This window comes from Kosakonia sp. R1.Fl, from assembly GCF_023516815.1.
Lineage (GTDB): Bacteria > Pseudomonadota > Gammaproteobacteria > Enterobacterales > Enterobacteriaceae > Kosakonia.
Genome location: NZ_JAMGSQ010000002.1, coordinates 115,344 through 218,148, shown reverse-complemented (window position 1 = coordinate 218,148; position 102,805 = coordinate 115,344). Strand labels below are relative to the sequence as shown.

The following is a 102,805-nucleotide window of genomic DNA, read 5'->3' as shown; positions in this document are numbered from 1 at the left end:
TTAGTCGTTTAGCTAACGCGATGAATATTACGCTATCAAAGCTTTTCGCAGAGCTTGAACTACATCAGAACTCGCTTGTTCTCTTTGCTCATCAGCAACAGCATTGGACTGATAAGCAATCAGGCATCACCCGCTGGTCGCTTTCCCCGGCGGGGGCATGCCCGGAACTTATAAGAGTTGAAATTCCTGCTATGGGTGAGCTGGCGATACCCGCTTCTGCGAATGAGCATCTTTCCGGGCAAACACTTTGGATGCTGAGTGGCAGCCTTGATTTTCGAGTTAATCATCAGACCCATCATTTACGAGCCGGTGACTGTCTTGCCCTTACCTTTGCAAGCGAGTACCAAATGAGACATCCTGATAGTGAGCAGAGCTGTTCTTACATCGTCGCTTTTAGCCAAAAAAATCAATGATATTTTCTCTGCCACAATGGTTACATCGTATTCGCTATTCTTAGATGCAACAGGGGGTATGGCCTTCCCTGGTTATCCCGCCCGGAACGCCCTGATACCTGAAAACCCATATGCTGATAAAACCCTACAGCTTGCTGGTTTTGTTCATTTACATCGACGCTTAGATCTGGATGTAGCCACAGTGCATGTGAAATCAACCGCTTGCCGACGCCAAGTCCGCGAGCAGAAGCATCTACAAAAAGTGCCTCCAGATGACCATCATGCAAAAACATAAATCCTAGTGGTTGGTCATCCTGATTTGTTGCAACCCATACAGGGGTTTCTGAAAAAAAGCCGATAACTTCTTTTTCGATTTCTTGCAGGTCATGAGCTGTCAGAAAATCGTGCGTAGCATCAACTGAACTCTTCCAAATTTGTATAATTTCTGACGCTTCAGATGGTCGTGACATTCTGATTTCTAACATTTTCAACCTTAACGTGATCTTTACTTGGCGTATTACGTACAAAATGAGTTCATTTAAATTTACTATTGTGAAATTAAATTCACCATAGTGATTTGGTCGTCATCTCTTTTCTTCCTCATGAGTAGTGCTAACACACTGTTTGGTCTGAACCTGTTCATCATCTGCGACAAAGATCCTGGCCTTTTTAAAACAAACTCCCGTCCCTCGTTCATGACTGTCGTTAAAATATCTCTATTTTACAAAAACATACGAACAGATAGCTTGATATCACTCGTCTACCAGATAACGGCATCCTTCCCCGGTCATCTGACTTTTCCGGTTGTGCCCCCCGGCAAGTTTGCTGTCACAAAACCTCACACAACCAGGCATCCACCTCCTGCACAAGGCGCAGAGGATTGTTGCCCTGACAATGGGCGTCAGCGCCCGTTTCTGCATCCAGCATCGTTAATCGCTTATTCGCCGACGGAATGGCGTTGTGCCATTCGATGCTCTGCTGCTTCCATACGGCACCCTCCTGGCCGCCAACAACGGTGAGAAAGGGCACATTAACCTTCGCGGGAGCGGCGGCGGCGCTTTGCCACTTATCGGCCAGGGCTGTCAGGTTATCGACGCCAGCCTTCCAGAGCAGAACTTGCATATTGCGGTGGGCTGCATCCGATGGTGTGTGCGTTTCTTTCTTCGTTGCTACGGCAGCGGCAAGGAATAATTCTTCGGGACGTGAGAGCGCTGGTGTCGCGATAATGGCCGCAAGACGTGGCTCTTCCGCTGCCGCACGGCAGGCGAAATAGCCCCCAAGGCTCATGCCGAGCATAGCCAGCTTCTGTGTATTCACGCCGAAACGGGCAACCAGAGTGTCGATCACTGCCCCGATCGGTCGTTCGATTTCAGCTTCCCAGTGCAAGCTCTGTTCTGCCACCAACCCCTGCCCCGGCAGATCGACCAGAGCCACCGCATAGCCGCGTTCCAGATAATAGCGCCCCTGTGACAGGAAACGGTCCTCGTGGCAGGTATCCGCGCCACCGATAATCAATATTGTCGGCGCAGCCTGGTCGTTTGCAGGGAAAAAATGGCCCGGCAATTTACCGCCGGAATAAGCGACCTCAAAGCGCGTTGTCGCTAAGCCCAATTCTTGCATAGCCTGATCGAACAGCTCCTGCCCTTTGCGGAACAAAGCCGAAAAATATGGGCCCGGCAGGACGAACTGCCACGCTGAACGGTAGCAGGCAAACGCTTTAAGGCGGGTTTCACCGGCAGTGCGCATTACGCCCTGTCCGGCCCAGCGCTCTGCCTGTGCTGCGAGCACCTCACCTTGCCGCTCGAAGGCCTGTGACCAGGTGTCAGGGTTACCGTCCTCAATGTGCGACGCAATATGAAAGGCTTCGCCCACCGAAAGGCCGCCCGCCGGCCCCCAGCCCAACGCGCCGAGGAAGAACAAATCCATATTCGGATCGGCAAAGCGGTAACGCCGGGTAAGACGCGCTGTCGAGTAGTCGCCGCGTAACGTGCTGTTTTGTTCGGCCATGATGGTTGTTCCTTTTTGGTTCGGAGCAGATCGTGTGGCGAAGGCGCTGTTTTGGATAATCTGGAAAAGTGAGGCCACTGACGAACCGTTTCACGTGCGTCGATTTGTTTAGTGAGTCCATCATTCTGATCACCAGTTGGTCAGCATTTGCTTACGGGATTTCCTCCGGAGAGAAAATGCGTCTGCCACAAAAGGGACTATAAGGAACTGGCAACCGGTCGTCATTGCGAAGAAATGACAAATTATTATTCAATCTTGCCACATGGCGACACGTCTGAGCATAATGGTGAGATGCCAATACTTAATCAGTCGCTGGCCGGTGCCGACTGGATCGACCCGGACACGCTCCCTCGCCCAATTGTAACAATGGGCTTTCTCCTCACAGACCTGAATGGGTTTGAGCTGGAAGCGCATGCCCACCAGAAAGGGCAGGTCATGTTTGTGCAAAAGGGCGCGCTGAAATGTGAGGTTGCCGGAGGACTATGGATTGTGCCGCCGGGCAGCGCGATGTGGATACCCGGAGAGATCGCTCACAGTCTCAAGGCTGCGGGTGGCCTGGAGGGGTATAACACGTTCATTGCGTCAGACTTAGCGGCGGGTCTGCCTGCGACGTGCTGTGCCATATCGGTGACGCCTCTGCTGCGCGAATTATTGATCCGCTCTGCGCACCTTCCCGCTTTTTACCAACAGGGTGGAGCAGAAACCCGTCTTTTTGATGTGATGATCGATGAACTCACCACTGCCCCGCCCGAGAACCTTCACTTACCAATGCCTGTCGATGCACGTCTGCGCCGGATGGCAGACCTGATGCTTCAATCGCCAGCAGAAAGAGGAACTTTGCGCGACTGGGCAAAGCGGCTTGGCTTCAGCGAGCGAACGCTTGCGCGTCTGATAAGCCGACAGACCGGTATGAGTTTTGGCCGCTGGCGACAGCAACTCACGATCATGCTCGCTGTCGAATGGCTTGCAAAGGGAGTATCGATCCAGCAGGTTGCCGGTTCGCTCGGCTACGAGAGCGTACCGAGCTTTACAACCCTTTTTCGCAAATTACTGGGAACATCTCCGGGGCGTTACATGGCAGAACGCCACCGGGATGCACAACCAATGAAGCGCTGAGCAGATCTGTGGCGCTGGTTTCATCCATTACAGGCTGGTTTCGCTGGCATCCCGACTTCAGGATAACACTCTTCTTTGCACAAGACTCCGAACCTCATGGGCAAGATTGCTGTTACATAGACTGTCAACGCTCATCAGGAATGTCTAATCGGCAACTCATCAAGAATGTCCAATAGTTGAGATGACTGCTTTGTGTCAGGAGAGGAAGTTGTTAACAACGATCTTTCCTAATTGAAATGGAGAAGGTGATCAGCGCTACTCAACTATGACATAATGGCTAGGAAATCCACTTCGTTAGTTTCTTTTCCTAAGAGCATCAACAAATATAACTCAGTAAGCATTGGGATAATTAAAAGTCTTATGATGAATTTCAGGCATAGAAATCATGCTTAAAATTCACATTTAATAATAAGATAGAACTAAATTTCAGAGTTTCCCGGTTTAACTCTTATCATCGATGTTGAAATTTTCAACCGCCTGGCGTTGAACCGTGACACGTATTAGCGGAAATTTTCTTGGTTTGTGTATTCCATTCAGCCTTAGCGTTACGGGATAGAAAGGTTGCAGAATATCTAATACATCATCAAACAAAAGTCTGAGAAGTCTTGGTGGTATACTCTTCTTAAGTGATCTACTTACTACATAATGCAATGGATAATGAGAATTTGATAACAGGTAATTTAATAATTTACATGTAATTATTCGACCATTTAGACCAAATGAAGAAAATAACTGGATTAGCTGAGGGGCTATAAATCTTTTATGTGATGATACAATCCGATTTTGGGTAGTGGCATTAGTAGGGAAATAAGACGGTTTTCCAAGCTGCTTGCTACGGACAAGGACATGATGAACTACCTTTTCCCACGCAGGATTAGAATTGCTGGCACCTTCAAAATATTCTCCAACCTGACTGCCGTCGATAATATGATTTTGATAAAAGCCGCTAAGCAACTCGCCAAGGGTTTTGTTGCACGGAGTATTCATCACCGCCTTTCCAATCATCCATCGGCAAGGCCAACTTGATGACAAGTTTGGAATTCTAGTCGAAGCGGCAACTCCATACCATGCAAATCGACAGGGATCTGTACTTGAACCATTGATTAAGTTAACATTATACTCTTGAATTTTCTTCGTATTCGATGCGTAATAAATATCAAAACTTGACCATTTTCTGTAAAGTTCGAATTCCTTAAAGGTGCTATCTTTATTATTACGTTTATCATAATTTGCAATGGGAACATTGCAAATTTGCGCCTCTTTGTCTGTGATTTTTGCCTGTAAGATAAAAGCTTTCTTCCTTTCATTTAAAACAATCAGTGAACCCGCTACAATGAGCTTTTCTTCGAAGATAAACATTGCATCGCCTAATTCTACTTTATTATCAAATGGTATACCACTACATAGTTTTGCGTAAGGTGCCTTGTCAATCCAGCATAACTCAGCGTCTACACTAATAAGTAAGCTAGGGTGTTTTGCGCACTCACCACTATAAATTATTTGTGATAGTCCGTCAAGAAAACATGAATTAAACAATGCTCCGAGTTGTGTTAATTCTCCACCAACCACATTCCGGCATATTTTATTTATGAGTTTATCGATTTCAATTTTCATGGTCTGAATATTCATCCAAGAAATCCCTTAATTAAAAATTAATGAGCTAATGAAAAATGTGGTTTATTTATTGCGTAGATACTACCATCAACAGTCAATAGTTCCCAGCCATCCTTTTATAATCTTTGGTACTAGAAATTAATGGCTATGGAATGTGCTATGGCTAGTAAGATTACAATAGAGGGCTCTAACCAAAACCGGAATGCCCTGAGGCCACCTTTCCATATTTTACTTCTCCTACTGAATGGCAACCGCATCATACTGCTTTGATAGCCGTTATTTCAGTTATATATAATGTATTTTGCTCAATTGATGAATACCGATAATTTCTGCTCCTCGCTCATAGCGGACCATATAGAAGTTAGTTTTTTAGACTGACGAGCAGTGCACATGCACAGCCAGTCAGTCATGCCCGAAGGGCATAAAAGGCGATATTCTGGACTGAAATAGAGGGAAATAATTGAATCGCCGATGCCCGGCGTAGCCGGTACGTATTGATAGGTTCCACCAATCCCATCCCCCGCCCTGCCGGACCTAAATGAACTTTCAGAAAAAATTGTTCTAACCAAGCCTCCCCGGTGGGGCGCAGTTAGCGCCGGTCGCTTGCGACCGGGAACGGCGGGCCATTTGTGGCCAGGCGCGCGGTACTGCGAGTGCGCAGCCGTAGGCAAGCTACGGGGCGTTTCTGCAATATTACAGGCGAAATTGCTTGATTTAACACGGTAGCTCCTGACCGCGTTTCATGAAAGTGAAAAATGACTACCGCGTCCAGACCTGCTTAATGTCTTTGGTTTGCGGCGTGGTTTGCCCCATGATCCCCGTCAGAACATGAGGCTGGTAGGTTTCTTCCAGAAACTGGATTTCCTCCGGGCTCAGTTGAAGATTTACTGCGTTTACCGCACCATCGATGTGATCTTTTTTTGTGGCCCCTACGACAGGCGACGTGACTTTTGTCAGCAGCCAGGCAAGAGAGATTTCCGTCATGGACACCTGATGCCGTTCGGCAAGCTCGGCTACGCGCTCAATAATGATCCGATCCTGTTCTGCTGTACTGTCATATTTTCCGCGGGCATAGTCATCCTCCGTGGCTCGCCGCGTGTGGCCTTCTTTACGGGAGAGACGGCCGCTGGCCAGCGCACTATAGGGGGTCATTGCGATATTATCTTCAGCGCACAGACCGAAGAGCTCTCGTTCATCTTCACGCATAATCAGGTTGTAGTGGCTCTGTACGGAAACAAAGAGCGTCAACCCTTCGCGTTCGGCAAGGGCGTTCGCCTTCGCCAGTTGCCAGGCATAGCAATTTGAAATACCAATAGCGCGCACTTTGCCCACAGTAACAGCGGTATGCAGCGCTTCAAGCACGTCGATAACAGGCGTGTTGTAATCCCAGATGTGGTAGATGTAGAGGTCTATGTAGTCCATCCCCAGATTCTGCAGGCTCTGGTCGAGCGATCGGGCTATTGCCTCTTTTCCACTGACGCCCCCGGCAATTTGCGCGGCGGTTCGTGGCAGAAACTTGGTGGCCAGCACCACATCCTCGCGTTTTGCCATCTCCCGCAGCACCCGGCCAACGTACCGCTCGCTGGAGCCGTTCTGATAGGCGATGGCGGTATCGTAAAAATTGATGCCTTTTTCCAGACCGTAGCGAATGATGTCCCGGCTTGCTGTTTCGCCCAGCGTCCAGCGATGCTGGCCCGTCAACGGATCGCCAAAACCCATACATCCCATGCAGATGCGAGAGACCAGTAAGTCACTTTTACCGAGCCGGGTATACTGCATCGTTATTCTCCCTCTGGATTATTCACGAAAGGTGTTGAGCAGGTCGACAAGCCTTAAAGCGTGTTCCCGGGCAAGCGTTTTTTGCTGAGCGATTTTGTCAGCATCCCGGTCGGCATAGCTGATACCGCAGGTATAAACCGGCGCCAGCAACTCAAGATTGCACAGCCTTGCCGTGGTCTCGAATGGAATAAGATACTCTTCAATGGCATGGCCAAAGAAACCGTCAGCAGTATAGAGCTCCTGTGGCGCCCCCGTTGTGAAGGAGAGGATCAGCTTTTTACCGCCCAGTTTCGCCGTTGAGCCATGCGCGAAACCGTGAACAAAGACCTCGTCCAGCCATTGTTTCATTAATCCTGGCAGCCCATACCAGGAAAAAGGGAACTGCCAGACAATCACATCGGCCCTGAGCAGGCTTTCCTGCTCCGCAGCGATATTGAATTTGCCGTCCGGATAGAGCCAGTCCAGACGACGAATTTCCGCATCGGGAAAGGCGGTCGCCACTTCATCAAGAATAGTGGCGTTGGCGACGGAATGGGTAAGCTCAGGATGACCTGACACAACAAGGATATTTTTCATTTCAAGTAGTTAAACATCTTTGGTGAATATTTAACCCAGTATAGAGTGACAGCATTATTTTTTTTAGGACAGTAAAGGCTCATTCACTTTTAGACAAAAACTAATAATGTTTGCTTGAATCTCATTGTGCTCAGCCAGCATGAATCAGCGAACTAAGCCGTGATGCCGAGTAAACGCTCTGCATTGCGAAACGCGATGGCCTCTTTTTCAGCCATGTTGACGGGCAGGCTGTCGATAAATGTTTTTACACCGTCCAGGGTCTGATAGGGATAATCGACGGAGAACAGGATCCTTTCTGCCCCCATTAACGCGTAGATAAACTGGAAGTGCGGCAGTGTCAGCATGCCTGACGGAGTAACGTAAACGTGCTCCTGGAAGGTTCTCGTTAGCGTGCGTGACAGACCCGTTGCAGCCAGTGGAAGGCTGTCATCAAGACGCTGTAGCCAGAAGGGTAGCATCTCCCCCCAGTGACCACTGATCACCTGCAGGTGGGGATATTTATCAAATGCGCCCGATAACATCAGCCGCAACAAATGTATCCCCGCTTCGTGATGCCAGCCCCAGCCAAACATAGATAGCCTGGCGTTGACCTCTGCGCTGAAGCCAGTGAAGTAGGCCTGTTGTACGCTTTTAAACGGTAATCCGGGGTGGAGATAGAGTGGTACATTCAGTTTATTAAAGCGTGAAAGCAGGGAGTCGTAGTCAGGATGATCGAGAAAGCATGAAGAGGGTCTGCCATTCAGAAGTGCCCCTTTAAACCCCAGTTCTTCAACTGTGCGGACAAGCTCTTTTTCAGCCTCTTTCGGCTGTGCCCAGGGAAGTGTGGCAAATGCCGAGAAGCGTTCCGGGTGTTTTCTTACCGCCCCGGCAAGGCGGTTGTTTGCCGCCGCGTTTAATATTACCGCTTCATCCTCGGGTGCCAGCTGGGGGAATCCGCCCACAGAGAGGAGCTGCATGGTAATTCCAGCCTCATCCATATCTCTGAGGCGACGGCTTTCCAAATCGACGCCTTTCTGGTTTATCAGCGCATTCTTTTCTATCTGCGGGCGGCTTCGGTCCGGATTATGACCATCAGCGACGGTTTTCCCCCAGTCGCCAAGAAAAGGCGACTGCTCAAGCGCAACAGGCATACACGCTCGCCCTAACTCGCTGTCGAGATAATGTTCTTCGAGGCAAATGATTTTCATATTCTCACCATTCATACAAAGCAGTAAAAGTGATGCAGATTAAGATCAGCCGGAACAGCCCGTTCGTGAGTGTCATTCATGACAGTCTGTCCCGGACGGGGTTTACACCATCGGTTTTTCCCAGGCGCCACGTGTATCCACTCTGGTCTCTGCGGCGAGTTGTTCCAGCAGGATGATTTCCTCATCACGTAACCGGATATCTGAAGCACTGGCGGCGTCCAGAACGTGATTGACTTTAGTCGCCCCGATGAGTGGAAGGGTACCTTTCGCGATAGCCCATGCGATGGCTATCTGTGCAACGCTGGCATTCCTCTCGGCCCCTATTTTTTTCATGGCGGTGGTTAACCTCTCTATCTGCGGCAGTACGGCGTTATAACTTTCGGCCCGGCCACTCCCGGCAGGCATGGGATGATGTGAATCATAACGACCACTGAGCGCGCCTTGCTCCAGAACCATGTAAGCAAAGAACGTGATGTTATTTTGTCGGCAATAATCAAGGATCCCGGCCTCTTCAGAAGCGCGATAGAGCAGGCTGTAGTGATTCTGTACTGCACTGAGGGAATAACCGGAAGCGTTAAGGATCTCGTTGGCGCGTCTGATTTGTGTCAGATTGTGGTTGGAAACACCTACGCGTTTTACCTTACCGCTTTGTAAAAGTGGGATCAGGCCTGGCGTCCATTTCTCAACATCGAGGGGATTATGGATCCAGTAGATATCAATCGCGTCCACACCCAGGCGTCCGAGGCTGGCCTCAAGCATATCGCTGACGGGCTGTGCTGAATGTTCGTCAGCAATCTGCGGGGTGAATTTGGTGGATAAAATCATATCCTCGCGGGGGAACTGACGGACTAATGCTCCCAGCGCTGCCTCGGAACTCCCCATGCCATATACTGCTGCGGTATCCCAGAGATTGAGCCCCTTACTCATGGCAGTGGTGAACACGTCTGCCATCTGAGTATCAGAAAGATGATTGCCGAAGACGGTGTCGCCACCGGCAAAGCCTGTGCCCCAGGACCATGTGCCCAGCGCGACCGGAGGTAGTGTTTTCATATTCAGCTCCTGAAAAAAGGCCGGATCGTTGCTTACTTATACCGGCCAAAGAGGGTGAGTAACGGTGAAAGATAGATGAATGGATTAGGCTGTCTGGCGGAGCGCATTCAACAGCGCCACACCTACACCGTGCGCTGAAGCGGGATTTTGCCCGGTGATAAGGCGTCCGTCGGTAACCACGTTTTCAGACCAGTTCGGGGCTTCATGATGAAGCGCGCCATGCTCGCGGAGTGCAGTCTCAAGCAGGAAGGGAACCACATCTGTGGTATGAACTTCTTCCTCTTCCTTGTTGGTAAAGGCCGCCACGTTTTTTCCTTTCACTAGGTATTCGCCGCTGCTGAGCTTTGCGTCAACCAGTGCCGCAGGCCCGTGGCAAACGGCTGAGACAATCCCATCACTTTCATACACTTCGCGGATAATACGCTGGGCATCCTGGCTATCACGGAAATCCCACATGGTTCCATGCCCGCCCGCAAAGAAAACGGCGCTGTAATCGGTACCGTTCAGCTCAGATAACGCAGGCGTTGTGGCTAGGCGCTGCTGAAAATCGGTTTCGTTCCAGAACCAGGCGTTGACAGGGTCACTGAGGTCAAATCCATCCACCGGCGGCTGTCCCCCGCGAATGCTGGCTATTGTCGTTTTTAGTCCGGCATCTTCCAGTACTTTAAGCGGATGCGTCAGCTCGGCCAGGAAAAAACCGGTCGGTACACCAGATGCGCCTTTAATCGGATGGCTGGAAACGACACACAGCACGGATTTATCTGCAGATTTCATATCGGGTCTCACTATTTATTTTTAAATTCAGCGGCGAAGAGGTTTTCCCAGTTAATAAAGGAGCCAAGCGGAATGCACTCGAAGCTTAATAAGCCTGCTTTTGCCAGCGGGAATTCGGCCATTACGTTCATCGCTTCATCGACAGAGTCACATTCAAGAAAAATGGCGACACCAGGTCTGTCCTGACGGAAGTAGATGTCGCGGATGAAGCCGGATTTATACAATCCCCAGGCGTGCAGCGCTTCAGCGTTAAGATGCGGAGCATATTTTTCCAGCGATGCTCCAGGTGCGGGGATGTCCAGACATAAAATTCGCATCATAGTCTCCTGAACTCAGGTCGTTGTAGAAAGAGACGAAAGTATAAGAGGCGCATTTCAGGAAGATTAGAGGGTCATTGACTTAAGCATCTTTAGACTGTACTTAATAATCAGGCGGTGAATGCTTAAGGAAGACATTATGAATAATGCCCTTTATAACCAGATACGCATCTTTCAGAGCATTGCACGTGAGGGCAATATTTCGGCAGCCGCAAGGAAACTGGAAATTACGCCTCCCTCCGTCAGCAATGCGCTTAAGCTACTGGAAGAGCATATCGGCCATCCGCTTTTCGTGCGTACGACGCGCCGTATTGAGCTGACGGAAACCGGGCAGCTGTTGCTGGAAAAGACCGCAGCGGCGGTGGAGTCGCTGGAAAATTCGCTTGAAAACATTCGCGACCAGAATCAGGAGCCCTCTGGTATGGTGCGAATTACTCCCTCGCGTTTTGCCTATCTGTTAATTCTTAAGCCTGCAATGGCGAAATTCTGTCAGCAATATCCGGGTATACAGCTGGAAATTTCGGTCTACGACGGTACGGTGAATATCATCGAAGAGCGTTTTGACCTGGGGATCCGTTTTGGCGATATTCTTGAGGGAGGGGTGGTGGCCCGGCCGTTAATGAAACCCTTTCGTGAAGGGTTATATGCATCCTCAGCCTATCTCAGCGAGCATGGAACGCCTGAGGTGCCGTCAGACCTCAGTCAACACAAGCTGATTGGCTACCGTTTTATTACTAACAACCGCATCCTTCCGTTGATCCTGAATGATCGAGGAGAACAGTTGACGGTTGAGATGCCCGGGCAGTTAATCAGCAACGATATTGACGTTATGGCAGACGGGATCCGTAATGGGCTGGGAATTGGACGCTTGTTTGAACCCATTTGGCAGTTACAGCCCGACAGGGAGCACTTTATACCAGTGATGGAGCGCTACTGGAAAACCTATCCGCCAGTATATCTCTATTACCCAAAAAACGCGGGTAAAACCAAAAGAGTGAAGGCCCTGATTGATTTTCTGATCATTCAGTCAAGGGGGTGAGAGATACACGCGACGCACTGACTTAACCTGACGGCAGCTTGTTGAATAAATTGAACTGTAAGAAGTGAATGAATGGCGAGAACATCATGTAGCATGCAGTGGTACTAAACTATAGGCCCGATAGTCAAAATTAATAAAGATCTTTCCCCAAAAATCGAGTTAATCTTTTGATCCAGTTTGCTTTTTTTGAAACTATAAAATTACGAAAATCAGCCAGAAAATGATAGCTAACTGGCTGATTTTTAATGTTTGACTATTTGAAGTAACACTCTGTTTGTGGAGCAGGCATCGCGGCGATTTAAGCTGTCCGCTTCGTGCCAGACGCGGAAGTTGCTAAAACGGTTTACCGTGGCCAAAGGAGTCAGGGTCAAATCGATGGTGATACCAATATTAAGTGGTTCAGTTATACGGGATACTTACAAAGTTATCTTTTCTAATTCTCCTGATAAGGATCTGTACGGTCCTCCTTTCGGTAAAACTCTCTGCGTTATTTCTTATTTTCAAACCTACCAATATATCGAGAAGGCACTCGAAGCATTTTAAAAAACGTTTTAACTTTCTGAAGCATAAATCGTTTGCCGGGTATAATCGAGATTGAGATGCACGTGGTCTCGCGAACCCTGCCGGGCAAGCACAGCAGGGATTGTTTTTCAATCAATATGGAGAGGAGCCTATGGCTTAATCTTTTTATAGAAGGAGAATTAAAAATGAACAAATGGACATTTGATAAAAGTGTTGTTGCACAAGGGATTGCTGCACAAAACAATTCTGGACGTATTCCGGCGATTGACATTCAACAAGGCCCTGGCCTTTTGAAGCGTCATCAAAAGAAGTTGTATAAAAGCGCAATCAACTTCAGCGCGCCAATTGCGAAAGTCGACTGTGGGCGATACAACCCTCCCGGGGGAAGTGTGGCGGTATGGTATGCCTCTGACTCTGCGTTAACGGCGGCGGCGGAAGCATACGGGCGTTTGTTCCATCTCAAAGGAACGATTTCTTATCCTGAATCGGTACTTTCACAACACTATATGTGTTCTGTGGATATCGTGAGAACGGTGAAAGTGATTGATGTTGTAGCACTCTGTGAGTTGCTACATATCCCTTTAGATAGCTTAGAGAACGAGGATTACACCTTTCCTCAGTGGCTAATGGAACATCTTTATACGCATTTCGGACGTGACTATGACGGGATTGCCTATACATCAAGACATAAGCGCTATAAGCGTTGTTATGCCTTTTGGGAACGACCGGGTAGTACACCAGCCTTTACAGATACCTGTCAGGGGATGTGACCTTATGTCAGTTATGTCGAAACTGACGAAGGCATGTTCCCTAAGGGATGGCACAAAGGAACGATGTCAGGTGAAGAGATGTTCGAAGAATTGCTTGGATTCGAAATTACGTCAGAACCAATGTAAACCAAAGAGGGGCGGGCTGACCCCTCTTTTTAAATCCGTTAACTGGCTACTTGATTTCCGAACTGTTTAGCCGCACGTATGGCCAGACTAAGCTCACACTTTTTAGCACCATCCAGCATGATTTGAATCGGCGTCTTTTGCAGACCTTCGCTGTTAATATCTATTGGTGATTTCAGCACACCCAACCGCAACATTGGATGTGTGTCCTCTTCGAATGCCGCCATCACGTCTTCAAAGCCGGGAATTAGCCCATTATCAGTGAACTGAAATTTCGGGAAAATAAAATCTCCGTTTTGTTTGAATGCTAAAAGCTTGTTCTTCTTAACGCGAATGTTGATCGCCTGGCGTGTGATGCCAAGGATATCGACCACGTCGTTCACCTTAAGCGTACCGCCCAACTCGTGAAGCTCACGATAAAATCTTTCCAGATTTTCGCGACGACGGCGCACTCTACGCATTTCGTAGTCGTTGACGCGTGTCTTCTGCTCGAGTTGAACGGTGTAGAGCAATTGCATCAGTGAACCGTCATCCAGTGTGATAGCATTCATAGCCTGATTTTTGTCTTCAAATTCAGGCATCAGGGAAATAGCGAGGTTGTTAATCCTTTTCAGAAGGCTCAACTGGTACTCATTCAGCTTAGCTGAAGTGTTGATTTCTCTTTCTGCTGTGGTGTGTTTAATCATTATGCACCTCCATTTGACGATTATCATAATTCTTTTTTTGAGGAACGGTCAAATTCAGGGTGTTTTTCAAACTATAGGGCAGGATCGTTTACCGGAGCGTGGTCACTATACAAGTGAACACTTTTTAACTGACCTGACAGCAGATACAGTTAAAAATTAACAAAGTGCTTCTGACAGGGGCAGAGTAATCCACACAGGCGTTTTCATGAAGAAAGGTCATCCAAAATTAATACTGGATCCCTACGAGTGGCTACCTGGATATGGTGAGTCTGTAGTGGTCAACAAAAACTGGCCACCGCTTTAGAGTTTTTCCAGTATCGACTTTCCGATTCGTTTGGTGGTAATCCACCGTTATAGTCATGCGGCCTTAGCGAGCTGTAATACCCGACGATATAGTCTGTGATCGCATGAGCAGCTTCGCTAAAGTTTATATAACCTGTCACTGGCACCCACTCGTTTTTCAGACTCCGGAAGAAGCGTTCCATCGGGCTGTTGTCCCAACAGTTTCCACGTCGGCTCATACTCTGCCTGATCCGGCAACGCCACAGTAACTGCCGGAACTGCCTGCTTGTATAGTGGCTACCCTGGTCACTGTGGAACATCACTCCGGCTGGTTTACCGCGAGCTTCCCACGCCATTTCCAGCGCTTTGATGGTCAGCTTGCTGTCCGGCGAGAATGACATTGCCCAGCCCACCGGTTTCCTTGCGAACAGATCGAGAACAACAGCGAGGTAAGCCCAACGTTTACCTGTCCAGATATACGTCACATCGCCGCACCACACTTGGTTAGGTTCTGTCACTGCGAACTGTCGCTCAAGGTGATTCGGGATAACGATGTGTTCATGACCACCACGTTTATACCGGTGGGTAGGCTGCTGACAACTCACCAGCCCCAGTTCTTTCATGAGCCTGCCGGCAAGCCAGCGTCCCATTTTGAAGCCTCTCAGGGTTGCCATAATCGCGATACTTCTTGCGCCAGCAGAGCCATGGCTGATGTTATGCAGTTCCAGAACCTGACTGCGTAACACAGCTCGCCTGCCGTCTGGCTTTTCGGGGGTTTTCACCCAGTATTTGTAGCTGCTGCGATGAACCCCGAACACGTGGCAAAGTGTGACCACAGGATACTGCGCTCTGAGTTTCCCGATTAACGAGAACTGTTCAGGGAGTCTGACATCAAGAGCGCGGTAGCCTTTTTTAATATGTCGTTTTCCATTTCCATGCGTTGTAGCTTTTTCTTCAGCTCACGTATTTCAATCTGTTCCGGGGTTATAGGTGAGGCTTCAGGTATTTTGCCCTGTCGTTCATCCCGTAGCTGCTTTACCCATCGCGTCATTGTAGAAAGACCCACATCCATAGCGCTGGCCGCAGCTGCAACGGTATAGTTCTGATCAAGTACCAGTTGAGCGGATTCGCGTTTAAATTCTGCACTGAAATTTCTTTTTTTCATTGAGGCACCTGTAATGTTCTGAGGTGAGCATATCACCTCTGTTCAGGTGGCCAAATTCAGTAAACCACTACAGTCAAGGGTATCGTTCCGCTCTGTTGGACTGGATGTAATACTTGATATTAATTATGAAAAAGAGGTTTTCGTAAATAACGAAGAGGTTGTACTGCCTTTAAGGCGGGAGATTACGTTCAACAATGCGCGTTGTTTCATCCGGGAACCGTTTCCTGGGGGCGCTATTTTTGAGTTTGATGGCGCTCAAGGTGAGTTCGGGCTGGGTAAGTTGACGGAGTTTATGGATTCAGAGTGGCTGAGCGATAACCTGAAAACATGGCGTCTCGCATCGAGTCACGAATCACCGACGTTCAGGCATTTCAGCATTCAGTTTTTATCAGAAAATAGTGCTTTTGATGTGCTGGCTGTCGATGTGTTTTTATCCGATGAGCTTCCGGGCAGTTGATTTTTTTTGGCCAGGAAATCAAGCTGAGCTGCTATAGTTTGGCCTCATCCTGAATATCAATGACACCCTTGAAGCTATACCGTGCGCACTTTAATCGACAGCTTTTATCCCGGAGCAGGCATGTCCGCGGTTGGCTCCTGGCCGAATGTGAGTAGCAGATATTTTACAACAGGATACCCATTCAGCAGGAAGTAGAAAAACGGTTATTTCTTTCCCAACAGTTCCTGTGGCGTTTTCCATTTTAGTAATCGCTGAACCGCCCTATCCCCGGATACGAACTGCCGGGCAAGTTGAAGGCGTTCCATGACCACGCCCTTCTGTTGTTCATCAAGGCTTGCCGCATCCTGCTCTGCCTCACGGAAAAATTGCTCCAGCCGTTTGTCTTCTGTCCACTGAGCCATAATCGATTTCAGTTCGGTACGGCTAGCGCTATACGCCTCCTCTTCCCGACGTATCCGTTCCTTTTCCAGAGAAATGATGCGTTCCTGTTCCCGTTGAATCCGCCATTTCTCAGCGTTGATCCGGGCTTCTTCTAACTGCTTTGAAATCAGCGGAACAGCTTCCTGCATCGTCAAAATCATCGCTGAGATCTGGCTTATTAGTCCACACTGTTTAGTTTGCCGGAACTGTCTTTCCCATTGTGCGTCCGGATACGGAGAATAGAGTTGCAAAAGAAACCGGCCTGATGGAAGGAGGTGTTTTGAGGCATTGAGAAACAGTTTCGCGTTTTTCCCCCTACTCCATCTCACCATTTTTTCATCACGAACATAGTGGCTATTAACCAGTTTCGCCGGAACGTACTCCGTCATTTCGGCAAGATTGAAAGCAAAATGCACATCGCCAGTACAGATAATACTGGCACTGAAAGGTCGCCATAATTTTACCCAGTGAAAGCCAGCCACCTCAGGATCCTCCCGTATGTCTATTTCTGCGCGATGAAAATGTTCGCTTCTGTCAGCCAGCCTTACCCGATAGCCCTGCTTTGCAAGGGCATCAAAGAACCGGCTCAGAAATTTTATGGCGCTTTCAAAGCCTGTAGCGGAAACATGAACATCCAGTAGCTTCTTTTTCGCAGGCTTATAGTAACCCTCTCTGGTAACAGTCGACACCGGAAGGTATGTAGTGAGATCATGGATCAGGCCGTAAACGTTCCCGGAATCAGGAACTAATGGCTTCGTTACGCCAGACACTGGTTTTGCGAACACCGTTGCCGGAGGTCTTACTGATGGGGTGTCTTTTTGGCCATCTTTTACCCCCTCCCCTGCTTCAGTGCAGGTAAAGGCGGGATAGCAGGCGCGGTTCCTTTCTCCAGTGCTTTCCAGTAACCCGTCAGTGGTCTGGGGATCTGTAATTCAGCGCACCTTCTGGCTATCCCTTCAATGCTGATATTACAGAGAGAAGCGATACGCTCGGCTGATTCCCGCCAGACCAGGTTGTACAATGCCTCCCGATCGTCAGGTAAAGTTTGAATCGTACGGGATTGCAGGTTCATGGACATGGTGCTTCCCCCTTGCGGAAAACATTATCAGAGAACGACCTGGCAGGTGATTGAACAAAATCACTTTTTTAAAATGAAGATTTAAGGATGAAGAGAACAACGAGCCAAAGCTGGATGCTTTCGTTGACCAGCCTTCCGTAACGAGATACATCACGATGTGAGTAATACCTTACCAGCCAGGGCTTCTCGTCTGTGGCTGGCCTCACTTCTACGGGGCTTTGCTCCTGCAGGACACAAACGCATATCGTTATAACTGACCGATTCGCCGATTCTTATCCGCCCTCCCCTTCCCGTCGTTACCGCGAACTTGCGGGTGTACGTGTAGTTTTAAGCCTTTCCTCTTGCTCTTTTCATCTGAAACACAATTGATACCGATATCTCTGCATATGCCTGCTACGCAGTAGCAGTATTTCAGTGCTCGCCCGGGGCATTTTTTACCGTTTCTGTCCCCTGCTCTCACTAAACAGGCACTACAGCTACACTAAATGCTTTTTGGCGAAATTTATTTTTATAAATTTTTCAGGCCATTAAAAGAAAGCCCTCCCGCCTCGCTTGAAAGCATTCAACAAACAAATTAATAATACTGTATGCATAAACAGTATAAGAATAAGGTCTGGTGTTATGAAACTGATAATGCTGACACCCACAGAAGGCAACAAGCCGATAAATTTGCCACTTTTCCTTGAAAAAGTTTCCTGTGGCTTTCCCTCACCAGCGCAAGACTATGTCGAAAAAGAGCTTGATCTGAATGAATACTGCATCAAACGTCGCAGCGCGACGTACTATCTTCGTGCCCATGGTCACAGTATGCAGGACGGATTCTTATTTGATGGCGATTTACTGGTTGTCGACAGCGCCGAAAAACCGGTTTCCGGTGATATCGTCGTAGCAAGCGTTGGTGCAGAATTTACCGTCAAGCGACTTCAGCTTGGACAGCGCATCGCATTACTTCCTATGAACCCGGCTTTTCCTCCCCTCTACCCCGACCCGGATGAACTGAACATTTTCGGTGTTGTTACACATATCATTCACCGTACACGAGAGCTTCTAAAATGTTTGGACTAGCGGATGTTAACTCCTTCTACGCATCCTGCGAAAAAGTGTTCCGCCCTGATCTGCGCGATAAGCCTGTTATTGTACTTAGCAATAATGACGGCTGTTGTATCGCCCGCTCTCAACAGGCAAAACGCTTAGGCGTAAAGATGGGCGATCCCTGGTTTAAAATTCGGGAGCAACACTATGCCGAAAAACTGTATGTATTCTCAAGTAACTATGCACTGTATGCGAGTCTGAGTACCCGCGTCATGGCTTGCCTTGAAGAACTGGCACCTCGCGTTGAGCCATATTCGATAGACGAAATGTTTCTTGATCTTCACGGCGTAGATACCCTCATTGATTTTGAAACATTCGGCACCCGACTGTGTGAGCATGTTTATGCCTGCACCCGACTCTCAATTGGTGTCGGAATGGGGCCAACAAAAACTCTGGCCAAATCAGCCCAGTGGGCATCTAAAGAGTGGCCGGCCTTCCGGGGCGTGCTGGCGCTGACACCGGACAATAAAACCCGCACCTCGAAGTTACTGTCGCTCCAGCCCGTCCAGGAAGTATGGGGGGTGGGTAATCGCACTGCCCGTAAGCTCAATGCGATGAGGATAACTACAGCGTTACAGCTTGCACTCGTAAATACAGCTTTTATTCGTAAAAATTATAATGTCGTTCTGGAGCGCACAGTCAGAGAATTGAATGGAGAAAGTTGCATCTCTTTTGAAGACGTGCCATCGGCTAAACAACAAATTGTGTGTTCCCGGAGTTTTGGTGAGCGGATCACGACCTTTGAAGATATGCGCCAAGCCATCTGCCAGTACGCTGAACGGGCGGCTGAAAAGCTCCGTATTGAACGGCAATACTGCTGCCACATTTCGGTTTTTATTAAAACGTCACCGTTCTCCAGGACCGAACCGTATTATGCTAACCTGGCAAGCGAGAAGCTTTTGACCCCCAGCCAGGATACGCGTGATGTTATAGCCGCCGCGTTACGTGCCCTTGAGCGCATCTGGCGTAATGATCACCACTATGCCAAGGCTGGAGTAATGCTCAACGATTTCAGCATGTCTGGTATCGCACAACTCAATCTTTTCGATGAACAACCACCAAAACCTCGTAGCCAGGAATTAATGAAAGTGCTTGACGGGATCAATCAGTCCGGGCTCGCCCATCTGTGGTTTGCTGGCCGTGGTGTTGCACCTGGCTGGAAAATGAAGCGCGAGATGCTGAGTCCGGCTTACACAACTCGCTGGAAAGACCTGCCCCTTGCTCGTATCGGATGAGATAAAAAAGGGAAGGGGGTAAGCATAGCCGTTTTTAATTAACGGCATTTTGTATAATTACTTACTTTCCCCACCAGCCGGTTTCCGGCCGGGCCAAGTGTATTCATAATTTCATGGCGCTTAGTTGTTTTATTCTGCCTGACAGTACCATGTTGTTTCACGCACTGCATTCCACATCCTTTTCAGATAAAACGTTATATCCCCATAAGGCAAGTCCGGTCATAACATTCTGTATGACCGTTCCGCTCCGGCTTTTCCAGGCAGATAATCTCCGCTATCGCGACAGGGATATCAAATTTTGTAACAGCGCAAGGATCTCGCTCCCGGTATCACCTGCGCGCAGTTTTATGTCACAACCACGATTTTGTCCTGTCAGCTCAGCTCCCGTCTCGCCGGAATATTCATGCCAATTTCTGATATCAGCACATCCTTGGAACAATCATTCTTTCAATTGAAGTGGCGAAAGCATTTGCTTCATAACAACGCATAACGAAAAATGAGTAGTTTATTTTCGATTCATCGCTTTTGCGGCATCCTTAGTGCCAAATTACGTGCTGGCACAAGTCGCTTTCCGTGTTGAAAAAACGGGAGGCGGCAGACAATTCGATAAGCATATTTATGATTTTAAATACGACTCTACGTGCGTAATACCCGAACAGCATCATTAAGCCATATCGCAGACAGCGTGATGTGACAGGACTACCTTCTCATCTTACCGGTGTCCGACGGATAATATTTACCGTCGCTGAATGGCAAGTGACTCGCAGTATGGATGTTTAGCTGCTGAAGTTGTCCTTTTCAGACACACGGTAATTCCTGCTTTGTCCCTTTTACAGATGTTCTGATGACATCTTTATGCGCATAAAATTTCAGGCTACTGTTCCTGGATCTTGCGTTTATTCTCCGGTTACCACCTTCCTGAATGCTTATTGTCTAAATGAATCCGCTTCTTTCCGCTCTATTTTTCTTAACCACGCTTGTCAAACTTTTAGTACCCGCGCGTCATGGTCGATTTCTGTGACTGCGTGCCAGCCCTACAGAGGCACCTCTTTAGCAATCAGCTCTTGCTCCGCTATTAAGACTTTGTGCATGAAAATCTTCCTGATGGAACACGAACAATGGGTTGCATAATTTATGAAGGGGAATGAGTTGATTATGCAGGGGACTCTTCAGGACATTTTTGTTTTATCACAACAGCAGCATATCGCAGGCTGGCATTTCGCCATTTTAGAGGGTTTAAACTGGCAACCCGGCAAAGCTGGACAGGATTTATCTGTCCGGGTTTGACGGGTTTGGCAAGCCCGGAAATTCCGGGCGCGGCAGGGAAAATACATCATGAAAGCGTGGCGATTTCACAGTGAAATTTTAATAAAAAAACCATATAAATCAAAAAGTTATATGTGAAATTTCACTGGCGAAAAACATCATTCACGCATCAGGAGAGAGATGTTTTTGAAGAACATTTGCTACAGCTTCGTCAATCTCGTCCTGTAGTTCTTTCGGTAATCGATTGAATTCGTAAACAAACATGCGTCCTTTACTGCGCTTTCTTGCAAACCGATCTTTGTCCGGGAAAGACCACAGATTCGTCACAACCGCTTTGTCTTTGCCCTTAAGAGAAGCCATAGCCGCTGTTTCACGTGTCAGAATTTTGATAATTCTGTTTTTGACTTCGTCTTCAGCAAGTGAGTCATCTGCCAGGATGATATTGACTTCCGGAGCGGTGGTTTCGAGTAAATCCTCAACAGAAAGATCTTTAGCGTTGAGCATTTCTTCCAGCGTACCTAACGTTTTGTAATCCGCGAATCCTAATTCCGACTGAACCGGGAAAACTGAAACTAACGGGGCTGATACAGATGCCGCCTTGATAGCACGCGTAACTTTTGCTTCCGACAGCCCTTCAAGCCGGGCAATCTCTTTCTGGCTCATGCCCGTGTTTTTCAGCGCTAAAAGACGTAACCCAATCTCACGGATATTGTGCTCTTTGGCGGTCTGGATATCTTTAGCCAGTTTCCGCGCTTCATCGGCAGAAATCAGAGACTTGGTTACCATAATATTTAACGACGTGTGGCACAGGATAGCGGACGCTCGACGTCTGGAACCATCGATAATCTCAATGCCTTCTTCACGCTGAATACCAATACAGGGGAAGAACTGCTGCAATCGAAGGGTGGATGTAATGTCCTTCAGTGATTCAGGAGTCAGACCGGATTGATCGCGGCCATTTGTTTCCTGCAATACGTAAGTTTTACCTTCCACTTCATTTGCCGGGATGGTTTGCAAAGTGAAGACGGCTTTCCGTCCGGTTGAAAGGGTAAAGATTTGCTCAACTGCACTGTCTGACAAAGTCTCAGATAGTGCCGACGGGGTAAAAGTCCGACCAATCGTTGTTCTTTTCGTGCTCATAGATCCCTCAGTTTGCCCGGATAAATTCAATACGATCAAATACAGCTTTTGCAAAGTCTTCTGCCGCTACACGGGCATTTTTCAGCGCTTCGCTGCTGCCAATATACGTCGATGGGTTAGCGGATATGACAGTATCAAAAGACTCGCCACACCTTTCAAAACCGTCAAGGCGGGGCAGGGCAACATCAAGCATGTCACCACCAAAAATTTCTTTCGCAAGGCTGTGGCACAACTTATGGTCTGGTTTATTAGAAAGCTTGGACATAAAACCAATATTGCCAACCAGGTGGCATGGATAACCTGATTCGGTAATGATGCCCACCAGCTCAGGCAGACGGGTCAGATACTTCAGTGTTGAGTGAAAATCAACCTGTGCCGGTGGCACCGGGGTCAGAAGTAAATCCGCTGCCGCAATCGCATTCTTCAAAAACGCATCAAGATGGGGACCACTGTCGATGAAAATGAAATCGTAATCATCCTTTAATTTATCGATCAGATTTTCCCGCAGCACCGCGTGTTCATTCTGTCCCGGCAGGTGCTCAGCGCATAGCTCTGCCCATTTTGAGGCGATGAAGGCATCATCAATAGAGGCGGGCAGTACATCGACGCCAGGCACAATGGAAGGCACGACAAACTCTTCAAGCAGCTCTTCCCGACTCACATTCTGCAGCATGGCCTGGGCTGATGTCGTTTCGACAATCCCGACAGCCTGAGTATGGTTCAGAAACATAGTTGCAGAGGACTGTGGATCTAAATCAATGACGAGAATTCGCAGATCTTCAAACAGCAAATGAGGATGCGTACGCAGGGCATGCGCCAGGGAAACAGTGGATACGGTTTTTGAAACCCCGCCTTTTAAATTACCTACAAAGACGGTAAACGCTTCCTGATGTCTGTCCCGATATTTCGGAACACCGCGGTGATGGTAGATATCGATGATATTCTGGATCGACATTGCGTATTTGGACGATGTTCCGGCTGGTCGCTTATCAAAGACGTAGCCGTTTTCTTCCATTTCATTGACTGCATAATCCACGTTTGCACGGGTAAGCTTTGGTAGTTTAGCCAATGCTGCTTTCGCATACACCTGATAGTAAACGTTTTCTTGCAGTTCTTCCTTCTGCGCCCGAATCTGATCTGTCAGACCAATAAGCATTTTTTCAGAACGCTGAGCAACTTTCAGTAGCTGTGAGGAGCTGTCCATCAAAAGTTCCCTTTATGCAGGATTAATGAGTTTAATCAAGAATGCTACATACAGGAGATAAAGTAAACATCTAATGTGAAATTACAGCGTTGAGTTCGCATTTCTGCTTTTTCAGGAATTGGTTATAGAGGGATAGCTGATCAATCTGGAATGAGCCCCTAAATTGGAAGAAGAGAGGGGTCGGGCACACCGATATTAAAGAGGTCAAACGGAACCGGGCTCTGCATAGTAAGAGAATTGTTGATCGGGCTCCTGAATGAGCAGAGGGATAAAACAGTCAGTGCTACTGGTAGTGGGCAGACAATCTGATCCTGAGCACAGGTCGATCGGATTGCAGATCCTCTGTGTTCCTGCCGGATTGAGATGATGGAATGTCTGAAAAAATCTGGAATTCCGTTGAGTTATCCACTTATCCACTGAGTAGATCCAAATAATAATGATCCAAAGTAGATCCACTATTAGATCCAAATAGATCCCCGATCGCTGAGAGCCGCGCCAGCACTGGCCTGAGAGGGGGTTGTCATAAGCTATAGAGAGATAAAGATAAGCTGTGACAAGCATCATATAAACTACAAGGAGATAAATCTATGCTGTAGCCAGTAAACAATATAAGCTATAGTCAGATCGCAGCCGTAAATGGCTGTATAACTTGTGCGTAAAAACCACGCGATTTTTCATTGAGCTACGATGTGTTTTTAAACATCAGGATGATTTCGTCGCTCAACGATCCACAGATCCGGAGCTCGTCTTGGAAAACGAAAACAAAGATCTCAAAACGCTGTTTGAAGAAGTGGATAAGTCTACTGGTGAACTTATTACTCTCACTCCAAATGCTAATAATACGGTCCAGCCAGTTGCACTAATGCGACTTGGTGTTTTCGTTCCAACGCTCAAGTCTCTGAAAAATAGCAAAAAAAATACATTATCAAAAACGGATGCGACCGAAGAACTGACCCGTTTGTCACTGGCCAAAGCGGAGGGTTTTGATAAAGTCGAGATCACAGGTCCCAGGCTGGATATGGATAATGACTTTAAAACCTGGGTCGGCATTATCCACTCCTTTGCCAAACATAAAGTGATTGGCGATAAGGTTCAGCTATCCTTCGTTGAATTCGCCAAACTCTGCGGCATCCCATCCAGTCAGTCCTCACGCAAGCTCAGGGAGCGTATCAGCCCCTCACTGAAGCGTATTGCAGGTACAGTAATATCATTCTCCCGCACGACTGAAAAGCACACCAAAGAGTATATAACGCATCTGGTACAGTCCGCATTCTATGACACCGAGCGGGATATTGTGGTTCTGCAGGCGGATCCGCGTTTATTCGAACTCTATGAATTCGATAAAAAAGTACTTCTTCAGCTTAAAGCGATCAATGCGCTGAAGCGCCGCGAATCGGCTCAGGCGCTCTATACCTTTATTGAGAGTCTGCCAAAGGATCCGGCACCCATATCGCTGGCACGCTTAAGAGCAAGACTGAGCCTGAAATCACCGGTGTTCTCGCAAAATCAGACCGTTCGCCGCGCTATGGAGCAGCTCAAAGAGATTGGTTACCTTGATTACACCGAGATGCAACGCGGCCGTAGCGTACTGTTTAACGTACATTACCGCCGACCCAAGCTGAAAGCCCCCAAAGACGCCAGCGAAGAGAATCCTAAGCTGCCAGGCAGCCCGGCAAATACGCCTGATCCCGAGCTCAGCGAAAAACTCCAGCTCCTTGAAAAGCTTGGCATCACCATGGATGACCTGGAAAAACTCTTCCGTAATAAGTAGCCCAATAAGCTATAGCGAGTATCTCCCAATCAATTATCACCGCCAGTGAGTACTGACAGATTCAGTGCTCACTACAGCTTATACATATTCCCTGGCGAGCACTTTCGCTAACCATGTTCTCCGGACAGTACCTTATCACTACTATTTACTCGCTATAGTTTATGTTTCCCGCATCATTACGCGATGATCCTCACTACAGCTTATGTATCAACATGCCACAAATGAATCTGCTCGCTATAGCTTATCTCTTTATGTTTGTAAGCACTCACTTACTATTAATGCCAGTAAGTAAGGCATCTTTTATTTTAAATAAATAGTATGAGCAAGAGCCATATAAGCTATAGCAAGTGAATTACTCGCCATAGTTTATGTACTGGCTATAGCTTATGTTTCGTAACCGAAGGGGATCCTCACTCGCTATAGCTTATGATATAAGCTGCAGTAAGCATTTGCTCACTACAGCTTATACTTCTCATTGACGGATAAATGCAGGAAATACGTGAGTAATCATTCTGATACAGTCGAGGCGTCTGCATGCATGCCGAAATGAACTGTCCAACTTTCGGCTATATTGCTCACTGGTCAGCCTTAAGAGAAGCGCTGCTTTTGGCAAGGCAACAGCGACTTGCTGCGACGATCTTCTCAGGAGAAAGGGGAGGGGATGCGTGCGGATGAGGATCTTTCTTTACTGTACCCGGGGTGAGAAAGCTACCGGATCCATACGCCTGCGACCAAACGGGGTACGATACCGGCGCAATACTACCTGGCTACACAAGCTTTCGAAGCAAACCCCTTTCATTGCTGGCAAACGTAAGCTTGCTGATTTTTGTGACGGGGTCACTCAACTGGCGGCATGCTGTGTGGACATTACGACGCCAGTGGCCTTATCTCGTTGTCGCTGATTATCTTTTTCAGGATAATAGTAGAGATCAAGAGTGAGTGTATTCGGGGCAACCATTAGTAAGATGGTTGATCAGGGAAACAACAAACCCGCCGAGGCGGATTTGTTTGTATTTCCGGGCAGTTAAGCGGGAACAGGCATTTTCGCTGTTGCAATACGGGAGATCGGGTAACCAGTTGCAGCCGCAACAGCGGCTACGCGGCGAAATGACGGGTTGCCCTTCGGAGAAAGCGATTTATAAAGCGATTCGCGAGACATACCGGCGCGTTTAGCTACCGCTGTCATTCCCCCTTTTGCCTCAATAACGTGGCGTAATGCGAGCACGAACGCTTCATATCCACCGTCTTCATCGATTTCAATGAACGCCTGATGAAGGTAGACAGGCGCGAAATCCGGATCTTCCTTAATGAGTTGAACCATTACATCATCATGGAATGCTGATTTAGCCATATTAAATGACTCCGAGGCGTCTGTTAAACCTGTGGCGATTCATAGATTGCACTTGAAAGTTATAAGAAAGCAGTTTCGCTGCTACCAATTTTTTTTAGCTCAAGCCTCTTAAATTTTATACCTATCCCATGTTCCTGATCTAAACCGGTTGAAAACATGAACCCGAAATCACCTTTCTCATCAGGAGAAAGATAAACCTTCACCAATACGATATCTTCTGCGGCTGAGCCATACACACGTTTGCAGTATGCGCGGGTTTCAGCTGTAATTTTCTGGCAGAATTCGTTCTGCTTTTCAATAAGAAATTCAATGTCGGTTTTCATTTTTTCATCGGCCGTATCCGCTTCCAAATTTATGCACTGGACGGACTCGGAACCGAATGCCGACAGAACCAAATCTACAGAAGTTCCTTCATCATCTTCATAAAATTTCAGACCAACAGGCTTCATGAAAAATCCCTTCTACTTATAGTTCAAAGACTTGGTCGTCTTCTTGGCTTCAGCGGATTCGTATTTGACGCCGTGGTATTTTCGAATTGGCTGACAGAGCCTGAATGCGGGAAAAGAGCTTCAGGCGCACTGGTTTCCACAATCTGCATTGCAGAAGTATTCGACGCGGGGTCATAGGCATTTAGATGATGCCAGTTCCATACCGAAATTCTTTTTTCGAATATTGCGATTTTCGTTTATTTCGATTATCATTGCTATGTAATGATAATTAGTCTACTGAAACCGACGAAACCGACGAAACCGACGAAACCGACGAAACCGACGAAACTGCTGGAATACTGAAATGAAAATTACTCCTCTGAACAGTTTGAGCTTACCGGCTCCACAGGAACAAGAGGCAGCAATACGTGGACAGCGGCAGCTTGCAACCTATCTGTCTACAAAACTGGAAACACAAAAAATATCAATTCAGGATGCAAATGAAACTGCGCATCAGATCGAGTTGCCTACTTCGGCTCTGACTATTCTGATGAGTATCCTGGGCGAACTGGCAGCAGGTAATGCCGTGCAGGTTGTGCCCGTGCATGCTGAGTTAACGACCCAGGAAGCGGCAAATATTCTTAACGTTTCGCGTCCTCATATGGTGAAACTTTTGGAAGAGGGCCAGCTGCCTTTTCATAAAACAGGTCGTCATCGCCGCGTGCTTTTTGCTGATCTCATGCATTATAAAGAACAGCGAGAAAAAGAAAGTTTGCAAGCCATGCAGGAGTTGACTGACCGAAGCCAGGAGCTCGGGTTTTACTAATGAATCATTCCCCCTATCCCGTAGTACTTGATGCGTGTGTCCTTTATCCATCACTACTACGGGATCTACTTATGCGTTTTGGTATCGCAGGGATTTATCAACCAAAATGGACTGTAGAAATTCATAATGAATGGCAGCGAAATTTATTGCTTAACGATCCTGACTTGACAGCGGTAAAGCTCCAGCATATTGAATTTTTAATGAACAAAGCATTGCCTGACGCTAATGTTACCGGGTACGAAACACTTATCCCAGGCCTTGATTTACCGGATGTTAATGACAGGCATGTGCTGGCCGCAGCGATAAGATCGAATTCAGATGTGATAGTCACAGCCAATCTTAAAGATTTTCCGGCCGACAGGCTCTCCCGGTATGATATAGAGGCCATTCATCCCGATGAATTTATAGCAGATTTGTTTGATCTTAACTCCGCTATAGTGCTTAAAGTCGTTCAGATGGCCAGGACATCATTAAAAAACCCGCCTTTTGGTGTCAATGGTTATCTGGAGGCACTACAGCGACAAGGATTGCCCATGACCGTGAAAGCATTAAGCGAATATCAGATACTGTTATAGTAAGTTGGGAAGACAGACAGGAGCAAAAAACCGACCTTATCTGTCGGTTTTTTTTCATCAGAGACTTAGCATGTAGCCATACCGGAATGATCTGTTCTCTGTAAAGTTTGGTCGGGGGCTGGTAAAGCGGATTCTCATTTAAATTCTGCACTGAAATTTATGCTTTCCATTAAGACACCGGTGTTGTTATGAGGTGAGCATATCACCTCTGTTCGGGTGGCCAAATTAAGCGTGTCACTACAACTTTTTTCCCGCAGGGTTGATAACGAAACCAACCAGAGGCTTTCGTGGTTTACGTTTATCTCCGGCAGTGAGATAGCGTGCAGGCCAGATTGTGGCTGGCGGAACGTCCAGCGCCCTGGCAATCAGCCACTCGCCTTTTGGCCATGGGCGAGTCAGAGCATTCGCCAGTGTCGAGGAGGCGAGACCCGCTTCGCGTGAAAGCTTCGCCAGGCTGGTGCCACGTTTATGCAGTGCGGCGATAATGTCGGCGGGATGCCAGTCTTGAGCAGTTATTTTATTCATCTTTTGTATCCTTACACTACGTTTTTCGTAGTATCCAAGTAATTAAAAAACTACGAATCTCGTAGTTATGGAAAAAAAATATAGACAACGCGATGTTTTCATTCGCCGCTTAAAAGAAGCGCGGCAGCGCTTAGGGATTTCTCAGGCTGCCGTAGGGATCGCTGCTGATGTCAATCCTGATGGCGCGAGCACCCGTTTTAACCGCTATGAGAAGGGCGTTTATGAGCCTGATATGGAGACTGCCGCGCGAATAGCCAATGTGCTTAAAGTCCCCTTACCATGGCTGTTTGCCGCAGATGAGAATCTGGCAGAACTGATCCTCAATTTTGCAGCTCTTCCTACCGAGTCCCAGCATCAATTGCTGGAAGCATCACGACAGATGTTAAGTGTGTTATCAGAAAAAGATGGTTAGCGTTCATGCTGCCCGTTACCTGTCAGCGTGATACTACGTTATTCGTAGTATCAGCAGCAAGTGAAAACTACGATTATCGTAGTTATGAATACTCCTAATCATTACAACGACATTTTTTGCCGACGCCTGAAGCAGGCGCGACTGGCAAGAGGGTTTTCTCAAAAGAGCCTGGGTATTGCTGCGGGCATCGATGAATTTGTCGCCAGTACACGCATCAACAGATATGAAAAAGGTGTGCACGGACCAGGCACAGAAATTGTGCAAAAGCTGGCAGAGGCGCTGAGGATGCCACTGGCATATTTCTATGCAGAAGATGATGGCCTTGCGGAGTTAACCTTATTGTATGCCTCTGCTACAGAAGAGCATAGGTATGCTCTGCTTGAATATGCGAAAAAAATCTCCCGGTGACAAAATCACGATTCTTAGAAAAGCAGATTGTCTTTGCCCTGAGGCAGGCTGAGCTGGGCACGCCGGTGCCGGAGGTCTGCTGTAAGCCAGGCATTTCCGGTGCCACGTTCTGTACGTGGCGCAAGAAATACGGCTGCATTTCGCCCCTGGAACTGAAGCATATGCGCCTGCGGGAAGAGGAAAACCTGCGGCTGAAGAAATGGGTGGCCAATCTGAGCCCTGACAAGACAATGCTTCAGGACGTGCAGACAAAAAGGAACTGACGCTGGCAAGGCTGCCTGAATAGGGCAGGGAGCAGCAGGCGCGTTACGGAGCCAGCGAACGGCAAATCTGTTTTACGCTGCAGATCAGCCACAGTTCGTTCCGCTAAGCGCTTTGGCAGCAGACGACAGTGCGCTGTGCCTGCGTATTGGCGAGATCACGCAAACCCGAGTGCATGACGTTTACCGACGGGTACATATCCTGCTCAGGCGGGAGGGATAACCATAAACGTATCTGTTGTCTCTGGGATGAGCTGGGTCTGTCCCTGAGGCTCAAACGCACCCACCGTAACAAATCGGCACAGTACCGCCAGCCACCGCCCCAGAGCTGTATCCGCACCCTGTCAAACATTGCGGTGTGGTGATCAACAGGAAACAGGTCACACGCGGTTTAAGGCTAACAGCCAGCCGCTGCGCTTCAACAGCTGCCTCTGGAGTCAATATTTATCACCGATTATGAGCCCGCGTTTGATGAATACAGGATGGAGACAGTGCTGGCGTGAGGCAAAGCGGTGTTGAGTCTCACCTGTAGAAGGCTGTTCACTTGCGATATACAGTACCGCTACTGGTGTGGGTACTGCCTCAGAGTCGCAAGCTGTCTGCGATCATTCCAGCGTTAAAATCTTTCTCTGTGAGGGGGCGTGATGAATCGCTGATATTCCCCTCCGTGTAATGCCCGAATTACCTGTCAGGTATGCGTATGTGACATTCCAGTTTATGCCTGGATTATGAACAACAGTATTTTCTCTAAAAAAATCTGTCTCACTGCCGATAACCCGACTTTGCCTTTATTTTGAACGGGACGATGGAATGCTATGAAATTACTCATTGGGATAGGAATTATCGTTGTAATAGTGTCAATAACTTTCTTCCATAAAAAAACGTTAACTAACGACGAAATGATGGATAAGGCGATTTTTTACACCGAACAGAACCTGAAAAAGGATGTAAAAATGCCCGAAAGTTTACAAACACGAAATGTAAGCTTCGGCGGTCATCGTACAGATATTGATGGATTAACCGGTGCGGTATGTGGCGAATTTGCTGCAAAAAATGGTGATGGAAAAATGACCGCTTACAGTTACTTTGTGCAAAGTATCGAAGTTGATAAAAAGGGTGAACTTGTTTCTATGGGGCGGGTTTTATATCCAGTTCAAAATGAGGCTGTTTTTGAGGCCCTTTGCAGCAAAACAAAAAAAGCACACTAAAATAAGGATGTTTTCATGAGTTTTTATTTTGCAAATATGAAAAGTATGAAATATATATTGTTTCTGGTAGTCTCTTTTACAAGTTCCTTTTGTAGAGGGGAAAGTGTCGATTTAAGCGAATATATTACTCCTCAGGCATTCAACGGCCAGGTCAGAGCAGTCTATGGATATATTGTTCTAAACAAAGAACTTATTGAAGATACCGTAAGTATTATTGAATATAATAATGGCCTAATCACAGACGATTTCTATGAATTATTAACACCCGCTGGAATGAAAGAGTTTAGTGAATCAAAAAAAATGGTACAGCGCTCCAGTTCTCGGCGAGCATTCACCGTGGAAAAGGATGTGATTATAGTAGCGGGTTATAACGAGAATGAGCAGTATAAGTATGGATATTCCATCCCAAGAACAGTTGAACTGGATAAACTTTATGAGGATAAGTCCGTAGGTACTATTGTGGCTCCGTTACCGACTTTTAACAGAAATATCAAAATTTCTGATATGTTTAAGTTGACCGTCCGCGAAGGGAAAAACTGCCTTTTACATACGCGAATAGAAGAAGAGGATAATAAGAATAGTCAGCGTAAAGACAGAAACGATTATTTATACTGTAAGCCCTACGGGTTTGTTTTGCATACTATCTATGAAAAAGATGGAAGAGTTGTTGATTACATGAAATTAAGGAAAATGGAAGAGCTTTAATATAATGTATTAGAGCTATTTATACCGCTCTGCCTGTCTTCTACGGTGAGCATCGACAGGTATATAACACTTAGGCGATGCCACCAGAAAAATAAGGCAGGGTGATATAAGATTTAAATACACATATTATCTGCATCGATATCTGAACAGACCTGGTTTGTAATCATACTTGTTATAATTTCGTGTGGTAATTCTAATGCGGTACCATTATATCTGATTGGTTCAAAATACCTCTTTTTTTTAGATTCAGGCGATGCAACAAGCGAAGGAAATAACACTATAATTATTTGCAGTCAAAATAAGTAAGTGCTGTTTATACGCGCGTAGGCGCATTTAAAGCCGACTGGCCAGGAGAAAATTATAAGAACCATTGCCATTTTTTAAAATGGAAACAACCGCGCCATCTGCCTGTCCTGCGATCTGGATTTTGAGGGAGGAGCGAACTGGAGAGTGTCCGGGAAGGGAGGTTGTCACGCATCATAGAGTTTCCTGAAAACCGGCCTGAAATTAACTCGTTTTTCCTGCCGCAACGTCAACGTTATTCATGTGCACCACGAGAGTGGTGACTCAGGGCATGCGAATGCGTGAATACCGATATTTTACGTTGCAGAGACCGGACATGCAGAGCGCAGAATCTGACGTACGGCGACACTACAAATATTAGTTATCTGTGGAGCTTAATCCGCCTCTTGACCCAAAGTTAACTTGAGCTTTTATGATGCCTTCCACGAGATAACTGGGAGTTATTCTGAGTATGAAAGATATTGATGTGGGGTTTACACATGTTGCATTTATGGTCAGGGATTTGGACAAAAGTATTGCTTTCTATCGCCGCTATGCCGGCATGGAGGTTATACATATGCGCGAACCTGGCGTCCCGGAAGCCCGCAAGGTTGCGTGGTTAAGCGATCATACACGCCCATTTGCGCTGGTGCTGGTACAGGCGGATACCATCACTGATACACCGCTGGGTAATTTTGGTCACCTTGGCGTTGCCTGCGCAACTCGCGAAGAAATTGATCGTAAAACCGTTATGGCAATAGCTGACGGTGTATTAAGGAAAGCACCGGAACACCTGGGTGATCCGGTCGGCTATTATGTTTTTTTTGCAGACCCTGATGGAAATACCTTAGAGCTTTCATTCGGGCAACGTGTCGGGCTTGAAGCAATACGGATTTCCCGTTAGCCCAGCGTTTAATTACGGATATGCTCACGAGAAACATTTTCAGTAATTGCGGCACGTTCAAACTAACATTACAGCCAGCCTTCGTGGGTGCGGATGTAAGGTATGCCCGTTACCCAACATTCATCCGTTGCTTCCTGCGGTGCTTCCGGGCTGAACTGCCGCTGGGGCCTGTTGGTTAAACTCTTCGGGATAACGCTTACCGCTCCGGGAACCTCTCTTTCAGCCATCTTAAATGACCCTGAGGTGTCTGTTGAACCCGTGTCGATTCAAACTGACGATATAGCCTCAGTTACAGCTTATAGGGCGTTTTATTGCACTAACAGCTTATAAGTTGTATTGTTGTGTTTACAGCTTACAGGGTGTATTGTGAAAAAACAGCCTGTAGTCTGTACCCGCATTGATAACAATGGTAACGCATAATGAACACGGTTTACCCATTGAAAACCCTGAATCAGCTACGACCATTACTGGTTGGTTTCCGTAAAGCTAACGGGCTGACGCAAAAAGACGTTTCTGAACGGTTAGGTGTCACGCAGCAAACTTATGCTCGCCTGGAAGCGAATCCCGGCAGCGCCAGTATTGAGCGGTTATTCAGGGTATTTACCATTCTGGGTGTTGAAATGACGCTTTCCTCCGGATCCCCTTCAACAGCGACAGAATCGGCGGTGTCAGATAATAAGGACGTTTTACCTGCCAGACGGGAAAAATGGTGACGATATGTCTCGAAAACAGCAGCGTTTAGCGATATGGATGAACGGCATCCGGGTGGGGTTCTGGGAAAAAGTCAGAGGTGAAGATTCGCTGCAATACCTTCCGGAGTGGGTTGCTGATGAACAGGGGAGACCTTTATCGCTCTCCTTGCCCTTTACTCCCGGTAATCAGCACTGGCGCGGTGATATTGTCCGCAACTATTTTGATAATTTATTACCGGACAGTGAAGGTATTCGCAGGCGTTTAGCAATGCGTTACCAGGCTGAAAGCCTTGAACCTTTTGATCTGCTTGCTGAGCTGGGAAGAGACTGTGTGGGTGCAATACAGTTACTGAACGTTGGCGAGGAACCCACCAGTTTATTCTCCGTCAATTACCGGCCGCTGTCTGAAGCCGGCATCGCCACGATATTGCGAAATACCACAGTGGCATTATTACCTGGCCGTCAGGGTGATACTGAGGATTTGCGTTTATCCATTGCCGGAGCGCAGGAGAAAACGGCCTTATTGTGGCATCAGGGAAAATGGTGCTTACCAGAAGGTAACACGCCCACGACACATATCTTCAAGCTGCCGCTTGGGCTGGTGGGTAACATGCGCGCGGATATGAGTACGTCCGTTGAAAATGAATGGTTATGTTCTTTAATTCTGGAACAGTACGGGATCCCTGTAGCTAAAACGCAGATAGCGCAGTTTGAAGAGCAGAAGGCACTGGTAGTTGAGCGTTTTGACAGAAGATGGTCAGGCGATCGTCAGTGGATCCTTCGCTTGCCACAGGAAGATATGTGTCAGGCAATGGGAGTTTCCCCGCTGCGGAAATACCAGTCAGATGGTGGGCCGGGAATCTCTGATATTATGGACATCCTGAGTCATTCAGATCGGGCTGACCAGGACAAAACGCAGTTCTTCAGGGCGCAAATCATTTTCTGGCTGATAGCGGCCACTGACGGGCATGCCAAAAATTTCAGTATCACTATACAACCACAAAGTCGTTATCACCTTACGCCGCTTTATGATGTTTTATCAGCATGGCCTGTAATTGGTCATGGCAATCATCAGATCCCCTGGCAGAAATGCAAACTGGCAATGGCAGTTCGCGGTAGCAGTAATTATTATCACCTCAGTAAGATCCAACGCAGACACTGGATCCATCATGGGGAATTAACCGGGCTGGGGAGACGACAGGTTGAGTCCATGATGGAAGAAATTATTTCCAGAACACCAGAGGTCATTGAAGGTGTGTCAGCATTGCTTCCTGAGTCGTTTCCATCAGAACTGGCTGAATGTATTTTTGCTGGCATGCGGCAGCAGTGCGCGCGGCTGGCGTCGACAGCAACCAACAATTCACTGCCTTAAGCCATCATCAGCTGAGATGCAGAGCGTGCCGGCGCGATTGAGCGGTTATCAGGGCATTTGGATGCTGTGCTTTCAGCAACAAATTTCACTGCAACATTATCTTAGTTACGACATTCTTTTGTACGTAAATGCAGTACCAGGTCTCTGGCCCGGAGCAGCAGTGCTTTTCAGGGTTGGGTGGTGCTTGCGCTGAATATCACAGCTGCTCCCAGGCTTTCCTGCTTTTATGGCCAGAATACATTTCCAGTGGTGCCGTACATATTCAGTATGATCCTTCGATTCGGGTGTACTTCAGTTCTTGCCACTAGAACCAGAGACGTCCCCATTCTGTACTTGACTGGATGACGCCATCTGAATTTGCTGAGCAGTCTGCCGGTTGCAAGAATATGCAGCCAGCCTGAAGCCGGTTATTCCTGCTTACGGCATTACGGCTGGATCATGCCCGGGATCAGGGTCAAACGAAGCCATTACGAACATTGCGGTGTGGTAATCAACGGGGGCAGGTCACTTATACTCAGATATATTTAAATCGGGCCACAAGTGAACCTTTTATCTGCATGTCCATTTCCCAGAGCGTTTTCCTCAGGCCCTCAAGCGGATCTTCGCTGATGCGGTAGAATGTGTTGAAGAGAGTACCGTCCGGATACTTGAACAGTCTAAGCTCACCAAAGCATTCATTGCTGACCATGAGTGAATACTCCTGTCTGGAGTTACGCACCTGGTAAATCAAACAATTATTGATCCTGAAGGGCAGAGAAAGGCTACCTCTGGATGAGACATCAACATGTATGTCAAACGAGTCATGTGTTTCCCGCTGATATACCAGTTCCCTCAGTTCTTTACTGTAGCGAGAACCATATATCACGAGAATATAATTCTTCTGATCTGCTGACCGTTTCGCGACTTCTTTTAGCATCGCTTCGAAGCTTTTAACCTCCATGATTAATTCAGCTTCTGATTGTCCCAGTAAATAATGCATTCTGTGGAGTATATTATCTTTCACCTCTGATACAGAGGGGTAATCCCCGTAGAAATTATCATTAAGTTCTCTGGCAACATACTCTTTGGAAACACTGGCACTGATACATCTCATCTGCATGTCACGATTACACTCTGAATTATCAGTAAACCTGAAATGTGTAAGTAAAGAATCTTCAGACAATGCATTAGGAAGTTCGTTTGTAAGACGGATATCGGTATTTCTGAGTCTCTCCAAGTCTACTTCGGCAGCAATAATATCAGCTTTCTTGCTCCGGTTGAAAACATCAATATATTTATCCAGAAGATCATTAAAGAAAACCACGTTCGTTGCATAATCTGCCTCTGAAATGATATAACCTTGATATGGAACTGAAGGATCCCGCCTCAGTTTTTCCAATACGGAAATTATTCTGACTTTGCTGGAATAGGAAAACAATCCTCCTGCCAGGGCTTCATTAACCTGCTGCGTAACCTGTTCTGAGGAACTGGCGAGTTTTATAGCCAGCAAGGCAAATGCCCCGTAGAGACTTCCTAAATCCGCCCTGACTTCTGAATAGATACGCCCTGAAATATAAGGGCGCTCATTGAAAGAGTTCATGACTTCAATCGTTTCTGTCAAGCCGTGATACCAGTTATTATCTGTATGAGTGTTAACGTGTTCAATTCTCAATATAATATCAATGATATCGGCGGCAGCTTTTAGTGGGGAGGTTAACGTATCAAAGGTGTCTCTATCTTCATATAATTCTGACGTAATAAGGTGATTAATCAGCTCAGATAAGTTTATATTTTCCCGAGGTTCAAAATGTGCAATAAGATAGCCCGATATCAACAGGCGCATATCAGTTAACGCATTTTTAAAAATGATGGATAATGCAGCATCTTTTTTATATGAATCTCCCCTGAGCACAACATTCCACTCCTTGCAAGTTTCCTTCTTGTAAAGATAATCAGGGGTCAGAAAGAAGCTGTGCCAGCGATACTCTTCCTCCCAGTGCCGTGTAAAACGGCTTTGTTCATACCATAGACCAAGAACATCATGAGCATATCGAGCGGCATAATCATTATCGGCAACTACTGGCGGTATAAGCAGTCGGACGGTATTATGCAGATGGAGTAGCAGGCGGCCGGCAAAATCATCGCCCTCGGGCTTACCAATAACTAGTCCCATATTCCAGCCTTCCCACAGGCCGATAAAGCTGCGGATAAGTTCCTGGTGTGTCTGCTCCTGACTGGCCGAAAGTGTGACACCCAGACCGGCCTTCCATTCATTAAGTACATGCCATACGCGAAAAAGAGAAAGCATAAAATTTTTGAAGTCGGTGAAGCTCGTACTTTCAGACTTTCTTATAACCTGTAATGGAATATACATTGCTTCAAAAAAATATTCGCCAGAAGTTTCTGTTGATTTAACCGTTTCCCTGAAAAACATCCTCAGATTATAATGAAATGACTCGCTAAACGTATGGCTGAACCCTGATTCTTTTATTTCATCAAGATAGTTACCATCCGCATAAATGAAACTCCGTTTAATGGAAGCATAGGTGTCTGTTAATCGTTCAACACTAGTTCTGAAAATACCTATATTCCTATCATTAAGCGCATCGTATGCCTCACCAAAAAAATCCAGGGTAATATCATCCTGGTTATGAATGTTCTCTGGCTGGCCAGTCACAATGCAATGACGGTATAACCAGTACCAAAGTCTCGATGGAGGCTGGACGCCGGTTGAAGATAATATTGTCAATTCCCCCTGGCTATCACCGGATGAGGGCAGAAGTATAATCTTTGCATCCTGTCCGGACGCCGCTCTTAATCTCCTCAGCAGAAACAGAAGTGGTCGGGTATAGATATCAAGTACAACATCATTTTTGTTGATATGACATTTTATGTGGTTCATATCTTCCTTTCCGGATATATAGTAAGGAAGTATTTTAATATTTTTTAGGTAAGCCTCTCCGATGTAAGCGCCGGGATGCCGTAACCAGGCCTGAATGTATGACTTATGAATATAGACATTTACTATCTGTGACAGAAAATACTTCTTCATTAGTCGGTCGCGTTTGCCCTCATCCAGCACGTTCAGACTGGTGACAAAGAACCATATGGACAGAATGATATTGAACAGCATCCATACAAAAGCTGTTACGGCAAATGCGGCATTAATATATCTGTCCCCGAAGGATAGCGTCATACCGCCTAACAGAATAAATGCGGCAAGTGACAGGCCGCTCAGGCCAGAAAACATATATCCGGAATGCAGCTGATAGGCTGACTGAATATGAATCCTTGCTGATTTTTTCTGAAACAGAACGCTTATTAGACCTACGACCAGCGGGAATACGATACCTATAATAGTCAGTTGACTGCCCAGTAAATTAGACATCCATCCGGAAAGGGTGGTAATCCCTTTAAGATGTTTAACCGCAAACGGACAAAATACCGGGCGGAAACGCTCAGCTATCATGACAGCGCCCGCTGCAACAGCCCAGAGAACAAGCATGGCCCAGACGTAGTGCGTTGAGCAGGCAACCAGTATCCTTTCCCACATATTCCAGCTAATTTTTTTGCGGCTTCGGTTGGATTTCAGACTTCGGTGAAGTTCGTTCCTGAACATCCATGAGACACTTTTGAGGAGTTTTCCAAACATAGTTTCCCTGAATTAGCTGTAAGAAATTCTCTGGATAATAAGCTTTAAGCAAATTTAAATCTCTTGGAATATGTCTACCATTTCATCTCTCCCTGTGGTCATGTCATCAGTTTCCGGTTATGGGGGGTTTCGGATCTCGGGATAAATAAGAAGAGTACGGGGCAGGTGTAGCAATCTCATCATCACTTTCAAAATCTTATGTCACATCACAATTATAAGATTCAATTGATAAATTAATAACGCATTAAATAAATGCTATGCTAGCATGATAGATAAAGAAAATATAAAAGGAACGATGATGCTCAGCCAGCTTAACCTGCGGTTTCATAAAAAGCTGATCGAGGCACTGAAAGTGCGCGCCGGTCGCGAAAATACCTCGGTCAATGCGCTGGCCGAACGCTTCCTCGATGACGGCCTGAAAACGGCCGCCACCGGCGACGGGTATTTTCAGCTCATCGCCGATCCGGAGGCCACGGTCCGGCAGCTGTACCGGCATATCATTCTGGGTCAGACCTTCGGTACGTCAACGCCCTCCCGCGACGAGCTTCGCTTTGTGCTGGTTCATGCCAGGGAGGCCTTCCTGCGCGGGCAGAGCAGGCTGGCCACGCTCCCGGCCCTGGGCACGCTGCTCGACATCACCCGCGATCTGCTGTCCTGGCAGGTGGAGCACGATCGTCCGGTGGACGGCCATTACCTTAAAGGGATTTTCAGGCTGGCCGGTGAAAACTGGACGGAAGAATTTGACGCCTTCCGGGCAGAGCTGCGCCCGGTCGTGGACCAGATGTATGCCGAGCATCTACTGCGTCCGCTGGAAAGCGACTGTTTTACCCTCGCAGATATTCCTGACAGTGAGCTCGCAGAGATTTTCACCCTGACGCGTCTTAAGGCCATTTTCCCGCTGATCCTACGCGGGCTGGACTGGAGTGAGGAGAAGGCCAGAGATCTGGCTCAGGAGCTGCGTCCGGTGATCCCGGCCGTAACGGAAACCATTGAGGCCGGCACGTTGCGCCTCGGGATCCGCATCGACGGCCAGCCCCCCGGAGTTCGCCCGGGTGCCTGGTATGAGACACCGCGGCTGCACCTGCTGATCACCGGCCAGGACTTCGTGGTACCGTACGGCTGGGAAGTATTCTCCGAACTGCTGGGCCTGTTCTCGCTGTACGCCCGGTTTCCGGAAGCCCTGGCGCACGGTCACCAGGGCGGGCGCGTGATGTTCTCTCCCCCCGGAAACGTATCAACAGAGGGATTTTTCGGTATCGACGGACTACGGATTTTTTTGCCGGGGGAGGCCTTTGAAACGCTGGTCCGGGAGCTAACCACGCGGTGTGATGAAGGCTCGCTGGCGGAGGCTCTGATCGGGCTGCGCTGCCTGTACGGAGACTTGTAAATGGCAACCGGAACAGCATTTTCCCGGGCCGGCTTTGAAGGCCCGGTACGAACCGCAGGGGACGATCGATACGGTTTTACAGCGATAGCTGATGGACTGGCCCACAGCATCAGTGCGCTGGATGAGAATATCAGTACCGTGATTGGTATCGAGGGACAGTGGGGGGCGGGGAAAACCAGCCTCCTTAATCTGCTGATTGAACAACTGAAAATACACATGCCTGAAAACACACAGGTTCTAACCTTCTCTCCCTGGTTGATGTCGCCGGATGAAAGCCCTGTTGCTGCGCTGCTCCTGACCGTGGCCGCTCGGCTGGCCGAGCTGGATACTTCATATAAAGCCGCAGCCGGTCAGGTTTCCCCTCTGGTACGGAATGTGCTTAATTATGCCCAGCAGACCTCACGCAGAATAGCTCCGCTAACTGAACTAGCAGGTGACTTCCTGCCAGGAATCGGACTGGTCGCGAAAGGTATGAAGGCCCTGGCGGAGACGGATCTTTCCCTGCGAATCAGGACAACCAGCGAAATTCGGCAGGAGATAGAGCAAAAAATTGCGGAAACGGGGACTAACTTCATCGTCATCATCGACGATCTGGATCGGCTTGAGCCGGCTCAGGCCGTGGAGGTACTGCGCATGGTACGTTCGGTGGCTGATTTTTCACGCTTCCGCTATGTGATGTGCTACGACCGTGACGTACTGGCACATGCTGTGCAGCACGGTCTGTCAGTCAGGGATGGGCAGCTATATCTGCAGAAAATTATTCCCCTGTCATTCAGTCTGCCGCGACCTGAAAGCTTCGATTTGCGCCGTGAGTTTATTTCCGGCGCCATCCGGTTATATGAATCTGTTAATCATGCAGAACCCGATGAGACACTTAAAAACGATCTGTATCGGCTAATGGATCTTTACGGTACGAGCCTGCAGACCCCCCGGGAGGTACAGTTAGCGCTGAACGGACTCGTATTCCGATACGGTGGCTTACGGGATTACGTTTACTTACCTGATTTATGCTTTCTTCAGCTGATACGCACCACCAATCCTGGGCTGTATGACTGGGCTGAGGAGTACCTGACTGAACGTGCCGTCGTGGAATCCGGAGACGGTACCGTCAGTGAAGAGGAAAGACACGATCTGGCTCGGACCCTTTGTGATTACCTGTCCCGTTTCCGCTCTTCACAAGCGAAATCAGCGACGTCGCTAGGACACTGGATACCGGGGATCACCGGTAATAAAGTGGACAACCTGACCCTGTTTGGCCGGATTCCTGAAGAAGAGAAGGCGACAATGACAGCCAGCAGGCGTCTTGGCAGCACCGCTTACTGGCGCTATTACTTTGCCTTTTCCTCACCTCAGAACGTGCTGTCTCCGGCTTATTTTGATGAACTGTTCCGCAAAAGCGGCACTCCCGAACAGCGACCGGAACTGGCTCACGAACTGCTGAAGCAAATCACCAGTAGAGGTGTGTCTTCACAGACCTGGTTTGAACACATCATCAGCCAGATGACCTCGCCCATGATCGTGGGCAGAACGTCTGCTCAGTGTGCCGGTCTGCTGGAATTTTTCTGTGAACACGGAGACCAGGTGATCAGCTCCTATGTTGCCAGGAACCGGTTTTTCAGCACCTGGGATATCGATATCAACAGTGTCGCCGATCGCTTGCTGAAAAGAATGTGTGAAGATGATCATGATGGCGCGCGGAGTGAGTTATCCCGCATGCTGCAGACCGGTAAGTCTTGGCGCTGGATAGCCGATTATTTCCGGCATCTGCTCTGGATGCACGGACTGGCAGGCGACCGTGCAGTCAGTGAAGACGAACGGTTGTTTACCTTGGATGAGATGGAAGCATTACGAACACTCCTGGCCACCCGACTGAACGGGACGGACATCATGAGTCAGATCCAGCCGGGATACCCTCTTCAGTCCTATATCTGGGCCTGGAGGGATATATGCGGCCTGGAAACGGTGAAATCCTGGATCGGGAAAGAGATGCAGAATGATGAATCCTTTCTTAATCTTTTGCTGAGTCTGAGATATAACGGTATCAGCTCAGCCACCGGATATTATCAGGCGCTCGGTCTTTCTCAGTTAAGGGAATTTCTGGGTGAAGAACAGGTGCTGCTCAGCAGGCTGGAACACATTGAAGCTAAAGGATCGTATCAGGAACTCACGGAGCAGGTCAGACGCTTATTAAAACGCAATAATTTCTGATTAAAGTGCCTGCCTGGTAAGGCAGGCTGTACTGTTCTTTCAGGTAAATCATACTGACAGTTGCAAGCCCTTTGTATGGCTGATCTTCCGATAAAGTAAGTGTCTCCCGCCTCTAAACAACAGGATGCATCGCCAGAACCATTTCTGCAGTTTTAACTTCGACAAAGGGGAATTCCAATGACACATAATGAAAGTTGTCGTGTCAGCCGTGACGGAATATCAGCGGGATATCATTGTGACGTTCAGTGTTGCATAAGATAGGTTCGAACCGTTTTATCTTGTTCTTTACTTGTGCTGAATCCGGTACTTATCGTCCGATACTGGTCAAGTCTTGACTCTCCACGAATGAGAGCAGTAGTGGAATAAAGAGGGCATTCTGTCGGTACTGATGGAACGGGTACAAAAGCACCCCTTAAAATTTCTGGCATACTTAGCGAGCATGCATAGAGATGAACTTATTGAAATAGTGGAATAATCAGTAGATCACACATCTCTATGCCTTGCTTGTTTTACACACCCATTACTGAGGATTACTCAGTGCCTTGCCGGGTTTAACTACTTCATCTTTTAGCCTTTTACATTACGGGGAACGCCAGCCATCAAGCTGTATTTTTCCTCCAGATCCACATCAGGAGTCCAGACGGTTTGCTTCCGGCTTTTACGGCCCGCCAACAATACCTTGCGTTTAAGTTCATCAGGAGTTTGGTTCCTAGCCTGACCAGCCAGAATATAATCCCGGGAAGCTTTTTCAACTGTTTTAACAATATTTGCGGGAAGGATGCCTCCGCCACTTTTACATCTGCGTGTATTGAACCACACTGCAAACTTCAAAGCATCCTGATACTCCGAGCGTACCGTGTCTGAGCTGAGGATTTTCAGCACTCGATTATGGGCTGCGGGAGATTTCACCGTGCTTTTAGCCACACTGGTTTTTCTTACTCTCATAAACTCCTCCTCATCAGTTGCTTATTACTACTTTAACATACCTGTTTATAAAACACCCAAAAAGTGCAGGTCAAATCGTCTTGATCATTAGCTTGGCGCGAGGCTTATTATGACGCTTTATGCGATTCTTATCTGTAGCGTCCAGCGCATAGCCAAAAGACTGATAACGTTCAATCAGCCCCTTTGCTGGCCTGCTGATATTGACCTGGCTGATGTCATATTCCTTTGCAAAGCTTTCAGCGACGATCAGCGCAATTGGCATGACAAAACCCTTCAGGGGGTGAGTATTAGGGTTTCCCTCAAGATATCGCAAGGTTACACAGAGCCGCTGCCGAGACCGTCGGGCCAGCATCAATCCGCACAGGAAATCACGGCAGCGAATGCTGACGTCTATACGTTTGGTTTGATTACGTCGCTCACGCCACCACTCAAGATCAATCTCTTGGCGCTTTCCATGCTGACGCCAGTTACGGCTAGCTGCTTGAGAGTCTTCATAGTAAATGTGGTCAAGCTTAATTTCATCAACAGGAATTCTACCGGCAAGCTGCTGACTAATTGTGATCATGGCTGCTGAAATCGCCTGAGCATACTTGAGTTCATGGGTTAACTCTTCATCAACAGACGGGAGCTCATCCAGTTCTGAATTCATATCAACATCCTTTTATTTACGACGGAAAACTAATATCTGGCCTATGCCGGCCATCTGCTGGTCATCGGGCTGGTCAGGCTGCCGGGATTGGGGTGAGCGGAGGTGGTTTATTTCCGCGACGCCAGCCAGATAATGGCTACGGCAAATACGGCGGTAACACCCCATGCATAGTTCGGCCAGAATTTTCCGCCCAGTGCGGCAACACTCACGATGAGTACGGCACAAATAACAATGCTGGCAAGAAGACGAAGCTGCCAGCGCAGCCATTTTCCAAAAAAAGTCATCTAATTATCCGGTTAATTGCAGCTGCTATTTCGTCATCAGAAGACATAATCCGGTTAAGTGACGGGTTTCTGCTGATGACAGGCTCAATTAGAAAATACAACATTTCCAGCTCTTCAGCATAGAGAGCATGATAGTACATACCATTTTGTTGCTTAAGTCTGTCGGCCGCATCTGCGGCCTTCTGCACATAGGCATACCAGCCGGTAAGTGTGAGTGCCAATGTGCTTCGCTTTAGCAGGGCGCGATCAATCGTTGTTGTCAATCCAAACGAATAACAGGCTGCTGCTGTGATAGCTGAAGCCAGAGCCTGATTTGTTAGTGATCCTGACGCTAAACCCGCGCCAAGTTTAAACAGCGCTCTCTCTACACGACGTAGTCGCTCCGGTGTCAGGTTCTGCAGAAGCAAATCAACATATATGCGTATCATCCTTTCAATGACACTGCGTTTACCGATAAGGCCGTAGATATTCAGGGCGAAACGGATGTCTTCCTTTTTTTGCTTTGCGCAGACGTCCTGATAATTCTGTGTGAAGCAACTTGTGTAAAACGCCAGCCGCGTCATGCCGGTCTCAAGATTTTGTCCCTGCTTCAGAACTTCATCACGCACACCTGCCAGTGCGTGCTCGAGCATCAGTGCGAGACGTTTGTCAGCCTCCATTTTGGCGGCTATAGCGCTGTTCGTATACATATCAGTGATCCTTTTACTGACCTGTCCTGATTTTCAGATTATTCGGATTCCTCTATTTTATTGCTTATAACACCCGGGATGAAAGCTATGAGTGGCTGAAGAGCATTCTCTTGCCTGAACTGACCATTTAGGGGCAGACACAATCAAAGGCTTGACCGTAGATTGCGCTTCTCTACGGGGGAAAGTTGCGCCTCATGTACACAAACGTCCGCTGAGTACCAGGCACAGACCTTCCCATGCTTCATCAGGTTGTTCATCAGCAAATGTCCAGGGCAGTAGAAGCAGATGGTAGCCAAAAGGACTGGTCTATAATGGCGGGTTATACGTTACGTTTTTCGGTTAAACAGCGCGAGTAACAGTGAAATATGGCTTTGCTTAAAGCAACATCGCCAGAAATACCAGACACAGCAGCATTACATAAATTCGTGCATGCCAGATATCGGGGACAGCGGGAATAGCCCTGCGACTAAACACAATGCCGGCCAGGCCCGACAGTATAAGCAGGCCCAGAATTTTCAGGCTGATAAATCCTATAAATCCGCTTACGGGAATAGTGCGCCAGCCGATGACCGCATACGTCACGGCGCCGCACAGCGCCACGGGCAGCGAAAGCGGATTGGCTGCGCTGATGCAATCACGCATCGCATAGCCGTGTCGTCGCAACAGCGGCACCGTCATGACGCTGCCGCCCACGCCCAGTAACGCGGCAATCATGCCGATCGCAATTCCCCCGCCTGTTGCCATAAAAGGCGACAGGCGACGCGGTGCAGCACCGTTGAAGAAACCCTTGCGCAGCAGACAGTCACCTATTGTCGCGATCATGTAAAGAATGAACAGCGCGCGAACGAGCGCCTCACTCAACACGCCCGCCAGCCAAGAACCAACAAAAGCGCCGATGCCGATAAACCACAGCAACGGGAAGAGCGTCCGCGAGGAAAGTTTACCGGCCCGCCAGTTTCGATAGCTGACCCAGCCCGCGTTAAATATCATCACCGCCGTTGAGGTGGCAACCGCGATATGCATTGCGTTTCCTGCCAGTTCAGGCTGGCGCTGCAGTAGCTGGTAAACAAAGGGTACCACTACGAAGCCGCCCCCAAAGCCAAACAGCACGGTGGTAATACCGGTAGTGAAGCCTGCTAGTGCAATGATTACGATATCGTTCAAGTGAATGCCCCTACCTGAAAATGAGCCAGCAGCTTATACCGCAAACGCCCTGCTTCCCATTCGCGCTGCGCTCAATTACCCTTGCGAATCGTTCAGACGGAGGTGGATGTGCGTAACATAAAAATTGACGAGGTGGATGAGCTTGACCGTGACGTGGTGGCGTTAGGCAAGGACTATGCGCAGGGATTTACACTGCCGCCCCACAAACATCGCCGCGCGCAGCTATTGTATGGCGCAACGGGACTAATGTACGTCTCAACCCATGACGGAGAGTGGGTGGTTCCCCCACAGCATGCGGTATGGATCCCACCCGACACCACGCACGCCGTCCGGTTTGTGGGCGTCACCACCCGTAGCTTGTATATTGAGCCCGCATGCGTGATGGGATCAATCAAACACCGCCGCTGTGAAGTGATAAGCGTATCGCCATTGTTACGTCAGTTATTGCTTGAAGCGGTGGATTTGCCGCCGTTATATGAAAGCGCACGCGATCATGTGCTGGTAGAGTTGCTATTACTGGAACTGGCGGCAATGCCGGTTCGCGATTTCGACATTCCGCTTCCCCGACATCCGGCTCTGCTGGCGCTTTGTCAGGCATTTTTAATCGCCCCGTCTGTTCACGATCCTGCTGAGCGCTGGGCCAGGGCGCTGTTTATGAGTGCCAGCACCTTTCGCCGCCTTTTCTTACGGGAAATCGGCATGTCATTTTCAGCCTGGCGCCAGCGAGCCTGTGTGGTCCGCGCGCTGGCTTTGCTGATAACAGGCAGGCCGGTGTTTGATGTAGCGCTCTTTCTTGGATACGACAATGCCTCATCCTTCGCGACGATGTTCCGCCGCGTTACGGGGCAGACACCCTCATTTTATCATCCTGTATAATCTCAAAACGACTGCATATTCATAATGTGCACTATTCGCTCAAAGCGGACCTTCTGCCAGTTGTGAAAGATAACCCTTCGCATGAAGATTCTTACCAGCTACTGTCTCATACATCCCTCCGAACTGGCAGCCACTAAAGATCCGACTTTGGTAGTTTTCGGATCTGGACGGAAAAAGGAGAGAAACAAGTATAGTAATAACAGATGCATATGTTACCCCTATGCAGATACATCACATCTGCCTTTACTAAGCATATGCGCACCCCGGTGCAACGAACATCTTTTAGTATATGAGCCACATATATTTTGCTCGGGAGAAAACCATGAGAACCGTATCCATTTTTAAAAATGGCAACAACCGCGCCATCCGTCTGCCCCGCGATCTGGATTTTGCGGGGGTGAGCGAGCTAGAGATCGTCCGCGAAGGGGACAGCATCATTCTGCGTCCCGTCCGGCCGGCCTGGGGCTCGTTCTCGCAGCTGGAAAAAGCAGACCCGGACTTTATGTCAGAGCGCGAGAACGTTGTCAGCGACGAAGAACGATTTGATCTGTGAATAAAACGTACATGCTGGACACCAATATCTGCTCGTTCATCATGCGCGAGCAGCCCGAAGCTGTCATAAAGCGCCTCGAACAGGCGGTGCTGCGCAACCACCGCATCGTGGTCTCGGCAATCAACTACCAGGAGATGCGCTTCGGTGCCACCGGCCCGAAGGCTTCGCCGCGTCACGTTCAGCTGGTCGGCGCATTCTGCGCGCGGCTCTATGCCATCCTGCCCTGGGACAGGGCGGCAGTGGATTCCACCACGGAAATCAGGGTCGCGCTGCGCCTGGCTGGCACGCCAATCGGCCCGAATGACACGGCGATTGCCGGGCATGCCATTGCCACTGGCGCTGTGCTGGTGACGAATAATACAAGAGAGTTTGTGCGGGTGCCGGATCTGACGCTGGAAGACGGGGTTAATTAGCGGCAGGCAGAATGCTACAAGAAAGGGGGGGGGGGGGGGGTAATGTCCGCTTTTCGCTGTGATTTCAACCGATGAATGCAACACTCTTATTGAACCTTTCAGTGACTATCCAGCTATGACACAAAAGGGGTCGGGCTGCCTGGGGCCGGCCAGTGACGATGTTCGGGTTCGGTTCAACGGAGTCACGTACACCGCCAGCTGGAGCGATTTTGGGGTGCACCTCGACGGAACCACCTGCCTGTCGTTGTGGGAAAACAGCGCGGGGATTGCCGTCGGGATACCAGCCAATGAAATCCTTGCACCGGCAACACACATCCGCGGAACCGGTTAAGAAGGTCGCAAAGTTACATCCATCCCTTGACGACTAATGTTATGACTCAACGCTGCTTTCTGACATGGTTGATTCAACCCTATGTTAGCGAAACACTACGCAGCGTATTCATAGATTGCTGTTCCGGAGGTTGAGGTTCAGTTTTTTCAGGATCCTGCCGGTTGCGGTTCAATCGAAGCCCCGTGATCATCAGTAACGGGATGGCCATATAACAGAAGGGTCAAGGCCCAGATATTCCGCAATTATGCGTTCGCCTTTTGGCCATTTCCGGACAAGTGTATTTGCCAGCGTAGAGGATGACAGTCCATGGCTACGTGAAAGTGCCGCCAGCGAAGTCCCTTTTTTCTTCAGTGCAGACATAACATCCACACTATGCCAGTCGTGCGATGGTGACAATTCCGCAATGCTGACTGGTTCGAGTCCACCGCTGGACAAGTATCGGTGTCCAACCAGATCCTTGCCACTGACAGTGTACCATGCCCATGACGATTCGACAGGCAGTCCACTAATAGCTGACTCCAGCCTGTGAATTTCAATCACAGACTGAGGATAAAGACTGGAGGAGTTATTCCTTAAAGTTAAAGACCTCTTTCTTGTTTCGTTTAACAGGGCAGTCAGGACACGTAGTGAAGCTTCATCAACAGAAAACATGTTTATTTCATCAGAAGAGAAACCGCTTTTATGACATTTTTCTAAATTAATTTCCCTGGTGTTTGTTTGGGGGGGAGATATAAGCTCAATTTCATATAACTGACTGAGAAGTGTTGCGACTAGGTTATTATCAAGAAATCCGCCGGTTATATACAGAATGGGAAGTCTTTCTCTTATAACATGGAGGTAAGTACATGCAAGTTTCACTTCCCGTTCACTCAGAAGAGTTTTAATATAGCAAGGTCGATCACTATTATGTGGGGAAGGTCTGAATATTTTATATTCCATCTTATCCTTTCCTGTCATCCGCAAAAAATATGTGTCATACTGGCTACTGAATTACGATGTTAATTTAGCAGCGCAATATTTAAATCCAGAAGAGTACTTTTTGCTTATTTTAAAAGGAGTTTAAGCATGTCCTTATTCGCTAATTTTCATACGGATGAAGCACAGAAAGACGATTCAGTAGGAATTTCAATACAGAATCTGATAAGCAGGAAGGAACAGGATGCATATGCTACTGTTATCGAAGCGGGAAGCAAAGTTGGATGCCATTGTCATCATGAAGGGGATGAATGGTATATTATTCTCTCCGGGACGGGATATATTTTTACAGCGGAAGTAAAGGGTGGCCTGTTAGCGCCTGCGTCTAAAACTCCTTTTGAAAGAGGCAGCATCTTCTGTATTTCGCCCAAAACAGCGCATCAGTTGGTTGCGCACACAAAGGTTGAGCTGATATTTCTCTGTCCTCCGGCCCATCTGACGAAGGACCGGACGGTTTTCGATAACATCTGTTAATCACGGCATCATATTGATAGAGATTCTGGCTTTTTAAAAAAACTTTCAGGTATGTAATTAGCAATATTTTGCTCATAGCAGAACTCTATCAATGTGCGGCGTGAGTTCACATCCGCCTTATGATAAATACTCTGAATATGATTGTTAACTGTTCTTTGTGAAATGCAAAGGTGTTCCGCGATATCTCTGGCGGTAAAGCCGTTAAGAAGGTAAAAGACAATTTCCCATTCTCTTTTTAAGAAAATGTCTGAGGGTGGGGTGAATACCAGTGATGACGGCGTCTTAATTTTATCCAGACGTCGTAATGCTATGACTTCAACAGGCCGGCCATGAAAAATCGTACCGATACAGTTACCATTAACATCCATTAACGGATATTTATCAAAATACCAGGGTTGTAGATAACTGTTTTTCTCGAAAGGGTGTATTTCAATCGACGTGACGCGATCTAATAAATTTTCAACTTTCCTGTCATGAGCCTGAAATTCATGCTCAAATTCGGCTGTCGATGCCGGAAGTTCACCGTCGAAACGACCTTCCACATTATAACCGGATGGAAGCGAAAGCAATTCATGATATTTCCTGTTAGCAAATATGAAGCGTGATTCCCTGTCCTTCGCGCCCCAGGGTTCGTTGCTGATTCGCCAGAAATTAATAAGGCTCTGTAACTGACCGTCAGGTAATAACTCCATGACTAATTTCTCCTTGTTGATAATGGTAATGACTTCCTGCTCACTGAATAACTATAGCCGAGAATGGTGAATTCGACATATTATTTTTCTATTGTGCTGAAATGATTAAAGGAATTCTAAGAGTAATTTATACTTATTGAGCATGCCAAAATAAAACGCAAGTGATGCATTTGTTGCTTTGATAACAATAAATATTTTTAACATGTTACCAGTGGGTGTTTAATGTTTTCTATTGACTGCTAAACGTTTTTTTTACTATTGCGAAGCTGATTATTGAAAGCCTTGAACAGGTTTATGATGGGCAACCGGATCCTGAACTATGGCTGGAACGGGCCCGTGCCGCAAATGATACCTGGTATGAAATGGCGATAGCCGGGGGAATAGACGACATTCGTCTGAATACCGACCATAACAGGCTCGCTGGTTTAATAATGAGTGCAGAAGATTGTCTGAAACAGGCTTCCGCGATTGATGACGTATTTAATCTCGTCAACAAACTGAAGACGGGTGAGACCGTCATACAGGTGCATGGCGGCGACGGTATTCCCTTTGTTGACGAGTTTTCTGGCCTCAAGCGACTTCAGGCGCTTAACCTCGGGCACTTCCATACCGCCATACTTCTTACGCCAGGTGTAAAAGGTGGCGTCGGAAATGGCGTGCTTACGGCAGAGCTCCCGGGCAGAAACCCCGGCTTCAGCCTCGCGGAGGATACTGATGATCTGTTCGTCGGAAAAACGCTTCTTCATGGGGATGTCCTCATGTGGCTTATGAAGACATTACTAACATCGCGGTGTATTAATCAACGGGGAGCAGGTCAATCACCTCCGCTCCCGGGATTCAGTATCATCCTGGAATTTTGTTTCTGAATGGAGCAGAATTTCGGGCCAGGGTCAATCCTTAGGCCATTTATCCTTCAGAAGTCCTTAACGATGCGGCTGTGAGCCAAAAGGCTCAGACGGTTCAAATTAACTGTCTGAGTCTATTTTTTTAAACAGGATGTTAACCATTTTTCTGATATTTATCAGGCAAATACTCAGGCCTTTCAACCATCCTAATCAATTTAACCAGTTCATCCTTATAAAAAGCTAACTCGTCTTTATCACCACAGCCAGTAATACGAAAAATCTCTTCATCTGAACAATGGCTCAGGATGTGATCGATACATCCTTCATACACCATTAACTCTCCTTCAGAAGCTCTGACATCAAATAACGTAACGCTGGCAATACATTCTTTCTGTAACAAGTCCATCCTCTTACCACCTGATGTAATCAGAGTAATTCTGCCTAAACTGAATTGCCACGGATAATCTGGGCGCTTCCGAGCCGTTGATAATACTGTTTTTCATATTCAGCCGGTGACATCTGATCGCTAGAACCACGCCGGCGCTGACAGTTATAAATCATTTCGATGTAAATAAAATATCGCTGCGGGCTTCTTCCCGCGTTCCGTAGATCTTTTTCTTGATCCGTTCACGCTTCAGCAACTGGAAAAAGCTTTCTGCAACCGCATTATCGTGGCAGTTACCGCAACGATAATGCTGCCCTCCAGTCCGTGCGATTTCAGGAACGACTGCCATTCATGGCTTGTGTACTGACTGCCCTGATCCGAGTGAACCAGCACTTCTTTTTGGGGGTACGCCGCCATACAGCCAGGAGCGGAACTTTAGGAGATGAGTTTCAGGTACTCTAAAAGGGATGTTCCCGGTGTCACGTTATAGCGTCCAATGGGTTCTGGAGCATATGGAATATCACGTTCGGCTTCATCGGCCAGGTAAGCCAGATATTCTTCACGGGTTTGAGCTTGTGCAAAACGTCCACACGTCCACACATAGACGCCTCCAGCACTGTAATGCTGAAAGTATAGGGCAGGGAGAAAAACTGGGCGCACCCTTAAATACTACGTTTTATAAGGGAATTTGATTTAACAGTACACGGAAATTTAAGTAAAGGAACGGTCGGCGATTCTGGTAAGTACCTCTCAAAAAACGTACTGAACAGACAGATAGTTTTATCTTCGCTTTACCTTGTCGGAATCGCAGGCATAAAAAAAGCAACCGTAACAGGTTGGTTTTGAGGGGGTTTTTTGGCCGACACGAGAGGATCTGAACCTCCGCCATCCTGACACCCCATGATAGCTGATATTTACAGAAATGCTGCTTTGTGCCAGAAGCGGATGTTGCTGATATTGAGAAAACCATTCTCGCCAGGAAAGGTGGACAGATGAGCCGGAAAACAGAGTACTGCGATATTTCCGGCTCGCAGCTTACCAGGGGGTTCTGCCGTCAGGCTCTATAAACGAACCGGATTCATCCCCCTCAAGGGCATATTTAACCGGCAGCCGCGCCCCCTCGCCTGGCGTCATTGTTCCATAGCCCGTAAGGTCCGTTTTTACAAACCCAGGGCTGACAGAATTTATTTTTATACCGGTGTTTCTTAACTCTTCGCTTAGTTGAACAGTAAGCATGTTCAGAGCAGCTTTGGAGGCATTGTAGCCAATAAATTGTGAGGAATAATATGTGGAGGTCGGGTCACCGTTAAGCGTAAGCGAACCTAAAGAGCTCGACACGTTGACTATCCGGGCAGCAGGTGCGGCCCGTAGCAGCGGCAGCATTGCCTGGGTGACTGCAAGGGTCGCAATAAAATTCGTTTCCATCACGTGACGGACTGCCTCGATGGCAGCCTTGCCCGGGGGACCATCTGCATGATCAAATACACCGGCGTTGTTTACCAGGATGTCGAGCCTGCCAAATTCAGCTTTAATCAATGAAGTTGCAGCGGCAATGCTGTCATGCCGGGTGATATCGAGTTCACAGGGTTGCACGGACAAGCCCTGAGTCTTCAGCACTTCTGCAGCCGCGTTACCGCGCCCAAAGTCCCGCGCCCCCATGATAACAATCACTCCAGCCTGCGCCAGCTGACGTGCAATCTCAAAACCAATGCCTTTATTAGCTCCGGTAACCAGAGCGATGCGTTGCTCATTCATCGATTATTTCCTCCGTATGCGGTAAGGAGATAATATATGAAGCATCATTCAGCTTTGGAATTCGCTTTTGACAACATCCAGCCACACCTCCCTGAAGCCCCGCAGAACGCCGCGTCAGGCCCGTGCAGCAGTGACAATGGCCGCTATTTTTGAAGCCACCATTCAGCTTCTGGTAGCGGACGGCATACATCGTCTCACCACCACTCGCGTCGCCGAGCGGGCAGGCGTGTCCGTAGGAACGATGTATCAGTACTTTCCCCACAAAGAATCCCTGGTTTATGCCCTCAATGAACGTTATTTAGCAGCGCTTGCCGACAGGATTGAAATCACCTGTCGGAACCATCGTGGCGCGACGGTTAGCGCCATGACTGAGGCATTAATCACAACCTACTGGCAGGCCAAAACAGAACGCATTGAAGTGACAAAAGCGCTCTACCGTTCTGTCGCTGAACTGGACAATCAGCCGCTGATAGACACATTCATCAGCCGCGTAAACAGTGCGACGACCGCGATGCTTGAAACCGCCAGTGACATAACGTTTCAGGACGTCAGCAGCGTCAACCTGACGCTTATTACTGTCATATTCGGCACCGTGCGTAATGTTTTTGAGCAGGATCTGGCTTCCCCACACACCGAAAGCGTGCTCCAGCAGCTCATCATCATGTGTAACGCCTATCTGGACACCTTCAGGGCCCGTTAAAATACGCTTCTGCGGAAATGGCACCGGATCAGGTAAGCCGGACGCCACTGCGGGCGGCTTTTATATCGCATTCCGGACACACGGAAAATCAGTAACATATGAAATACAAGCGAAAGGTGACATGCACAGCATACATGGCTGCTATAAGTGCTGTCCGCTTCGTGCCAGGATCGGACCTTATTAAGTCCGTTCTTTATTAATTATAAGAGAGCAGATCAGATGGATACGGCCCCGATTAATTAACCCGGAACCGTATGACCTCCGAGTGATGGTTTAAATAATTGAGCACAGTAAGGCATTGCCCTGAAAATAGCTGCCGTTGCTTTTTTCACATGCGGGCGATAGTCAATTGCCGGGCCGTTATGCAAAGAGAGGGCCATGATGGGCACCAATCGCGTTAATTAAAATAGATGTATGATGTATTAACGCAAATTTTCCCACGCTCAGACTGCGTATTATTTTTAACCATCGGTACGATGAATCAATGGCAGAAACCTACACCTAGCCACGATGAAAGGCAACGACGATTACGCGACACAGATCTAATATTTACTATTATTTTTCAATCGGATATGAATTTTTAACGCCAAAATTCTAATTGATTAATGCCGTTTAATCTGGCTGTGCTTTCTATTAATGAATAATATTTCAGCTCTAAGAAACATACATTTTCTCAGCGCCGTCAATTAATCAAGTTGTCTGGTAATAAATGAATCAGGCGTTTCAACCGGAGCACTTATCACTATTAAATCTGAATAAAAGCACAGTTATGGCTGGTAGTAACGTAGCGGTACTTCTTATTATCATTCTACTGCCACCTGGTTGAGTCACCCTCAAGATCTCTATATTGATTGGCAAAATGGCGCGCGTTTGCTGATGAAATATTTTATCGAGAATGGTCGTTGCTTTCAGAAGGTAATTAAAAGTCAGGGCGGCTGGACGCCTGTAATAATCTTGCTACAAGATCAGAGATATAGTAGTCTTTTTCCTAATTTCTCTTCGACTTTCCCGTGAATCAAAATAATCTTTGCGCTGCGGCGTTCTGTCCTGGCGCGTGTAAAGGATAAGCAATGGCCGACATCTTTCCGTGGGATCGCTTTGCGGTGCTGCTGGCACACTCCTCGTTTTCCATGGACCCCACCCTGCGTGATATTCCTGCCGGTACGCTGGCACTGGGATTAGGCGACGGTGCCTCAGAAGGAATTGCGCTGAACTGTAAAAACAGCCAGCGGTATCGATCCGTTTCCGCCTGGCTGTGGAACTTTAGCGACGCCGAGCGGCAGGTACTGAAAACCCGGGCACAGGCCAGTCCAGTGTCCCGGGTGGTAATGGAGGACTTTTCACTGGACAGCTGCTTCGCCTGGCTGCTGTACAACGCACTTACGCTGAGCGAAACCGCCGAGTTCCCGGAGGGGCTGGAGAAATGGGTCAGCTATATTGACCAGTGGGAGCAGGGCAACTATCTGGACGGCGATGAGTTTTCCCGCTCCGCCGCCTGCCTGCACACGGTCTTTGCCCACGCGCAGTTAAACGAGGCCAGCAACGAACGGCATCAGTACGATGCGCTACGGCTGCAGTCCGGCTTTACCCGCTGCATTCAACTGCTCAGCGATCTGATTAACCAGACCGACGCGCCGCTGGACGGTATTCAGCCGGTAGCCTCTGCGGAATATCAGGCCGCCGCCGCTGCCCTGGCCTATGAACATCAGCTGTATCAGCTGGCGATACCGCGTGCCGCTACCTGCCAACTGCTAGTGACGCAGTCAGACAGCCAGCGTAAGGTGCTGATTGATGCTCTGTTCCTCAATGAGCAGCACGCCAGCGGCCTGTTTAAGATTTTTGCCCGCAATGACCGCACGCGTTCGTGGAGTAAAAACGGCTTTACCCTGCTGGGGATTTATCGCCCGCAGGAACAGGGCACTGGTAATGACGTGGTGATTTCCGTCGATCCGAAAAGCGGCGTTTCACTGCAAAACATCTGGCAGGCACTGGAGCAGGAAGAAAATGTGCGCTGGAACGGTCAGCGGCCCTGCGATAAGCCGCGCCTGCTGCGCAGCTACAGCAACGAATCCGGCCCGCTGTCCGGTTCGCCGAATCAGCCCTGGTGGGATGATGCCGGCAACTACACGCTGCTGGGCGCGCCGAAGCGGCTGGAGTCCGGCGAGTTGGGGTCGAAGCTCGACTGGTGGAAGGATATTCTGCCGCTTATCTGGCAGCAGGGGTTTATTGATAACCTTACCCCGCGCCTTGAGCAGGTGAACAGCACGCCGACGCTCAACGAAGGGCAAAAACGCGTATGCGCATGGCGCTGGTCGCAGCCCGATTCACGTATCCAGCAAAGCGATACCAGCAGCTATCTGGTCGATACACCTTCTTTCCAGGCCTGGCTGGCCGGAACCAGCCAGACAACGCCGCCGGTGACGCCTTATGCCCTGCCGCAGGCGGACCGCTTTGAAGCCTGGTGGCAGTCCGATGTGCTGGTGGTGGGTCATCAGCAGGGGGTAAGTCTGTTCAGCCGCTCGGCCGATAATCCAGCCCTGGACGGCCTGCTGGCAGTTGCCCAACGCATTGCCACGCTAAGCGATGACTATGCCGCGTTTCTGACGCAAATCCGCGAGATCTTCAAAAAATGGCCAAAACAGATTAAGCAGCACGCATCGGCGATTGAAGACAAGCAGTGGGAAGAGGAGATCTTCGCGCTGCGGGTCAATGCGCTGAATGTGTTAAACAGCAGCGAAACGCTGTTTAGCAGCGCGGATGAAAACCGGCTTAGTGAAATGCTCCAGCGCCAGTGGGGCTTGCACGATCGGCGTGGCACGCTGTTCGCCCAGCTCGATCGGCTTGATCAACTGATGCAGGATGCGATTTCCCGGCAGAACTCCCGCCGTCACCGTATTTACGGCTCGTTATTCTCTGCGCTGGGGATGGGTATTGCGGCCAGCCACGTCTGGGAGCCGGTGCGGGATATTCTGACCACCAATGAATACGAGTGGCAAATGATGCTGTTTAAAGAACCGGACGTGAGTGCTCAGCATTTGGCCGATATCGCCGGACAGAGCGCACATTTTGAGCTGATCACGCTGATGGTGTTTGTGGCCTTTGCCCTGCTCGGTTTTGTTCTGTTCTGGTTCTTTGATATCCGCAGCCATGAAGATTAACGCACCCGGAGAACGACAGTTTTATCACCGATTACGCATGCTGGATTAGGGACAGATTTAGCATAACTTATGGAAAAACGTCGGTGAGATTCCGGGCCTGAACGCTGCGCAGATTAAAAGCTATGTCGATCTGCTGCGCCTTTCGTACCCGACGGTGTCTGAAGCCAACCTGGCCGAAGCGGCAAGACGGGTGAAGCTTTGCTGCCGAAGTAATCGTCTTTTATGCTAATGGCCCTTTTATTAAGGGCCATTTTTTTAGCACATCACTTCACCACGTTATAAATCACCCGCTGTGAACGGCTCCAGTTGTCATCAATTGCGATATTGGGCTTGCTGTTGGCCTGCTGATTGCAGAAATCCTTCACCTGTTTACGAATCTCACCTAACGAGCTTTTCCCCATCAGCAACTGGCTGTTGAGATTTGCCAGCAGCGTGTCGTGGAGAGAGTAAGTGGACGAGCCTGACAGCGAGAACTGCGCGGCTTCATTGATCAACGGCTGCGCATTATTCGCCATCAGGCGGTGCTCGCAGCGATCGGCGGTTTCTTTTTTGGCCATTTCTCTGTCATAGGCTTCCTGCTGGTTTTTTTCGAATTTCAGCGCCCGGTCCAGCTCGCCTTTCAGCATGCTGACGTTTTCAGGTGATGAGCAGAAAGTTTTCAGGAACTGCGTCTGCATTGGCGTTAAGGCGTCGCCGTGATCCACGATCTGGAGCAGTACGCTGTTCATCCGCGCGCAGCCCTGCTGTTCATCCATCAGCGAGGCGTGATGCAGCAGGACCGCCAGTGTGTCTTTATGATCGGCAATCAGCGCCTTTTCAGCGTAATAGAGTTTCCAGTTCATGCCGCCGTCCATAAACAGGCTGACCACCCGTGTATCTCCACGTTCGATAGCGGCGCGTATATTTTTTTCTTCCCAGGCGATGCCGATATTCGCCAGCTCTTTACGCGGATCGGCGCTCGTTTCCTTTTTCACCCCGGCAACGGTTTTACCGACCTCGTTAACGTCGCTGCGGATGGCTTCCGTATTGACCAGAGTGCGGGTTGAGGTACCGAAAGTCAGCACCGATCCGACGATCAGTACGCCAATTCCCCCGAGAACCCAGACGATGTTTTTGCGCAGGAAACCGGTGTCCTGTTTAATATCGTCCAGCTTCTCATTCTGCCGCTCAAGCCTCTCTTTCACTTCCTGAAGGTCATCGCCCAACCGATCCATTTTTTCCGCCATCTTATTGAAATACTGGCGGACTTCTGCCTCCCCTGCGTCAAAATAGCGGTCCGGGTTGACCTGCACGCGACCTTCATCGAAGGCTTCCTGCACCGGGTCGGCAATTTCCTGATAGTAATAATTCACCAGTGCCGTATGTACCGAGGTGACGCGTTTGTGGTGTGCCAGGCGGTTGCGGATGGCGCGAATATCGTCGAGGAAAGTTTGCAGGGTTTTGCGCTTATCGTTCATAAAGCTGAGCAGCGGCGTGTACTGATACAGCGGCGAATAGTGAGTGGCGTACTCTTTTTTATCCACAAACAGGGAGGAAAGTTCGCTGAACAGCGTGCCACTCAGCACGTCATCACGATCGGCGACGTTAAGCCAGGTTTTCACCCGCGCCTCGCCGAACAGCGTACGCAGATGCTGCAGCAGCGCCTGCTGGTTACTGTAGGCCTCATTGATCAGGCTGCGGATCATCAGCTCCAGCGCGCGAACCTGCTGCAGGCTACGCAGCTGCTTTTCTTCGCCATCTTTATGCAGGTCTGTAGAGTAGGTCAGCAGCGGCTGCTTTTCCTTCAGGCGCTCCAGCTGGGCCAGAAAGCGCAGTGCGGCAATGGTCAGGTTTTTACCGGCGGGCTGCGCATTGTCGTGGCGATCCAGCAGTTTGTTGAGCGTACGCAGCGTCTGGGTAAACTGCGTTATTTCCTGCTCGCTGAGATTTAACCGCTGTGCCACATCCTTCCAGGAACCGAGATTTTGCCGGGCCTGCTGCAGTGACTGATAAAAGGCTTCCGGCGACGGCTGTTCCTGGACGGGAATATCCAACAGCGGCAGGATCTGGCCGAAGGCATCGCCGCTCAGAATCAGACAGCGGGTTAAATCATGGTGGCAAGCGGGAGCAGTGAAATCGGGCATGGTATTCTCACGTTGATAGCAGAGATGTTCCCGGCCCGAGGCATTGCACAACGTCAGGCAACGGTCCGTGGAGTCAGAATATTCTTAATAGGCTAATTATTTGAGATTTCTCATCAGTGAGTCAATATGATGACGTCAGGTTAACCACTTCCTTTAGGGGGCGATTAGTCAGCCGCCCGCACAGAATACGCCGCGGCATCCAGTGCCACAGAGAACCCGGCGATTCCGTCTTCACTGAACTGGTTAAGAAAGTGCTGCCGGAACAACGCTTGATAAATCGCCCACATTTTTTTCCGCAGCGCCTTACCCTGCGCGGTAATGGTAACAAACGCTGCGCGTCCTAAATGGACTCCAAAATGAGAGTTTTATTAGAAAAATCGCGCTAATACTGTTCATTTTTTCTATGAATTTTACAACAGAGCACTCGGCCAGCTTTAACTGCGACAAAGCCACGATTACTGTCGAGTTTGCAATCTGCGGAAATGAACTACTTACGTCCATGGATGAAAGATTATCTCTCAAGTATCGAAAGACTATTTTGCACAACCTCAATATAAAAATATTTTCTTTTTTGATCGTCGTGGCTATTTTTGCAATTTATATGCAATAAATTCATCCGTTAACGCTGTTCTTATTGCAAGCCTCCTAATTTTGTTGTTTATAATATTACTGAATTAGAGCGTTTTAAAAGACATGTAAAACTTCAGAAGAAGCTTTCGAGAGGAGTTAATACTCGAACTATCAGCGCCACATTTACTCTCCATAAATATGACTATCGTTGCAAAGACTGCGGTTATCAGTGGTCTGAAATGAAAAAAAGCGAGCATGTCGCCAACATGTAATTCGTTAGCAAAAGAACATAGGCATACCCATGCATATACACCCGTCCTTTGCGGTCAAGGGTTAGCATGTCAGTATTATTTTAACTCGTCAGTCTCACAGGCAGAGCACACTCAACTTCCCCTTCTCGCTCATAGCTGCCATTCAGACCGTTATTAATTTTTTGTAGATTTTCTATTCCACATAAAGCGCATTAACGGGATATCCGTTGATAGACTTGTGAGCCCAGCTCATCTATCACGCTTTGCGGCTTAGCAGCCGGTTGAACTTATAAGCCCAGCGGCCTGACTTCCCGGATAAACTCGATCAGCAATTGCAGCCCGGTTGGCAACTGCCGACGGCTTGAATAGTAGATATGGAAGCCATCTGCTAGTGGTGCCCATTCCGTCAGCACCAGACTGAGCCTTCCTTCTTTCACGAAAGGTGCAACCAGCGGCTCCGGGAAATACATCAGCCCGGCACCGCCCAGCACAGCAACGAGACCAGTCTCGGCCTGGTCGACAGTGACCGAGGTTGGGACGGCAATCTGGAAAGCTTCTCCATCTCGTTCGAGCTCCCAACGATACACCCTGTCATCACCCAGTCGATTGCTGATGCATCGATGATTGAGCAAGTCGTCCGGGTGCTCAGGTGTACCGTATCGCTCAAGGTAGGCAGGAGATGCCGCAACAACCCAGCGAATGTCGGCCGATAGCCGCCTGGCAACCATGTCCTCCGGCACGGTTCCGCCATACCGAATACCAGCATCAAAACCGGCATCGGTCACATCGATCAGACGATTACTGGCTACGATATCGATTTCGACATCTGGGTAGCGGTCCATGAAGGCGGGAATAATGGGTGCGAGCAGAAGATTGGCTGCCTCGACAGCCGCATTGATCCGGATCCGTCCGCTTGGAGTATCCCGAAACCGGTTTAGCGTTTCCAGCGCACCATCAATGGCGCCGAACGGATGAACGATGGATTCAGCGAGTGTCTCGCCTGCCGTCGTCAGGGTAACACTTTTGGTCGTTCGGTTGAGCAATCGAACGCCGAGCCGACTTTCCAGTCCTTTTAACGCGTGACTCAGTGCCGAGGCACTCACGCCAATCTCCACCGCTGCACGGGTGAAACTGCGATGACGGGCAATGGCCAGAAAATAGATTAGATCGGCAACATCGGCACGATTGATTTGCATAAAATCGCTCCTTTCAACGAACTCTGCCTCGCCTTCTCATCAATGAATATTCGTCACGCATACCCTTCCGCCCGATGCGATTACGACCAGGTAAAGCAAATGTGGGATCGTAGCAATATACGCCATAGCCCGAATTTCATCACATATTCCTGAATATTTCTCACAAGTCCATCCAACTAACCCCACTTACTACCGGTCTGGTGGCTCGCTATCCTCAATCATCTTACGTTCTGGCGGAGCAGCTCTCTGGTTCGACGCCATCATGTTACGGAGCAAATGAATGGAATATACGCAACTGGGTCGCACAGGCCTTAAAGTCAGCCGTTTATGCCTGGGCACTATGAATTTCGGAGACGTGACCGACGAGGCAACAAGCTTTCGAATCCTTGATGAAGCACTCGAGAATGGCATCAATTTCATTGACACCGCGGATGTCTATGGGACTGAGCAGTCGCCTGACATTAAAAAGGGTTCGGGCCTGTCAGAGGAAATCATTGGCCACTGGCTTAACCAGGGAGGTCGGCGTGACCGTATCGTTCTGGCTACCAAGCTCTACCAGCCGATGGGGCCGGGACCGAACGATCGCCAGCTATCAGCCTATCACATTCGCAAGGCCTGCGAGGACAGCCTGCGCAGGCTTAAAACCGATCATATCGATGTATACCAGATGCACCACATCGATCGTCAGACGCCCTGGGAAGAGATCTGGCAGGCCATGGAAATTCTCGTCCAGCAAGGCAAGGTCATTTACGTAGGTAGCAGCAATTTTGCTGGCTGGGACATTGCAACTGCTCAATCCATGGCCAATGCACGCCACTTCCTTGGTCTGATTGCTGAGCAGAGCATCTACAACCTGACAGCCCGAACCGTTGAGCTGGAGGTCATTCCCGCCTGCAGGCATTACGGACTAGGCCTCATCCCGTGGAGTCCTCTGGCCGGAGGACTGCTAGGTGGAGTTCTGAAACAGGTAGCCAATGGCCGTCGTGCAAGACCCGCTTTTGCCCGCCTAATCGAACAATATCGCGAGCAGCTGGAAGCCTATGAAGGACTGTGCAGGGATCTGGGCGAAGCCCCATCTGATGTGGCACTCGCCTGGTTGCTTCGTAACCCTGTAGTCACGGCACCACTCGTCGGGCCACGGACTGTCGGGCAGCTGAAAGATGCTCTGCATGCCACAACGCTCGCCCTGTCGGACGATACCATGCGTAGCCTCGAGGAAATCTGGCCGGGACCTGGAGGCGAAGCACCTCAGGCTTATGCCTGGTAGCCCCGACCTCAACTTAATCTACACAGGGAGCATTAAGCTTATGAGCGAACATTCGCCCAGTCATCATTCTTATAGCGATCCTGTCTCGACAGATCGCCGCAATTTCATCATCGCCGGAACTGGTTTGCTGCTGGCGGCAAGTTCCCTGGGCAAGCCAGGGACAGCCCAGGCACAATCGACAAATACCGGGGCAGGTAGTAGTTCCTCCCCTATGGTTCCTGTCAGGGAGCAGTCTATGAACATGCGAAAACTCGGCCCGCTGGAAGTGTCCAGCATGGGTCTGGGATGCCTGCCGATGGTGGGATACTACGGCGGTGGTCCTCGTGATCGCAGGGCAATGGTCTCGCTCATCCGTACGGCCTTCGAGCAGGGTATTACTTTCTTCGATACCGCCGAGGTCTACGGACCCCATCTCAGCGAAGAATTTGTCGGCGAAGCCCTGGCACCCGTCCGCGATCAGGTCGTAATTGCCAGCAAATTCGGCTTCGGCGTCGAAGAAGGGCATCCCACTGCACTCAATAGCCGTCCCGACCACATCCGCCGCGCCGTCGATGGCTCACTCAAGCGTCTGAAAAGCGATTACATCGATCTGCTCTACCAGCATCGCCCCGATCCGAACGTACCTATCGAGGACGTAGCTGGTACTGTCAAGGAACTGATCCAGGCAGGTAAGGTCAAGCACTGGGGTTTGTCGGAAGCGAGCGCCACTACCATCCGCAGAGCCCATGCGGTACTTCCCGTTACCGCTGTTCAGAGCGAATACGCTATGTGGTGGCGAGAACCAGAAACGCGAATTTTTCCGACGCTGGAAGAGCTGGGTATCGGCTTTGTTCCCTACTGCCCGACAGCCCGTAGTTTCCTCGCCGGGGCAGTCAATCCGAGCCAGCGCTTCGACAAAACAGATCGCCGTCACAACCTGCCGCGGTTTCAGCCAGATGCACTGTCCGTCAACATGGCGCTCCTGGCGTTCGTCCAGGACTGGGCCCGCCGCAAGAACACAACCTCTGTACAGTTCGCTCTGGCCTGGGTCATGGCTCAGCGGCCCTGGATAGTGCCTATCCCCGGCACAACTCAATATCCGCATTTGATCGAGAACGTCGGTGCACCGAAGATCCTGCTTACATCCGACGAGCTCCGGGAAATTGATGATGGTCTGGCCCAAATTACCCTGCGGGGCGGCAGGGCTGACCCGTTCACTGAAAGCCAGTTTGACCGTACCTAGTACCTGAATGGTATCTGCAGCCCTCTTTAAATCCCTTAACGCCACAGAGGAAAATGCCATGAAATCCCTCGCACCTCTCATCGCCGGAGCTATGATCATGACGGCAACCAGTACCGAAGCAGAACAGCTAAATAATGAACGCCGTCGTTCCACGACCGACCAGGTCCGCTCAGTTGCCCCCGCACTTGAGCAATACACGCAGACTCGTCTTGAGGATGAAGTCTGGAATAGCCCCGGCCTGAACCGCCGCGATCGCAGCCTCGTCACCATCGCGGCGCTGATTGCCCGTGGCGGAGCTCCCGCACTCGCTCAATATGCCGATCTTGCCCTGAGAAATGGTGTCAAACCAGCCGAGATCTCCGAGACCATCACTCATCTGGCCTATTACTCGGGGTGGGACAAGGCGATGGCGGCAGTTGGTCCTGTTAGTGACGTATTTTCCAGGCACGGCATCACGACCGATCAACTGGCCGCAGTACACCCTGCCCTCTTGTCACTCGATGAGAAAAAAGAAACCGAGCGCGCAATGCGTGTCGGCGAGCAGTTCAACAGCGTTGCACCGGGACTGGTCCAGTACACCACTGACTACCTGTTCCGCGACCTGTGGCTACGTCCCGATCTCGCTCCCCGCGATCGCAGCCTTATTACTGTTGCAGCATTGATTTCCACCGGCCAGGTCGAGCAGATCACCTATCACCTGAACCGGGCGATGGACAGCGGACTTACACAGGAACAGGCGGCCGAGGTCATCACCCACCTTGCCTTTTATGCTGGCTGGCCGAATGCCATGTCGGCACTGCCCGTCGCCAAAGGCATCTTCGAAAAACGAAACGGCCAGGGACAAACACGATGATCAGCCCAGGTGAATCGGCTCATGTAAGAAAACCTTTTGTGGTCGTCGCGCAGCAGATTACAACTGCACCACGCCGGGGTTATAACTTCTGTCTGCCTGATGCCCTCTACGGTGCTTTTTTCTCAGGAGAGAAATTAACATGACCAGCCTTTATCATGACGCAACGACACGCAGCGCCGTTCCCATCCCTCCTTCTGAGCGCGCTTTGCTGACGGTCGAGGCCGAGCCGTACTTCAAGGTATCGGATGAATCAGTCGTGCTTGAAGGTGCAGTCTTTGACCGCCAGGACAATCTTTTATTCGTCGACGCTGCGACCGGCCGTATGTTCAGGCTCACGCCGGATCACCATCTATCCGTCGTCGTGGCCGAGAACAAGCTCGGCGCTGCAGGTCTGGCCGTGCACAAGGACGGTCGTATTTTCATCGCGTCCGTAGGTGACATGTGCAAGGGATCTGTCCGAGCCATCAAGCCGGATGGCTCGGACACGCAGATGATCATTGCACCCAATTATGACTACCTCTCCAACGACCTGGTATTTGACGATAAGGGTGGGTTCTACTTCACCGACAGCCGCGGCACTTCGTCCTCTCCCGAAGGAGGCGTGTTCTACGTCAGCCTCGATTTCAAATCGGTCGTTCCGGTCCTCTTGAATCTCAGTGCTGGAAACGGCATCGCGCTCAACCCGAGCGGTAATGAGCTATGGGTTACTGAGCACGGGAAAAATACCCTACATCGCGTCAGGCTGAAAGGGAACACCACTATCGCGCCCTTTGGATCTGTCGTGGCCTACCAGTTCACAGGTCCTGCACCAGATGGTGCCAGAGTCGACTGCGAGGGTAATGTTTACGTGGCCATCTCGGGTCAGGGCCGTGTTATCGTATTCAACCCTAATGGCCTCCCCATCGGGCAGATCCTGCTGCCTGGCAGGGATGCTGGCCGTTACCTGAAATCAACAAGCCTGGCTTTCAGGCCAGGCAGCGACGAGCTGTTTATCGTCGCGAATAGCGGGGCAGAACCGGGGGGAGCGGTGATATTTCGCTCACGCGGCTTCGCGCCCGGGCCACTGCCTTATTCACATCAATGAACCGAAGGGCACGCCAGCTTGTATGTAATAGGTTCATGGTGGTTAGCTACTGCCATATGAAGCGAAGTGAGCTAGTCCCCCTCCCGAAGGTAAAACCTTGCTTAGCAGCTTATGGCCCTTCGCTTCACCTTTCACGCCAGCAACAATCTTGAACGGTTACCAGGAGCTCGACTCTGAATGAACAAGGCGAACGGCGTGATGGTTTTGTGAAAGGAGATACTGGAATGTACCAACTCGGAATCGATGGTAGCACCCCATTTTCGCGGGTTATTTCTGTTGTAACCAGCGCTGAACGCCCGTTAATGCAGAGTCAATTGCGCCTGCCAGATAGCCCGAGAATTGCGGCGACCATTCACTGGCGATACCTGTAATCTCGCCAGACCACTCTCCCCTGGCGGGAAGTTGCTCAGGCATTGCGTGCCCGACCTCCTGCAGGAGATCAAATTCCGTTGCAGTAAACGGATCGGCCGCCCAGTCTTTTATATACTCAGCTTCGGGTTCTGCCGCATCCTGTCCAAATAAGCGTACGAGCTGCTCCCGGCAAAGATTTTTGAGAACAGCTTCGCTGACAGTCCATCTCGATTTTGCCGGTACGCCAATAAAACCAAAAATCGCCGTTTTGCCCGAATCTGGCTCGGATACGTCGTGGATCTCTACCATTGGCCCCACGCGGCTTCCTGCATTCCCTGAAAGCTGCCGCTCATGCAATAAGTCTGTTTTATATACAGCGACATATTTTGCATGGGGAGCCATCCATGTCGGGATTTTCCGCCAGTTTGAAAGCACCTGTTCCGGCATCGCCGGTCTGAAATCTATTTTAGCTGCCAGGGCAGGAGGCAAAGCGAGGAAGACATGCTCACCGGAAAATACGGCTTTTTTACTGCCTTCGGACCGGGTATGGATCTGCACTTCCTTGCCAGCCCGGGAAACCGCCACCACCTGATGGCCGGTTTTAATCTTCTCAGCCGGGATCTGACTTTTAAGTGCCGCCGTGAGCGTCTGCATTCCTCCCTTCAGCCTGAAAGACGCCGGGGAGCTATCCCATGACGGGTAGCGTTCGGGGGGCGAATCCAGCTGGCGCTCGTAGAGCATGTCTCCCGGGCGGCCGTGCGCGATTACCGGAAGATTAAGTCGCTCGATCAGTTGTGCGAAGTACGGTTGAATATCAGGCCAGAACCACGCTGCCCCCATATCTACATGAATGCCAGCGGTGGTCCTCGCCAGTTCCAGGCCTGACAGTACGCGCCCGCCCGGTCTGTCACGAGCCTCAAGGATCACATAATCAACACCCGCTTTTTCAAGCAGCGTGGCGGCATAAAGGCCGCTTATGCCCGCACCAATGATAACAGCGCTCTGCTTCATAATGTCGCTCCGGTCAGGGTTGTCGGGCTGAGATGTCCCGTTTTCAGATAAAAAAGTGCGCCAGAGGCGGTGGCTATAAGAGCAGGCATATCACCCGGCGGAAACCGCAGCCAGCTTCCTGGCCCATAGCAACCTTCCGGCGCATGGAGTTCCCCTTGCAGAAGAAGGATCTCTGCTCCGCCAACAAGCGGTGCACAGAAGATCCGCTCACCCGGGGCAAGCTTCTGAAGCAGCACGGTTTCTGAGGTGCCGGAGAATAAAGGGCAGACTTGTCTTTGCGACTGACCGTGCCAGTTAGCTGCCTCCTGCGTATTTATCCTGACCGGCTGGCGTTCATCGGCAGACATCTGGCGCAGCTTGACGAAAATGGTTGTGCCATCGCGACTTGAGGGTTGGTGAGAAGAACCGTCCGGGCTGCGCAGATACCAGCCGGCAGGATAGTCGCCCCCGTTTTCGGTAAAAGTCCCCTCGAGCACCAGAATCTCCTCTCCGCCGGGATGGCTGTGCGCGGCAAATTCGGATCCGGGCGCATACCTGACAAGGCTGGTTGCGCGGGCCTGCTCCCGACCAATCCGGTCAAGCATCACGCGTTCAACGCCGGGCTGGGGAGAAGGTATCCACTGATAATCGTACGGAGTAACGATCGCACGCTGCGAAAAATCAGAATTCAGTAACATCATAGTGAGTGATTAGACGGCCCCGCAGGGGGCCGTCTGCAGGCCTATTTGTTCGGCAGATTATCGTAAACATCCAGAGCACGCGCGGTATACGTCAGCGCTGCGCCAGTGTTCAGGTTAATGGCAACGGCCAGCGCTTCGGCGATCTCTTCGCGCGTGGCACCGTGCTTGACCGCAGCGTCCACATGAACGGCCAGGCAACCGTCACAGCGGGTGGTGACGGCCACGGCCAGTGCAATCAGTTCATGGGTTTTGGGATCGAGGTGCTTGTTTTCTGACGCCCCTTTATCCATCTGCTGAAAGCCTTTCATAAACTCTGGCTGCAGTTTGGCAAATTTGCCGATGGTGGCGAGCAGGCCGCTGCGATATTCATTCCAGTTTAAGAACATTGAAAACTCCGGTTATTTTTGTCTCAGAAAAATCATTACATGACGTCGAAAATACGTACGTCAGGCGCGCTGTTTAAATAGGGTTTTAATCCTGCAACGACATCCTGCGTGAACAACGCACTGCTAAGGTATGCCTGCGCCTGCGCCACAGTCTTAAAGCCGTGCAGCACCTGAACGTCCTCGTCACGGACAAGCAGCTCTTTAGAGATGGCACCCTCGATGGTGGTCATAAACGGTTTTTTGTATTTCTGGTATACCCCCGCGGCTGCCGCACGGTTTTCATTACTGATATCCAGGGTGATTTGCAGATAAGCCATCGTTCTCTCCTTCGCTCAGGGTTGAGGTAACACGCCCGGTGACAAACCCGGTCTGTATTACCTTTCGTTGAGGGCGATTATCAGAAAGCCAGACAGCTTCAACAAATCAGATAATCTTGCGGAGCAGAGAAGAAATTCTATGTCGTGGTTTGGCAGGGAATAAAGCATTACGCGGCTGGACTGATTGCCGGGACAGCGTGATGCCTGATGAGGCAGTTTATGAGCGGTCTGAAACGACATCCTGAAGAAGCCAGTCATGGAAAACTTTTACTTCATCACGCATGACTTTTTGCTGCGGGGTGACCAGATAATAGGACCACTTGAGCGGCCAACGGTGGTCGGGATGCAGCTGGGCCAGTTGTCCGGTTTCGATAAGTTTTTTCACCAGAGCGTAGCGGACAATAGCCACACCCCTGCCGCTCAGGGCCGACAGGATCACCGCCGAGGTGGAATTAATATGCAGCCCGTTTTCCAGCGCGTCGGGTGCACCGACCGCCATCAGGACATCATTCCATGACGGAAAATTTGCCCCGGGATGGGGCGTGTCATCGTGAATGAGTTTTTGTGTGGCGAGCCATTCACTGCAGGCCATTTTCCCGGACGGCACCAGGTGGGGACTGCAGACCAGCACCGCTTCCTCATCCATCATCCAGGTTTTATTCACGCCGGGCCAGTCGCCCTGTCCGCAGCGAATACCGATATCCGCCTCGCCATGCGACACGTCCATCAGCTTTTCCGTGACGTTAAGCCGCAGATCGATATTTTCGTGCGTTTCCGAAAACCGGTTCAGGCGATCCATCAGCCAGTTCATCATCAGTACCTGCGATGCCGTCACCACCACCACCGAGCGCGACCGGCGACCACGAAGCTTGTTTAATCCGGTTTCCAGTTTGTCGAGCCCCTGCGTGATGTCCTGTAGCGCCTCCTGCGCTTCGTCAACCAGCGTCAGCCGCTCTTTTCCTGAGCGGGTGCGGTGAAGAAGCGGGTGTCCGACCCAGTCTTCCAGCGAACGTACCAGCTGGCCGACAGCAGCGGGCGTAACGCCCAGCTCCTGTGCCGCGCCGGTAAAGCTGCCATGCCTGGCGGTGGCTTCAAAAGCATGCAGCCATTTAAGTCGGTTTAGCGATCGCATTGTGGTCATCCTGATTCATTATTTTCCTCAGTATACGCCAGCGAGAAAGATTTTCTTTCCTGGGTCGCAATTTCTTCTCAGTCGTCAATCAGGGGGCCGGGTGGCATTCTGATTTCACACGATGAGGAGCACGGCTTTTCATCTATGACAACCATATGAATTTAAAGAGGTTAGCGATGAACGCATCTTTTGCCGGTAAAAAACTATTAGTGGTCGGCGGTACAAGCGGTATGGGCTTCGAAACAGCGAAGCTGGTTCTGAAAAACGGCGGCAGTGTTGTGCTTGTTGGCAATCGTCAGGACAAAGCCGAGCAGGCCCGCCAGGCGCTGGCTGCAGACGGTCAGATTTCCATCATCGTTGCCGACCTGATGAAAGAAGAAGGTATGCAGCACGTGGTGAATACCATTAATGCCGAACACAAAGATATCAGCCTGCTGGTCAATGCGGCTGGCGTATTTTTCCCGAAACCGTTCACCGAACATGAAGCGTCAGACTATGACATGTACATGAGCATTAACCGCGCGACGTTCTTTATTACCCGTGACGTGGTGCGCAATATGGTCGAAGCCGGCATTAAAGGCTCCATCGTTAATATCGGTTCCATGTGGGCACAGCAGGCCATCGGTGCCACTCCGTCTTCAGCTTACTCCATGGCAAAAGCGGGTCTGCACGCGCTGACCAAAAACCTGGCCATTGAGCTGGGTGAAAAAGGGATCCGCGTGAATGCGGTGTCTCCGGCCGTTGTTCACACGCCAATTTACGAAGGCTTCATTCCGAAAGAGAACGTGAAGGACGTGATGAGCGGCTTTGACAGCTTCCACCCGATCGGTCGCGTGGGTACCCCGGTCGATATCGCGGAAACCGTTGCTTTCCTGCTTTCTAACAAGACTGGCTGGGTCACCGGCGCTATCTGGGATATCGATGGTGGCGTGATGGCTGGCCGTAACGCCTGATGACCATGCCGCACGCGCTTACCCGCGTGCGGCACTGGAGTAATTATGCAAATCCAGACCGCGCATTATGACCTTGTCACCTCGTGGCAGGGGGGCATGGCCAGCCGGACGCTCTGCCAGTCCTTTTTCGCAGACAACGCTCCGCCTGCCCTGCAAAGTCATGTTATCGATTCCGATGAACCGGTTTTGCTGGGTGGCGAAGGGCTGGCTCCTGATCCCCAGGAGCTGATGCTTGCTGCATTTAATGCCTGCATGATGGCCGCCTTTATTCAGGAAGCCAGAGTTAAAGGTATCGCCCTTACGCATCTTGAAATACACACCGACGTGCACCTTCCGAAGGGTATACCGGCCTCCGGTGACAGACCTGCAGAGGATGCTTCCGGCAGGCTTGTGTATGTCATCCATGTCAGCGGTGGCGGCACGGTGCATCAGTTTGAAGGGATCCATCAGCGGGCGATTGACTCCTCCCTGAACCGGTGGTTACTGGCCCAGAATATGCTGATCGAAGGTGACTTAATACTGAGCTGACGCGGCTGGATTGTTCTGTTCAACAGGAAAAAATGATATGACCACACCAAGAGTAACCCCCTGGCAGGATGAAGAGCCCGTTGACGACGATCTTCTCAACGCAATAAAGGCCCGTCGGCCCGGCGGAAAACTGATAGGAATTGACCGGGTATTACTGAAGAGTGCCCCCCTGGCCACGGGCTGGAATGAACTGCTGGTACGGGTACGTCAGGAATTTTCGCTCAGCCTTGAATACCGGGAACTGATCATGCTGCGCGTTGCCTGGCTGAATAACGCAGAATTCGAATGGAACGTGCACTACCCTGCCTATCTGGATGCAGGCGGAACGGCTGAAAAAGCAGAAGCCCTGCGGTTATCCTCCGCGCCGCTCGCCTTTAATGACACCGAAACGTTGCTGATACATCTTACGGACCAGTCCACCCGGAACGTCGTGGTTGAGGAGAACGTCATCGGGGCGCTGAAAAGCCTGCTAGGTGAAAAAGAGACCGTGGAAGAGGTTGCCACTGTCGCCGCCTATAACATGGTATCCCGTTTTCTCGTCGCCCTTGCCATCTGATACCCCTAATTTTTCCGGTGCAATTTATGAATACAAAATATCGCGCTATGCAGATCGTTGCTCCCGGGGTGCTGGAAATGACCGAGCGGCCGGTACCCGCTCCCGGCCCGGATGAGGTGCTTATCAAAATTGAAGCATGCGGCGTATGCGGTGCCGATCTCCGGGACGCGGAAAAAGCACCGCAGGCGGGCCAGCCCGGTCGTATACCAGGACATGAAATTGTCGGGTTTATTGCCCGGAAGGGGAACAGGGTACCCGATATCTGGCAAACCGGTCAGCGGGTAGGCGTCGGACGTCTGGGGGGGTACTGTCAGCACTGCAACCCCTGCCGCAGCGGGCTTTTTCATCTTTGTGAAAACCAGCTTACGCCTGGACTCAGCTGTGATGGCGGCTACGCAGAGTACATCGTCATGCGGCACACCGCGCTGATAGCCATCCCCTCCGCGCTCTCTTCCGTACATGCCGCGCCGATCCTTTGCGCCGGTACCGCAACCTTCAACGCGCTGCGTAATTCAGGCGCAAGGGCGGGCGACAGAGTGGCGGTTCTCGGAGTGGGTGGCCTTGGCCACATGGCCGTTCAGTACGCCCGTAAAATGGGGTTTGAGGTGACGGTGATTGCGCGGGGTAACGAAAAAGAACGAGCCGCCTATGAGCTGGGTGCGCATCACTACATTAATACGCTTGATGAAAACGCATCAGAACGTCTGAAAAATGACGGCGGTGTGGATTTTATTGTGGCAACAGCACCGGCTTCAGAAACGGTTTCAGCCCTCCTGTCCGCCCTGGCACCCCGGGGAAAAGCGATCCTGCTGGGTACCGGACAAACGCCGCTACAGGTGATGCCCGGTATGATGATCGGAGCTGAACGTACCCTGACAGGATCTTTCGTCAGCACACCGACGCAAACCGAGCGCGCGCTGCAGTTCAGCCACCTCTTTCAGGCTTTGCCTGTTACAGAGCTACTGCCATTTGAAAGGGCAAATGAGGCGCTCAGCAGACTGAAGCATGGTCTGGCGCGATACCGGATAGTGCTCACCATGAATCAGGATAATTAATCACATGTCCGCAGAACATTTCCTGCCCGTTGCAGACCAGAAAAACAATATCATCCGCCTGTCGGCCGCACAGGCTCTCGCCGGCGCTAACTCAGTGGTTTTTTATGCCACAGGGGCAATTGTCGGTAACGATATTGCGCCAGCCAATTCGCTGGCCACGCTGCCCATCACCATGTTTGTTCTGGGGATGGCAGCCTGTATTCTGCCGTTAGGTTCACTGGCGCGAAAAGAAGGCCGGAAAGCCGCCTTTATGGTCGGCACCGGCGCAGGGGTTATTACCGGCCTGACTGCTGCCCTGGCCGTCGTCGTAGGCTCATTCCTGTTATTCTGCATTGCTGCTTTTCTGGGCGGTGCCTATGCGGCGGTCGCGCTCAGCTTTCGTTTTGCCGCAACGGACGGCGTTACGCCCGAACGCCGGGCCCGGGCCCTGTCGCTGGTAATGGGAGGCGGAGTGATAGCTGGCGTTGTTGGTCCTATGCTGGTTTCCGGAACGATGCACCTTTGGCCTCCTCATACCTTCGCCGTCACCTTCATCGCCCAGGCGCTCGTGGCCGTTATTTCGGCATTCATACTCAAAGGCGTGAAAACCACAGAACCTGACAGCGCGGTAAAAACGGGTGGACGACCTTTGCGCGAAATTGTTCGACAGCCTGGATTTTCCAGAACCGTATTCAGCGGTGCGGTAACCTATATGGTGATGAATTTCCTGATGACGGCAGCACCACTCTCGATGCACATGCACGGCATTTCTCAGCAGGCGTCCAATCTCGGTATCCAGTGGCATGTTATTGCCATGTACGGTCCCGGTTTTTTCACCGGTAAATTAATTAACCGCTTTGGGGCCATGCGTATCGCCGCTGCGGGTCTGCTTATCACTGCATGCTCAGTGCTGGCCGGACTCGGTGGAACTGATATTTTTCACTACTGGTTGTCGCTGATTTTACTGGGTGTTGGCTGGAATTTTGGCTTCACAGGCGCATCGGCGAAGATCATTGAATATCACCGCCCCGAAGAGAAAACCCAGGTCCAGTCCCTGAACGATTTTGTCGTGTTTGGGGTGATGATTGTAGGGTCTTTTTCTTCAGGAGCCCTGCTCAATCTCTACGGCTGGAACACCGTCCTGTGGGGGTCTCTTGTTCCCGTCGGTCTTGCCTTTTTAGGTATTGTTAAGGAGTTGCAGGCAAAGAAGCAGGATAAATTGAGCTTCTGACGCTATTTTACCTACGGCCTGGAAGCGGGTTATGTTGATGTGAAAAATATCTAAAGCCCAAAATCAACGAGCATGATTTTGGGCATATTTGTCGATGCTCACTGGTTCCATGATCTCATTAATGTCCGTTCTTCGCTCATAAGGGACAACCATACTCAAATCTCCCACATTGCAGGAGATTTGAGTATGAACACGTCACCGTGGAATAAAGACCGTATCATAGGCCAAAAAAGACCACTTCAGATATCTCATATCTGGGGGATTCGAATCCGGCTTGAACTGGAAGGTAAAACGCGTGATTTAGCTCTGTTCAATATGGCCTTAGACAGTAAGCTACGAGGCTGCGATCTGGTGAGCCTCAAAGTATCTGATGTTGTATATGGTAGCTCGGTTTCAAGCAGAGCTACGGTGTTGCAACAGAAAACCGGTAGCCCTGTACAGTTTGAGATAACCAAAGGGACAAGAGAAGCTGTTGCTGCATTGATAAAGCTTGGCAATTTGCACAGTAAAGACTTCTTGTTCCGGTCTCGGGTCGGAACTAACCAGCACATATCAACCCGACAATACAACCGAATCTTTCATGGGTGGGTAGAAAAGCTTGGTCTCGAAGATTCACTTTACAGCACACATTCCATGAGAAGAACAAAACCTTACCTGATCTACAAGAAAACCAAAAATCTTCGGGTGATCCAACTTCTGTTGGGCCATAAGAAACTGGAAAGCACAGTCCGTTATCTGGGTATTGAAGTAGATGATGCGTTAGAGATCTCTGAATCGATTGAAGTCTAGGGTTGTCAGGGCTGCAACGGCAGCCCTGTGCCAGAAACGGACATTACAAACACTATGAGTGGTCATCAACGGGGAGCATAGGGAGCGAGTAATAATACTTGGAAGATCTTATCCTTAGGCATGTTGGAACTCCATGAATGGTTGGTTTCATAGAATATGCTCGCTCAATCCAATAAGATTTTATTTTAACAGTAATTGCGATTGATGCGTTATTTTTTCTTATTGAAAGTGAAAAACTCCCATCGAGTTCCATTAAATATGGCTGTGGAAAACTTTTCCCCATCATAGTTATAATACTTCATATTAGATATTGGACTTTTTCCTTCGGCATGATAATAATAATTAACTAAACCTAACCTTGCGGTTGTATCCCAAAAGGATCCCGTGATGCTGCTTGTCCATGAGAACGTATAAAAAATGAGACATACGAAAATAGGTGATGAAAAAACTCTAAAAAATAGAACCCTAGAGTTTAATAAGACCAGTTCGGATGAAGTGAGCCTTTCAATTCGCTTTCCTGTCCTCATTCTTACTGATAAGCTCGCCAGATTTTTGAATTTATTTCTTAGTAAATTTTCCTTAATGGGAGTGAGCAAAGACATTAAAGCTATTCCAATAAGTTCGGGAATGACAATTACCAGTGAAAAAATCCCTACAAGGATTAGATAAGCAAGCGGCGTGAAGAAAATGCTAACTATATTAGTAAAATCACTGAAGAATTTAGGGTCGAGATCTGTAGTGATATAAATCCAGCGTCGAGATAAATAATTAGTAATGACAAATGACAGTGCTGCTAACAACGCGATTATGGTCTTCCCTAATAATCCTGACCATATTTTTTTAAAGATGTAGATGCAGCGATTATAGATGTCAATTGCAAAGGAAACACTCATTACCACAAAAGCAAATCCGGTTAGGAAGAAAGAATCGCCACCGAATAAAAACTGGCTGAGGAAAGAAACCATAAATGCTAAAGAGCCAACATATAAAACAAATCTATTAATTGGTGTGAGGTTATAGTACCTCCTTATTTCCACTACCAAACGCCAACTTTTCATCTTGAAATGTTTGCAAGCTCTTGGATATAAAATTGCAGCAGATATTGCTAACGGAACTGACATCCAGATAACAGCTAAAGTTATGAATACTGGTTGTATTATGGTCATAAATTTCATGCTTTTAAATGAAATCATGTTAATGAATGCTAGGGCCAAACAAAGCAAAATCAATTTAAAGAATATTCTGCTAAGTAGTTTGTTTAGTTTATAAGGCACGGTCGAAATCTCACTTCATCAGAATCAGAAAAGTATCATTAAGATAGCTAATAAAAGTTGATGAAAAAAGCGTAACGAACAACAAGTTGGAGTAATACATCCGCTTCTCGCTCATAGCGGACCATATTGAGTTGATTAATTTTTGACTGGGCGAGCAGTGCGCAGCCAGTAAATCATGCCCGAAGACCCGGACGGTGACAGCGTTGTTACCGGTTGTTAGCTCAGTTGAGCCCCAGGCACGCGACGGAGATAAGCAAAATGTTCGGCGGCGTATTTACCCCCGAATTATCCGCTGTCCAGATGATGGTGATGTGGGCTTCGTATAGGAACAAACATGCAGAGAGAAGGGGGGAGCGATGAAGGAACGAGCGGTATATCTGTCCGCTCACCTGTTACTGAACGCATGAGGACAAGTTGTGAAAGATGTGCGCTTATATCCTCTTACGACGCTTTGCGGAGTACATCACCTCGTCGCTCTCTTTAAGCATCTCCCCCAGCGACTGGTAACGACGCGCGTCACTATGCAACATTCCAAAGGAATAATTAATGTTGTACGGCTTACCCGATTTTTTGTTGTACTCATCCACACTCTTTCGAAGATTGTTCAGGAAAGCATCAGCATGAGCCTGCTGCGTAGCGAGAACGGCAAATTCATCCCCACCAAGACGTCCTACGATATCTCCGGCACCAAGATGTTGGTGCAACAGCGCTGAGAATACTTTTAACACTTCATCACCTTCAGCGTGCCCCCAGAGATCGTTGATAGGTTTGAATCTATCCAGATCAATAAAGATAAGGCTAAATGCCGCATTATCTTTAGTAAGGCTGCGGAATCGTTTTTCCCCCGTCCTGTAAAAGCCACGACGATTAGAGATACCTGTCAGGCTATCTGTCATGGCCATTCCAATCACCCTGAATTCATCTTCCAGAATAAAGGCTAAATCCTTGAGTGAAGCAATATCATCGTCGTTAAAGCCACGGGGGGTGGTATTGATCAGACAAAGCGTACCTGCTACCTGTCCATCAGGCAGATGTACCGGGTAGCCTGCATAGAATCTGATGTAAGGCTCACCCGTCACCAGAGGGTTATCATGGAAGCGTTCATCATTAGCTGCGTCGTTAACAATAAAGGGGCCTTCCTGCAAAATGGCATGACCACAAAAGGAGATGTTACGGGGCGTTTCCTTAATACCCAGCCCCTCACATGCAAGCAACCATTGGCGCTCGCGATCAAGGAGGCTTATTAGTACGACAGGCACCTGGAAGACCTTTTTTGCAAGGCGAGTTAAACGATCAAAACGTTCATCGGCACCTGTATCAAGCAGGTCTGCCAGATGGAGAGACTTTAATCGTTCTTCTTCATTTTCGGGGATTCCTGGAAATTTCATACGGCCTCGCAGAGATATACTTGCTTTATGTCAGCTACGTTGACTGCATCCAGACTGGCTGAGCCTTCCACGTCATTAGAACAATATAGTTCAAACGATAATGGACAGCCTGTTTGCTACGCGGCTCACGACTTGTGATCCCGCCTGCTTTTCACCTGTCGCTGCCTTTCAGCTCACAACCCCCTCTTTTAGTAGAAAGTTAAACATCACTGAATCGCAGACAAAACGTCGGGTTGGCGGGGATGGGGTGCCTGTTTAACCCGTGGCGATTCAATGAGCGGTTGTCAGGGCATTTTGATGCTGTGCTTCCCGCAATGAATTTACTGCAACATCATTTTAGTTACAACATACTTTAAGATATAAACGCGGTACCAGGCCTCTAACCCGGAGCAGCACTGCTTTTCAGGATTAGGTGGCGGTTTGTAAGTTGATTATGGTGCAGAGGTATTACCGGCGTTGCCTGGTTTTCCCGCTTTTACGGCCAGTGTTGCAGAACTCATTTCATTATGATGGCGTACTTCAGTTCTTCCTGGAACCTATTTGAACACTGGATATTTTCATAACCGCCAGACACAGCTGAATATCATGCTTCTGTATGAATGAACCCACTATCCGGCATGCATATCTTTTTAATACAAGGCATATGCATATCGGAGAGTCTATGAAACCCGCCATATTTTCCCTTATTACGGCCAGTATTATATTCACTGCGCAACACTGCTCTGCGGCTCCGGCTCCTTCTTGCCCTCAAGGTTTGACCTACATAGGCACTGCATATAAAGAGGCAAATGCTGAACCGGGACACGAGGCGAAAGTAACTGCGATGCCGCCTTTTCTGATTATGTTTCCCCGTAATTTCAGATTGGATAAAAGCTACAGAATGCGTGGTGGGAGATGGGCCGGGGGAAGTGCAGGAGCTGTTGCGAACGACGGGGATGTACCCAATGGGTTATACGTTATGGGCTCTGGTACCGAAGGCGGAGCAAAGGGCTGGTCAATCGGCGCTCCGGTTATGAAGGTCATTGATGAAGATGATGACGGAAAAATAACGCAACGAGGCTACACGATCCCTCTGTATTGCCACACCGGGAGTGGTGTCGCCGATCAACTGGGCCATGTCAGTTGCAATGTGAGCGCGGTGTTTTGCGCGAAAGAAATGAAGTAGTTACAGAGAATTTCCTCCCCTCGTTTTTCTGAAACTGGCCTGATCGCGTGGTGTTACTGTTGCAATAAGGGAAATTGAAAATAATAACTTAAACTCAGGCGTGTAACCGCTGGTTTATTGCTATGTATATATCTGGACTACACAGGGGATGGTCATGATCATGAAAGACGATGAATTCGAAAGCGAATAGATGGAGGCTATTTCAACAACGCTCCTGATAGTGGAGAGCTGACACACGGTCCGGTTAGCTTTTACAGGATTGTCATTATCGATGGCGAAATCTATTAAGGAAGATTTGACCAGTGCAGAAGATGTATGTGCTGGACAGTTAGGGTTGTTGCAGGGGACGTGCAGCCAGAACGATGTGCTGCATATTTTGATGCGCAGGCCTGAAGCCAAGGCGCTCCAGTGTGGCGGAAGATACAACTTCATTTGGATCGCCCCAAATAGTGTCGCCAGCTTGTTCCAGTGCATCAATCTCGCCAGTATATGCTTCTGGTTCACCATCAACCAACCGGCATTCAAGACAATCACCATGAACCTGCATGATGTTGAGCTGCACGGAATCATCTTCCGCCATAAGCAACCAAATAAACATTCCGCCTGGGGTCTGATGCGTATCGCTAATCACAGCACCATAATGCTTCATGACCATACGATAGACATGTTGGGAGAGTTTTGCTGCGCGGTAGTCTACGTTAACAAATGCGCTGGTAACCTGTGGAATACGTCCAGGGAAACCGTCTGGAGCTGTCAGACTAAATTCAAGCAAGAAATTGGCGGATACTACATTGCTTTCTACATGGCGCAGATAAAGGCGAGCCTGATCACTGCTGTCATCCTCTAAGATAACTTCGTGTTCAGAATAATCATCATCTATGATATTAGCTAACTTATGATAGTGCTGGCTAAATTCATCGAGATCATCAGGCCAGATAAGATTCTTGTCGTGCGCGTCAATAACTAGTGGTGACATGCCAGTGTGCCGTGCTCATTCCTATGAAAAAATTCTACTGCACGGCGGCTAAGGTCAGCCAAATCAACATCTTTAAATGGGGTTTTGTCTGTCTGCTCAATACAATTTTTACGGCCATCAGCTTCAAATTGCACCACAACTAATGGTGCAATGCGCTCGCGGCGAGCAGCCTTATGCCAGTTCTCATGCACGACAATAAGACGAGGGCGCTTTACACGATCCGTGAAAGAGCGAACTTCAAATTTACCCTGAACGCCGGGTACGCACAAGCTGCCCAGAAGAGCATAGCTATCAGCGATAGTGAATCGAGTATGTGTAATCATATTCACCTCCAGTGTTCAACGTAATCTTTAATATTCATTGTGATACCGAAATTTCTTGCGCTGCAAGCGGTTGTCGGTATTAGCATGATAATAATAGTACACTATTTTGCAACTTTTTTGCTCAGGATTTAGCCGTAAAGCGGTGTACTGCGGGCGGTGAGAAGAGACACGCGATGTAACAAGGGTGGAAGCAACGCCCCGTACAACAATTTTGTACCACAGCATAGTCATGAAATTGACCGGCTTGCGATGTCTGTTCGGGGATCTCTGTATGGTGCGTTCTATCTTACATGAATATGTGTCGATCCCGGTAGAACCTCGCAGGAGTTTTCCTGTAAAGCCTTTGTTTCCTTGTGGGAACTTCAAACAAGCGGGCGTGAAGACGGCAGGAATAATAAAATCAATTTTACCGGGGCTCGGAAATGAAGCGGGAAAGGAATTCAATGAAACTGAGTAAATGGGAGCGCTGCCTGCATGTAGTGGCTGTGGTAGGTTTTATGGGAATAATGCTGGCAACCGTATCCGGACAGGCGGTAAAGAACAGCGATGTCGCTGCATGGCTGTCGATGCTGTTCAATGCTGTTATGGCCGCTGCAGCTGTCGGGGCGTTTCTTACAGCGCGCAAATGGCTACCTCAACTTACCACTCAGGAGGGGTACAAGGAAGCAATCACATTGGTGAATGAGATTTTGCTGCCCCTCGATAAGTGGGAGAGTCTGCACGATTGTCTCTGTCGTATTGATCATTTCAGCAACGAACTACATCAGGGTCGACAGGCACGTGGAAATCCTCAGGCAGAGTTTACTCGTCTTGATACCATTTTGAGTAACCTGGACAAGATACCTGACAGCATCAGACTTCAGCAGGGGAGGCTTGCTACTTACGGGCTCAAAGGTTCAGAGAAATACCAGGCAGAACTGTCCGGTCTGGAGCAAAAATTTCGTGAGCTACTTGCTGCAGCGAAACGTCTGGAAAAACGCCTCAGGGAGGACTTTCCACTTCATGAACAATATAAAAAGGCTCAAAAACTATATGGAGCCTTTAAAACACGTGATCACGAGGCCAGTCTGCAAAAAGCTAAGCAAACGTTGGCAACGAGCGGCGAACGCGTAGCTGAAGCACGTCGCTCATTTGATGAAACCTATGGCCTGCTAACAGAAGTTCATAACCGTTTGTTTCAGGAAGGACCCGGTATTGGCGAATTGTTTGTGCTGCGGAAGTAACCAGCTAAATTCAGTCCCGGACGCACCGGCATTGCGCCCGCAAATGATAAACAGAAAGAAAAAAGAGCAGATAACTGATGCGCCAGAACGGCGTCGCTCGCTGGTGGGTACTTTTGACGCACTCAGCAACCACCGACCCGAGAATAACGGGAAAAACCGTGGGGACCTGGCGGAGCCTCCTACTATGCTCTCGCAGAAAAAGAAACCCTACAGCTAAAAGTCCCCGAAGAAATAGTGCGGTTACAAGGATCTTGTCACTGGCTACCATAAACATCGTTTCAGGTCATTACCTGACACACTAATCTGTGTAAAATCAGAGCTAACCCAATATCATGGAGTGCTCTGCTATGGCTGGCGTGAACAAAACGCACCTGACTGAAACGGATATTATCAGTAAATTTATCCTTCCTGCGGTTAAGGAGGCTGGCTGGGATGATTTGGCTCAGATTCGTCAGGAAGTGAAACTGCGTGATGGCAAAATTGTTGTCCGTGGAAAACTGGCCTCACGTATCAAAGTAAAGTCTGCCGATATCGTTCTGTATCACAAGCCTAACTTGCCATTGGCAGTTATCGAAGCCAAGGCTAACAAGCACGCCATCAGCAAAGGGATGCAGCAGGGACTGGACTACGCTAGCCTGCTCGATGTTCCCTTTGTGTTTGCCTCCAACGGCGATGGGTTCGTCTTCCATGATAAAACCAATCCGCAGCAGCTCGAATCCGAAATTGCCCTCAGCGACTTCCCGACACCTGAACAGCTCTGGCAAAAATACTGTGTCTGGAAAGGATTCACTCAGGCGCAGTTGCCGGTTATCAGCCAGGACTATTTCGACGACGGCAGCGGGAAATCTCCCCGTTACTATCAGATGCAGGCGATCAACCGAACGGTAGATGCCGTATCGGCTGGAAAGAATCGCATTCTGCTGGTTATGGCCACCGGCACAGGAAAAACCTATACCGCTTTTCAGATAATCTGGCGGCTGTGGAAAGCTAAAAACAAAAAACGCATCCTCTTCCTCGCGGACCGCAATATTCTTGTTGATCAAACTAAAAACAATGATTTCCAGCCTTTTGGCGCGGCAATGAGCAAAGTCACCGGACGCACTATCGATCCGGCTTATGAGGTGCATCTGGCGCTGTACCAGGCCATTACCGGGCCGGAGGAGCATCAAAAAGCCTATAAACAGGTTGCCCCGGATTTCTTTGACCTGATTGTGATTGATGAATGCCACCGTGGCAGCGCCTCCGAAGATTCAGCCTGGCGAGAGATTCTGGAATACTTTGGTAGCGCCACTCAGATCGGCCTGACGGCCACGCCAAAAGAAACGGAAGACGTATCTAATATCGACTACTTCGGTGAGCCGGTTTACACCTATTCGCTGAAAGAGGGCATTGAAGACGGTTTCCTCGCGCCTTACAAAGTCGTACGCGTTGATATCGACGTTGACGTGCAGGGCTGGCGCCCCATTAAAGGCCAGCTCGATAAATACGGTGAAGAAATTGAAGACCGTATCTACAACCTGAAAGATTTTGATCGCACGCTGGTGATTGATGAGCGCACCATGCTGGTGGCGCAGACCATCACCGATTACCTGAAACGCACCAATCCGATGGATAAAACCATCGTTTTCTGTAACGACATCGATCACGCCGACCGAATGCGTCATGCGCTGGTAGTACTTAACCCTGAACAGGTGTTGAAGAACGAAAAATACGTGATGAAAATCACCGGCGACGATGATATCGGCAAGGCGCAACTGGATAACTTTATTAACCCTAAAAAAGCTTACCCTGTTATCGCGACAACGTCAGAACTGATGACCACCGGCGTCGATGCCCAGACCTGCAAACTGGTGGTACTGGATCAAAACATCCAGTCGATGACCAAATTTAAACAGATCATCGGGCGCGGCACGCGTATCAACGAAAAGCACGGCAAGCTGTGGTTCACCATTCTCGACTTCAAAAAAGCGACTGAGTTGTTTGCCGACCCACGCTTTGACGGTTTGCCGGAAAAAGTGCTGGTGGTTAAACCCAATGATATTTCTGACAAAGATTCAGACTTCAATGAACAGCTGGATGCGGAAAATAACGCGGATGACGGCGATAGTGATGTTCGTGAAGCGCGGGAAGATGCCGCTGATTACCAGGTCAATCGTGACAAGCATTCCGGCAGCGGTGAATTCCATGACGATGATGAAAACAAAGTCCGCAAATTCTATGTGAATGGTGTGGACGTAAAAGTGCTGGCCAGGCGCGTTCAGTATTACGATTCTGACGGCAAACTGGTGACCGAATCTTTCCAGGATTACACCCGCAAAACGATGCTCAAAGACAGTGATTACGCCTCGCTAGATAGCTTCGTGCGCAAATGGCAGAGTGCGCCACGCAAACAGGTCATCATCGAAGAACTGGAGCAACTTGGGATTCTTTGGGACGTGCTGGCCGAAGAGGTCGGCAAAGATCTCGACCCGTTTGATTTGCTCTGTCATGTGGTGTACGGTCAGCCGCCGTTGACGCGTCAGGAGCGCGCGGCGAATGTGCGTAAGCGTAACTATTTTACGAAATACGCCGAACCGGCGCAGCAGGTGCTCAATACCCTGCTGGATAAATACGCCGATGAAGGCGTGCAGGAAATTGAAGACGTGCAGGTGCTAAAACTGAAACCGTTCGATACGCTCGGCCGTCCGATAGAGATCATCAAAACGCGCTTTGGTGACAAGAAGGCATATGAGCAGGCCGTCAACGAACTGGAAAACGAAATCTACCAGCTACCGCCGCGCTCAGCCTGATAACGGATAAATACATTGCCACTGGCTGCCTTGCTGCCGGTGGCATCCTTTTTTAAGTATGGAAAGAAAACATGTCGATTAGCTCAGTCATTAAATCCCTTCAGGACATTATGCGTAAAGACGCCGGTGTGGACGGCGATGCCCAGCGTCTGGGGCAGCTTTCATGGCTACTGTTTTTGAAGATTTTTGATACCCAGGAAGAAGAGCTCGAACTGGAACAGGATGACTACCAGTTTCCGATCCCGCAGCGCTACTTATGGCGTAGCTGGGCGGCGAACAGCGAGGGCATCACTGGTGATGCGTTGCTGGAATTTGTGAATGACGACCTGTTCCCGACCCTGAAAAATCTCACCGCGCCGATCGATAAAAACCCGCGTGGTTTTGTGGTCAAACAGGCGTTCAGTGATGCCTACAACTACATGAAAAACGGTACGTTGCTGCGCCAGGTGATCAACAAGCTCAATGAAATCGACTTCAGCAGCAGCCAGGAACGCCATCTGTTTGGTGATATCTACGAACAGATCCTGCGCGACCTGCAAAGCGCCGGGAATGCGGGTGAGTTCTATACCCCGCGTGCGGTGACGCGCTTTATGGTCAACCGTATTGATCCGAAACTGGGCGAGTCGATTATGGACCCGGCGTGTGGTACCGGCGGCTTCCTCGCCTGCGCGTTCGACCATGTGAAAGAGCATTACGTCAAAACCACTGAAGACCATAAAACCCTGCAACAGCAGATCTACGGCGTAGAGAAGAAGCAACTTCCGCATCTGTTGTGTACCACCAACATGCTGCTGCACGGTATTGAAGTGCCGGTGCAAATCCGCCATGACAACACGCTGAATAAACCGCTCTCTTCCTGGGATCAGCAGGTCGATGTGATTGTTACCAACCCACCTTTTGGCGGCACTGAAGAAGACGGGATTGAGAAGAACTTCCCGGCAGAAATGCAGACCCGTGAAACCGCTGACTTGTTCCTGCAACTGATTATCGAAGTGCTGGCAGATAAGGGGCGTGCGGCAGTAGTGTTGCCGGACGGCACGCTGTTTGGTGAAGGTGTCAAAACCAAAATTAAAAAGCTGCTCACCGAAGAGTGCAATCTGCACACTATCGTGCGGTTACCGAACGGTGTGTTTAACCCGTACACCGGCATCAAAACCAATATTCTGTTCTTCACCAAAGGTCAGCCAACCAAAGAGGTGTGGTTCTACGAGCATCCGTACCCGGACGGCGTGAAGAACTACAGTAAAACCAAACCGATGAAGTATGAAGAGTTCCAGACTGAAATCGACTGGTGGGGCAGTGAAGCCGACGGTTTTGCCAGCCGCGAAGAGAACAACCAGGCGTGGAAAGTCAGCATCGGCGACATCATTGCCCGCAACTTCAACCTCGATATCAAGAACCCCTACCAGGGGGAAACCATCAGCCACGACCCGGATGAACTGCTGGCGCAGTACCAGAAACAGCAGGCGGAAATCAGCGAGCTTCGTAACCAGTTGCGCGATATTCTTGGCGCAGCTCTGGCAGGTAACAAGGGGGCCAACTGATGACCGTTGAGAAGCTGATCACCGACCATATCGATATCTGGTCCTCTTCACTGCAAACCCGCTCCACCGCCGGGCGTGGCAGTAACGGTAAAATCGACCTCTATGGCATTAAGAAATTGCGCGAGCTGATTCTGGAGCTGGCGGTGCGCGGTAAACTAGTGCCACAGGACCCGAATGATGAACCGGCGTCTGAACTGTTAAAGCGTATTGCCGCAGAGAAAGTGGAGCTGGTTAAGCAGGGTAAAATTAAAAAGCAGAAGCCGCTGCCGGAGATTAGCGAGGATGAGAAGCCGTTTGGATTGCCGGCGGGGTGGGAGTGGGTAAGGCTCATCGATATTATGGCTGATATTCATTATGGATACACAGCTTCTGCGGATGAAACTAAAGAAGTAAAGTTACTGAGAATAACAGACATTCAAGATGATAAAGTTAATTGGGGAACGGTTCCCGGTTGCGACATCAGTGAAAAAATGGTTGAGCAATATAAGTTAAATAACAATGATATTGTTATTGCTCGTACAGGTGGGACTGTAGGAAAATCATATTTGGTTGAGAATATCAATGTTTCTTCAGTATTTGCATCCTATTTAATAAGATTGAAATATCTAAGTCCTATGAAGGCTGGGTTTACAAAAGTATTTTTAGGCAGTCAGCTATATTGGAAGCAACTTTACGATGGAACGTCCGGTACGGGGCAGCCAAATGTAAATGGTAATACTTTGAAGGCAATAATATTACCAATAGCACCTATTAATGAACAGCATAAAGTGATCTCCAAAGTTGATGAACTTATGTCCCTCTGCGACCAACTGGAACAGCAATCTCTGACCAGTCTGGACGCGCACCAGCAGCTGGTAGAAACCCTGCTGTCAACGCTGACCGATAGCCAAAATGCCGAAGAACTCGCCGAAAACTGGGCGCGAATTAACCAGCATTTCGACACATTGTTTACCACCGAAGCGAGTATCGATGCGCTTAAACAAACTATTTTGCAACTGGCGGTCATGGGTAAACTGGTGCCGCAAGATCCTAACGATGAACCGGCATCTGAGCTGCTAAAACGTATTGAGCAGGAAAAAAGTCGATTAGTTGCTAGCTCAAACTTAAAAACCTCTGCGAGCTATGTTATTAATTCTAATGATGCTTATCTGAACATACCTGAAAGTTGGGGGTGGATAAGGCTCGGAAATATTGCTAAGTTCATTGACTATCGAGGGAAAACACCAAATAAAATAAATACTGGCGTCCGTCTCATTACAGCTAAAAACATCAGGAATGGATATATTGATTTGCAACCAGAAGAATTTATATCTGAAAATGACTATGTAGAGTGGATGACTCGAGGTTTCCCTAAGAAGGGTGATTTGCTTTTCACAACAGAAGCACCTTTAGGAAATGCAGCAATCATAGATATAGAAGATAAATTTGCATTAGCACAGAGAGCTATTTGTTTGCAGTGGCATATAGAACAAATCTCTCCCTTTATGCTTTTGCAATTTATGTCCAGTCCTTTCCAAAATCAGCTTGTTGCTAATGCAACAGGTATGACTGCTCTGGGTATTAAAGCCTCAAAGCTGAAAGAAATCCCAGTCGTTGTTCCTCCTTTAGACGAGCAATATTTAATCGTTAAAACTGTCAAAGAGTTATTCACCTTCTGTGATCATCTCAAATCTCGCCTCCAATCCGCCCAGCAAACCCAGCTCAACTTGGCGGATGCGCTCACCGATGCTGCATTAAACTAAGGAACAGACTATGCCGGTTCATCATGCTATCTGGCGGATAGGGGAGAAACCCCAGCCGCTAACTATCAGTAAACTCGCCAGCGAGCAACTGCTGGAGAAGATGATTTTAAATGACCCCACTATTCTCTCCGATCAGTGGATGATCATCGGGCATCAGGAAAATACGCTCGATAAAGGGCGTATCGATCTGCTGGCTATAGCGCCGGATGCCTCGCTGATCCTGATTGAGCTAAAACGCGACCGCACGCCGCGTGAAGTAGTTGCACAAGCACTGGATTACGCCTCATGGGTAGATGACTTGACCGCCGATCGTCTGTCGCAGATTTATGAAAAATTCTCTGGTGACGGAAACCTAGGGGAGGCATTTAAGCAACGCTTTAATGCCGAGCTGGAAGAAGAGTCGCTCAACCAGTCACATCAAATCATTATTGTTGCAGCTGAGCTGGATCCCTCCACCGAGCGCATCGTCGACTACCTGAGCAAGAACGGCATCTCGATTAACGTGCTGTTCTTTAAAGTGTTCCAGCACGGTGATGAACAGTTCTTAAGCCGCGCCTGGCTTATCGACCCGAGCGAAACGCAAACCAATGCCGCACAGGCCACCGCCACAAGTGCCAATGCGAAGGAACCCTGGAACGGTGAGTTTTATGTCTCGTTTGGCGATTCAAACAGTCGCGTCTGGGAAGAGGCGCGCCGCTACGGGTTTATCAGCGCGGGTGGCGGGAGCTGGTACAGCCAGACCTTAAAACAGCTTCAGCCTGGCAACCGCGTCTGGGTGAAAATTCCGGCAACGGGTTACGTCGGCGTCGGTATTGTACAGAGCGCCGTTGAGCCTGCCAGTAGCTTCACCATCAACACTGACGACGGCGAAAAGCGGGCGATGGATTTGCTCAAGTACAGCGAGCTCTATCACCGGAACGCGGATGACCCCGATAAGTCCGAGTATTTTGTCCCTGTGAAGTGGCTGGAAACCCGTAGTGAGCAAGAAGCGGTGAACGAGGTCGGATTCTTTGGTAATCAAAATACGGTCTGCAAACCTACAACGCCGAAATGGCGTCATACCGTGGAAAAATTAAAGCTCTATTTCGAAAAGTGGAATGAGGACTTGTAATGTTGTGGGAATGGTTTTTTCCCGTGTTACATGAACTTAGTATCTCATGATCCTGATCCGAAACCCTGCGTCACTCAGCAACATAGTTTCGGCATGATACTTATTCCCCTGAACGGAGGGGGAGGCGGTGAAAAAATCACCCTTCATCGAAGCGTTGATTGTTTTTACCCTGAAGCAGCTGTTTATCGCGCTAACCCTGACGCCGGTAGAGTACCGGCTGATGACGGAAACGCCGGAAATCGCAAAAAACGCGTGGAACTGACACGGGTGTGCTTACATCATTACTAAGAATTATTAATATTGGCCACTGAAGCTCTGGCAACCAGTCGGCCGGTCACGGATTTATTTTCGTTGATAAACTGCGCATGCCCATCGATCAGCGCGCGGATGCGTTGTATGCAGCGTTCCAGCAATTCGTCGACAGGGTAGGCGATACAGGTTAACGGTGGATAAAGCAACGAGGCAAGAGGTGAGTCTTCCAGGCTGATGATAGATACTTCCTGAGGTACGGCAATATTAAATTCACGCAATAAGCGCATGGCCTCTGCCGCGTAACTGTCTCGCTTGGCGATGATGGCGGTGTAATTAGTAAAGCTATTGATAAGTTTCAACAACGCTTGCTCAATATCGCTGTTCGCCATGACCAGTAACTGGCGATTAAAGGGCAGAGAGTAATTTTGCAATACGCTGCGGTATCCTTCCAGCATTTGCTTACTGGCGGTGTCATCTTCATTATCCACCAGTAACGCAATATTGCGGTGACCTTTGCCCAGTACGTAACGGCAAGCGCTTTCGGTGGCAAAAGCATAGTTATAACCCAGCCCCAGGTTCCCTTTGGTTGAGAACTCATCAAACGCGATGACGTTGCTGGACATCTCGCTGCTGATGTTACCTAAAGTGACGACCGCAGCACACTGGTGCTGCAGATTCTGGATCGCCGTTTTTTGCTCAACAGCGTCATTAACATACTGAATAAGCAGTGATTTATTGAGTGACTTCACGGCCAGCGACAGCCGAGGCAGCAGCGTTGCGCTGAAACTGGCTTCATGAGCAGGCAACACCATACCGATATAGCTTGATGTGTTGCTGGCGAGTGTTTGCGCCGCAAAGCTGGGGCGGTAATCGAGCACTTCGACGGCTTTTAACACGGCTTCACGGCTATCGTCGCGCACACCGCGTGTGCCGGTCAGTACGCGCGAAACCGTGGCACGGGAAACATTGGCTAGCTTGGCAACATCATCAATCGTAGGCATGGTGTTTTCTGAATAGCGATTTTCTCCCAATAATACCATAAATGCAGACAGGTATTAGTCACTTACGCCGTCTCTGTCGCCTTCCCTGCACGTGCAGAGCGCATCACCGGCAGCCAGGCTGCCCCGCGCACACCGCTCGCATCACCAAATTTTGCTTTCATCATGGCGGTGCGGCAGGTTGGAGAGAAAATGTACTTCCCGACAGCAACAGGCAGATCGCGGTACAGCGATTCAACATTTGAAAGCCCGCCGCCAATTACAATCGCGTGGGGATCAAGGGTGTTAATGACGCCGGCAATGCTGCGCGCAAAAGCATCGATAAAATGCTGATAGTGAGCAAGTGCCAGCGTATCGCCCGTTTCTGCGGCGGCAATAATTGATTCAGTACTTAATTGTGTTCCATGTTTCATATTGAAACGGCGGCTAAAACCCGTTCCTGATATAAAACTTTCAATGCAGTTTTCATGCAGACAGTAGCAGTGTTGAACCGGACCATCTTTTTCCGCCGTCCAGCCAGGCAGCGGATTATGACCCCATTCACCGGCAATGGCATTGGGGCCGCTAAGTAATTGGCCGTTTACCACCACGCCACCGCCGCACCCGGTACCGACAATGACGCCAAAGACGGTACCATATCCCTGACCCGCGCCGTCAATGGCTTCTGAGAGGGTAAAGCAGTCGGCGTCATTCGCCAGAAACACCTGCTGACCAAGGCGAAGCGTCAAATTCTGCGCTAAATTTTCGCCATTCAGTACCAGGCAATTACAATTTTTAATAAGTCCGGTACCGGGATCTATTGCGCCAGGCAGCCCAATACCAAGGGTAAATTCACACTGCTGAGTGCTTCTGACGTGCTCAATCATGTCGATAAGATGATCCAGAAAGCCCGGGTAATCTGCTTTCCAGGTTGGTCGGCGTTCACGAAAATGAATATTGCCCTCTTTATCCAGCAATACCGCCTCCATTTTCGTGCCGCCAATATCGAGGCCAAGGTGCAGCATGGTTATTCTCCATTCAAAAAGAAGAGAGGCAGTGCCTCTCTTCAATGCCACATTGCTCAGTGGCGGGTACGGTAAATGTCGATAAGCTCAGTAACCAGTTCTTTCGCAAGGATAGAGGTCATCAGGTGATCCTGTGCATGTACCATTACCAGCGTCATTTTGGTTTTACCTTCACCTTCATCAGCTTCAATAAGCTGGGTCTGTACCAGATGGGCTTCGCGGGCAAAGTGCTGCGCCTGCTGCATCATTTCATCCGCCCTGGCAAAATCGCCTTCTTTAGCGCACTGAAGCGCTTCGTAACACAGGCTTCGCGACTGTCCGGCATTGATGATAATGCCCATCACTTGCTCTTCTAATTCCATAACATCCTCTGACTCGGTGATTACATTTATGCAGTTTCAGACTGGCCTACGCGGCTGGCCGGTTGGTTTTCAGCCGTGTCTTGCTCAAGCAGCTGCTTTTCGTAGGCTTTAAAGAACGGGTAATACATCAGGGTGGCAGTGACCATACAAATCAGGCACATAATCACCGGACTGAAAGCCCAGTTTGCCGCCCAGGAGGCACCGATGGGTGCCGGAGTTGTCCATGGCGTCATCGAGACCACCCTGGCGACCAGTCCAAAGTCGAGCGCGAAGTACGCCAGCGTGGCGTTGACCATTGGCACCAGTACAAACGGAATAAAGAACAGCGGGTTCATAATGATCGGAGCACCAAACAGGATCGGTTCATTGATGTTGAACATGCCCGGTACAATGCCCATCCGACCGATGGTGCGCAGGTGCACGGCTTTACTGCGAATCAACAGCAGCGCAAGGGGCAACGTTGAGCCCACGCCGCCAATCAGCAGATAGTGATCCCAGAAGCCCTGAACATAGATATGTGGAATGGCGGTGCCGGCGGCAATGGCAGCCTGGTTGACGGAGAGGTTTGCCATCCAGAAGGGATTCATAATACCAGTGACGATCAGTGCGCCATGAATACCGGCAAACCAGAGGATCTGGCACACCAGCACGGACAGCAGAATCGCCGGTAATGTATCCGACGCGGCGACCAGCGGTTTCACCAGCGACATGATTGCTTCCGGGATGATCATGCCGAACTGCGCTTCAATAATCAGGTTCAGCGGGTGCAGCGTCAGAACCACGGCCAGTACCGGAATCAGGATTTCGAATGAACGGGCCACCCCGGTCGGCACTTCCGGTGGCAAGCGGATAGTAATGTTGTTGCGGCGCAGCAAGGCGTACAGCTCGGTGGTGTAAATAGCGACCAGCAGCGCGGTAAAAATCCCCTGACCGGAAAAGTACGCCGTGGAGATTTGCCCCTCTTTCAGCGGCGCGGCGATCAGTAAAAACCCCATCAGCGATAACATGCCGGAGGTCAGCGGATCCAGCGCGTGGTGCCGCGCGAGGCTCGCGGCGACACCAACGGAGATAAATATCGTCATGATACCCATGCTGAAATAGTACGGCAGCATCAGATTGGCGCGGTGATCGAGCGAGAATTGCAGCCAGGCGCGTGCAAATCCCCAGCTGGTATCCGGTGAGAAAGGCGGGAAAATAAACACCAGCATAAAAGAGCCGACAATCATAAACGGCAGCGCAAGGATAAAGCCGTCGCGAATGGAGGTTACATATTTTTGCTGGCCGACAGCGCCGGCCAGCGGTGTGATTTTTTGCTCAATCACAGCGATTAATTTCGAGTACAGAGAACTCATGGCGTGTCCCTTATTTTTTATTGTCGATCAGAGAAATGGCAAAATCTAAAACTGCCGCACCCTTTTGCATGCCGTAATCCATCATGTTGATGGGCTCAACGCGGATGCCGTAAGTATTCGCCTTGCTTTGCAGATCCTTCTGCATGTACTTCACCTGCGGCCCAAGAAGAACCACCTCATAATTTCCCACCTGCTGCTCAAACTCCGCGACGCCAAAGGCCTTGATATCAACGTCCAGACCGCGCTTTTCCGCCTCTTCGACCATTTTTTTCACCAGCAAGCTGGTCGACATGCCAGCGGAACAACAAAGCATGATTTTTTTCATGAAAAGACTCCTGACTGAGTGACGAGAATGGGCGCACTATAGATTTATGGATTCAAAACGGAAAGCGCTTTCCGTTTGTGGATGCATTTAATGTGAGCATGATCACCAGTTTGCGGCTTTCACTTTGGATCGATGTAAGCGATGATCCTGCGACTTCATGGCTTAAATAGGTTTCATCATGAACATTCAGTTTATGAATGTGGCTGTCATGCTGATCGAGCAGCGCATTACCCCCTTTGCCAACCTGCTCACGCGCAGCCAGCACATCACCGCAATGCGCGACAGCTTTGCGTTAGCTATGCCTTTCGTGATCGTCGGCAGCCTGATGGTGCCACTGATATTTCCGCCGGTTTCCATCAATTCTTTCTCCTGGTTTGGCGGCTACTATCAACTCCTTCGCCCGATGTTATTACCCACCTTTGAACTGACAATTGGCCTGGTGGCGTTGATCATTGCTTTTGGTGCCAGTGCGAGTCTGGCCAAGCAATATCAGCTTCCGGAAAGGCTCTCCGGGTTGACAGGGTGTCTCTCATTTCTGGTATTTATCGGTTTTAAAACTACGGATAGCAGCAACCTTTTTCTCGGCGGTCTGGGGATTTTTAGCGCCCTGATATCGAGTTTTTACAGCATTGAAGTGATTCGTTTTTTCTACTGCAAAGGCTGGTATATCCGCCTGCCGGATGAAGTGCCGGTGATGACACGCAATGGCTTTCAGCTGCTGGTGCCGTTGCTGGTGGTCATGCTGTCGATAACGGTAGTGAACACCACCTTAAAACTGACCACCGGCATGATCCTGCCAAATCTGATCAGCGAAGCGTTTCGTCCGTTAATTATTGCGTCGGATACGCTGACGGCCATTCTTATCTCATTGATTATTTGTAATTTACTCTGGTTTGTTGGTATCCACGGCGCGCTGATTATTACCGGCATTATGAATCCTTTCTGGATGACCTATCTGTTTGAAAACCAGCAGGCACTGGCCAGCGGGGAGGTAAGGCTTCCACATATTTATCTGCAGGGTTTCTGGGATTTTTATCTGCTGATTGGGGGTATCGGCTCAACGTTACCGCTGATTTTTATGGCGCTGCGCAGCCGTTCCCGGCAACTGAAAAGCGTCGGCAAAATTGGTCTCATTCCTTCGCTGTTTAATATCAACGAGCCGATTTTATTTGGCTTCCCCGTGATCCTTAACCCGATTTTTTTAATCCCCTTTATTTTTGTACCGGTCATCAACGCCTGCATTGCCTGGTATTTAACGCATCTGGGCGTGCTGGATCGCGCCGTGGCGATGCTGCCCTGGTCGATGCCTGCGCCGCTGGGCGCGGCCTGGTCGGCAAACGGCAGCTGGAAAAACATGTTTATGTGCCTGTTCGCTTTCTTCAATTCATGGATGATCTACCGGCCTTTCTTCAGGGTTTATGAAAGCCAGCTGCTGGAGGCGGAAAACAGGTAAATCCTCACGTTGTTTCCCCTGCCAGCGCCAGCATCGCGCTGGCTTTTTTATTTCCCACCGCAATTTATGTGACTTTTATCACGATTTCATAGTCGTTATGGTCGAATTTGTGATTTGATCCGGCAATTATGGAAAGCGCTTTCCGTTTGTGGATGTACTTTTCCTTTTTTGATCCGTAAATTTCCACTCGCGCCAAACCGACGCGCTTTCACTCAAAAAAAGAACAAGGGAAATTATGAACAGATTGAACCGATTATTACCTCTTGCCTTACTCATTAACGCTGCGCTCAGCGGCGTTGCGCAGGCGGATGAGGTCAAGTCCTATGATTTCACGCTGCATGGCTATATTCGCTCCGGCATACTGGCGAACTCCGATGGCAACCGTGTTGATTCCGTGGGGTTGATGCCCGACGGCAAATGGCGCCTCGGTAATGAAGACGACACTAAAATTGAATTAATTCCACAAGTTACCCTGAAAGCTGCCTCCGGTGCAGTGGCAAAAATTCAGGCCAATATCACGCATCAGAGCAAATGTACATCCGACTGGAACTGCCGTGACGACGACGGGCACGACGTGCAATTCCGTGAAGGTTTCGTTGAGCTGAGCAATCTCGACTTTGCACCAGCAATCACCTTCTGGGGCGGTAAACGCTATAGCAGCTCTAACACCTCCAGCCACCAGTTCGACTGGGAATACATTCAGTACAACGGCACCGGTGGTGGTTTCGACAATATGGATCTCGGCTTTGCCCGCTTTGATGCCGGTATTTACGCCTTTTCGCCAACCGATGAAACCAAAGCGTACCCGGTTGATAAAAGCGATCAGGGCTACCCGGATGATTACTCCCTCAATCTGTGGTTCAAGAAAATCGGCGGTACCGGGCTGGATCTGGAATTTATCGGTCATCGTATGAACCGCAATGAAAACCATCCAACCGCTTCCGAAAAAGGCTACGGCATTACCGGGGTCTACAATTTTGATGGTTTCTGGGGGCTGACGGGCGGCTATTCCAAACTGGTTATGCAGTATGGACGCGGGCTGGCGGCGGGCGATTCGCTGGGTAAAAACGGTTGGGGCTGGGCGAATCTTGAAGATACACAGTCGTGGCGCGTGGTGCTCGATAGCATGGCGTCGTTGGGTGCGGTGGATATCTCGACTTTTGCCTACTACCAGAAGGATAAAAATTACCGCTGGTGGACCAGCGATGCCGACGGCTGGGGACGGACAAGCTGGGTGGCCGGTATTCGCCCGTACCACCAGATCACCAAAAACTTCGCCATGCAGTATGAAGTCGGTTACGAGTACCTCGATGATGAGAACTACAAGGGCGTTAACGGTAAAGGAAAAGGCGGTCTGACCAAAGTCACCATCGCGCCAACCCTGACCTTTGATTCCGGTTTCTGGAGCCGCCCGCAGTTGCGCTTCTTCGTCACTTACGCGAAATGGGATAAAGGGGTGTCCGATGCGCTGGACGGCAACTACAACTGGGACACCAACACCATTTCAGCCGGCGGTTACAGCCGCAGCGGTAGCACCGACACCGTGAACTTTGGCGTCCAGGCGGAAGTATGGTTCTAAGGAGAGACAACCATGTGTAAACCGATGCGTAAAGTATTACTGGTGGCGATGCTCTCCCTGCTGGGCAGCGCAGGCGTCATGGCTGCGGAACAGTCGCATTTCGAACATTTCATCACCCGCCAGGGCGGGCAACTGATGGATGGCAACACGGTTTTCCGCTTTGCCGGTATTCACGCCCCGGAACTCCACCGTATTGAAGATGATGCGCGTGGTGTCTGCAAGGCCGATCCGCGCGGCTGGGGGCAGTATTTTAAATGGCCGACCGCCGAAGAGCAGGCAAACTGGATCCGCGCGATGGTGCAAACCGGCGCGAAGGCGCAGCGTGTCTATGTGCTCTCCGTTCAGCAGGAAAATGACGCCGCCTGCGGGCGCGCCACGCATATCCTGGCTCCCGCCACCCCAGACGGAATGCCGCAGTTGAACGAAGAGGCGATGAAAGTCTATGACAACATGATAGCGGAAGCGGATAAGCAGGGGCTGCGTCTGATCCTGCCGTTTATCGACCACTGGTGGTGGTGGGGTGGTCGTGAGCAACTGGCCGCGTTCTATCATGAAAAAGCGGAAGATTTTTACCGTACTGACAGCAAAACCTTCCAGGCGTATCTGGATGTGATTCGTCAGGTGATCACCCGCACCAATACGGTAACCGGGCGCGCCTATTACGATGAAAAGGCGATCATGGCCTGGGAAACGGGCAATGAGCTTGAAGATACCAATGCGGAATTCCTCAAACAAACGGCAGCATGGATCCGCAAATGGGCGCCGCACCAGCTCATTATCGACGGCACCTATAAGAAGATAAATGCCTTTGCGCTGAGCGATCCGAATATCGATATCGTCAGCAACCATTATTACACCAATGCCGGGAACAACCATCCCGATCAGGTACGCAAAGACCTGCAAGCGATAGGCGGTAAGAAGGCGTATCTGGTCGGGGAGTTCGGGCTGCTCGATCAGGCGCAACTTAACGACATTATGCAGTCGATTGTGCACAGCGAGGTCAATGGCGCGCAGGCGGCAGGCGGTTTTATCTGGGGCTTTCGCGGTCATCGTCATGATGGCGGATTTTACTGGCACAAAGAGTTCACCGGGCACTATAGCTACCATCTACCGGGCTTTCCGGTAGAGGGCAAAGCCAACCAGGAAACGGCAGTGGTGGCTCTGGTACGCAAGGCATCTGCGCAACTTGCCGGTTCAGATAAGGTTCCACCGTTACCGGTGCCGGATGCGCCGCGCCTGCGGGAAACCGACTCACCTTTTGCCATCAACTGGATGGGGTCGCCCGTCGGGCGTTACTACGATGTTGAACGCGCCACGTCAGCCTCAGGCCCGTGGGCACTTGCCGGTAAAGATATCTCAGACGGCGTAAACGAGTGGGATCCGGCGACGATGGATCTGTTCCGCGATGATTATCGCAGTCTTCAATTGGGGAAAACCTATTACTACCGCGTGATCGCCAAAAACGAGAGCGGGGCGTCAGCGCCGTCGAATGTGATCAGCGTGCAACACCACCAGCAGAACAACGCGCCGGTGGTGACAGTGAGTGAACCGCTCACCACAACACAGGACAAAGGTGTGCTGCTGAAAGCGGCCTGGACAGACGACAATCTTCCCGATCGTCACGTCGCGCAGCAGTGGAGCGCTGATGACAACGAAAAGGTACATTTCTGCGATGCGGCTAAAGCTGAAACGCGGGCGTGGTTCTCTGCGCCTGGCAGCTATACCCTGGCTTTTACGGCTAATGATGGCCTGCTAAGCAGCAGCAAAACTGTCCGCGTCACGGTGAAGAAAGCCACCGGTAAATCCCCTGCCGACTACTGCACGTTTGGCGGCGGTGTGCTGGATGTCAGCAAAGGCAAACTGGCAGTGGCAAAGGCCAGTGAAAACCCGCTTGCCATTGGTAATGACGGTTTTCTCGGCCCGTTCGCTAATGACGGTGATAGCGTGAGCTGGCAGGTGAATGTCCCCTGGGAAGGGCAGTTTGCGCTGCGGGTGACATTCAACGGCAAATGGGGCGCTAAAAAGAATTCGTTTGTGGTGAACGGCGGCGCACCGATCCCGGTGGAATTCCCGCAGACCGATGAAAAAGGCCAGCAATTAGTCGTTCCGGTCACGCTGAAAGCGGGGGCAAATACCATCAGCTTCGGCAAGTTCCCCGGCGACTGGGGCTACCTGTTTATCAAATCCATTGAAGTCACCACCGAATAACCATTTCGCTGCGCCGTACCGGCGCAGCTTTTTCAAGGAGGCGTTATGACCCGGTATTCATTCCCGGCAGGTTTTTTATGGGGTGCGGCGGCATCCGGACCGCAAACGGAAGGTGTAGAGGGGAAACCCCATCGTTCCATCTGGGACAGCTGGTTCGCTGAACAGCCGGAACGTTTTTTTCAGCAAACGGGGCCGCAAACCGTATGCGAAACCTATCGTAAATATCCGCAGGATGTTGCGCTGATGAAGTCACTCGGCTTCAACTCGTTTCGCACCTCAATTCAGTGGACGCGCCTGATCGCCGATTTTGAAACAGGCGAGCCGGATGCGGATGCTGTGCGTTTTTATCATGCCTATCTCGATGAGATGATCGCCAGTGGCATTGAGCCGATGATCAACCTGTATCACTTTGATATGCCCGAAGCCTTGCAGAAAAAGTATGGCGGGTTCGAATCCGCGCACGTAGTGGAGTTGTTTGCCCGCTTTGCGCGTACGGCATTCAGTCTGTTTGGCCATAAAGTGAAGTACTGGATCACCTTCAACGAACCTATTGTGCCGGTTGAAGGAGGGTATCTGTATGATTTCCACTATCCGTGCAAAAAAGACGGCAAGCTGGCGGCACAGGTGGCGTTTAACATCATGCTGGCACACGCAAAAGCAGTGCAGGTTTACCGCGAGATGGAACCCGGTGGCGAGATTGGTGTAGTGCTGAATCTGACGCCGTCTTACACCCGCAATGATTCCGAAGCAGATAAAAAAGCAGCCGAGTATGCCGATTTGCTGTTTAATCGCAGTTTTCTCGATCCGCTGGTCAAACATGAATTCCCGAAAGCGTTATGCGAAATTCTGGCGGCCAACAAATGCCTGCCGGAAGTCGCCAAAGCGGATGTTGATCTGATTACCTCATCGCGCATCGATTTTCTCGGCGTGAACTATTACGTGCCCCGGCGCGTAAAAGCGCGGGAAAGCGACTATACGCTTGATTACTTCACGCCAGAACTTTATTTCGAAAACTACGTTAACCCGCACGGGCGTTTTAACCCTTACCGTGATAACAACGAAATTCTGCCACAGGCAATTTATGACATCGCCGCGAATATCCGCGACAACTACGGCAACATTAAATGGTATCTGGCAGAAATTGGTATTGCCATGGATCTGGAATCCGAAGGCCCGGTGCAGGCCGATGGCGTGATTGATGATCATTTCCGCATAGGCTTGATGCAGGAACATTTAATCGAGTTACATCGGGCTATTGCCGATGGCGCGAATTGCTTTGGCGTACATCAGTGGACTTTTATTGATAACTGGTCGTGGATTAATTCCTTCAAGCGCCGCTATGGTTTCTATCGACTTGATCTGCAAACCGGCGAGCGGCATATCAAGCGCAACGGATTATGGTTTGCATCGCTGGCGAAAACCAACCAGTTCACCACTGAGGATTGACCCCATGAGCCACTGTTTCTATCCGCTGGTCAATGTGGTGAAAAACTACGCGTGGGGAAGCCGTTCGGCGCTGAATGCGCGTTTTCACATTCCAAACCCTGACAATCAACCGCAGGCAGAATTGTGGATGGGCGTACATCCGGCCGGTATTTCCCAGATTATCTGCGAAGAAGGCTCCTGCTCCCTGGCGGAACTGATTGCCGGGGATAAAACGGCCATGCTCGGCAGCCGCGTGGCCGGGCAATTCGGCGATCTACCTTATTTGCTGAAAATCCTTGCCGCTGAACGGGCGTTATCGATTCAGGTGCACCCACAAAAAGCGCAGGCGCAGGCGGGTTTCCATCGTCAGCAAAATAATCCGCCAGATTATAATGACGACAATCATAAACCGGAGCTGGTTTATGCCATTACGCCGTTTATGGCGATGAATGGTTTTCGCCAGCCGGCGGAGATTGTACGCAATTTTAAAAAGCTGGGTATTGCTTCGCTGGAAGCGACGTTAAATCCATTAGCGTTGCACCCTTGCACGGAAACGATGCAGGCGTTTTTTGTTTCATTGATGCAACTGCCGCAGGATGAAAAGCAGAAAGCATTTACACGTCTGTTCGATGAAGTTGAGTCATTATATGACGCCAACCTGGCGTCATTTATTTTTCGTCTGCGTCAGCATTATCCGGATGATATTGGCCTGTTCGCACCGCTGTTTCTCAACTGCCTGACGCTGCAACCAGGCGAGGCGATGTTTCTTTCGCCTGGCACGTTGCATGCCTATGTGCAGGGAGTGGCCGTCGAGGTGATGGCCAGTTCCGATAACGTACTGAGAGCAGGGTTAACGGACAAAAATATAAACCTTGCAGAGTTGGTTGCCTGTACCGTTTTTGAACCTATCAGTGAGGAGCAATTACGGATGGCACCGGCAAAACACGCCGGGTGGCAGCAGTATGATGTTCCGGTTGAGGATTTCTGTTTTGATGTATATAGCCATGTAAACAATCTTGCTATGCAGACTACCAGCGCGGAAATCGTATTTGTCATTGATGGACAAGCTGCATTACACCACGCATCGGGTGAAGTATTGACGCTGAACGCCGGGCAAGCCGCCTTTATTCCCGCATTGACGCGGGACTGGACGCTGAGCGTTAGCGGGGCGCTATGCCGCGTTTACGTATGATTTGAGTTTTCGGTTGATTTTAACAACGTGTTGGGCAGGGTTTTCATAACCTGCCCATTATCGTGACCAGAATGAAGTAATGGTTTCGCCGGGCTTAATTCAAAGGAGTCGTAGTGATTAGGGGGCAGGGTCAAAAACCGACATAACTCACTGACCGTTGTATCTAATACTGGGGGCAGGTCAGTCATCTCAAATCTTTACTTATTCCCGTTTCTCCTCTCAATGAGCAAAGTCGAATTGTTGCAAGAGTCTCTGAACTTCTGTCCCTCTGCGACCAACCAGAACAACAATCTCTGACCAGTCTAGATGCGCATTCTCAACTTGTCGAAACACTGCTGGCAACGCTCACCAATAGCCAGAACGCGGAAGAATTAGCTGAAAACTGGGCGCGAATCATTTGTTAGCAAACAGGCTTTCAAGCAAATTTTGTGTGCCTAATGATTTGTTATTTTTTTGATCAATATGTTTTTGATAATCACTAATGATTTCATCAATCATTTGATGCATATCAGTTATTGATTTTTGCATGTATGATTCAACCTGAGGGAAAGTTAGCATGAATTTTTCTAATTTTATTGCGTTATCGTTCATTTTATGATAGTCAGGTTCCAGATGTGGTTTTAATTCATCGAACTTGTCGGAAATCTCTTTTTGTTTATCTCTCAGGAAGTTCATTACGCAAGTCAGAGGGCCATTCAAAGAAGCTTTGAATAGTGTAAATTTATAGAGTTCGTCAATAGCTTCAAATCTAAATCCATCATATGGAGGAGTTCTGGTAATGCCGGAAAAAATTTTGTCCTTTCTCGAATTTGGCATTAGGCTAGCATCATGAAGGTAAAACTTCAAATCATCTAAGGTAGGATAAATCGGTTCTCCGCAGTCCGAGTAAAAGTCACATTCTTTCAATTGGGGGGCAATGAAAAGAGAGTAATAAGAATAGGGGGATAGACATTTGCACATATATGCAAAGTTTTCTTCAATGTGATATTTCTGCATACTATCCCAAAATAGCTTTTGGTTTTTATAATCACTCTTTGCTATGTATTTTGCGGAATAATAGTCCTGTATCGACTTGTGGATGAATGTAAAGTTTGTGTATCCATCAGCTATTACAAGATTGGTAATATACATAATGTCTTGCATTATATCCTTTTCTTTCTCTGCTTCCTTACCTATGCTTTGCTTCGCCTGCTTAAAAATATCTAACATATCAGCTTCAGTAAAATCAACTTTTTCTTGCATGAAAGTTACGAAGCAAAATATCGTGAAACACTCTTCGAGTTCTAAATCACTTAGTTGACTCTTTCTTTTTCGAGTAAAAACTTTATTAAAATCATGTTTATATGCCAGTGATTTAAAAAGAGAGTCATAATAATTTGTGATATTATCTGGGTTCTGATTTAGGCTCATGCATGTAACTATAAATATATCAATCAAAATTGGCGTTTTAATAGAATCGCGCAAAAAATCTTTGTTTTTCAGAAGGTTTACTAACTGTTCAGATGTTTCTTTATTATCTATGCTTTGTCTTAGAATCTTATTAACATCTTCCATTCTTAAATACGAAAGGTTGTATACTACAAAACCCGGAACCTTGCAAAGCTCAGTATCGGGCCGGGTAGAACATACTATGTTACATTTCCATCGATAGTTACATTCTTCAAGCACCTGAACTGCGTGTTGCCTATGCTCGTATGGAATTTCATCAAAACCATCAAAATATATTCGTACATTTACGTTAGTAATAAAATCCTTTACAGCTTGTTCATCACACTCAACTCCATTTGTAATTAAGTGTTTATTCAATATTTGAATTAAACCAATCTCTTTTGAGAAATCAATACTTCGTAGAGATATAAAAAATGGAAAACATGCATTTTTATTTAACTCTTCAAGATACATTTTTTTCATTGTAATGGTTTTGCCTTGACCAGCAACACCTATCAGACATATCGGCGTGTGGTTAGGCAAAGTAGTGCAATCCTGTATAACAGTTTTTCGTTTTCCACTATCTCTGATTGTTAATGGATAATAAATTTGATCTAAATAAACATCTTTATCACCTGAGATAATAGTTCTGAACGTAAATATTCTTTTAATAATGTTATTTGAGTAGTCATTTTCACTAGCTAACAATGAGTTGTATAGCTTTAGTTTTCTCAGTTGTATTTTAGTTTTTTTTATCAAAAAACTTCCAGTCTCCTCGCCAAATTTTTTGATTAATCCTGTGATAAAAGGGGCTGTTAAAATTGTTTCAGCAAACATCATCCATCTCCATTAATACTACAATAGTATGAACATACTATGGGTAATTCAAAAAAAAGAAAACCTAGTTGTTGATCAACATAGTTGATTTTCTTTCTACTTACTAAAATGTACCTTTGAAAAAGTAGAGAAAATGAGATACGCTTGAGTAGACCATTCGGCCACAGATTTTGCACAGCACGCCGGTGTGTTTCGCC

94 protein-coding genes and 5 pseudogenes are annotated in these 102,805 nt (G+C 49.1%); 49 read left to right on the top strand and 50 right to left on the bottom strand.

The window, feature by feature from the left end:
- A partial coding sequence (locus M8Q36_RS25440; RefSeq protein WP_249883007.1) for a cupin domain-containing protein occupies positions 1–413 on the top strand: 413 nt, incomplete at its 5' end.
- A gap of 20 nt (positions 414–433) precedes the next feature.
- Here the strand turns inward: M8Q36_RS25440 and M8Q36_RS25435 are convergent.
- Together M8Q36_RS25435 and M8Q36_RS25430 are read right to left on the bottom strand one after the other, a co-directional pair.
- On the bottom strand, positions 434–877 hold the full coding sequence (locus M8Q36_RS25435; RefSeq protein WP_249882861.1) for an acetyltransferase: 444 nt from the start codon (positions 875–877) through the stop codon (positions 434–436).
- A 343-nt stretch (positions 878–1,220) separates the two neighbouring features.
- Positions 1,221–2,399, bottom strand: coding sequence for an alpha/beta hydrolase family protein (locus tag M8Q36_RS25430; protein ID WP_249882860.1), 1,179 nt, complete (start codon positions 2,397–2,399; stop codon positions 1,221–1,223).
- A gap of 234 nt (positions 2,400–2,633) precedes the next feature.
- Here M8Q36_RS25430 and M8Q36_RS25425 point away from each other — a divergent pair, with 234 nt between their 5' ends.
- Positions 2,634–3,515: an AraC family transcriptional regulator gene (locus M8Q36_RS25425; protein WP_249882859.1), complete on the top strand. Its 882-nt coding sequence runs from the start codon at positions 2,634–2,636 to the stop codon at positions 3,513–3,515.
- Between the two features lie 441 nt (positions 3,516–3,956).
- Here M8Q36_RS25425 and M8Q36_RS25420 read toward each other — a convergent pair whose 3' ends face one another.
- The 7 genes from M8Q36_RS25420 to M8Q36_RS25390 all read right to left on the bottom strand — a co-directional run bounded on the left by M8Q36_RS25420 (position 3,957) and on the right by M8Q36_RS25390 (position 10,812).
- Positions 3,957–5,144 (bottom strand): hypothetical protein, encoded by a 1,188-nt coding sequence (locus M8Q36_RS25420; RefSeq protein ID WP_249882858.1) that lies wholly within the window; start codon positions 5,142–5,144, stop codon positions 3,957–3,959.
- Between the two features lie 744 nt (positions 5,145–5,888).
- On the bottom strand, positions 5,889–6,908 hold the full coding sequence (locus M8Q36_RS25415) for an aldo/keto reductase (RefSeq protein WP_249882857.1): 1,020 nt from the start codon (positions 6,906–6,908) through the stop codon (positions 5,889–5,891).
- Positions 6,909–6,926: 18 nt separating this feature from the next.
- A complete protein-coding gene (locus M8Q36_RS25410; protein WP_249882856.1) occupies positions 6,927–7,484 on the bottom strand; it encodes an NAD(P)H-dependent oxidoreductase in 558 nt (185 codons plus the stop codon).
- A gap of 152 nt (positions 7,485–7,636) precedes the next feature.
- A complete protein-coding gene (locus tag M8Q36_RS25405; protein ID WP_249882855.1) occupies positions 7,637–8,671 on the bottom strand; it encodes an amidohydrolase family protein in 1,035 nt (344 codons plus the stop codon).
- Between the two features lie 102 nt (positions 8,672–8,773).
- The gene (locus tag M8Q36_RS25400; protein ID WP_249882854.1) at positions 8,774–9,721 is read right to left on the bottom strand and encodes an aldo/keto reductase; all 948 of its coding nucleotides are present in this window, start codon (positions 9,719–9,721) and stop codon (positions 8,774–8,776) included.
- An 84-nt stretch (positions 9,722–9,805) separates the two neighbouring features.
- The gene (locus M8Q36_RS25395) at positions 9,806–10,495 is read right to left on the bottom strand and encodes a type 1 glutamine amidotransferase domain-containing protein (protein ID WP_249882853.1); all 690 of its coding nucleotides are present in this window, start codon (positions 10,493–10,495) and stop codon (positions 9,806–9,808) included.
- 11 nt (positions 10,496–10,506) lie between these two features.
- Positions 10,507–10,812, bottom strand: coding sequence for a hypothetical protein (locus M8Q36_RS25390; protein ID WP_045910563.1), 306 nt, complete (start codon positions 10,810–10,812; stop codon positions 10,507–10,509).
- A gap of 139 nt (positions 10,813–10,951) precedes the next feature.
- Between M8Q36_RS25390 and M8Q36_RS25385 the strand changes: the two genes are divergently transcribed.
- Together M8Q36_RS25385 and M8Q36_RS25380 are read left to right on the top strand one after the other, a co-directional pair.
- Positions 10,952–11,851: a LysR family transcriptional regulator gene (locus M8Q36_RS25385; protein ID WP_249882852.1), complete on the top strand. Its 900-nt coding sequence runs from the start codon at positions 10,952–10,954 to the stop codon at positions 11,849–11,851.
- Positions 11,852–12,558: 707 nt separating this feature from the next.
- Positions 12,559–13,143, top strand: coding sequence for an RES family NAD+ phosphorylase (locus M8Q36_RS25380; protein WP_249883006.1), 585 nt, complete (start codon positions 12,559–12,561; stop codon positions 13,141–13,143).
- Positions 13,144–13,307: 164 nt separating this feature from the next.
- Here the strand turns inward: M8Q36_RS25380 and M8Q36_RS25375 are convergent, their stop codons facing one another.
- Together M8Q36_RS25375 and M8Q36_RS25370 are read right to left on the bottom strand one after the other, a co-directional pair.
- The gene (locus M8Q36_RS25375) at positions 13,308–13,952 is read right to left on the bottom strand and encodes a DNA-binding protein (protein ID WP_249883005.1); all 645 of its coding nucleotides are present in this window, start codon (positions 13,950–13,952) and stop codon (positions 13,308–13,310) included.
- A gap of 278 nt (positions 13,953–14,230) precedes the next feature.
- Positions 14,231–15,399, bottom strand: a protein-coding gene (locus tag M8Q36_RS25370) for an IS3 family transposase (protein WP_249882890.1) whose coding sequence is annotated in 2 segments (ribosomal slippage) — positions 14,231–15,150 and positions 15,150–15,399 — 1,170 coding nt in all. Because the reading frame shifts where the segments join, the coding sequence is not laid out codon by codon here.
- 46 nt (positions 15,400–15,445) lie between these two features.
- On the opposite strand from M8Q36_RS25370, the gene M8Q36_RS25365 reads away from it, so the two are divergent.
- Entirely contained in the window at positions 15,446–15,856 is a 411-nt protein-coding gene (locus M8Q36_RS25365) for an LIM domain-containing protein (protein WP_249883004.1), read from the top strand.
- A 203-nt stretch (positions 15,857–16,059) separates the two neighbouring features.
- On the opposite strand, the pseudogene M8Q36_RS25360 reads toward M8Q36_RS25365, so the two are convergent.
- Positions 16,060–17,354, bottom strand: a pseudogene (locus M8Q36_RS25360) (hypothetical protein).
- A 621-nt stretch (positions 17,355–17,975) separates the two neighbouring features.
- On the opposite strand from M8Q36_RS25360, the gene umuD reads away from it, so the two are divergent.
- Together umuD and umuC are read left to right on the top strand one after the other, a co-directional pair.
- A complete protein-coding gene (umuD, locus tag M8Q36_RS25350; RefSeq protein WP_249883001.1) occupies positions 17,976–18,419 on the top strand; it encodes a translesion error-prone DNA polymerase V autoproteolytic subunit in 444 nt (147 codons plus the stop codon).
- Positions 18,407–19,681, top strand: coding sequence for a translesion error-prone DNA polymerase V subunit UmuC (gene umuC / locus M8Q36_RS25345; RefSeq protein WP_249883000.1), 1,275 nt, complete (start codon positions 18,407–18,409; stop codon positions 19,679–19,681). The genes umuD and umuC overlap by 13 nt, the downstream gene beginning before the upstream one ends.
- Positions 19,682–21,109: 1,428 nt before the next feature.
- On the opposite strand, the gene M8Q36_RS25340 is transcribed toward umuC, so the two are convergent.
- The 3 genes from M8Q36_RS25340 to M8Q36_RS25650 form a co-directional block, all read right to left on the bottom strand.
- Positions 21,110–22,087, bottom strand: a complete 978-nt coding sequence (locus M8Q36_RS25340) for a ParB family protein (protein WP_249882999.1) — start codon at positions 22,085–22,087, stop codon at positions 21,110–21,112.
- 7 nt (positions 22,088–22,094) lie between these two features.
- Positions 22,095–23,291, bottom strand: a complete 1,197-nt coding sequence (locus M8Q36_RS25335) for an AAA family ATPase (protein WP_249882998.1) — start codon at positions 23,289–23,291, stop codon at positions 22,095–22,097.
- A 720-nt stretch (positions 23,292–24,011) separates the two neighbouring features.
- The gene (locus tag M8Q36_RS25650) at positions 24,012–24,344 is read right to left on the bottom strand and encodes a hypothetical protein (protein ID WP_502825504.1); all 333 of its coding nucleotides are present in this window, start codon (positions 24,342–24,344) and stop codon (positions 24,012–24,014) included.
- Here M8Q36_RS25650 and M8Q36_RS25330 point away from each other — a divergent pair.
- Positions 24,310–25,062 (top strand): RepB family plasmid replication initiator protein, encoded by a 753-nt coding sequence (locus tag M8Q36_RS25330; protein WP_502825501.1) that lies wholly within the window; start codon positions 24,310–24,312, stop codon positions 25,060–25,062. The two genes, M8Q36_RS25650 and M8Q36_RS25330, sit on opposite strands and share 35 nt — an antisense overlap.
- Before the next feature lie 1,024 nt (positions 25,063–26,086).
- On the opposite strand, the gene M8Q36_RS25325 is transcribed toward M8Q36_RS25330, so the two are convergent.
- The 3 genes from M8Q36_RS25325 to M8Q36_RS25315 are packed head-to-tail and all read right to left on the bottom strand — an operon-like array spanning position 26,087 to position 27,071.
- The gene (locus M8Q36_RS25325; RefSeq protein ID WP_249882997.1) at positions 26,087–26,413 is read right to left on the bottom strand and encodes an addiction module antidote protein; all 327 of its coding nucleotides are present in this window, start codon (positions 26,411–26,413) and stop codon (positions 26,087–26,089) included.
- Between the two features lie 59 nt (positions 26,414–26,472).
- Complete coding sequence (locus M8Q36_RS25320) at positions 26,473–26,862, bottom strand: hypothetical protein (RefSeq protein WP_249882996.1); 390 nt, start codon at positions 26,860–26,862, stop codon at positions 26,473–26,475.
- A gap of 23 nt (positions 26,863–26,885) precedes the next feature.
- Entirely contained in the window at positions 26,886–27,071 is a 186-nt protein-coding gene (locus M8Q36_RS25315; protein WP_249883015.1) for an HNH endonuclease, read from the bottom strand.
- Positions 27,072–27,205: 134 nt separating this feature from the next.
- Between M8Q36_RS25315 and M8Q36_RS25310 the strand changes: the two genes are divergently transcribed.
- Positions 27,206–27,667, top strand: a complete 462-nt coding sequence (locus tag M8Q36_RS25310; RefSeq protein ID WP_249882995.1) for a helix-turn-helix domain-containing protein — start codon at positions 27,206–27,208, stop codon at positions 27,665–27,667.
- Positions 27,667–28,242: a PIN domain-containing protein gene (locus tag M8Q36_RS25305; RefSeq protein WP_249882994.1), complete on the top strand. Its 576-nt coding sequence runs from the start codon at positions 27,667–27,669 to the stop codon at positions 28,240–28,242. The genes M8Q36_RS25310 and M8Q36_RS25305 overlap by 1 nt, the downstream gene beginning before the upstream one ends.
- A gap of 237 nt (positions 28,243–28,479) precedes the next feature.
- On the opposite strand, the gene M8Q36_RS25300 is transcribed toward M8Q36_RS25305, so the two are convergent.
- Positions 28,480–28,767 carry a helix-turn-helix domain-containing protein gene (locus M8Q36_RS25300; RefSeq protein WP_249882993.1) on the bottom strand — a complete coding sequence of 96 codons (288 nt, stop codon included), beginning with the start codon at positions 28,765–28,767 and terminating at the stop codon, positions 28,480–28,482.
- A 67-nt stretch (positions 28,768–28,834) separates the two neighbouring features.
- Here M8Q36_RS25300 and M8Q36_RS25295 point away from each other — a divergent pair, with 67 nt between their 5' ends.
- From M8Q36_RS25295 to M8Q36_RS25270, 6 genes are all read left to right on the top strand, one after another.
- The gene (locus M8Q36_RS25295) at positions 28,835–29,179 is read left to right on the top strand and encodes a helix-turn-helix transcriptional regulator (RefSeq protein WP_249882992.1); all 345 of its coding nucleotides are present in this window, start codon (positions 28,835–28,837) and stop codon (positions 29,177–29,179) included.
- An 84-nt stretch (positions 29,180–29,263) separates the two neighbouring features.
- Positions 29,264–29,587: a helix-turn-helix domain-containing protein gene (locus M8Q36_RS25290; protein WP_249883014.1), complete on the top strand. Its 324-nt coding sequence runs from the start codon at positions 29,264–29,266 to the stop codon at positions 29,585–29,587.
- Positions 29,584–29,850, top strand: coding sequence for a transposase (locus tag M8Q36_RS25285; RefSeq protein WP_249882991.1), 267 nt, complete (start codon positions 29,584–29,586; stop codon positions 29,848–29,850). The genes M8Q36_RS25290 and M8Q36_RS25285 overlap by 4 nt, the downstream gene beginning before the upstream one ends.
- An 812-nt stretch (positions 29,851–30,662) precedes the next feature.
- Entirely contained in the window at positions 30,663–31,055 is a 393-nt protein-coding gene (locus tag M8Q36_RS25280) for a hypothetical protein (RefSeq protein ID WP_249882990.1), read from the top strand.
- 15 nt (positions 31,056–31,070) lie between these two features.
- Positions 31,071–31,760, top strand: a complete 690-nt coding sequence (locus M8Q36_RS25275) for a hypothetical protein (RefSeq protein ID WP_249882989.1) — start codon at positions 31,071–31,073, stop codon at positions 31,758–31,760.
- Between the two features lie 754 nt (positions 31,761–32,514).
- On the top strand, positions 32,515–32,946 hold the full coding sequence (locus M8Q36_RS25270; RefSeq protein WP_249882988.1) for a VOC family protein: 432 nt from the start codon (positions 32,515–32,517) through the stop codon (positions 32,944–32,946).
- Between the two features lie 68 nt (positions 32,947–33,014).
- Here M8Q36_RS25270 and M8Q36_RS25265 read toward each other — a convergent pair whose 3' ends face one another.
- Positions 33,015–33,173: a hypothetical protein gene (locus M8Q36_RS25265; RefSeq protein WP_249882987.1), complete on the bottom strand. Its 159-nt coding sequence runs from the start codon at positions 33,171–33,173 to the stop codon at positions 33,015–33,017.
- A gap of 192 nt (positions 33,174–33,365) precedes the next feature.
- Here M8Q36_RS25265 and M8Q36_RS25260 point away from each other — a divergent pair, with 192 nt between their 5' ends.
- Positions 33,366–33,659, top strand: coding sequence for a helix-turn-helix domain-containing protein (locus tag M8Q36_RS25260; RefSeq protein WP_249882986.1), 294 nt, complete (start codon positions 33,366–33,368; stop codon positions 33,657–33,659).
- A gap of 4 nt (positions 33,660–33,663) precedes the next feature.
- A complete protein-coding gene (locus M8Q36_RS25255) occupies positions 33,664–35,010 on the top strand; it encodes a type II toxin-antitoxin system HipA family toxin (protein WP_249882985.1) in 1,347 nt (448 codons plus the stop codon).
- Between the two features lie 514 nt (positions 35,011–35,524).
- Here M8Q36_RS25255 and M8Q36_RS25250 read toward each other — a convergent pair.
- Positions 35,525–38,641 carry a hypothetical protein gene (locus M8Q36_RS25250; protein ID WP_249882984.1) on the bottom strand — a complete coding sequence of 1,039 codons (3,117 nt, stop codon included), beginning with the start codon at positions 38,639–38,641 and terminating at the stop codon, positions 35,525–35,527.
- Positions 38,642–38,939: 298 nt separating this feature from the next.
- Between M8Q36_RS25250 and pifC the strand changes: the two genes are divergently transcribed.
- Both pifC and M8Q36_RS25240 read left to right on the top strand, forming a co-directional pair.
- Positions 38,940–40,028: a transcriptional repressor PifC gene (gene pifC, locus M8Q36_RS25245; RefSeq protein ID WP_249883013.1), complete on the top strand. Its 1,089-nt coding sequence runs from the start codon at positions 38,940–38,942 to the stop codon at positions 40,026–40,028.
- The gene (locus tag M8Q36_RS25240; RefSeq protein WP_249882983.1) at positions 40,029–42,236 is read left to right on the top strand and encodes a KAP family P-loop NTPase fold protein; all 2,208 of its coding nucleotides are present in this window, start codon (positions 40,029–40,031) and stop codon (positions 42,234–42,236) included.
- 567 nt (positions 42,237–42,803) lie between these two features.
- On the opposite strand, the gene M8Q36_RS25235 is transcribed toward M8Q36_RS25240, so the two are convergent.
- The 5 genes from M8Q36_RS25235 to M8Q36_RS25215 all read right to left on the bottom strand — a co-directional run bounded on the left by M8Q36_RS25235 (position 42,804) and on the right by M8Q36_RS25215 (position 45,967).
- Complete coding sequence (locus tag M8Q36_RS25235) at positions 42,804–43,181, bottom strand: hypothetical protein (protein ID WP_249882982.1); 378 nt, start codon at positions 43,179–43,181, stop codon at positions 42,804–42,806.
- A 70-nt stretch (positions 43,182–43,251) separates the two neighbouring features.
- Positions 43,252–43,830, bottom strand: a complete 579-nt coding sequence (locus tag M8Q36_RS25230) for a hypothetical protein (RefSeq protein ID WP_249882981.1) — start codon at positions 43,828–43,830, stop codon at positions 43,252–43,254.
- Between the two features lie 107 nt (positions 43,831–43,937).
- Positions 43,938–44,114 carry a hypothetical protein gene (locus M8Q36_RS25225; RefSeq protein WP_249882980.1) on the bottom strand — a complete coding sequence of 59 codons (177 nt, stop codon included), beginning with the start codon at positions 44,112–44,114 and terminating at the stop codon, positions 43,938–43,940.
- Positions 44,111–44,803: a hypothetical protein gene (locus M8Q36_RS25220; protein WP_249882979.1), complete on the bottom strand. Its 693-nt coding sequence runs from the start codon at positions 44,801–44,803 to the stop codon at positions 44,111–44,113. Before M8Q36_RS25220 ends, M8Q36_RS25225 begins: the two co-directional genes overlap by 4 nt.
- Before the next feature lie 375 nt (positions 44,804–45,178).
- Positions 45,179–45,967, bottom strand: a complete 789-nt coding sequence (locus M8Q36_RS25215; RefSeq protein ID WP_249882978.1) for a sulfite exporter TauE/SafE family protein — start codon at positions 45,965–45,967, stop codon at positions 45,179–45,181.
- A 108-nt stretch (positions 45,968–46,075) separates the two neighbouring features.
- Between M8Q36_RS25215 and M8Q36_RS25210 the strand changes: the two genes are divergently transcribed.
- From M8Q36_RS25210 to M8Q36_RS25200, 3 genes are all read left to right on the top strand, one after another.
- Entirely contained in the window at positions 46,076–46,843 is a 768-nt protein-coding gene (locus M8Q36_RS25210; RefSeq protein WP_249882977.1) for an AraC family transcriptional regulator, read from the top strand.
- Between the two features lie 322 nt (positions 46,844–47,165).
- On the top strand, positions 47,166–47,396 hold the full coding sequence (gene vapB, locus M8Q36_RS25205) for a type II toxin-antitoxin system VapB family antitoxin (RefSeq protein WP_249882976.1): 231 nt from the start codon (positions 47,166–47,168) through the stop codon (positions 47,394–47,396).
- A complete protein-coding gene (locus M8Q36_RS25200) occupies positions 47,393–47,809 on the top strand; it encodes a type II toxin-antitoxin system VapC family toxin (RefSeq protein ID WP_249882975.1) in 417 nt (138 codons plus the stop codon). The genes vapB and M8Q36_RS25200 overlap by 4 nt, the downstream gene beginning before the upstream one ends.
- A gap of 520 nt (positions 47,810–48,329) precedes the next feature.
- On the opposite strand, the gene M8Q36_RS25195 is transcribed toward M8Q36_RS25200, so the two are convergent.
- On the bottom strand, positions 48,330–48,536 hold the full coding sequence (locus M8Q36_RS25195; protein ID WP_283946147.1) for a helix-turn-helix domain-containing protein: 207 nt from the start codon (positions 48,534–48,536) through the stop codon (positions 48,330–48,332).
- A gap of 669 nt (positions 48,537–49,205) precedes the next feature.
- On the opposite strand from M8Q36_RS25195, the gene M8Q36_RS25190 reads away from it, so the two are divergent.
- Positions 49,206–49,589 (top strand): cupin domain-containing protein, encoded by a 384-nt coding sequence (locus M8Q36_RS25190; protein ID WP_249882974.1) that lies wholly within the window; start codon positions 49,206–49,208, stop codon positions 49,587–49,589.
- An 8-nt stretch (positions 49,590–49,597) separates the two neighbouring features.
- On the opposite strand, the gene M8Q36_RS25185 is transcribed toward M8Q36_RS25190, so the two are convergent.
- From M8Q36_RS25185 to M8Q36_RS25160, 6 genes and pseudogenes are all read right to left on the bottom strand, one after another.
- Positions 49,598–50,281 (bottom strand): helix-turn-helix transcriptional regulator, encoded by a 684-nt coding sequence (locus tag M8Q36_RS25185; RefSeq protein WP_249882973.1) that lies wholly within the window; start codon positions 50,279–50,281, stop codon positions 49,598–49,600.
- Positions 50,282–50,850: 569 nt separating this feature from the next.
- Positions 50,851–51,027, bottom strand: a pseudogene (locus M8Q36_RS25180) (transposase); the annotation flags it as partial.
- Between the two features lie 253 nt (positions 51,028–51,280).
- On the bottom strand, positions 51,281–51,532 hold the full coding sequence (locus M8Q36_RS25175) for a hypothetical protein (protein WP_249882972.1): 252 nt from the start codon (positions 51,530–51,532) through the stop codon (positions 51,281–51,283).
- A 35-nt stretch (positions 51,533–51,567) separates the two neighbouring features.
- Positions 51,568–51,939: pseudogene (locus M8Q36_RS25170) on the bottom strand (IS3 family transposase); the annotation flags it as partial.
- A 31-nt stretch (positions 51,940–51,970) separates the two neighbouring features.
- A pseudogene (locus tag M8Q36_RS25165) lies at positions 51,971–52,111 on the bottom strand (SOS response-associated peptidase); the annotation flags it as partial.
- Between the two features lie 435 nt (positions 52,112–52,546).
- Positions 52,547–53,266 (bottom strand): SDR family oxidoreductase, encoded by a 720-nt coding sequence (locus M8Q36_RS25160; protein WP_249882971.1) that lies wholly within the window; start codon positions 53,264–53,266, stop codon positions 52,547–52,549.
- Positions 53,267–53,402: 136 nt separating this feature from the next.
- Between M8Q36_RS25160 and M8Q36_RS25155 the strand changes: the two genes are divergently transcribed.
- Together M8Q36_RS25155 and M8Q36_RS25150 are read left to right on the top strand one after the other, a co-directional pair.
- Positions 53,403–53,966 (top strand): TetR/AcrR family transcriptional regulator, encoded by a 564-nt coding sequence (locus M8Q36_RS25155; RefSeq protein WP_249882970.1) that lies wholly within the window; start codon positions 53,403–53,405, stop codon positions 53,964–53,966.
- A gap of 1,070 nt (positions 53,967–55,036) precedes the next feature.
- Positions 55,037–57,124 carry a hypothetical protein gene (locus M8Q36_RS25150; protein ID WP_249882969.1) on the top strand — a complete coding sequence of 696 codons (2,088 nt, stop codon included), beginning with the start codon at positions 55,037–55,039 and terminating at the stop codon, positions 57,122–57,124.
- A 263-nt stretch (positions 57,125–57,387) separates the two neighbouring features.
- On the opposite strand, the gene M8Q36_RS25145 is transcribed toward M8Q36_RS25150, so the two are convergent.
- Positions 57,388–59,247 carry an STY4199 family HEPN domain-containing protein gene (locus M8Q36_RS25145; RefSeq protein WP_249882968.1) on the bottom strand — a complete coding sequence of 620 codons (1,860 nt, stop codon included), beginning with the start codon at positions 59,245–59,247 and terminating at the stop codon, positions 57,388–57,390.
- 1,108 nt (positions 59,248–60,355) lie between these two features.
- On the bottom strand, positions 60,356–61,264 hold the full coding sequence (locus tag M8Q36_RS25140) for a LysR family transcriptional regulator (protein ID WP_039079209.1): 909 nt from the start codon (positions 61,262–61,264) through the stop codon (positions 60,356–60,358).
- Between the two features lie 280 nt (positions 61,265–61,544).
- Here M8Q36_RS25140 and M8Q36_RS25135 point away from each other — a divergent pair, with 280 nt between their 5' ends.
- The 4 genes from M8Q36_RS25135 (at position 61,545) to M8Q36_RS25120 (ending at position 65,690) form a co-directional block, all read left to right on the top strand.
- Positions 61,545–62,531 (top strand): aldo/keto reductase, encoded by a 987-nt coding sequence (locus tag M8Q36_RS25135; RefSeq protein ID WP_249882967.1) that lies wholly within the window; start codon positions 61,545–61,547, stop codon positions 62,529–62,531.
- A 40-nt stretch (positions 62,532–62,571) separates the two neighbouring features.
- Positions 62,572–63,753 (top strand): aldo/keto reductase, encoded by a 1,182-nt coding sequence (locus M8Q36_RS25130; RefSeq protein ID WP_502825500.1) that lies wholly within the window; start codon positions 62,572–62,574, stop codon positions 63,751–63,753.
- A gap of 58 nt (positions 63,754–63,811) precedes the next feature.
- Positions 63,812–64,606: a carboxymuconolactone decarboxylase family protein gene (locus tag M8Q36_RS25125; RefSeq protein WP_249882966.1), complete on the top strand. Its 795-nt coding sequence runs from the start codon at positions 63,812–63,814 to the stop codon at positions 64,604–64,606.
- A 139-nt stretch (positions 64,607–64,745) separates the two neighbouring features.
- Positions 64,746–65,690 carry an SMP-30/gluconolactonase/LRE family protein gene (locus tag M8Q36_RS25120; RefSeq protein ID WP_249882965.1) on the top strand — a complete coding sequence of 315 codons (945 nt, stop codon included), beginning with the start codon at positions 64,746–64,748 and terminating at the stop codon, positions 65,688–65,690.
- Positions 65,691–65,957: 267 nt separating this feature from the next.
- Here M8Q36_RS25120 and M8Q36_RS25115 read toward each other — a convergent pair whose 3' ends face one another.
- The 5 genes from M8Q36_RS25115 to M8Q36_RS25095 all read right to left on the bottom strand — a co-directional run bounded on the left by M8Q36_RS25115 (position 65,958) and on the right by M8Q36_RS25095 (position 69,567).
- Complete coding sequence (locus M8Q36_RS25115) at positions 65,958–67,052, bottom strand: flavin monoamine oxidase family protein (RefSeq protein ID WP_249882964.1); 1,095 nt, start codon at positions 67,050–67,052, stop codon at positions 65,958–65,960.
- Positions 67,049–67,732, bottom strand: coding sequence for a cupin domain-containing protein (locus M8Q36_RS25110; protein ID WP_249882963.1), 684 nt, complete (start codon positions 67,730–67,732; stop codon positions 67,049–67,051). The genes M8Q36_RS25115 and M8Q36_RS25110 overlap by 4 nt, the downstream gene beginning before the upstream one ends.
- Positions 67,733–67,773: 41 nt before the next feature.
- Positions 67,774–68,118, bottom strand: coding sequence for a carboxymuconolactone decarboxylase family protein (locus M8Q36_RS25105; RefSeq protein ID WP_007712977.1), 345 nt, complete (start codon positions 68,116–68,118; stop codon positions 67,774–67,776).
- 35 nt (positions 68,119–68,153) lie between these two features.
- The gene (locus tag M8Q36_RS25100; RefSeq protein WP_249882962.1) at positions 68,154–68,435 is read right to left on the bottom strand and encodes a hypothetical protein; all 282 of its coding nucleotides are present in this window, start codon (positions 68,433–68,435) and stop codon (positions 68,154–68,156) included.
- Between the two features lie 217 nt (positions 68,436–68,652).
- The gene (locus M8Q36_RS25095; protein WP_249882961.1) at positions 68,653–69,567 is read right to left on the bottom strand and encodes a LysR substrate-binding domain-containing protein; all 915 of its coding nucleotides are present in this window, start codon (positions 69,565–69,567) and stop codon (positions 68,653–68,655) included.
- A 176-nt stretch (positions 69,568–69,743) separates the two neighbouring features.
- Between M8Q36_RS25095 and M8Q36_RS25090 the strand changes: the two genes are divergently transcribed.
- From M8Q36_RS25090 to M8Q36_RS25065, 6 genes are all read left to right on the top strand, one after another.
- On the top strand, positions 69,744–70,520 hold the full coding sequence (locus tag M8Q36_RS25090) for an SDR family NAD(P)-dependent oxidoreductase (protein ID WP_249882960.1): 777 nt from the start codon (positions 69,744–69,746) through the stop codon (positions 70,518–70,520).
- Positions 70,521–70,565: 45 nt separating this feature from the next.
- Positions 70,566–71,048, top strand: a complete 483-nt coding sequence (locus M8Q36_RS25085) for an OsmC family protein (RefSeq protein ID WP_249882959.1) — start codon at positions 70,566–70,568, stop codon at positions 71,046–71,048.
- A gap of 37 nt (positions 71,049–71,085) precedes the next feature.
- On the top strand, positions 71,086–71,604 hold the full coding sequence (locus tag M8Q36_RS25080) for a carboxymuconolactone decarboxylase family protein (protein WP_249882958.1): 519 nt from the start codon (positions 71,086–71,088) through the stop codon (positions 71,602–71,604).
- A gap of 26 nt (positions 71,605–71,630) precedes the next feature.
- On the top strand, positions 71,631–72,659 hold the full coding sequence (locus M8Q36_RS25075; protein WP_249882957.1) for a zinc-binding dehydrogenase: 1,029 nt from the start codon (positions 71,631–71,633) through the stop codon (positions 72,657–72,659).
- A 4-nt stretch (positions 72,660–72,663) separates the two neighbouring features.
- Positions 72,664–73,869 carry an MFS transporter gene (locus M8Q36_RS25070; RefSeq protein WP_249882956.1) on the top strand — a complete coding sequence of 402 codons (1,206 nt, stop codon included), beginning with the start codon at positions 72,664–72,666 and terminating at the stop codon, positions 73,867–73,869.
- A 186-nt stretch (positions 73,870–74,055) separates the two neighbouring features.
- The gene (locus tag M8Q36_RS25065; RefSeq protein WP_249882955.1) at positions 74,056–74,658 is read left to right on the top strand and encodes a site-specific integrase; all 603 of its coding nucleotides are present in this window, start codon (positions 74,056–74,058) and stop codon (positions 74,656–74,658) included.
- A 209-nt stretch (positions 74,659–74,867) separates the two neighbouring features.
- Here M8Q36_RS25065 and M8Q36_RS25060 read toward each other — a convergent pair whose 3' ends face one another.
- Both M8Q36_RS25060 and M8Q36_RS25055 read right to left on the bottom strand, forming a co-directional pair.
- Entirely contained in the window at positions 74,868–75,824 is a 957-nt protein-coding gene (locus M8Q36_RS25060; protein WP_249882954.1) for a hypothetical protein, read from the bottom strand.
- 539 nt (positions 75,825–76,363) lie between these two features.
- Entirely contained in the window at positions 76,364–77,320 is a 957-nt protein-coding gene (locus tag M8Q36_RS25055) for a sensor domain-containing diguanylate cyclase (protein ID WP_249882953.1), read from the bottom strand.
- A gap of 661 nt (positions 77,321–77,981) precedes the next feature.
- On the opposite strand from M8Q36_RS25055, the gene M8Q36_RS25050 reads away from it, so the two are divergent.
- Complete coding sequence (locus M8Q36_RS25050) at positions 77,982–78,485, top strand: hypothetical protein (protein WP_249882952.1); 504 nt, start codon at positions 77,982–77,984, stop codon at positions 78,483–78,485.
- A gap of 328 nt (positions 78,486–78,813) precedes the next feature.
- Here the strand turns inward: M8Q36_RS25050 and M8Q36_RS25045 are convergent, their stop codons facing one another.
- Together M8Q36_RS25045 and M8Q36_RS25040 are read right to left on the bottom strand one after the other, a co-directional pair.
- Positions 78,814–79,461, bottom strand: coding sequence for a hypothetical protein (locus tag M8Q36_RS25045; protein WP_249882951.1), 648 nt, complete (start codon positions 79,459–79,461; stop codon positions 78,814–78,816).
- Entirely contained in the window at positions 79,449–79,784 is a 336-nt protein-coding gene (locus M8Q36_RS25040) for a hypothetical protein (protein ID WP_249882950.1), read from the bottom strand. The genes M8Q36_RS25045 and M8Q36_RS25040 overlap by 13 nt, the downstream gene beginning before the upstream one ends.
- A 443-nt stretch (positions 79,785–80,227) precedes the next feature.
- Between M8Q36_RS25040 and M8Q36_RS25035 the strand changes: the two genes are divergently transcribed.
- From M8Q36_RS25035 to M8Q36_RS25500, 6 genes are all read left to right on the top strand, one after another.
- Positions 80,228–81,007 carry a hypothetical protein gene (locus M8Q36_RS25035; RefSeq protein WP_249882949.1) on the top strand — a complete coding sequence of 260 codons (780 nt, stop codon included), beginning with the start codon at positions 80,228–80,230 and terminating at the stop codon, positions 81,005–81,007.
- A gap of 347 nt (positions 81,008–81,354) precedes the next feature.
- On the top strand, positions 81,355–83,796 hold the full coding sequence (gene hsdR, locus M8Q36_RS25030) for an EcoAI/FtnUII family type I restriction enzme subunit R (RefSeq protein WP_249882948.1): 2,442 nt from the start codon (positions 81,355–81,357) through the stop codon (positions 83,794–83,796).
- Between the two features lie 71 nt (positions 83,797–83,867).
- Positions 83,868–85,340, top strand: coding sequence for an N-6 DNA methylase (locus tag M8Q36_RS25025; RefSeq protein WP_249882947.1), 1,473 nt, complete (start codon positions 83,868–83,870; stop codon positions 85,338–85,340).
- Positions 85,340–87,082: a restriction endonuclease subunit S gene (locus tag M8Q36_RS25020; protein ID WP_249882946.1), complete on the top strand. Its 1,743-nt coding sequence runs from the start codon at positions 85,340–85,342 to the stop codon at positions 87,080–87,082. Before M8Q36_RS25025 ends, M8Q36_RS25020 begins: the two co-directional genes overlap by 1 nt.
- A gap of 10 nt (positions 87,083–87,092) precedes the next feature.
- Positions 87,093–88,193 (top strand): DUF8606 domain-containing protein, encoded by a 1,101-nt coding sequence (locus M8Q36_RS25015; RefSeq protein WP_249882945.1) that lies wholly within the window; start codon positions 87,093–87,095, stop codon positions 88,191–88,193.
- Between the two features lie 127 nt (positions 88,194–88,320).
- Entirely contained in the window at positions 88,321–88,455 is a 135-nt protein-coding gene (locus M8Q36_RS25500) for a hypothetical protein (protein ID WP_283946139.1), read from the top strand.
- 22 nt (positions 88,456–88,477) lie between these two features.
- On the opposite strand, the gene M8Q36_RS25010 is transcribed toward M8Q36_RS25500, so the two are convergent.
- The 5 genes from M8Q36_RS25010 to M8Q36_RS24990 all read right to left on the bottom strand — a co-directional run bounded on the left by M8Q36_RS25010 (position 88,478) and on the right by M8Q36_RS24990 (position 92,486).
- Positions 88,478–89,446: a LacI family DNA-binding transcriptional regulator gene (locus tag M8Q36_RS25010; protein WP_249882944.1), complete on the bottom strand. Its 969-nt coding sequence runs from the start codon at positions 89,444–89,446 to the stop codon at positions 88,478–88,480.
- Positions 89,447–89,508: 62 nt separating this feature from the next.
- Positions 89,509–90,447, bottom strand: a complete 939-nt coding sequence (locus tag M8Q36_RS25005; RefSeq protein WP_249882943.1) for an ROK family protein — start codon at positions 90,445–90,447, stop codon at positions 89,509–89,511.
- Between the two features lie 56 nt (positions 90,448–90,503).
- Positions 90,504–90,830: a PTS N,N'-diacetylchitobiose transporter subunit IIA gene (chbA, locus tag M8Q36_RS25000; RefSeq protein ID WP_349654615.1), complete on the bottom strand. Its 327-nt coding sequence runs from the start codon at positions 90,828–90,830 to the stop codon at positions 90,504–90,506.
- 5 nt (positions 90,831–90,835) lie between these two features.
- A complete protein-coding gene (locus M8Q36_RS24995; RefSeq protein WP_249882941.1) occupies positions 90,836–92,161 on the bottom strand; it encodes a PTS sugar transporter subunit IIC in 1,326 nt (441 codons plus the stop codon).
- A gap of 10 nt (positions 92,162–92,171) precedes the next feature.
- Positions 92,172–92,486, bottom strand: a complete 315-nt coding sequence (locus tag M8Q36_RS24990) for a PTS sugar transporter subunit IIB (protein ID WP_249882940.1) — start codon at positions 92,484–92,486, stop codon at positions 92,172–92,174.
- 178 nt (positions 92,487–92,664) lie between these two features.
- Here M8Q36_RS24990 and M8Q36_RS24985 point away from each other — a divergent pair, with 178 nt between their 5' ends.
- From M8Q36_RS24985 to M8Q36_RS24960, 6 genes and pseudogenes are all read left to right on the top strand, one after another.
- Complete coding sequence (locus M8Q36_RS24985) at positions 92,665–93,939, top strand: PTS sugar transporter subunit IIC (protein ID WP_249882939.1); 1,275 nt, start codon at positions 92,665–92,667, stop codon at positions 93,937–93,939.
- A gap of 235 nt (positions 93,940–94,174) precedes the next feature.
- Positions 94,175–95,518, top strand: coding sequence for a maltoporin (locus M8Q36_RS24980; protein WP_249882938.1), 1,344 nt, complete (start codon positions 94,175–94,177; stop codon positions 95,516–95,518).
- Between the two features lie 12 nt (positions 95,519–95,530).
- The gene (locus M8Q36_RS24975; RefSeq protein WP_249882937.1) at positions 95,531–97,726 is read left to right on the top strand and encodes a CBM35 domain-containing protein; all 2,196 of its coding nucleotides are present in this window, start codon (positions 95,531–95,533) and stop codon (positions 97,724–97,726) included.
- A gap of 45 nt (positions 97,727–97,771) precedes the next feature.
- On the top strand, positions 97,772–99,172 hold the full coding sequence (locus M8Q36_RS24970) for a glycoside hydrolase family 1 protein (protein ID WP_249882936.1): 1,401 nt from the start codon (positions 97,772–97,774) through the stop codon (positions 99,170–99,172).
- A gap of 4 nt (positions 99,173–99,176) precedes the next feature.
- Positions 99,177–100,343, top strand: a complete 1,167-nt coding sequence (gene manA, locus M8Q36_RS24965) for a mannose-6-phosphate isomerase, class I (RefSeq protein ID WP_249882935.1) — start codon at positions 99,177–99,179, stop codon at positions 100,341–100,343.
- Between the two features lie 203 nt (positions 100,344–100,546).
- Positions 100,547–100,738, top strand: a pseudogene (locus tag M8Q36_RS24960) (restriction endonuclease subunit S); the annotation flags it as partial.
- On the opposite strand, the gene M8Q36_RS24955 reads toward M8Q36_RS24960, so the two are convergent.
- Positions 100,737–102,608: an NACHT domain-containing protein gene (locus tag M8Q36_RS24955; RefSeq protein ID WP_283946146.1), complete on the bottom strand. Its 1,872-nt coding sequence runs from the start codon at positions 102,606–102,608 to the stop codon at positions 100,737–100,739. The pseudogene M8Q36_RS24960 and the gene M8Q36_RS24955 sit on opposite strands and share 2 nt — an antisense overlap.
- Between the last annotated feature and the right edge of the window lie 197 nt (positions 102,609–102,805).

Coding starts and splice junctions, on each gene's coding strand:
- M8Q36_RS25435 (WP_249882861.1), bottom strand. CDS start 877: ATGTTAGAAATCAGAATGTCACGACCATCTGAAGCGTCAGAAATTATA.
- M8Q36_RS25430 (WP_249882860.1), bottom strand. CDS start 2,399: ATGGCCGAACAAAACAGCACGTTACGCGGCGACTACTCGACAGCGCGT.
- M8Q36_RS25425 (WP_249882859.1), top strand. CDS start 2,634: ATGACAAATTATTATTCAATCTTGCCACATGGCGACACGTCTGAGCAT.
- M8Q36_RS25420 (WP_249882858.1), bottom strand. CDS start 5,144: ATGAATATTCAGACCATGAAAATTGAAATCGATAAACTCATAAATAAA.
- M8Q36_RS25415 (WP_249882857.1), bottom strand. CDS start 6,908: ATGCAGTATACCCGGCTCGGTAAAAGTGACTTACTGGTCTCTCGCATC.
- M8Q36_RS25410 (WP_249882856.1), bottom strand. CDS start 7,484: ATGAAAAATATCCTTGTTGTGTCAGGTCATCCTGAGCTTACCCATTCC.
- M8Q36_RS25405 (WP_249882855.1), bottom strand. CDS start 8,671: ATGAAAATCATTTGCCTCGAAGAACATTATCTCGACAGCGAGTTAGGG.
- M8Q36_RS25400 (WP_249882854.1), bottom strand. CDS start 9,721: ATGAAAACACTACCTCCGGTCGCGCTGGGCACATGGTCCTGGGGCACA.
- M8Q36_RS25395 (WP_249882853.1), bottom strand. CDS start 10,495: ATGAAATCTGCAGATAAATCCGTGCTGTGTGTCGTTTCCAGCCATCCG.
- M8Q36_RS25390 (WP_045910563.1), bottom strand. CDS start 10,812: ATGCGAATTTTATGTCTGGACATCCCCGCACCTGGAGCATCGCTGGAA.
- M8Q36_RS25385 (WP_249882852.1), top strand. CDS start 10,952: ATGAATAATGCCCTTTATAACCAGATACGCATCTTTCAGAGCATTGCA.
- M8Q36_RS25380 (WP_249883006.1), top strand. CDS start 12,559: ATGAACAAATGGACATTTGATAAAAGTGTTGTTGCACAAGGGATTGCT.
- M8Q36_RS25375 (WP_249883005.1), bottom strand. CDS start 13,952: ATGATTAAACACACCACAGCAGAAAGAGAAATCAACACTTCAGCTAAG.
- umuD (WP_249883001.1), top strand. CDS start 17,976: ATGAAACTGATAATGCTGACACCCACAGAAGGCAACAAGCCGATAAAT.
- umuC (WP_249883000.1), top strand. CDS start 18,407: ATGTTTGGACTAGCGGATGTTAACTCCTTCTACGCATCCTGCGAAAAA.
- M8Q36_RS25340 (WP_249882999.1), bottom strand. CDS start 22,087: ATGAGCACGAAAAGAACAACGATTGGTCGGACTTTTACCCCGTCGGCA.
- M8Q36_RS25335 (WP_249882998.1), bottom strand. CDS start 23,291: ATGGACAGCTCCTCACAGCTACTGAAAGTTGCTCAGCGTTCTGAAAAA.
- M8Q36_RS25330 (WP_502825501.1), top strand. CDS start 24,310: ATGGATAATGACTTTAAAACCTGGGTCGGCATTATCCACTCCTTTGCC.
- M8Q36_RS25325 (WP_249882997.1), bottom strand. CDS start 26,413: ATGGCTAAATCAGCATTCCATGATGATGTAATGGTTCAACTCATTAAG.
- M8Q36_RS25320 (WP_249882996.1), bottom strand. CDS start 26,862: ATGAAGCCTGTTGGTCTGAAATTTTATGAAGATGATGAAGGAACTTCT.
- M8Q36_RS25310 (WP_249882995.1), top strand. CDS start 27,206: ATGAAAATTACTCCTCTGAACAGTTTGAGCTTACCGGCTCCACAGGAA.
- M8Q36_RS25305 (WP_249882994.1), top strand. CDS start 27,667: ATGAATCATTCCCCCTATCCCGTAGTACTTGATGCGTGTGTCCTTTAT.
- M8Q36_RS25300 (WP_249882993.1), bottom strand. CDS start 28,767: ATGAATAAAATAACTGCTCAAGACTGGCATCCCGCCGACATTATCGCC.
- M8Q36_RS25295 (WP_249882992.1), top strand. CDS start 28,835: ATGGAAAAAAAATATAGACAACGCGATGTTTTCATTCGCCGCTTAAAA.
- M8Q36_RS25290 (WP_249883014.1), top strand. CDS start 29,264: ATGAATACTCCTAATCATTACAACGACATTTTTTGCCGACGCCTGAAG.
- M8Q36_RS25280 (WP_249882990.1), top strand. CDS start 30,663: ATGAAATTACTCATTGGGATAGGAATTATCGTTGTAATAGTGTCAATA.
- M8Q36_RS25275 (WP_249882989.1), top strand. CDS start 31,071: ATGAGTTTTTATTTTGCAAATATGAAAAGTATGAAATATATATTGTTT.
- M8Q36_RS25270 (WP_249882988.1), top strand. CDS start 32,515: ATGAAAGATATTGATGTGGGGTTTACACATGTTGCATTTATGGTCAGG.
- M8Q36_RS25265 (WP_249882987.1), bottom strand. CDS start 33,173: ATGGCTGAAAGAGAGGTTCCCGGAGCGGTAAGCGTTATCCCGAAGAGT.
- M8Q36_RS25260 (WP_249882986.1), top strand. CDS start 33,366: ATGAACACGGTTTACCCATTGAAAACCCTGAATCAGCTACGACCATTA.
- M8Q36_RS25255 (WP_249882985.1), top strand. CDS start 33,664: ATGTCTCGAAAACAGCAGCGTTTAGCGATATGGATGAACGGCATCCGG.
- M8Q36_RS25250 (WP_249882984.1), bottom strand. CDS start 38,641: ATGTTTGGAAAACTCCTCAAAAGTGTCTCATGGATGTTCAGGAACGAA.
- pifC (WP_249883013.1), top strand. CDS start 38,940: ATGCTCAGCCAGCTTAACCTGCGGTTTCATAAAAAGCTGATCGAGGCA.
- M8Q36_RS25240 (WP_249882983.1), top strand. CDS start 40,029: ATGGCAACCGGAACAGCATTTTCCCGGGCCGGCTTTGAAGGCCCGGTA.
- M8Q36_RS25235 (WP_249882982.1), bottom strand. CDS start 43,181: ATGAGAGTAAGAAAAACCAGTGTGGCTAAAAGCACGGTGAAATCTCCC.
- M8Q36_RS25230 (WP_249882981.1), bottom strand. CDS start 43,830: ATGAATTCAGAACTGGATGAGCTCCCGTCTGTTGATGAAGAGTTAACC.
- M8Q36_RS25225 (WP_249882980.1), bottom strand. CDS start 44,114: ATGACTTTTTTTGGAAAATGGCTGCGCTGGCAGCTTCGTCTTCTTGCC.
- M8Q36_RS25220 (WP_249882979.1), bottom strand. CDS start 44,803: ATGTATACGAACAGCGCTATAGCCGCCAAAATGGAGGCTGACAAACGT.
- vapB (WP_249882976.1), top strand. CDS start 47,166: ATGAGAACCGTATCCATTTTTAAAAATGGCAACAACCGCGCCATCCGT.
- M8Q36_RS25190 (WP_249882974.1), top strand. CDS start 49,206: ATGTCCTTATTCGCTAATTTTCATACGGATGAAGCACAGAAAGACGAT.
- M8Q36_RS25185 (WP_249882973.1), bottom strand. CDS start 50,281: ATGGAGTTATTACCTGACGGTCAGTTACAGAGCCTTATTAATTTCTGG.
- M8Q36_RS25175 (WP_249882972.1), bottom strand. CDS start 51,532: ATGGACTTGTTACAGAAAGAATGTATTGCCAGCGTTACGTTATTTGAT.
- M8Q36_RS25160 (WP_249882971.1), bottom strand. CDS start 53,266: ATGAATGAGCAACGCATCGCTCTGGTTACCGGAGCTAATAAAGGCATT.
- M8Q36_RS25155 (WP_249882970.1), top strand. CDS start 53,403: ATGGCCGCTATTTTTGAAGCCACCATTCAGCTTCTGGTAGCGGACGGC.
- M8Q36_RS25150 (WP_249882969.1), top strand. CDS start 55,037: ATGGCCGACATCTTTCCGTGGGATCGCTTTGCGGTGCTGCTGGCACAC.
- M8Q36_RS25145 (WP_249882968.1), bottom strand. CDS start 59,247: ATGCCCGATTTCACTGCTCCCGCTTGCCACCATGATTTAACCCGCTGT.
- M8Q36_RS25140 (WP_039079209.1), bottom strand. CDS start 61,264: ATGCAAATCAATCGTGCCGATGTTGCCGATCTAATCTATTTTCTGGCC.
- M8Q36_RS25135 (WP_249882967.1), top strand. CDS start 61,545: ATGGAATATACGCAACTGGGTCGCACAGGCCTTAAAGTCAGCCGTTTA.
- M8Q36_RS25130 (WP_502825500.1), top strand. CDS start 62,572: ATGAGCGAACATTCGCCCAGTCATCATTCTTATAGCGATCCTGTCTCG.
- M8Q36_RS25125 (WP_249882966.1), top strand. CDS start 63,812: ATGAAATCCCTCGCACCTCTCATCGCCGGAGCTATGATCATGACGGCA.
- M8Q36_RS25120 (WP_249882965.1), top strand. CDS start 64,746: ATGACCAGCCTTTATCATGACGCAACGACACGCAGCGCCGTTCCCATC.
- M8Q36_RS25115 (WP_249882964.1), bottom strand. CDS start 67,052: ATGAAGCAGAGCGCTGTTATCATTGGTGCGGGCATAAGCGGCCTTTAT.
- M8Q36_RS25110 (WP_249882963.1), bottom strand. CDS start 67,732: ATGATGTTACTGAATTCTGATTTTTCGCAGCGTGCGATCGTTACTCCG.
- M8Q36_RS25105 (WP_007712977.1), bottom strand. CDS start 68,118: ATGTTCTTAAACTGGAATGAATATCGCAGCGGCCTGCTCGCCACCATC.
- M8Q36_RS25100 (WP_249882962.1), bottom strand. CDS start 68,435: ATGGCTTATCTGCAAATCACCCTGGATATCAGTAATGAAAACCGTGCG.
- M8Q36_RS25095 (WP_249882961.1), bottom strand. CDS start 69,567: ATGCGATCGCTAAACCGACTTAAATGGCTGCATGCTTTTGAAGCCACC.
- M8Q36_RS25090 (WP_249882960.1), top strand. CDS start 69,744: ATGAACGCATCTTTTGCCGGTAAAAAACTATTAGTGGTCGGCGGTACA.
- M8Q36_RS25085 (WP_249882959.1), top strand. CDS start 70,566: ATGCAAATCCAGACCGCGCATTATGACCTTGTCACCTCGTGGCAGGGG.
- M8Q36_RS25080 (WP_249882958.1), top strand. CDS start 71,086: ATGACCACACCAAGAGTAACCCCCTGGCAGGATGAAGAGCCCGTTGAC.
- M8Q36_RS25075 (WP_249882957.1), top strand. CDS start 71,631: ATGAATACAAAATATCGCGCTATGCAGATCGTTGCTCCCGGGGTGCTG.
- M8Q36_RS25070 (WP_249882956.1), top strand. CDS start 72,664: ATGTCCGCAGAACATTTCCTGCCCGTTGCAGACCAGAAAAACAATATC.
- M8Q36_RS25065 (WP_249882955.1), top strand. CDS start 74,056: ATGAACACGTCACCGTGGAATAAAGACCGTATCATAGGCCAAAAAAGA.
- M8Q36_RS25060 (WP_249882954.1), bottom strand. CDS start 75,824: ATGACCATAATACAACCAGTATTCATAACTTTAGCTGTTATCTGGATG.
- M8Q36_RS25055 (WP_249882953.1), bottom strand. CDS start 77,320: ATGAAATTTCCAGGAATCCCCGAAAATGAAGAAGAACGATTAAAGTCT.
- M8Q36_RS25050 (WP_249882952.1), top strand. CDS start 77,982: ATGAAACCCGCCATATTTTCCCTTATTACGGCCAGTATTATATTCACT.
- M8Q36_RS25045 (WP_249882951.1), bottom strand. CDS start 79,461: ATGTCACCACTAGTTATTGACGCGCACGACAAGAATCTTATCTGGCCT.
- M8Q36_RS25040 (WP_249882950.1), bottom strand. CDS start 79,784: ATGATTACACATACTCGATTCACTATCGCTGATAGCTATGCTCTTCTG.
- M8Q36_RS25035 (WP_249882949.1), top strand. CDS start 80,228: ATGAAACTGAGTAAATGGGAGCGCTGCCTGCATGTAGTGGCTGTGGTA.
- hsdR (WP_249882948.1), top strand. CDS start 81,355: ATGGCTGGCGTGAACAAAACGCACCTGACTGAAACGGATATTATCAGT.
- M8Q36_RS25025 (WP_249882947.1), top strand. CDS start 83,868: ATGTCGATTAGCTCAGTCATTAAATCCCTTCAGGACATTATGCGTAAA.
- M8Q36_RS25020 (WP_249882946.1), top strand. CDS start 85,340: ATGACCGTTGAGAAGCTGATCACCGACCATATCGATATCTGGTCCTCT.
- M8Q36_RS25015 (WP_249882945.1), top strand. CDS start 87,093: ATGCCGGTTCATCATGCTATCTGGCGGATAGGGGAGAAACCCCAGCCG.
- M8Q36_RS25010 (WP_249882944.1), bottom strand. CDS start 89,446: ATGCCTACGATTGATGATGTTGCCAAGCTAGCCAATGTTTCCCGTGCC.
- M8Q36_RS25005 (WP_249882943.1), bottom strand. CDS start 90,447: ATGCTGCACCTTGGCCTCGATATTGGCGGCACGAAAATGGAGGCGGTA.
- M8Q36_RS24995 (WP_249882941.1), bottom strand. CDS start 92,161: ATGAGTTCTCTGTACTCGAAATTAATCGCTGTGATTGAGCAAAAAATC.
- M8Q36_RS24990 (WP_249882940.1), bottom strand. CDS start 92,486: ATGAAAAAAATCATGCTTTGTTGTTCCGCTGGCATGTCGACCAGCTTG.
- M8Q36_RS24985 (WP_249882939.1), top strand. CDS start 92,665: ATGAACATTCAGTTTATGAATGTGGCTGTCATGCTGATCGAGCAGCGC.
- M8Q36_RS24980 (WP_249882938.1), top strand. CDS start 94,175: ATGAACAGATTGAACCGATTATTACCTCTTGCCTTACTCATTAACGCT.
- M8Q36_RS24975 (WP_249882937.1), top strand. CDS start 95,531: ATGTGTAAACCGATGCGTAAAGTATTACTGGTGGCGATGCTCTCCCTG.
- M8Q36_RS24970 (WP_249882936.1), top strand. CDS start 97,772: ATGACCCGGTATTCATTCCCGGCAGGTTTTTTATGGGGTGCGGCGGCA.
- manA (WP_249882935.1), top strand. CDS start 99,177: ATGAGCCACTGTTTCTATCCGCTGGTCAATGTGGTGAAAAACTACGCG.
- M8Q36_RS24955 (WP_283946146.1), bottom strand. CDS start 102,608: ATGTTTGCTGAAACAATTTTAACAGCCCCTTTTATCACAGGATTAATC.